Origin of the sequence: Herbaspirillum robiniae (genome assembly GCF_002213415.1) — a bacterium.
In the GTDB taxonomy this organism is placed as follows: domain Bacteria; phylum Pseudomonadota; class Gammaproteobacteria; order Burkholderiales; family Burkholderiaceae_D; genus Herbaspirillum; species Herbaspirillum robiniae.
Window position 1 is genome coordinate 514527 of sequence record NZ_NJGU01000001.1, and the last position, 114001, is coordinate 628527.

112 protein-coding genes and 2 tRNA genes (2 of these 114 only partly in view) are annotated in these 114001 nt (G+C 62.9%); 46 read left to right on the top strand and 68 right to left on the bottom strand.

Annotated elements, in window-relative coordinates; translation table 11 throughout:
* The 4 genes from CEJ42_RS02150 to CEJ42_RS02165 all read left to right on the top strand — a co-directional run.
* Positions 1–399, top strand: the 3' portion of a protein-coding gene (locus CEJ42_RS02150; protein WP_088749898.1) for a formyltransferase. 519 nt of this gene lie to the left of the window's left edge; 399 of the gene's 918 nt are visible here — the last part of the coding sequence; the start codon falls outside the window, past its left edge; its stop codon occupies positions 397–399.
* Positions 400–425: 26 nt separating this feature from the next.
* Complete coding sequence (locus tag CEJ42_RS02155; protein WP_079215217.1) at positions 426–1481, top strand: bifunctional UDP-4-keto-pentose/UDP-xylose synthase; 1056 nt, start codon at positions 426–428, stop codon at positions 1479–1481.
* Positions 1482–1753: 272 nt separating this feature from the next.
* Entirely contained in the window at positions 1754–2695 is a 942-nt protein-coding gene (locus CEJ42_RS02160; RefSeq protein ID WP_088749899.1) for a polysaccharide deacetylase family protein, read from the top strand.
* Between the two features lie 90 nt (positions 2696–2785).
* The gene (locus tag CEJ42_RS02165; RefSeq protein ID WP_088749900.1) at positions 2786–3235 is read left to right on the top strand and encodes a peroxiredoxin; all 450 of its coding nucleotides are present in this window, start codon (positions 2786–2788) and stop codon (positions 3233–3235) included.
* Between the two features lie 169 nt (positions 3236–3404).
* Here CEJ42_RS02165 and CEJ42_RS24385 read toward each other — a convergent pair whose 3' ends face one another.
* The gene (locus CEJ42_RS24385; protein WP_129587661.1) at positions 3405–3671 is read right to left on the bottom strand and encodes a hypothetical protein; all 267 of its coding nucleotides are present in this window, start codon (positions 3669–3671) and stop codon (positions 3405–3407) included.
* Positions 3672–3688: 17 nt separating this feature from the next.
* Between CEJ42_RS24385 and CEJ42_RS02170 the strand changes: the two genes are divergently transcribed.
* Positions 3689–5386: a PhoH family protein gene (locus CEJ42_RS02170; protein WP_207760374.1), complete on the top strand. Its 1698-nt coding sequence runs from the start codon at positions 3689–3691 to the stop codon at positions 5384–5386.
* A 138-nt stretch (positions 5387–5524) separates the two neighbouring features.
* Here the strand turns inward: CEJ42_RS02170 and CEJ42_RS02175 are convergent, their stop codons facing one another.
* The 7 genes from CEJ42_RS02175 to rpsF all read right to left on the bottom strand — a co-directional run bounded on the left by CEJ42_RS02175 (position 5525) and on the right by rpsF (position 10608).
* Positions 5525–6538 carry an inorganic phosphate transporter gene (locus CEJ42_RS02175; protein WP_079215220.1) on the bottom strand — a complete coding sequence of 338 codons (1014 nt, stop codon included), beginning with the start codon at positions 6536–6538 and terminating at the stop codon, positions 5525–5527.
* A 62-nt stretch (positions 6539–6600) separates the two neighbouring features.
* The gene (locus tag CEJ42_RS02180; RefSeq protein ID WP_079215221.1) at positions 6601–7227 is read right to left on the bottom strand and encodes a DUF47 domain-containing protein; all 627 of its coding nucleotides are present in this window, start codon (positions 7225–7227) and stop codon (positions 6601–6603) included.
* Between the two features lie 197 nt (positions 7228–7424).
* Complete coding sequence (locus CEJ42_RS02185; RefSeq protein ID WP_079215222.1) at positions 7425–8870, bottom strand: replicative DNA helicase; 1446 nt, start codon at positions 8868–8870, stop codon at positions 7425–7427.
* Positions 8871–9108: 238 nt separating this feature from the next.
* On the bottom strand, positions 9109–9561 hold the full coding sequence (gene rplI, locus CEJ42_RS02190; RefSeq protein WP_079215223.1) for a 50S ribosomal protein L9: 453 nt from the start codon (positions 9559–9561) through the stop codon (positions 9109–9111).
* A gap of 26 nt (positions 9562–9587) precedes the next feature.
* Complete coding sequence (gene rpsR, locus CEJ42_RS02195) at positions 9588–9872, bottom strand: 30S ribosomal protein S18 (RefSeq protein WP_006462643.1); 285 nt, start codon at positions 9870–9872, stop codon at positions 9588–9590.
* A 52-nt stretch (positions 9873–9924) separates the two neighbouring features.
* A complete protein-coding gene (gene priB / locus CEJ42_RS02200; protein WP_079215224.1) occupies positions 9925–10218 on the bottom strand; it encodes a primosomal replication protein N in 294 nt (97 codons plus the stop codon).
* Between the two features lie 24 nt (positions 10219–10242).
* A complete protein-coding gene (gene rpsF / locus CEJ42_RS02205) occupies positions 10243–10608 on the bottom strand; it encodes a 30S ribosomal protein S6 (RefSeq protein WP_006462645.1) in 366 nt (121 codons plus the stop codon).
* A gap of 306 nt (positions 10609–10914) precedes the next feature.
* Here rpsF and lexA point away from each other — a divergent pair, with 306 nt between their 5' ends.
* The 11 genes from lexA to CEJ42_RS02255 all read left to right on the top strand — a co-directional run bounded on the left by lexA (position 10915) and on the right by CEJ42_RS02255 (position 21021).
* Entirely contained in the window at positions 10915–11571 is a 657-nt protein-coding gene (lexA, locus tag CEJ42_RS02210; protein WP_079215225.1) for a transcriptional repressor LexA, read from the top strand.
* Positions 11572–11779: 208 nt separating this feature from the next.
* Entirely contained in the window at positions 11780–13756 is a 1977-nt protein-coding gene (locus tag CEJ42_RS02215) for a tetratricopeptide repeat protein (RefSeq protein ID WP_088749901.1), read from the top strand.
* A gap of 27 nt (positions 13757–13783) precedes the next feature.
* Complete coding sequence (locus tag CEJ42_RS24390; RefSeq protein WP_129587662.1) at positions 13784–14017, top strand: hypothetical protein; 234 nt, start codon at positions 13784–13786, stop codon at positions 14015–14017.
* A 59-nt stretch (positions 14018–14076) separates the two neighbouring features.
* Positions 14077–15165 (top strand): flagellin N-terminal helical domain-containing protein, encoded by a 1089-nt coding sequence (locus tag CEJ42_RS02220; protein WP_088749902.1) that lies wholly within the window; start codon positions 14077–14079, stop codon positions 15163–15165.
* Positions 15166–15243: 78 nt separating this feature from the next.
* Positions 15244–15600 (top strand): flagellar protein FlaG, encoded by a 357-nt coding sequence (locus CEJ42_RS02225; RefSeq protein ID WP_088749903.1) that lies wholly within the window; start codon positions 15244–15246, stop codon positions 15598–15600.
* A 234-nt stretch (positions 15601–15834) separates the two neighbouring features.
* The gene (gene fliD / locus CEJ42_RS02230; RefSeq protein ID WP_088749904.1) at positions 15835–17910 is read left to right on the top strand and encodes a flagellar filament capping protein FliD; all 2076 of its coding nucleotides are present in this window, start codon (positions 15835–15837) and stop codon (positions 17908–17910) included.
* 30 nt (positions 17911–17940) lie between these two features.
* Positions 17941–18405 carry a flagellar export chaperone FliS gene (fliS, locus tag CEJ42_RS02235; RefSeq protein WP_088749905.1) on the top strand — a complete coding sequence of 155 codons (465 nt, stop codon included), beginning with the start codon at positions 17941–17943 and terminating at the stop codon, positions 18403–18405.
* Positions 18406–18407: 2 nt separating this feature from the next.
* On the top strand, positions 18408–18737 hold the full coding sequence (locus CEJ42_RS02240; protein ID WP_079215231.1) for a flagellar protein FliT: 330 nt from the start codon (positions 18408–18410) through the stop codon (positions 18735–18737).
* 2 nt (positions 18738–18739) lie between these two features.
* Positions 18740–19912 carry a flagellar hook-length control protein FliK gene (gene fliK, locus CEJ42_RS02245; protein WP_088749906.1) on the top strand — a complete coding sequence of 391 codons (1173 nt, stop codon included), beginning with the start codon at positions 18740–18742 and terminating at the stop codon, positions 19910–19912.
* Entirely contained in the window at positions 19899–20243 is a 345-nt protein-coding gene (locus CEJ42_RS02250; protein ID WP_079215233.1) for an EscU/YscU/HrcU family type III secretion system export apparatus switch protein, read from the top strand. The genes fliK and CEJ42_RS02250 overlap by 14 nt, the downstream gene beginning before the upstream one ends.
* 22 nt (positions 20244–20265) lie before the next feature.
* The gene (locus tag CEJ42_RS02255) at positions 20266–21021 is read left to right on the top strand and encodes a flagellar brake protein (protein ID WP_079215234.1); all 756 of its coding nucleotides are present in this window, start codon (positions 20266–20268) and stop codon (positions 21019–21021) included.
* Between the two features lie 139 nt (positions 21022–21160).
* Here the strand turns inward: CEJ42_RS02255 and fliE are convergent, their stop codons facing one another.
* Positions 21161–21517 carry a flagellar hook-basal body complex protein FliE gene (gene fliE, locus CEJ42_RS02260; protein ID WP_079215235.1) on the bottom strand — a complete coding sequence of 119 codons (357 nt, stop codon included), beginning with the start codon at positions 21515–21517 and terminating at the stop codon, positions 21161–21163.
* A gap of 254 nt (positions 21518–21771) precedes the next feature.
* On the opposite strand from fliE, the gene fliF reads away from it, so the two are divergent.
* The 16 genes from fliF to CEJ42_RS02340 all read left to right on the top strand — a co-directional run bounded on the left by fliF (position 21772) and on the right by CEJ42_RS02340 (position 38052).
* The gene (fliF, locus tag CEJ42_RS02265; RefSeq protein ID WP_088749907.1) at positions 21772–23556 is read left to right on the top strand and encodes a flagellar basal-body MS-ring/collar protein FliF; all 1785 of its coding nucleotides are present in this window, start codon (positions 21772–21774) and stop codon (positions 23554–23556) included.
* Positions 23549–24544 carry a flagellar motor switch protein FliG gene (fliG, locus tag CEJ42_RS02270; protein WP_079215237.1) on the top strand — a complete coding sequence of 332 codons (996 nt, stop codon included), beginning with the start codon at positions 23549–23551 and terminating at the stop codon, positions 24542–24544. The genes fliF and fliG overlap by 8 nt, the downstream gene beginning before the upstream one ends.
* A 64-nt stretch (positions 24545–24608) precedes the next feature.
* Positions 24609–25313: a flagellar assembly protein FliH gene (fliH, locus tag CEJ42_RS02275; RefSeq protein ID WP_079215238.1), complete on the top strand. Its 705-nt coding sequence runs from the start codon at positions 24609–24611 to the stop codon at positions 25311–25313.
* 28 nt (positions 25314–25341) lie between these two features.
* On the top strand, positions 25342–26748 hold the full coding sequence (fliI, locus tag CEJ42_RS02280) for a flagellar protein export ATPase FliI (protein ID WP_088749908.1): 1407 nt from the start codon (positions 25342–25344) through the stop codon (positions 26746–26748).
* A 37-nt stretch (positions 26749–26785) separates the two neighbouring features.
* Entirely contained in the window at positions 26786–27226 is a 441-nt protein-coding gene (fliJ, locus tag CEJ42_RS02285) for a flagellar export protein FliJ (RefSeq protein WP_088749909.1), read from the top strand.
* A 45-nt stretch (positions 27227–27271) separates the two neighbouring features.
* The gene (locus tag CEJ42_RS02290; RefSeq protein ID WP_088749910.1) at positions 27272–28534 is read left to right on the top strand and encodes a flagellar hook-length control protein FliK; all 1263 of its coding nucleotides are present in this window, start codon (positions 27272–27274) and stop codon (positions 28532–28534) included.
* Positions 28535–28693: 159 nt separating this feature from the next.
* Positions 28694–29212, top strand: a complete 519-nt coding sequence (gene fliL / locus CEJ42_RS02295) for a flagellar basal body-associated protein FliL (RefSeq protein ID WP_079215242.1) — start codon at positions 28694–28696, stop codon at positions 29210–29212.
* Between the two features lie 25 nt (positions 29213–29237).
* Positions 29238–30239, top strand: coding sequence for a flagellar motor switch protein FliM (gene fliM, locus CEJ42_RS02300; RefSeq protein ID WP_079215243.1), 1002 nt, complete (start codon positions 29238–29240; stop codon positions 30237–30239).
* A gap of 2 nt (positions 30240–30241) precedes the next feature.
* The gene (gene fliN, locus CEJ42_RS02305; protein ID WP_079215244.1) at positions 30242–30697 is read left to right on the top strand and encodes a flagellar motor switch protein FliN; all 456 of its coding nucleotides are present in this window, start codon (positions 30242–30244) and stop codon (positions 30695–30697) included.
* Between the two features lie 172 nt (positions 30698–30869).
* A complete protein-coding gene (gene fliO / locus CEJ42_RS02310; protein WP_243397756.1) occupies positions 30870–31259 on the top strand; it encodes a flagellar biosynthetic protein FliO in 390 nt (129 codons plus the stop codon).
* Positions 31243–32076, top strand: a complete 834-nt coding sequence (fliP, locus tag CEJ42_RS02315) for a flagellar type III secretion system pore protein FliP (RefSeq protein ID WP_420840738.1) — start codon at positions 31243–31245, stop codon at positions 32074–32076. Before fliO ends, fliP begins: the two co-directional genes overlap by 17 nt.
* Positions 32077–32085: 9 nt before the next feature.
* Positions 32086–32355 carry a flagellar biosynthesis protein FliQ gene (gene fliQ / locus CEJ42_RS02320; protein ID WP_079215246.1) on the top strand — a complete coding sequence of 90 codons (270 nt, stop codon included), beginning with the start codon at positions 32086–32088 and terminating at the stop codon, positions 32353–32355.
* A gap of 50 nt (positions 32356–32405) precedes the next feature.
* The gene (gene fliR / locus CEJ42_RS02325) at positions 32406–33209 is read left to right on the top strand and encodes a flagellar biosynthetic protein FliR (protein WP_088749912.1); all 804 of its coding nucleotides are present in this window, start codon (positions 32406–32408) and stop codon (positions 33207–33209) included.
* Positions 33210–33399: 190 nt separating this feature from the next.
* Positions 33400–34617: an efflux RND transporter periplasmic adaptor subunit gene (locus tag CEJ42_RS02330; protein ID WP_088749913.1), complete on the top strand. Its 1218-nt coding sequence runs from the start codon at positions 33400–33402 to the stop codon at positions 34615–34617.
* Between the two features lie 10 nt (positions 34618–34627).
* Positions 34628–36595, top strand: a complete 1968-nt coding sequence (locus CEJ42_RS02335) for a MacB family efflux pump subunit (protein ID WP_088749914.1) — start codon at positions 34628–34630, stop codon at positions 36593–36595.
* Positions 36596–36606: 11 nt separating this feature from the next.
* Entirely contained in the window at positions 36607–38052 is a 1446-nt protein-coding gene (locus CEJ42_RS02340) for an efflux transporter outer membrane subunit (protein WP_088750204.1), read from the top strand.
* A 95-nt stretch (positions 38053–38147) separates the two neighbouring features.
* Here CEJ42_RS02340 and flgL read toward each other — a convergent pair whose 3' ends face one another.
* The 11 genes from flgL to flgB form a co-directional block, all read right to left on the bottom strand.
* Positions 38148–39281, bottom strand: a complete 1134-nt coding sequence (gene flgL / locus CEJ42_RS02345; RefSeq protein ID WP_088749915.1) for a flagellar hook-associated protein FlgL — start codon at positions 39279–39281, stop codon at positions 38148–38150.
* A gap of 20 nt (positions 39282–39301) precedes the next feature.
* Positions 39302–41605 carry a flagellar hook-associated protein FlgK gene (flgK, locus tag CEJ42_RS02350; RefSeq protein ID WP_088749916.1) on the bottom strand — a complete coding sequence of 768 codons (2304 nt, stop codon included), beginning with the start codon at positions 41603–41605 and terminating at the stop codon, positions 39302–39304.
* Positions 41606–41729: 124 nt separating this feature from the next.
* Entirely contained in the window at positions 41730–42701 is a 972-nt protein-coding gene (gene flgJ / locus CEJ42_RS02355) for a flagellar assembly peptidoglycan hydrolase FlgJ (protein WP_079215252.1), read from the bottom strand.
* Positions 42702–42820: 119 nt separating this feature from the next.
* Entirely contained in the window at positions 42821–43945 is a 1125-nt protein-coding gene (locus CEJ42_RS02360) for a flagellar basal body P-ring protein FlgI (protein ID WP_420809791.1), read from the bottom strand.
* Positions 43946–43990: 45 nt separating this feature from the next.
* Positions 43991–44650, bottom strand: a complete 660-nt coding sequence (locus CEJ42_RS02365; RefSeq protein WP_088749917.1) for a flagellar basal body L-ring protein FlgH — start codon at positions 44648–44650, stop codon at positions 43991–43993.
* Positions 44651–44714: 64 nt separating this feature from the next.
* A complete protein-coding gene (gene flgG / locus CEJ42_RS02370) occupies positions 44715–45497 on the bottom strand; it encodes a flagellar basal-body rod protein FlgG (RefSeq protein WP_079215255.1) in 783 nt (260 codons plus the stop codon).
* Between the two features lie 44 nt (positions 45498–45541).
* Positions 45542–46279 (bottom strand): flagellar basal-body rod protein FlgF, encoded by a 738-nt coding sequence (gene flgF / locus CEJ42_RS02375; protein WP_079215256.1) that lies wholly within the window; start codon positions 46277–46279, stop codon positions 45542–45544.
* 110 nt (positions 46280–46389) lie between these two features.
* Positions 46390–47676, bottom strand: coding sequence for a flagellar hook protein FlgE (gene flgE, locus CEJ42_RS02380; protein WP_088749918.1), 1287 nt, complete (start codon positions 47674–47676; stop codon positions 46390–46392).
* A 39-nt stretch (positions 47677–47715) separates the two neighbouring features.
* Positions 47716–48438 (bottom strand): flagellar hook assembly protein FlgD, encoded by a 723-nt coding sequence (locus CEJ42_RS02385; RefSeq protein ID WP_088749919.1) that lies wholly within the window; start codon positions 48436–48438, stop codon positions 47716–47718.
* Between the two features lie 14 nt (positions 48439–48452).
* Positions 48453–48857 (bottom strand): flagellar basal body rod protein FlgC, encoded by a 405-nt coding sequence (flgC, locus tag CEJ42_RS02390; protein WP_079215259.1) that lies wholly within the window; start codon positions 48855–48857, stop codon positions 48453–48455.
* Between the two features lie 6 nt (positions 48858–48863).
* Complete coding sequence (gene flgB / locus CEJ42_RS02395; RefSeq protein ID WP_079215260.1) at positions 48864–49292, bottom strand: flagellar basal body rod protein FlgB; 429 nt, start codon at positions 49290–49292, stop codon at positions 48864–48866.
* 212 nt (positions 49293–49504) lie between these two features.
* Here flgB and flgA point away from each other — a divergent pair, with 212 nt between their 5' ends.
* The 3 genes from flgA to CEJ42_RS02410 all read left to right on the top strand — a co-directional run bounded on the left by flgA (position 49505) and on the right by CEJ42_RS02410 (position 51214).
* Entirely contained in the window at positions 49505–50242 is a 738-nt protein-coding gene (gene flgA / locus CEJ42_RS02400) for a flagellar basal body P-ring formation chaperone FlgA (RefSeq protein ID WP_243397757.1), read from the top strand.
* 166 nt (positions 50243–50408) lie between these two features.
* Positions 50409–50732, top strand: a complete 324-nt coding sequence (gene flgM, locus CEJ42_RS02405; RefSeq protein WP_079215262.1) for a flagellar biosynthesis anti-sigma factor FlgM — start codon at positions 50409–50411, stop codon at positions 50730–50732.
* Positions 50733–50752: 20 nt separating this feature from the next.
* Positions 50753–51214, top strand: coding sequence for a flagella synthesis protein FlgN (locus CEJ42_RS02410; RefSeq protein ID WP_088749921.1), 462 nt, complete (start codon positions 50753–50755; stop codon positions 51212–51214).
* Positions 51215–51302: 88 nt separating this feature from the next.
* On the opposite strand, the gene CEJ42_RS02415 is transcribed toward CEJ42_RS02410, so the two are convergent.
* The 11 genes from CEJ42_RS02415 to CEJ42_RS02465 form a co-directional block, all read right to left on the bottom strand.
* On the bottom strand, positions 51303–52040 hold the full coding sequence (locus CEJ42_RS02415; protein WP_079215264.1) for an RNA polymerase sigma factor FliA: 738 nt from the start codon (positions 52038–52040) through the stop codon (positions 51303–51305).
* Between the two features lie 5 nt (positions 52041–52045).
* Complete coding sequence (locus CEJ42_RS02420; protein WP_079215265.1) at positions 52046–52846, bottom strand: MinD/ParA family ATP-binding protein; 801 nt, start codon at positions 52844–52846, stop codon at positions 52046–52048.
* Positions 52847–52880: 34 nt separating this feature from the next.
* Positions 52881–54356, bottom strand: a complete 1476-nt coding sequence (flhF, locus tag CEJ42_RS02425; RefSeq protein ID WP_088749922.1) for a flagellar biosynthesis GTPase FlhF — start codon at positions 54354–54356, stop codon at positions 52881–52883.
* Positions 54353–56467 (bottom strand): flagellar biosynthesis protein FlhA, encoded by a 2115-nt coding sequence (flhA, locus tag CEJ42_RS02430; RefSeq protein ID WP_088749923.1) that lies wholly within the window; start codon positions 56465–56467, stop codon positions 54353–54355. The genes flhF and flhA overlap by 4 nt, the downstream gene beginning before the upstream one ends.
* Before the next feature lie 2 nt (positions 56468–56469).
* Positions 56470–57645, bottom strand: a complete 1176-nt coding sequence (gene flhB, locus CEJ42_RS02435) for a flagellar biosynthesis protein FlhB (protein ID WP_079215268.1) — start codon at positions 57643–57645, stop codon at positions 56470–56472.
* A 350-nt stretch (positions 57646–57995) separates the two neighbouring features.
* Positions 57996–58649 carry a protein phosphatase CheZ gene (gene cheZ / locus CEJ42_RS02440; RefSeq protein ID WP_079215269.1) on the bottom strand — a complete coding sequence of 218 codons (654 nt, stop codon included), beginning with the start codon at positions 58647–58649 and terminating at the stop codon, positions 57996–57998.
* 1 nt (position 58650) lies between these two features.
* Complete coding sequence (gene cheY, locus CEJ42_RS02445) at positions 58651–59046, bottom strand: chemotaxis response regulator CheY (protein ID WP_006712751.1); 396 nt, start codon at positions 59044–59046, stop codon at positions 58651–58653.
* 185 nt (positions 59047–59231) lie between these two features.
* Entirely contained in the window at positions 59232–60308 is a 1077-nt protein-coding gene (locus CEJ42_RS02450) for a protein-glutamate methylesterase/protein-glutamine glutaminase (RefSeq protein ID WP_079215270.1), read from the bottom strand.
* Between the two features lie 72 nt (positions 60309–60380).
* Positions 60381–60986, bottom strand: a complete 606-nt coding sequence (gene cheD, locus CEJ42_RS02455) for a chemoreceptor glutamine deamidase CheD (RefSeq protein ID WP_079215271.1) — start codon at positions 60984–60986, stop codon at positions 60381–60383.
* Positions 60983–61855 carry a CheR family methyltransferase gene (locus CEJ42_RS02460; protein ID WP_079215272.1) on the bottom strand — a complete coding sequence of 291 codons (873 nt, stop codon included), beginning with the start codon at positions 61853–61855 and terminating at the stop codon, positions 60983–60985. The genes cheD and CEJ42_RS02460 overlap by 4 nt, the downstream gene beginning before the upstream one ends.
* A 189-nt stretch (positions 61856–62044) precedes the next feature.
* The gene (locus CEJ42_RS02465) at positions 62045–63730 is read right to left on the bottom strand and encodes a methyl-accepting chemotaxis protein (RefSeq protein WP_207760375.1); all 1686 of its coding nucleotides are present in this window, start codon (positions 63728–63730) and stop codon (positions 62045–62047) included.
* A 241-nt stretch (positions 63731–63971) separates the two neighbouring features.
* Between CEJ42_RS02465 and CEJ42_RS02470 the strand changes: the two genes are divergently transcribed.
* Together CEJ42_RS02470 and dmeF are read left to right on the top strand one after the other, a co-directional pair.
* On the top strand, positions 63972–64247 hold the full coding sequence (locus tag CEJ42_RS02470) for a metal/formaldehyde-sensitive transcriptional repressor (protein ID WP_079215274.1): 276 nt from the start codon (positions 63972–63974) through the stop codon (positions 64245–64247).
* A gap of 11 nt (positions 64248–64258) precedes the next feature.
* Positions 64259–65281 (top strand): CDF family Co(II)/Ni(II) efflux transporter DmeF, encoded by a 1023-nt coding sequence (gene dmeF, locus CEJ42_RS02475; protein ID WP_088750207.1) that lies wholly within the window; start codon positions 64259–64261, stop codon positions 65279–65281.
* A 68-nt stretch (positions 65282–65349) separates the two neighbouring features.
* Here the strand turns inward: dmeF and CEJ42_RS02480 are convergent, their stop codons facing one another.
* From CEJ42_RS02480 to CEJ42_RS02500, 5 genes are all read right to left on the bottom strand, one after another.
* Entirely contained in the window at positions 65350–65574 is a 225-nt protein-coding gene (locus CEJ42_RS02480; RefSeq protein ID WP_079215276.1) for a hypothetical protein, read from the bottom strand.
* 226 nt (positions 65575–65800) lie between these two features.
* Positions 65801–65877 (bottom strand) — tRNA-Pro (locus CEJ42_RS02485).
* A 101-nt stretch (positions 65878–65978) separates the two neighbouring features.
* The gene (locus CEJ42_RS02490; protein WP_079215278.1) at positions 65979–66245 is read right to left on the bottom strand and encodes a hypothetical protein; all 267 of its coding nucleotides are present in this window, start codon (positions 66243–66245) and stop codon (positions 65979–65981) included.
* Positions 66246–66444: 199 nt separating this feature from the next.
* Complete coding sequence (locus CEJ42_RS02495; protein ID WP_237772499.1) at positions 66445–67239, bottom strand: hypothetical protein; 795 nt, start codon at positions 67237–67239, stop codon at positions 66445–66447.
* Positions 67240–67489: 250 nt separating this feature from the next.
* A complete protein-coding gene (locus CEJ42_RS02500) occupies positions 67490–67687 on the bottom strand; it encodes a hypothetical protein (protein WP_079215279.1) in 198 nt (65 codons plus the stop codon).
* A gap of 289 nt (positions 67688–67976) precedes the next feature.
* Here CEJ42_RS02500 and CEJ42_RS02505 point away from each other — a divergent pair, with 289 nt between their 5' ends.
* Positions 67977–69137 carry a glycerate kinase gene (locus tag CEJ42_RS02505; RefSeq protein WP_088749925.1) on the top strand — a complete coding sequence of 387 codons (1161 nt, stop codon included), beginning with the start codon at positions 67977–67979 and terminating at the stop codon, positions 69135–69137.
* A gap of 350 nt (positions 69138–69487) precedes the next feature.
* Here the strand turns inward: CEJ42_RS02505 and CEJ42_RS02510 are convergent, their stop codons facing one another.
* Positions 69488–70501 (bottom strand): LLM class flavin-dependent oxidoreductase, encoded by a 1014-nt coding sequence (locus CEJ42_RS02510; RefSeq protein ID WP_088749926.1) that lies wholly within the window; start codon positions 70499–70501, stop codon positions 69488–69490.
* Positions 70502–70924: 423 nt separating this feature from the next.
* Between CEJ42_RS02510 and CEJ42_RS02515 the strand changes: the two genes are divergently transcribed.
* Positions 70925–71488 carry an FxDxF family PEP-CTERM protein gene (locus CEJ42_RS02515; protein WP_088749927.1) on the top strand — a complete coding sequence of 188 codons (564 nt, stop codon included), beginning with the start codon at positions 70925–70927 and terminating at the stop codon, positions 71486–71488.
* A 92-nt stretch (positions 71489–71580) separates the two neighbouring features.
* Here the strand turns inward: CEJ42_RS02515 and CEJ42_RS02520 are convergent, their stop codons facing one another.
* The 4 genes from CEJ42_RS02520 to CEJ42_RS02535 form a co-directional block, all read right to left on the bottom strand.
* Positions 71581–72795, bottom strand: a complete 1215-nt coding sequence (locus tag CEJ42_RS02520) for an acyltransferase family protein (RefSeq protein WP_088749928.1) — start codon at positions 72793–72795, stop codon at positions 71581–71583.
* A gap of 476 nt (positions 72796–73271) precedes the next feature.
* Entirely contained in the window at positions 73272–74348 is a 1077-nt protein-coding gene (locus tag CEJ42_RS02525) for a glycosyltransferase family A protein (protein ID WP_079215284.1), read from the bottom strand.
* A gap of 47 nt (positions 74349–74395) precedes the next feature.
* Positions 74396–75421 (bottom strand): UDP-glucose 4-epimerase GalE, encoded by a 1026-nt coding sequence (galE, locus tag CEJ42_RS02530; protein ID WP_088749929.1) that lies wholly within the window; start codon positions 75419–75421, stop codon positions 74396–74398.
* A gap of 2 nt (positions 75422–75423) precedes the next feature.
* Complete coding sequence (locus tag CEJ42_RS02535; RefSeq protein ID WP_088749930.1) at positions 75424–75969, bottom strand: serine O-acetyltransferase; 546 nt, start codon at positions 75967–75969, stop codon at positions 75424–75426.
* 396 nt (positions 75970–76365) lie between these two features.
* On the opposite strand from CEJ42_RS02535, the gene CEJ42_RS02540 reads away from it, so the two are divergent.
* Genes CEJ42_RS02540 through CEJ42_RS02550 form a run of 3 tightly spaced genes read left to right on the top strand, consistent with a single transcriptional unit; the run spans position 76366 to position 79663 of the window.
* Positions 76366–77697, top strand: coding sequence for a lipopolysaccharide biosynthesis protein (locus CEJ42_RS02540; protein ID WP_079215287.1), 1332 nt, complete (start codon positions 76366–76368; stop codon positions 77695–77697).
* Complete coding sequence (locus CEJ42_RS02545; protein WP_088749931.1) at positions 77694–78698, top strand: polysaccharide pyruvyl transferase family protein; 1005 nt, start codon at positions 77694–77696, stop codon at positions 78696–78698. The genes CEJ42_RS02540 and CEJ42_RS02545 overlap by 4 nt, the downstream gene beginning before the upstream one ends.
* A 2-nt stretch (positions 78699–78700) precedes the next feature.
* Positions 78701–79663, top strand: a complete 963-nt coding sequence (locus CEJ42_RS02550) for a beta-1,6-N-acetylglucosaminyltransferase (RefSeq protein WP_088749932.1) — start codon at positions 78701–78703, stop codon at positions 79661–79663.
* A gap of 74 nt (positions 79664–79737) precedes the next feature.
* Here CEJ42_RS02550 and CEJ42_RS02555 read toward each other — a convergent pair whose 3' ends face one another.
* From CEJ42_RS02555 to CEJ42_RS02570, 4 genes are all read right to left on the bottom strand, one after another.
* Positions 79738–81153 carry a mannose-1-phosphate guanylyltransferase/mannose-6-phosphate isomerase gene (locus CEJ42_RS02555; protein WP_088749933.1) on the bottom strand — a complete coding sequence of 472 codons (1416 nt, stop codon included), beginning with the start codon at positions 81151–81153 and terminating at the stop codon, positions 79738–79740.
* 1 nt (position 81154) lies between these two features.
* Positions 81155–82291 (bottom strand): nucleotidyltransferase family protein, encoded by a 1137-nt coding sequence (locus CEJ42_RS02560; RefSeq protein WP_079215291.1) that lies wholly within the window; start codon positions 82289–82291, stop codon positions 81155–81157.
* A gap of 121 nt (positions 82292–82412) precedes the next feature.
* A complete protein-coding gene (locus CEJ42_RS02565; protein WP_243397758.1) occupies positions 82413–83618 on the bottom strand; it encodes a WecB/TagA/CpsF family glycosyltransferase in 1206 nt (401 codons plus the stop codon).
* On the bottom strand, positions 83605–84795 hold the full coding sequence (locus CEJ42_RS02570) for a glycosyltransferase family 2 protein (protein WP_088749934.1): 1191 nt from the start codon (positions 84793–84795) through the stop codon (positions 83605–83607). Before CEJ42_RS02570 ends, CEJ42_RS02565 begins: the two co-directional genes overlap by 14 nt.
* Before the next feature lie 294 nt (positions 84796–85089).
* Between CEJ42_RS02570 and CEJ42_RS02575 the strand changes: the two genes are divergently transcribed.
* The gene (locus CEJ42_RS02575; RefSeq protein WP_243397759.1) at positions 85090–86490 is read left to right on the top strand and encodes an Atrophin-1 multi-domain protein; all 1401 of its coding nucleotides are present in this window, start codon (positions 85090–85092) and stop codon (positions 86488–86490) included.
* Between the two features lie 53 nt (positions 86491–86543).
* Here the strand turns inward: CEJ42_RS02575 and CEJ42_RS02580 are convergent, their stop codons facing one another.
* The 11 genes from CEJ42_RS02580 to epsL form a co-directional block, all read right to left on the bottom strand.
* On the bottom strand, positions 86544–88523 hold the full coding sequence (locus CEJ42_RS02580) for an acyltransferase family protein (RefSeq protein WP_207760377.1): 1980 nt from the start codon (positions 88521–88523) through the stop codon (positions 86544–86546).
* A gap of 104 nt (positions 88524–88627) precedes the next feature.
* Positions 88628–89743 carry an acyltransferase family protein gene (locus CEJ42_RS02585; protein ID WP_243397760.1) on the bottom strand — a complete coding sequence of 372 codons (1116 nt, stop codon included), beginning with the start codon at positions 89741–89743 and terminating at the stop codon, positions 88628–88630.
* Positions 89740–90996, bottom strand: coding sequence for a glycosyltransferase family 4 protein (locus CEJ42_RS02590; RefSeq protein WP_079215293.1), 1257 nt, complete (start codon positions 90994–90996; stop codon positions 89740–89742). The genes CEJ42_RS02585 and CEJ42_RS02590 overlap by 4 nt, the downstream gene beginning before the upstream one ends.
* Positions 90997–91068: 72 nt before the next feature.
* Complete coding sequence (locus CEJ42_RS02595; protein ID WP_237772503.1) at positions 91069–92502, bottom strand: O-antigen ligase family protein; 1434 nt, start codon at positions 92500–92502, stop codon at positions 91069–91071.
* A gap of 157 nt (positions 92503–92659) precedes the next feature.
* Positions 92660–94303, bottom strand: coding sequence for an exosortase B (xrtB, locus tag CEJ42_RS02600; RefSeq protein ID WP_088749936.1), 1644 nt, complete (start codon positions 94301–94303; stop codon positions 92660–92662).
* Positions 94304–94331: 28 nt separating this feature from the next.
* Positions 94332–95213, bottom strand: a complete 882-nt coding sequence (gene epsG / locus CEJ42_RS02605; RefSeq protein ID WP_088749937.1) for a chain length determinant protein tyrosine kinase EpsG — start codon at positions 95211–95213, stop codon at positions 94332–94334.
* A 63-nt stretch (positions 95214–95276) separates the two neighbouring features.
* Positions 95277–96677 carry a chain length determinant protein EpsF gene (gene epsF / locus CEJ42_RS02610; RefSeq protein ID WP_079215296.1) on the bottom strand — a complete coding sequence of 467 codons (1401 nt, stop codon included), beginning with the start codon at positions 96675–96677 and terminating at the stop codon, positions 95277–95279.
* Positions 96678–96749: 72 nt separating this feature from the next.
* Entirely contained in the window at positions 96750–97541 is a 792-nt protein-coding gene (gene epsE / locus CEJ42_RS02615) for a polysaccharide export protein EpsE (RefSeq protein WP_079219121.1), read from the bottom strand.
* 82 nt (positions 97542–97623) lie between these two features.
* Positions 97624–98637: an EpsD family peptidyl-prolyl cis-trans isomerase gene (locus CEJ42_RS02620; protein WP_243397761.1), complete on the bottom strand. Its 1014-nt coding sequence runs from the start codon at positions 98635–98637 to the stop codon at positions 97624–97626.
* Positions 98638–98686: 49 nt separating this feature from the next.
* Positions 98687–100102, bottom strand: a complete 1416-nt coding sequence (locus CEJ42_RS02625; protein ID WP_088749939.1) for an undecaprenyl-phosphate glucose phosphotransferase — start codon at positions 100100–100102, stop codon at positions 98687–98689.
* A 10-nt stretch (positions 100103–100112) separates the two neighbouring features.
* Positions 100113–101348 (bottom strand): XrtB/PEP-CTERM-associated polysaccharide biosynthesis outer membrane protein EpsL, encoded by a 1236-nt coding sequence (gene epsL / locus CEJ42_RS02630; RefSeq protein ID WP_129587671.1) that lies wholly within the window; start codon positions 101346–101348, stop codon positions 100113–100115.
* Between the two features lie 415 nt (positions 101349–101763).
* On the opposite strand from epsL, the gene CEJ42_RS02635 reads away from it, so the two are divergent.
* Positions 101764–102372, top strand: a complete 609-nt coding sequence (locus CEJ42_RS02635) for a phosphatase PAP2 family protein (protein WP_088749941.1) — start codon at positions 101764–101766, stop codon at positions 102370–102372.
* Positions 102373–102760: 388 nt separating this feature from the next.
* Here CEJ42_RS02635 and CEJ42_RS02640 read toward each other — a convergent pair whose 3' ends face one another.
* The 9 genes from CEJ42_RS02640 to thrS all read right to left on the bottom strand — a co-directional run bounded on the left by CEJ42_RS02640 (position 102761) and on the right by thrS (position 111347).
* Positions 102761–103267, bottom strand: a complete 507-nt coding sequence (locus CEJ42_RS02640; RefSeq protein WP_088749942.1) for a GNAT family N-acetyltransferase — start codon at positions 103265–103267, stop codon at positions 102761–102763.
* Between the two features lie 125 nt (positions 103268–103392).
* On the bottom strand, positions 103393–103794 hold the full coding sequence (locus CEJ42_RS02645; protein ID WP_079215302.1) for a MerR family transcriptional regulator: 402 nt from the start codon (positions 103792–103794) through the stop codon (positions 103393–103395).
* A gap of 3 nt (positions 103795–103797) precedes the next feature.
* Positions 103798–104211 carry an integration host factor subunit alpha gene (locus tag CEJ42_RS02650; RefSeq protein ID WP_079215303.1) on the bottom strand — a complete coding sequence of 138 codons (414 nt, stop codon included), beginning with the start codon at positions 104209–104211 and terminating at the stop codon, positions 103798–103800.
* 66 nt (positions 104212–104277) lie between these two features.
* Positions 104278–106704: a phenylalanine--tRNA ligase subunit beta gene (gene pheT, locus CEJ42_RS02655; protein ID WP_088749943.1), complete on the bottom strand. Its 2427-nt coding sequence runs from the start codon at positions 106702–106704 to the stop codon at positions 104278–104280.
* Positions 106705–106771: 67 nt separating this feature from the next.
* Positions 106772–107800 (bottom strand): phenylalanine--tRNA ligase subunit alpha, encoded by a 1029-nt coding sequence (gene pheS, locus CEJ42_RS02660; RefSeq protein ID WP_079215305.1) that lies wholly within the window; start codon positions 107798–107800, stop codon positions 106772–106774.
* A 197-nt stretch (positions 107801–107997) separates the two neighbouring features.
* Positions 107998–108360 carry a 50S ribosomal protein L20 gene (rplT, locus tag CEJ42_RS02665; protein ID WP_006712690.1) on the bottom strand — a complete coding sequence of 121 codons (363 nt, stop codon included), beginning with the start codon at positions 108358–108360 and terminating at the stop codon, positions 107998–108000.
* A gap of 25 nt (positions 108361–108385) precedes the next feature.
* The gene (rpmI, locus tag CEJ42_RS02670; protein ID WP_006712688.1) at positions 108386–108583 is read right to left on the bottom strand and encodes a 50S ribosomal protein L35; all 198 of its coding nucleotides are present in this window, start codon (positions 108581–108583) and stop codon (positions 108386–108388) included.
* A 249-nt stretch (positions 108584–108832) separates the two neighbouring features.
* Positions 108833–109357: a translation initiation factor IF-3 gene (gene infC, locus CEJ42_RS02675; RefSeq protein ID WP_079215306.1), complete on the bottom strand. Its 525-nt coding sequence runs from the start codon at positions 109355–109357 to the stop codon at positions 108833–108835.
* An 82-nt stretch (positions 109358–109439) separates the two neighbouring features.
* The gene (gene thrS, locus CEJ42_RS02680; protein WP_088749944.1) at positions 109440–111347 is read right to left on the bottom strand and encodes a threonine--tRNA ligase; all 1908 of its coding nucleotides are present in this window, start codon (positions 111345–111347) and stop codon (positions 109440–109442) included.
* A gap of 197 nt (positions 111348–111544) precedes the next feature.
* On the opposite strand from thrS, the gene CEJ42_RS24395 reads away from it, so the two are divergent.
* Both CEJ42_RS24395 and CEJ42_RS02685 read left to right on the top strand, forming a co-directional pair.
* Entirely contained in the window at positions 111545–111811 is a 267-nt protein-coding gene (locus tag CEJ42_RS24395; RefSeq protein ID WP_129587663.1) for a hypothetical protein, read from the top strand.
* 53 nt (positions 111812–111864) lie between these two features.
* Positions 111865–112056 (top strand): hypothetical protein, encoded by a 192-nt coding sequence (locus CEJ42_RS02685; RefSeq protein WP_079215308.1) that lies wholly within the window; start codon positions 111865–111867, stop codon positions 112054–112056.
* Between the two features lie 94 nt (positions 112057–112150).
* On the opposite strand, the gene CEJ42_RS02690 is transcribed toward CEJ42_RS02685, so the two are convergent.
* The 3 genes from CEJ42_RS02690 to CEJ42_RS02700 all read right to left on the bottom strand — a co-directional run.
* Positions 112151–112558: a response regulator gene (locus CEJ42_RS02690; protein ID WP_079215309.1), complete on the bottom strand. Its 408-nt coding sequence runs from the start codon at positions 112556–112558 to the stop codon at positions 112151–112153.
* Between the two features lie 388 nt (positions 112559–112946).
* A tRNA-Val gene (locus CEJ42_RS02695) sits at positions 112947–113023 on the bottom strand.
* Positions 113024–113180: 157 nt separating this feature from the next.
* On the bottom strand, positions 113181–114001 hold the end of the coding sequence (locus tag CEJ42_RS02700; RefSeq protein ID WP_079215310.1) for a RelA/SpoT family protein. It continues 1432 nt past the right edge of the window; 821 of the gene's 2253 nt are visible here — the last part of the coding sequence; the start codon falls outside the window, past its right edge; it ends in the stop codon at positions 113181–113183.

Consider the following 114001-nt stretch of genomic DNA (forward strand, 5'->3'; position numbering starts at 1 on the left):
TGGAACGTGCTGCCGGCCATGCTTTCCGGCCAGACGCCCAACATGCCCAACGATTTGTCCAAGGGCAGCTATTTCGGCGGACGCAAGCCGGAAGACGGCCGCATCCAGTGGCGCCGCACCGCGCGCGAGGTCCATAACCTGGTGCGCGCGGTGGCGCCGCCCTACCCCGGCGCCTTCGAGGAAATCGCGGGTGATAAAATTACGGTCACGAGAACCCGACTGGTTCCGCCGTCGGCCCACCCCGCCCTGCAGAAGGCGCACGGCATGCAGGACAAGTTCTTCGAAGGAGGCAAGCTCTACGCCCGTTGTGGCGATGGCAACTTCCTTCAGATATTGGGCATCCAGATCAATGATCAGGATGTCTCGCTCAACAATTACCTGAAATACATGGCCTCCTGAAGTCGGCCATTCACCTAGCTCTCATCATGAAAAAAGTCCTCATTCTCGGCGTCAACGGCTTCATCGGCCATCACCTGTCCAAGCGCATCCTGGAAACCACGGATTGGCACGTCTACGGCATGGACATGATGACCGACCGCATCACGGACATCCTGGAAAACGAGTCCTACAAGTCGCGCATGCACTTCTTCGAAGGCGACATCACCATCAACAAGGAATGGGTCGAATACCACGTCAAGAAGTGCGACGTGATCCTGCCCCTGGTGGCCATCGCCACCCCGTCGACCTACGTCAACAAGCCGCTGCGCGTGTTCGAGCTGGACTTCGAAGCCAACCTGCCGATCGTGCGTTCGGCCGCCAAGTACGGCAAGCACCTGGTGTTCCCGTCGACCTCCGAGGTCTACGGCATGTGCCATGACGAAGAGTTCGACCCGGAAGAGTCCGAGCTGATCTGCGGCCCGATCAACAAGCCGCGCTGGATCTACTCCTGCGCCAAGCAGCTGATGGACCGCGTGATCTGGGGCTACGGCATGGAAGACAACCTGAACTTCACGCTGTTCCGCCCGTTCAACTGGATCGGCGCCGGCCTGGACTCGATCCATACGCCCAAGGAAGGCAGCTCGCGCGTGGTGACCCAGTTCTTCGGCCACATCGTGCGCGGCGAGAACATCTCGCTGGTCGACGGCGGCCAGCAGAAGCGCGCCTTCACCTACATCGACGACGGCATCGACGCGCTGATGAAGATCATCGCCAACGAAGGCGGCGTAGCCTCCGGCAAGATCTACAACATCGGCAACCCGACCAACAACTACTCGATCAAGGAACTGGCCGACATGATGATCAAGCTGGCCGCCGAGTATCCCGAGTACGCCGACAGCGTCAAGAACGTGAAGCTGGTCGAGACCACCTCCGCCGCCTACTACGGCAAGGGTTACCAGGACGTGCAGAACCGCGTGCCCAAGATCACCAACACCTGCGAAGAACTGGACTGGAAGCCGAGCACCACCATGGCCGACACCCTGCGCAACATCTTCGACGCCTACCGCAGCCAGGTGGCCGAAGCGCGCGCGCTGGTCGACTGATCGACATCGCCCGGGCCGCATGCAAACCGCGCTTCGGCGCGGTTTTCTTTTTCCGGCGGCAAACGGGATTGTCTTTTCGCCAAGCCGCATGCGGGCTTCTGTTGCGCGCCCGGGCGACAATGCTGCACAGCTGCATATTGTCCTATCCGGCCCGCAATGCTAGTCTCGCACTATGAGCGGCGTTGCCGGCGCGACAAGCGCCGGCGCGCCTCCGACCACATCATCGCAGCAGCAAGCGGCGCCACGCCGCTTCTTCATCCGGTTCAGCTACATTGCCCAAACTTACACTCAAGATCGACGCCGATACCTACCGCGGCACCCGCGTGGGCGTTCCCAACCTGATCAGCCAGTTGCGCCGCCACGGCGCCGGCGCCACCTTCCTGTTTTCGCTGGGCCCTGACCATACCGGCTGGGCCTTGAAGCAGATCTTCCGCCCGGGCTTCTTCAGCAAGGTCTCGCGCACCTCGGTGGTCGAACACTACGGCCTGAAGACGCTGATGTACGGCACCCTGCTGCCCGCGCCCGACATCGGCAAGACCTGCGCCGAGTACATGCGCGAAGCGCACCAGGCCGGATTCGAATGCGGCATCCATACCTGGGACCACCGCGTCTGGCAGGACGACGTGCGCACCGCGGACGCGCAATGGACGCAGGAGACCATGCAGCAGTCCTACGGCCGCTACCACGACATCTTCGGCCATGCCCCCGTCACGCACGGCGCAGCCGGCTGGCAGATGAACGACCACGCCTTCGTGCAGCTGGACCAGTTCGGCATCGCCTATTCGTCCGACGGCCGCTCGCAACTGCGCGAGGACGGACGCCTGGCCGATCCGGATGCCGGCCCGCACCGCCTGTCGGCATTCGGCAAGCCCTTGTCCTGCGTGCAGCTGCCGACCACGCTGCCGACGCTGGACGAGATCCTCGGCCGCACCATCCGCGGCAAGCTGATCGACAGCGGCAACGCCGCCGAACTGCTGCTGGAATTGACCAGGCAGCCGCGCGACCACGTCTTCACCCTGCATGCGGAACTTGAAGGCCAGAAACTCGCCCCCATTTTCGAACGACTGCTGGCCGGCTGGCGCGCGCAGGGATACGAGCTGGTGTCCATGGGCGACTACTACGACAGCGTCAGCAACGACGTGCTGCCCATCCTGCCGGTGAGCTGGGGCGAACTGCCCGGCCGTTCCGGCGAGATGATCGTGCAGGCGATGTGACGCCGCACCGCGGCAGCAGGCAAAAAAACAATCCTCGAACAACCGACATACTGGGGCGCCACTTTGACCGACAGACCAACCATCCTGAACATGACCGTGCCTGAGTTCTCCGCCGCCATGACCAGCGGCAAGACCTTCCATCTCGCCGACTACAAGGGCAAGAACCTGGTGCTGTATTTCTACCCGAAGGACAACACGCCCGGCTGCACCACCGAGGGCATGCAGTTCCGCGACCTGCACCCGCAATTCCAGGGCCTGAACACCGAAATCTTCGGCATCAGCCGCGACAGCCTGAAGTCGCACGAGAGCTTCAAAGGCAAGCTGGGCATGCCGTTTGAACTGATTTCCGACCCCGATGAAACACTGTGCACCATGTTCGATGTCATGAAGATGAAAAACATGTATGGCAAGCAAGTGCGCGGCGTCGAGCGCAGCACGTTTGTGATTGACGGATCGGGCAAAGTGGTGAAAGAATGGCGTGGAGTCAAGGTTCCAGCCCACGTGGATGAAGTGCTGGCCTTCATCAAAACCATGGCCTGAGACAGCCGCCAAAAGCGCAGCCGGGGTCGGGAAATCCGCTCACCGGAGAGCCTACGAGGCTCATGCGCCGCCGATAAGGCATGCTGATCACGGGCTGCGTCAGGATTGCCTGGCAAGCGATTCTGCCGCGTTCGTCAAATATGCGGTCAATTGATACAAGCCATTGAATTCAAACAGGAAAACGTTTGTTGAAAGCCGTTTCTGGTTTAGGCCGAAGGCCTGCCGAAACGGCTTTTTTACTTTTCAGTTTGCCGTCGGCCCTAATCAAGCCCTTGCCCACCCTGCCTGCAGCCCGGTCGCGATGCCTCGCAGCGGCGCGGCAGGCACGCGCAAGGTCTTCATTAGAACCCGCGGCGCCACTCCTCTGTCGTTTTTCCCTTCGCTGTTCGCTGTATTGCACCACCTGTTCGCTCTGACAAAGCGGTATTTTCTTCATTTACTACCGAGGTCCTGATGCCCCTGCCCAAAATGCCGAGCAAACCAGCTTCGCTGCTGTCTCCCGAGGACTATCCCAAGGCCGAACGCAATAAACCTGTCAAACCGAACATCACTCTCGTAGAAACACCGGCGCCGGCCAAAACCGAAGCCGTCGCAGTCGCCGCAGTTGCCGTGCCCGTAGCCAAAGTCGCCGAGCCGCGCGCGCGCGTGCCCGGCAAGAGCGCGCTCACCGAAAAACCCAAGGCCGCGCCCAAGAGCGCCGAGACGCGCGCCAAATCCACCACCAGCCGCATCGCCGACAAGCTGGGCGTGTCCAAGCTGTTCGTGCTCGACACCAACGTGCTGATGCATGACCCGACCTCGCTGTTCCGCTTCGAGGAACATGACGTCTACCTGCCCATGGTCACGCTGGAGGAGCTGGACAACCACAAGAAGGGCATGTCCGAAGTGGCCCGCAACGCGCGCCAGATCTCGCGCTCGCTGGACGCGCTGGTGTCGGACATCGCCGAGGACGCGATCGACCTGGGCATCCCGCTGGCCAAGCTGGGCAACAAGGACGCCAAGGGCCGCCTGTACTTCCAGACCAAGCTGCAGAATGCGGCGTTGCCGGAAGGCCTGCCCGAAGGCAAGGCCGACAACCAGATCCTGGGCGTGGTGCGCGCGCTGGACCAGCAATATCCGGATCGCCCGGTGGTGCTGGTGTCCAAGGACATCAACATGCGCCTCAAGGCGCGCGCCATCGGCCTGCCGGCTGAAGACTACTTCAACGACCACGTGCTGGAAGACACCGATTTGCTGTACTCGGGCATCCAGCAGCTGCCGGACGATTTCTGGAACAAGCACGGCAAGGGCATGGAGTCGTGGCAGGAAAGCCGCCACGGCACCAGCTTCACCTACTACCGCGTCACCGGCCCCTACGTGCCTTCGCTGCTGGTGAACCAGTTCGTGTTCATCGAACCGAAGAACGGCGAACCACCCTTCTACGGCCAGGTCACCCAGATCAACGGCAAGACTGCCGTGCTGCAGACCCTGCGCGACTACGGTCATTCGAAGAACAGCGTCTGGGGCATCACCGCGCGCAACCGCGAGCAGAACTTCGCGCTGAACCTGCTGATGAACCCGGAGTGCGACTTCGTCACCCTGCTGGGCCAGGCCGGTACCGGCAAGACCCTGCTGGCGCTGGCCGCGGGCCTGGCGCAGGTGCTCGAAACCAAGCTCTACAACGAGATCATCGTCACCCGCGTGACGGTGCCGGTGGGTGAAGACATCGGCTTCCTGCCGGGTACCGAAGAAGAGAAGATGGGCCCCTGGATGGGCGCCTTCGACGACAACCTCGAAGTGCTCAACAAGTCCGACGGCGACGCCGGCGAATGGGGCCGCGCGGCGACGCAGGACCTGATCCGCTCGCGCATCAAGATCAAGTCGCTCAACTTCATGCGCGGACGCACCTTCGTCAACAAGTTCCTGATCATCGACGAAGCGCAGAACCTGACGCCCAAGCAAATGAAGACCCTGGTCACCCGCGCCGGCCCCGGCACCAAGATCATCTGCCTGGGCAACATCGCGCAGATCGATACGCCGTACCTGACCGAAGGCTCCAGCGGCCTGACCTACGTGGTCGACCGCTTCAAGGGCTGGTCGCACAGCGGCCACGTGACGCTGGCGCGCGGCGAACGTTCGCGCCTGGCAGACCATGCGAGCGATGTGCTGTAAGTGACTGCGCGCGGGCCTGCCCGCGCGCAGTTGCATCGTTGCCACCCTCTCCCTTCCGGCGGCGGCAACGCATGCTGCAGAAACGAAAAAGCCACCTTGCGGTGGCTTTTTCTTTGGCTGGCGCTGCTTGCGGCAGCATCAGAGGATCTGCACGCCCACCCACCAGGCGATCGCCGCCACGAAGGCCGATGCCGGAATGGTGAAGATCCAGGCCCAGACGATGTTGCTGGCCACGCCCCAGCGCACCGCCGACATCTTCTGCGACGCGCCCACGCCGACGATGGCGCCGGTGATGGTGTGGGTGGTCGACACCGGGATACCCAGCGCGGTGGCGATGAACAGCGTGATGGCGCCGCCGGTTTCGGCACAGAAGCCGCCCACCGGCTTCAACTTGGTGATCTTCTGGCCCATGGTCTTGACGATGCGCCAGCCGCCGAACAGCGTGCCCAGGCTGATGGCGCAGTAGCAGGAGATGATCACCCACATCGGCGGCGCTTCGGCCGTGGTGCTCGAATAGCCGGCGGCGATCAGCAGCATCCAGATGATGCCGATGGTCTTCTGCGCGTCGTTGCCGCCGTGGCCGAGGCTGTACATCGAGGCCGACAGCAACTGCAGCCGCCGGAACCAGCCGTCGATCTTGCGCGGCGTCGAGCGGAAGAATATCCACGACACCACCAGCATCATCAGCGAGCCGAATATCAGGCCCAGCAGCGGCGACAGCACGATGAAGAGGATGGTCTTGAGCAGACCCGACGAGATCAGGGCGCCGGTGCCGGCCTTGGCCACGGCCGAGCCGACCAGGCCGCCGATCAGCGCATGCGAGGACGACGACGGAATGCCGTAGTACCAGGTGACCAGGTTCCAGAAGATGGCGCCGATCAGCGCGCCGAAGACCACGTAATGGTCGACCACGGAAGGCTCGATGGTGCCCTTGCCCACCGATGCCGCCACGTGCAGCTGGTGGAACACGAACACCGCCGCCAGGTTGAAGAATGCCGCCATGGCCACCGCCGTCTGCGGCCGCAGCACGCCCGTGGAGACCACGGTGGCGATGGCGTTGGCAGCGTCGTGGAAGCCGTTCATGAAGTCGAACAGCAGCGCCAGGACGATCAACAGCGCGAGGATGTGTAAGCTGATTTGAACTGTATGCATGAGAGAACCGTTGTTGGAGACCGGAGCGGCGGCACCGATGAAGGGCCGCCGCGACGCCTGCGTCAGGCGTTTTCGACGATGATGCCTTCGATGATGTTGGCCACGTCTTCGCAGCGGTCGGTGACGGTTTCCAGGATCTCGTAGATGGCCTTGAGCTTGATCAGCGTGCGCACGTCCGGTTCGTCGCGGAACAGCTTGGACATGGCCGCGCGCATCACGTGGTCGGCGTCGGACTCCAGGCGGTCGATCTCCTGGCAGATGGCCAGGATCTGGCGCGAGTTGTCCATGTTGTTGAGCAGGCCGACGGCGGCCTGGACCTTCTCGGCACAGGCCAGGCACAGCTCGGCCAGGCGCTTGGCTTCAGGCGTGATGGCCTTGATGTCGTACAGTGAAATGGTCTGGGCGGCATCTTCCAGCAGGTCGAGGATGTCGTCCATGCGGGTGATCAGCTGGTGGATGTCGTCGCGATCGAGCGGGGTGATGAAGGTCTTGTGCAGCAGGTCGATGGCGTTGTGCGTGACCTTGTCGGCCTGCTTCTCGACGGTTTCAATGGCGTGCACGCGGATTTCGAGGTCATCGAAATTGGTCATCAGCGCAACCATTTCCTTCGCGCATTTGACCGCCAATTCTGCATGCTGATTGAAAAGGTCAAAGAATTTGCCTTCGGTCGGCATCAATCGTCCAAACATGTTTCACTCTCTCGTTATGAATCGCGCTTGCATCAAGCGCCGTTTCGAACCGGACGGCTCACCTCCCTGGCTTGCCCTGTCCGTCTCGCGCGCCCCACCACCACGGTTTGGCGCCTTACATGACACGAGCGGCACAGCGCCGCCCGTGGTTTCTGCGCGGCGGCGCGAAGCTCCCTGCGCCGCCTGAAAAAGCCGGATCAGTCGCCGCCGTAGGGCTGCGCCAGATTGCCGATGTAGTTGTCGTACTTGGTGTACATGCCCAGGAACGACAGGCGAATGCTGCCGATCGGGCCGTTACGCTGCTTGCCGATGATGATTTCAGCCGTTCCCTTGTCCGGCGAATCCGGATTGTAAACTTCATCGCGGTAAATGAACAAAATGACGTCGGCATCCTGCTCGATGGCGCCGGATTCGCGCAAGTCGGACATCACGGGACGCTTGTTGGGACGCTGTTCCAGCGAGCGGTTCAGCTGCGACAGCGCGATCACCGGGCAGTTGAGTTCCTTGGCCAGGCCTTTCAGGCTTCGCGAGATTTCCGAGATTTCGGAGGCGCGGTTTTCGGAGGAACTGCCGCCGTTGCCCGACATCAGCTGCAGGTAGTCGATGATGATCAGGCCCAGCTTGCCGCACTGGCGCGCCAGCCGGCGCGAGCGGGCGCGCAATTCGATCGGCGACAGGGCCGGCGTCTCGTCGATGTAGAACTGGGCGTCGTTCATCTTCTGGATGGCGTGCGTCAGGCGCGGCCAGTCTTCATCCAGCAGGCGGCCGGTACGCAGGCGGTGCTGGTCCAGGCGACCGACCGAGCCCAGCATACGCATGGCCAGCTGGGCACCGCCCATTTCCATGGAGAACACGGCCACCGGCAGGCCGCTGTCGATGGCGACGTTTTCGCCGATGTTGATCGAGAACGCCGTCTTGCCCATCGACGGGCGCCCGGCCACGATGATCAGGTCGCCCGGCTGCAGGCCGGACGTCATCTTGTCGAGGTCGATGAAGCCGGTGGGCACGCCGGTGATGTCGCTGGAGTTGTCGCGGTTGTAGAGCTCGTCGATGCGCTCCACCACCTGCGTGAGCAGCGGCTGGATTTCCATGAAGCCCTGCGATCCGCGCGAGCCTTCTTCGGCGATCGCGAAAATCTTGGATTCGGCCTCGTCCAGCATGGACTTGACGTCCTTGCCCTGGGGATTGAAGGCATCGCCGGAAATCTCGTCGGCCACCGTGATCAGTTTGCGCAGGATGCCGCGGTCGCGCACGATCTCGGCGTAACGGCGGATGTTGGCGGCCGACGGCGTGTTTTGCGCCAGCGCGTTCAGGTAGACCAGGCCGCCCACTTCCTCGGCCTTGCCGCTGGTGGACATGGCTTCGTAGACGGTGATCACGTCAGCCGGCTTGGTGCTGTTGATCAGCTTGACGATGTGTTCGAAGATGATGCGGTGGTCGTAGCGGTAGAAGTCGTCACCGCTGACGAAGTCGGCGATACGGTCCCAGGCCGCGTTGTCCAGCAGCAGACCGCCCAGGACGGACTGCTCCGCCTCGATGGAATGCGGCGGCACGCGAAGAGCATCGATCTCGGGATCGGAGGACTCTTTCGGGCCGCGGAAAAACTCTTTTTTGGCGCGGGACGATTCTTTCATGGCGCGCATTATAACCTGCTGGGATTGAGCCCGTTCCGGGCCGTACGGCTATTTTGCATGTGCGGTGGAAAGCCTTGCCGGAAGCGGCCTCCCGCCGAAGGATGCAAACCGGCCGACAAGGTCGCCGGCCGTATCGGCGATCGGATGTTTCCGGTGAAAACTATTTCCCCGCCAGGCGAGGCGGCAATAAAAAAGCCAGGCGAACCCGGCTTTTTTATTGCAAAACGAATTGCAGCAAGCGTGATGCTTAGGCTTGCTCGCCCTTCACGGCGATGGTCACGTCGACCACCACGTCGGTGTGCAGAGCAACCGACACCGGGTGCTCGCCAACGATCTTCAGCGGGCCGTTCGGCAGGCGAACTTGCGACTTCTCGACAGCAAAGCCCTTCTTGCCCAGCGCGTCAGCGATGTCGAAGTTGGTCACGGAACCGAACAGACGACCGTCAACGCCGGCCTTCTGCGAGATTTCCACGGTGGCGCCGTTCAGCTTTTCGCCTTGGGCTTGCGCTGCTGCCAGCTTCTCGGCGGCAGCCTTTTCCAGCTCTGCGCGCTTGGCTTCGAATTCGGCGATGGCCGTTTCGGTAGCGCGGCGTGCCTTGCGCTGGGGGATCAGGAAGTTGCGTGCGAAACCGTCCTTGACGCGGACCACATCACCCAGGCCGCCGAGATTAACGATTTTTTCCAACAGAATAACTTGCATGTTTTTCTCCTATTTCTCGGCGACGATTACGCGTTGTGCAGATCGGTGTACGGCAGCAGAGCCAGGTAACGAGCGCGCTTGATGGCGGTGTCGACCTGACGTTGATAGTGTGCCTTGGTACCAGTCAGACGTGCCGGCATGATCTTGCCGTTTTCCTGAACGAAGTCCTTCAGGGTGTCCACGTCCTTGTAATCGACCTGTTCAACGCCGGCGGCGGTGAAACGGCAGAATTTCTTGCGCTTGAACAGCGGGTTTTGCTGTTGGCGCTTGTTTTTCAGCTTGCTTTTATCGAACTTTTTACCGAATGCCATTTTTGGCTCCTGTATCTAAAATTGGGTGAGATCTTGTCGGCCTGATATCGGCTCAACCGACGGGATCAAAATCAATGATGTGAAACACGACGCTCTTGCTGTTGCGATTCCTGCGGGCGAGAAATCCGGAAAACCGGAACATGCCGCCCAGCGAAGCCTTGTTGAGCCTGCCGGAAATTTCCCCGGCGGCCATCGCCGCGATCTCGAATTCGACCTGGCGATTGATACCCGCTTCCATCTGCTCCGACTGGTGCTGCAACCTGGCAGTCACGATCGGGATACCGGCCGGCGTATAACGCAATACATCACGTTCTGCCAGGCTGGCGATGACTTGAAGCTGGTTCACTCTCCGCTATGAATCGCAGCGCAATCAGGCTGCCGGTGCTTCGGTACGGCTCTTGGCCGCGTCTTCCTTCTGCACTGCCTTCAGGATCGGGGAAGGACCGGTTTCGGCCTTCTTCATCTTGACGGTCAGGTGACGCAGGACAGCATCGTTGAACTTGAAACCGGTTTCGATTTCGGCCAGCGTTTCGCTGTCGACTTCGATGTTCAGGCAGACGTAATGAGCCTTGGCCAGCTTTTGGATCTGGTAGGCCAGTTGACGACGGCCCCAATCTTCGACACGGTGCACCTTGCCGCCGCGGGTGGTGACGATGCCCTTGTAACGCTCGATCATCGCCGGCACTTGCTCGCTTTGGTCCGGATGGACGATAAATACGATTTCATAATGACGCATGTAGACTCCTTTTGGACTATTGACAAAACGCCCACCCCGGCGTCAAGACGGGTGTGGGAAGAGGAAAGCCGGCAATCATACAAGATTTTCGAGGAAACGGCAATTGGAACCGCCGTCGGCTGAGGCTCCGCAGAGACATCAGGGCGCATCCGACCTCCTCCTCGCAGGTCGACCCGCCTAATTTATATATGGATAGCCCGATTTGATGGGCCAATGACGCATGTTGCCGTTGACACAAAGATTGCACCTGTATAAAAATACAGACTGTTCATCCACACAGCCTTCCTTTTGAGAAAGGCCCACGACATGCTCAAACTCACCGCGCGCCAGGAACAGATCCTCAACCTGATCAAGAACGCCATCGAGAACACCGGCTTCCCCCCGACGCGCGCCGAGATTGCCTCCGAGCTCGGCTTTCGCTCCGCCAACGCGGCCGAAGAGCACTTGCAGGCGCTGGCCCGCAAAGGCGCCATCGAAATCTCCCCCGGCACATCCCGCGGCATCCGCCTGCGCGAGTCCGGCGCCGCCGGCCCGGCGGCCGCGCGCCAGATGGCACTGCCCCACCCCGCCCTGATGCAGCTGAGCCTGCCGCTGATCGGCCGGGTAGCCGCCGGCTCGCCGATCCTGGCGCAGGAGCATGTCGAAAAAACCTATCAGGTGGATCCTGCGCTGTTTTCGGCCAAGCCCGACTATTTGCTGAAGGTGCGCGGCATGTCCATGCGCGACGCCGGCATCCTGGAAGGCGACCTGCTGGCGGTCAGGAAAATCGACCAGGCCCGCAATGGCCAGATCGTGGTCGCCCGCCTGGCCGACGACGTGACGGTCAAGCGCTACCAGAAGACCGGCTCGACCATCACCCTGCTGCCGGAAAATCCCGATTTCAAACCCATCGTGGTCGACCAGAACGAAGAAGACTTCGCGCTGGAAGGCTTGGCAGTAGGCCTGCTGCGCAGCTGGAACTGACGACAATGACGCGGCAGGCACCGCTGCAGTTCTTGCCTTCGCCCGCCGAAAAGGCAAGACTGGATGCTGAAACGCAAAAAACCTTCGCTCAAAACGAAGGTTTTTTGCTTTCTGTTCACGCATTCGCCGTGAACACCGCGCCCATATCATTGCATACTGAAAAAATATGTCCGGTGCGCCGGGCCGCCATTAGATAAGGACCCTCCCGATGTCGACGCGCAAGAGCAGCAACAAGAACACCCCAAAATCCGCCCCGGCGCCGGGCAAGCATCAACTCCAGGACCTGCTCGATGTGCGTCGCTGCCTGGACCTGCTGGACAACCGCAAGATCGACGAGGCCAAGGCCTTGTGCGCCAGCGTACTGAGCCGCGCCCCCAATCTCGTCTTCGCCAACAATGCGCGCGGCCTGATTGCCATGCAGGAAGGGATTTTCAGCGAAGCTGAACTATATCTGCGCAAGGCCGTGGCGGCCGATCCGGGAAACCCCGAATACATTACCAACCTCGCCAATTCGACCCTCAAGCAGGATCGCATCGAGGACGCCATCAAACTCTATGAACAGGCGATTTCCCTGGACAAGGAAAATCGCGATGCGCGCATCGGACTGGCCAACGCCCTGCACGAAAAGAACGATCCCGATGCGACGATCGCCTATTTCGAAGACGCGGTGCGCCGCGAACCCGAAGCCCCCGGCCCGCTTTCGCACCTGGGACGCGCCCTGATCGAGGCCAAGCGCTACGATGAGGCAGTGGCGACCATCCTCAAATCGCTTGAGCTGCAGATCAATTTCGCCCCCTCGCATACCGCCCTGGGCGAGGCCTTCCACGCCATGAAAATGTTCAAGGAGGCCCTGGAATCGCACAAGACGGCGCTGCTGCTGGATCCGCAAGACGTTTATGCGCACAACAAGATTGCCGACACCTACATCGAACTCAAGCAAGTAGAACAGGCGCATGAACACTATCAGCGCATCATCGAAATCGCCCCCAAGGATCCGAACAGCTACATCAAGCTCGCCTCCAGCCTGTTCTCCGCCCTGGATCGCTTCGACGACGCCATGGCCCTGTTCCGGAAGGCGCTGGAGATCGACCCGAAGTATGCGCTGACCTACAACAACATCGGCGCGATCATGCATGACCACGGAGATACGTGGGAAGCGCTCGACTATCTCTACAAGGCGCTCGAATTGCGCCCCAATTACTTCACCGCCAAGCACAACCTGGCACTGGCGCAGCTCCTGCACGGAGACCTGAAAGCCGGATGGGAAAGCCATGAGAGTCGCCTGGTCGTTAAAGAGCGCGCACATGTCTATCGGCTGATCCACAAACTGTTTGGAATCGTGCCCAAATGGGATGGCAAGTCATCCCTTGCCGGCAAACACATCTTACTGATGCACGAGCAGGGTTTCGGCGACAGCATCCAATTCCTGCGCTATGTCAGGCTGCTGCAGGAGCAAGGCGCCCGCGTCGCGGTCCACGTCAAGGATCCGCTCTACCGGCTGTTCCAGTCCCTCACCCCGGAAGTCACCCTGATCCGCGAAAAGGACCCGCTGCCGCCCTGCGACTGCTCCTATGTGCTGATGAGCCTGCCCTATGCACTGGGCACGAACACCGTCGACGACATCCCCTCCTACCCTTCATACCTGAAGGCCGATCCGCAGTTGTCGACCATCTGGCAGGAGAAGATTTCGACACTGACGAAGCACCCCGACAACCTGCGGGTTGGCATCGTATGGGGTGGCAACCCCGAACACGGCAACGATCGCCGCCGGTCAATGCCCATCGACAACATCTTGCCCTTACTGCAGATCCCGGGCGTCGAGTTCTATTCGTTGCAAAAGGGCAAGCCGCTGGAAGACCTCAAGGCCCTTCCCCCAGGCAACGTGATCCACAACCTGGGCGATGAATGCCAGGACTTTGCCGACACTGCAGCCGCCATCAGCGCCCTCGACCTGGTGATCAGCGTTGACACCTCGGTCGTGCACCTGGCAGGCGCCCTTGGACACCCCACCTGGACGCTCCTGGCCCGCACACCGGACTGGCGCTGGCTGATGGACAGGGAGGACTCGCCCTGGTACCCCAGCATGCGCCTGTTCCGGCAGCCATCCGCGGGCGACTGGAAATCCGTCATACAAAAAATGACCCCTGAACTGGCCGCCCTGCGCGATCAAAAGGCGAAGAAATAACAAAAAGATAATTTTTGCAAAGGCCGCATGCCCTGGCATGCGGCCTTTTGCTTGTCGCATCAGGATTTTCCTGATCACAACAAAAAATTCCCTAAAGTTTTTCCAAACCGGGTCGAAAAAGGATTTGCTTGGAATTTAAAAGCACGCAGTTTTAGTTCGGAAAGCCTTGAAAAAGATTTTTTGCCACAAGCCCTAAACTTTTTCCAAGACTGCCCGATAACGCATACAACAGAGGTTGAAACGCCTGGGGCTCATGGGTAGAAGACCAAAGTTAAGCACTGAAACTCGGATCATCGGTCTCAAATCTTAGGAGAATTAACATGGCATCAGTCATCAATACCAACATTGCGTCGCTTAACACGCAACGCAATCTGAACACCTCGCAGTCCTCGCTGAATACCTCGATCCAGCGCCTGTCCTCCGGTCTGCGCGTCAACAGCGCGAAGGACGACGCCGCCGGCCTGGCAATCGCCGACCGCATGAACTCCCAGGTCCGCGGCCTGGCAGTTGCTCAACGTAACGCCAACGACGGTATCTCGATGGCGCAAACCGCTGAAGGCGCTCTGGCGACCGTCGGCGACAACCTGCAGCGTATGCGTGAACTGGCTGTTCAAGCTTCGAACGGCACCAACAGCGCACAAGACCGCAAGACCCTGAACGACGAATACAAGCAACTGTCCGACGAAGTGTTCCGCGTGCTGAACGGCACCACCTTCAACGGCCAAAACCTGTTCACCGGCGTGGGCCAAGGCGCATCGGCCGGTACCGGTTCGACCTCGGGCTCGGCATCGGCTTCGCTGACCTTGTCCTTCCAAGTCGGCGCCAACGTCACCGACAACAAGCTGAACGACCAGATCACCATCACCCTGGACGACCTGTCGAACAACGGCACTATCGCCGATGTGATCGGCACCACCGCCAAGGGCCTGATCGGTCTGGGCAACACCACCCAGGTCAGCTCCGCACAGGTGACCTACACCTCGGCCAAGGCTGCTCTGGACAACCTGTTCGCCACCGGCTCGACCCTGACCGCTGACGCACTGGCTTCCTCGGCCGTGACCCTGCAAACCGCCGTCGACAGCGCCAAGCTGGCTCTGGACAAGGCTGTTGCCGATCCGACCGCTCAAAGCGATGCACAAAAGGCGATCAAGAACCTGGACAAGGCCATCAGCCTGATCTCCTCCAAGCGCGCTGAGTTCGGTGCTGTTCAGAACCGCTTCAACGCCGTGATCAGCAACTTGCAAGTGTCGAGCGAGAACATCACCGCGTCGCGCAGCCGTATCATGGATACCGACTACGCTGCAGAAACTGCAAACCTGACCCGTGCGCAGATCCTGCAACAAGCTGGTACCGCGATGCTGTCGCAAGCGAACTCGGCACCGCAGTCGGTCCTGTCGCTGTTGAAATAAGCAGGATAGCTAGGTAGGATGACGTGCGGAGGATAGGCAATATTCTCCGCACGTTCCTTTAAGGAAGGGAGTAACACCATGTCGATTGCCCCACTTAATATAACAGCAGCAGGGGACTCCGGCACCGCATATGCGCTGCCCCAGACCTCCAAGCCAGACCCAGTGGTGTCGACCGTTGCACCGGCGGCAACCCCGGAAGCGCGCCGTGCGACCGAAAGCGATGTCAGCGACGCCGTAGGCAAGCTGAACGATTTCGCCGCTGCGAACGCTTCGGCCCTGAACTTCTCCAAAGATCAGGACACCGGCAAAACCATCGTGAAAGTTGTCGATACGGCAACCGATACGGTGATTCGTCAGATTCCAAGTGAAGAAGCAATTGCCATTGCAAAGTCGATCGACAAGATGCAAGGGCTGTTGATCAACCACAAGGTTTGAGTCTGGTACGAACTGCAGTGGCACGAAGAGCGTCATGCGCCAATGCCCGTTTTCTGGCAGGTGTTGCGCATGATAGTTTCGTCTACCCCAGTTCATAACGGATTCATGCATTAAGTATTCATCCCGCACAGCGTCAATAGATTGCACCGACGCCGTACTTGAGAGCCAATTCCTCTTGACCGCGGCGCAGCCCGCACAACGCTGTGCGCAACGCACAGATTCAGGAGTGAACAAATGGCGACTTCCACCGGCACCATTTCCACCTCGGCAGGTCCTTTAGACGTTTCCACCCTGGTCAGCCAGCTGATTTCTGCTGAAAGCCAGTCGCAACTGACTCCCCTGACGACCCAGGCGAGCAGCTACAACACCCTGATCTCTGCGTACGGCAACCTCAAGAGCGCCCTGTCGACTTATCAGTCGGCCGTCAAAGGCCTGACCGAAGCCAGCTTCAGTTCGCAAAAGAGCTCAGTCAACAACGCCGGCACCGGCACCAATCTGACAACCGACCCGTTCACGGCCGACGTCAACAGCGACGCCTCCACCAAGATCGTGGCCCAGAAGATCCAGTCGGCCGGCATCGCCAGCGGGACCACCTTCAATGCCGGCGACTCCATCGCCATCAAGATCGGCACCAATTCCCCGGTATTCGTTACGCTCCAGGCCAATGCAACGCTGTCCGGCGTGCGCGATGCAATCAACGCAGCCAGCGCCGGCGTCACTGCCTCCGTCGTCACCGACGGCAGCGGCGATCACCTGGTGCTGGAGTCCAATACCGGCGGCACCGCCAATACGATCAAGGTCACGGCCAACAACACCCTGTCCGGTTTTGCGTACGATCCCTCGGGTTCGACCCCGAGCACGATGACCCAGACCCAGGCACCGCGCGATGCGACCAAGGCTGCCTCCGGCACTTATTCGGTGTCGGTGTCGCAACTGGCTCAAACGCAAAAGCTGAGCTCGGCCGGCATCACCCCTGGCACAACCTTCGAAAACGGTCTGCTGGCGATCAAGACCGGCACCGGCTCGACCACCATCATCAAGCCCGCCACTAACACCCTGCAAGGCGTGCGTGATGCAATCAATTCCAGCGACGCCGGCGTCAACGCCACCATCGTCAGCGACGGCACGAACGACCATCTGGTCATTACCGCCAAGGACAGCGGCGCGGCCAACACGATCAAGATCACCGGCACCGGCAACTACTCGGTATTCTCGTTCGACCCCAGCGGCTCGGTCACCTCGCCCAACGTGGCCACAGGCCAGACCTACGCTTCCGGCTCGCTGAGCCTCAAAGTCGGCGACACCACCGTCGCGATCAACCCGACCGACCTGAACAATAGCGGCGCGATTGATCTCAACGACATCATGACGTCGATCAACAACGCCAATGCGGGCGTGACCGCCAGCATCAGCAACGACGGCACCAACGACCACCTGGTCCTGACCCCTACCGGCTCCAACGCCACCAGCGCCGTGTCGCTGACGGGCGCCGGCGACTATTCCGGCCTGACCATGGGCGCGATGGGCCAGTTGCTCAAGGCGCAAGACGCCAAGCTGTCGATTGACGGCGTGGCCGTGACCAGCCCCAGCAACAAGGTCGAGAACGTGATTTCCGGCGTGACGCTGAACCTTGCCAAGGTGACCACGTCCGCAGACAACTTCACCCTCAACATCTCGAACGACACCTCGGGCGTGACGACGGCCGCCAACACCTTCGTGTCGGCCTACAATACGCTGGCCAAGGCGATCTCGGACCTGACCAAGCAAACCCCGTCCACTACGCTGGGCGAATCCACCAACTCCTCGCCGCTGGCCAGCGAATCGTCGGTCCAGACCATTCTGAGCCAGTTGCGCAATACCATGTTCAGCTCGGTCGACGGCGGCAACGGCATCAGCACGCTGTCCGACATCGGCATTTCCTTCCAGAAGGACGGCACCCTGGCATTGGACGCCACCAAGCTGTCGACCGCCGCCACCAATAATTTCGCCGGCATCGCCAACCTCTTCAGCGCGACCGACCCGGACACGACCAACACCACGTCGTCCAAAAATGGTATCGTCACAAAATTGCAGTCGCTGCTGGACGGCCTGTTGAGCGACAGCGGCCTCATTGCTACCAAGACGAACGGCCTGCAAGCCAGCCTGAAGATCAATCAGGATCGCCAGACTGCGGTGCAAGCGCGCCTGACGAACATGAAAGACGCGTACACCAACCAGTTCAACCAACTCAACGTTACGCTGGCCAGCATGCAGGCGACGCAAAGCTATCTGACCCAACAGTTGGCCAACCTGCCGAAGGTTGGCAGCTGAAGCATCAATCCGCGAACATAGGAGAAAGTCATGTTCGGAAGCATGAAGCGTGGCGCGAACGCCTACGCAAACATCGGGGTCGAGACCGGCGTGCTCGCCGCCAGCCCGCACAAGCTGATCAGCATGCTGTTCGACGGCGCGCTGGTGGCCATTGCGCTGGCCAAGAAATATATGGCCGAAGGCGATATCAAGAACAAGGGCGAGTCCATCACCAAGGCCATCCTCATCATCGACAACGGCTTGCGCGCCAGTTTGAACAAGAACGTGGGCGGCGACCTGGCGCTGAACCTGGATTCGCTGTATGAATACATGAGCCGTCGCCTGTTCGAAGCGAACGTGAACAACAATCCCGCCATCCTGACCGAGATCCACGGCCTGCTGGACGAGATTCGTTCTGCATGGGAGCAGATCGGCCCCAATGCCGCGCCCGCACCGGCGCAGATGTCCGCGACGGCAGCGATGGACGCCCTCCAAAACAGCTTTGCGAAAGCCTGAACATGAACGGTGACCACGTCATCGCCATCTACGAGTCAATCTCCAAATTGACCGACGACATGTTGGCCGCCGCGCGCGCTGCCGACTGGGACCTGCTGGCCACGCTGGAAGCGCAATGCGGCAAGCACATTGCGAATCTGAAGAATTTTGAAGATAACGTTTCCCTCTCCGATGCGCATCGCAACCGCAAGGTCGATATCATCAGGAAGATCCTGGAAGACGACCGCGACATCCGGAACCTGACGGAGCCGGGCCTGCGCAAGCTGTCGGCCCTCATTCAAAGCAACCAGACCGAACAGAAGCTGCTCAATACCTACGGCATGGGTAGCTGATCATGCTGCCGCGGGCCGACATCGCGACCGCCGTCCAGCCCGTCAATTCAGTCGAGGCGGCAACTGCGGTCGTTTCAGTCGCCGACACCAAGCAGGAAGCCTTCAGCCGCCTGGCGCAGATCGCCATCGGGCAGCAGATGGCCGGGCGCATTCTCTCCACGTTCAATGACGGCACCTACCTGGTGCGCATCGCCAATACGGCCGCGCGCATGGTGCTGCCGGCCAATGCCCGCACGGGCGACTCCCTGATCCTGACGCTGGTATCGAAAGATCCCCGCCCTACCTTTGCCGTCAAGGAAGGCAGCCTGCGCCCGGACGAGGAAAGCGCCGCGGTATCGCTGAGCAAGGCCGGCAAGGCCATGCAGAAGGACCTGAAGTCGCTGGAGTTCGTCACCCGCGACGGCGCCGGCCAGATTGCCGAAAATGAAGAAATCCCGGTCGACGCCCAAGCCAAGGGACGCCAGGCGCAGTCGAACAGCCCTTCCAGCACCACCACCACGCTGAGCAACGCCGGCAAGCTGATCGACAGCCTGCTGCAGGCCTCGCAGCAGGGCAACGTCGCCAACCACGTCAGCTCCCCCGCCGCCCTGCTACCCAAGCCCGGCATGCCGACCGACCAGATGGCCAACGCCCTGCATGACGCCATCACCTACAGCGGCGTTTTCTACGAGTCGCACGTCTCTGCCTGGGCCGAAGGACGGCGCCCGGCCGAGGAGCTCATGAAGGAGCCGCAGGCCCAGGTCGGCCGCCAGAACGGCGGCGACGTCAACCTGCTGAGCCAGAACGATCCCGCGCAAAGCCAGCTCGGCCAGATCATCAACCTGCAGTTGAATGCGCTCGAGCAACAGCGCCTGGTCTGGCACGGCGAAGTCTGGCCGGGCCAGCAGATGGAATGGGAAATCAACCAGGAACACGGGGACGGCAAGCAACAGACGCCGGATGGCGAACCGACCCCGCCGACCTGGCAAAGCGTGGTGCGCTTCAACTTCGCCCATCTTGGCAGCGTATCGGCCACGATCCGCCTGATCGGCGAGCAGATCCACGTCCAGGTCAAGGCCGACAATGAAACCGCCACCGCCGCCTTGCGCGGCAACACCGCCATGTTCGCCGACGCCATGTCGGCCGCCGGCACTTCTCTGGACTCGCTGATCGTCAAGCAAGATGGAGAAGCCTAACATCCCCCTGCAGAATGCGGTCGCGCTCGCCTACAACGCCAGCAAAGCCGCCCCCACCGTCGTGGCCAAGGGCAGCGGCCTGGTCGCGGAGGCCATCATTGCGCGCGCGCGTGAAAGCGGCGTCTATGTCCATGAATCAAAGGAGCTCGTTTCGCTGCTGATGCAGGTCGAACTGGACCAGCAAATTCCCCCGGCGTTGTATCGCACCGTCGCAGAACTATTGGCTTGGTTATATCGTATTGAAAATATGCAATTAGCTGAGCCAGTAATGTATGATACGGGGTTAAATTACATAAAAAATTCCTCCGGGGAAGGCGATCCAATTCGCTGAATTCGACGTACACGACGCACAGATGGCAACTCAGAACCAGACCGACGACGACAGCCCATTCCGGGTTCATTCACGGAGGGAGATCGTTTCCCTGCTCACCAGCATGATGGAAAAGAATCAGCTGCTGAGCCTGCTGATCAAAGGCGGGTCGGAATCCGTCATCACGTCGATTCTCGAAGTCGACGAAGATGATGGCGCGCTCATCATCGACGCCGCCCCCAGCACGATGCTCAACGAGAGCATCGTCGCCAGCAACCGCATTGCCTTCGAAGCGCTGTACAACAGCATCCGCATCACCTTCGTGGTCGACAAGGCGCGCAAGGTGGAATACCAGAACCGCCCGGCGCTGCGGATCGACATCCCCGCCAGCCTGGTTCGCCTGCAACGCCGCGAATACTTCCGCATTCCGACGCCGATCGCCAAGCCGCTGCGCTGCACCTTCCGCATTACCCAGCCGGACGGCTCCTTCATCACCATCGTCACCCTGCTCAACAACATCAGCGCGGGCGGCGTGGGCATCACCGATGAAAAGAAGATCCTGCCGACCACCCAGGGCGTGATCTATGAAGATTGCCAGCTGGAACTGAGCGACAACACCCTGGTATCGGTCAAGCTGCAGATCCGCGACTGCAAGGAATTCAAGATGACCAACGGCAAGACGGTCAACCGCTTCGGCTGCCAGTTCATCGATATCCCGCGCGCGGTACTGGGCGCCATCCAGCGCTTCATCACCAAGCTGGAACGCGAACAGAACGCCAAGGCCTCCGGCATGATGTGAGCCCGGCGCTCCGTCAACAAAACAAAAAGCCCGCAATCGCGGGCTTTTTTGCTGCAAGATCGTTGCACCTACAGCAACAAAATCTCTTCAAGAGAACTGCCGACGCCACCTTGGCGAAGGAATTCCGAAATAAATTCGATCACACCTGCATTGTCATGATGTCGCGATAAGCGGACACCAGCTTGTTGCGCACCTGGATGCTGGTCTGGAAGGAAATGCTGGCCTTCTGCGAAGCAATCATCACGTCCGACAGGTTGATGTTGTCGTCACCCATGGCAAAGGCCTGCGACATCTTCGAGGCTTGCTGCTGGGAATCATTGACGTTGTCGATCGCGCCTTTCAGCACATCGGCAAAATCCACCCGCGGCGCGGCCTTTTCGGCCTTGACGCCGGCCTGGACCGGATCGACCGCGCCCTGCGCCCGCGCTGCCGCAGCCTTCAGCTGCGCCACCATTGCCTCAATCCTGCTGGTATCAATTACACTCTCGATTGCCATTTCCTACCTCGTGGATTCGATTTTTTTCGATGCTCGGTCATGCAGTTCGCAATGCCGGTTTGTACACGAGCACCTTAACACCATTGCATTTACAACTCGCAACAATAAGCGGGGAATTTGCCATTCTGTTCGGGCGATCAAATTCCAGCGTCCAACGGACAATCCACACTGAGCAAAAAACCTATCAAGGGCAGGCAAGCAGTGAATAAAGTCATTATCAACCCGGCAACCGAGGGTACGCCAGAGGGGAAATCATGGCGGTAGCAGCCGACGGTACGATGACCAGCGACGCGAACAACCCGGCCAGCGAGAACGCCTCCACGGACGGCGTCGCCTCCCAGCAGCCCGCCCAGGGCGGCGTGGTCGGCTATGCGCGCTCGCCGCAAGGCCGCCGGGTGTTGCTCATTGTCGCTGCGGCAGCCACCATTGCCCTGATGATCGGCATCTGGATGTGGAGCCAGAAGGTCGAATACCGCGTCCTGTTCTCCAACTTCAATGATCGCGACGGCGGCGCCATCGTGGCTTCGCTGCAGCAGATGAACGTGCCCTACAAGTATTCGGACGGCGGCACGGCCATCCTGGTGCCTGAGAACATGGTGCACGACGCCCGCCTGAAACTGGCGGCGCAAGGCCTGCCCAAGGGCGGCAACGTCGGTTTCGAGCTGATGGAGAACCAGAAGCTCGGCATTTCCCAATTCCTCGAACAGGTCAACTTCCAGCGCGCCCTCGAAGGTGAACTGGCGCGCTCGGTGCAGTCGCTGTCGTCGGTGCAGAACGCCCGCGTGCACCTGGCGCTGCCCAAGGCGTCGGTATTCGTACGCGACCAGCAGAAACCGACCGCCTCGGTGGTGCTGAGCCTCTACCCCGGCCGCTACCTCGACCAGCAGCAAGTCAGCGCCATCATCCACCTGGTGGCCAGCAGCGTGCCCGAGCTTTCGCCCAAGGCCGTCACCATCGTCGACCAGAACGGCAACCTGCTCTCCGACACCACCAAGCAGGCGCAAACCAATACCCTCGATCCGACCCAGCTGAAGTATGTCCAGGACATTCAGCAGGACATCGTCAAGCGCGTCGAATCGATCATCGCCCCCATCGTCGGCAGCGGCAACGTGCGCGCCGAAGCGACCGCCGACATCGACTTCTCGCGCAGCGAACAAGCGTCTGAAGCCTACAAGCCCAACCAGACGCAAGACACCGCGGCGGTGCGCAGCAAGCAGAGCAGCGAAGCCAACAGCGCCTCCAACGGCACTTCCGGCGTTCCTGGCGCGCTGACCAACCAGCCCCCTGCCCCGGCCACCGCCCAGATCGTCAACCCGGCCGCCGCCAACGCGCCGGGTCAGGCGGGCGCTGCCGCGACTCCCAATGGCGCGGCGCCGGCCCCGGCTTCCAGCGGCAATTCGCGCAAGGACGAGACCGTCAACTACGAAGTCGACAAGACCGTGCGCTACACCCAGCAACCGATGGGCGGCGTGCGTCGCCTGACCGTGGCCGTGGTGGTGAACTACAAGCGCACCATCGACAACACCGGCAAGATCGTGATGCGTCCGCTGACCGAGGCCGAACGCAACCAGATCAGCGACCTGGTCAAGGAAGCGATGGGCTACAGCAAGGATCGCGGCGATTCGCTCAACGTGGTCAACACCCAGTTCAGCACCGACCTCGAACCGGAACTGCCGCTGTGGAAGCAGCCGGGCATGATCGAGCTGGCCAAGGAAATCGGCAAGTACGTGCTGCTGGCCGCCGTGCTGCTGTACCTCTACTTCGGCGTGCTGCGCCCGATCATCTGGAAGCTGTCGGGCCGCGAAGAACGCGAGCGCCTGGCCAAGGAAAAGGCCGAGGCCGAGGCCGCCGCGGCAGCCGCCGCAGTCGCCGCCGGCTTCGATCCGGACGATCCGGACGCCATCGTCAACCTCTCCGGCGAGCCGGAACTCGACGACCGCGCACAGTACAAGGCGAACCTCGAAACCGCCAAGCAGTGGGCCAAGAACGATCCCAAACTGGTGGCAAGCATCATTAAGGGCTGGGTGAACAATGAGTAACGACGGCGTTCAAAAAGGTGCCATCCTGATGCTGGCGCTGGGCGAAGACGAGGCCGCCGAGGTCATGAAGTATCTCGGCCCCAAGGAAGTCCAGAAGCTGGGCGCGGCGATGTCGGCCCTGAAGAATGTCAGCTTCGAGGAAATCAACGCTGTGCTGTCCGATTTCGTCGAAGAAACCGGACAGGCGTCCTCGCTGGGCCTGGACTCCGACGAATACATCCGCAGCGTGCTGACCAAGGCGCTGGGCGACGACAAGGCCACGTCCCTGCTCAACCGCATCCTGGGCGGCCGCGATGCTTCCGGCATCGAGGCGCTCAAGTGGATGGACGCGCAGTCGGTGGCCGAACTCATCCGCAACGAACACCCGCAGATCATCGCCACCATCCTGGTTCACCTCGAGCGCGACCATGCCTGCGGCATCATCAATCATTTCACGGAACGTCTGCGCAACGATACGATCCTTCGTATTGCAACCCTGGACGGCGTGCAGCCGGCCGCGTTGCGTGAGTTGAATGACGTTCTGACAAAACTGCTGACCGGCAACGAGAGCTTGAAGAAGCAACAGATGGGCGGTATCCGTACCGCTGCCGAGATCCTGAACTTCATGTCCGGCGAGAACGAGACCTCGGTCATGAACAACCTGCGCGGCTACGACGAGGACATGGCGCAGAAGATCATGGACGAGATGTTCGTGTTCGAGAACCTGATCGACATCGACGGCCGCGGCATCCAGCTGCTGCTGCGCGAAGTCCAGTCCGAATCGCTCATCGTCGCGCTCAAGGGCGCCTCGCAGGGCCTGCGCGACAAGATCTTCGCCAACATGTCGCAGCGTGCGGCCGAGATGATGAAGGAAGACCTGGAGTCCAAGGGACCGGTTCGCCTGTCCGAAGTGGACGCGCAGCAAAAGGCCATCCTGCAGATCGTGCGCCGCCTGGCCGACGAAGGCCAGATCGTGCTGGGCGCCAAGGGCGAGGATGCGTTCGTCTGATGCGCCTGGCCTGTTGTCGCACTGCCTCGGGCATGCCGGTTTGAGTTGGAGTTAATGTAGAGCCATGCGTGCGAAGATCATTCCCAAGGAAGAAATGACGCCCTACCAGCGCTGGGAGCTGGCGTCTTTCAACGAGCAGGGAGAACCCGAGCCGGAACCCGCGCCGATCGTCGAGGAAGAGTTCGACGAAGAACCGCCGCCGGTGCCGCAGCTCACTGCCGAGCAGCTCGACGCGATCCGCGAAGCCGCCCGCCAGGAGGGCTTTGCCGAAGGCCGCCAGCACGGTCTCGAGGCCGGCCGCGCCGAAGGCTACATGGCCGGGCTGCAGCAAGGCCAGAAGGAAATCAACGAAGTCATCCAGCACTTCCGCCAGATTGCGGTCAACTTCAGCACTGAAGTGTCCCAATGCAGCGAAAGCATGGCGCCAGAAATGCTGGACCTGGCGCTAGATCTCTCCAAGGCCATGCTCAAGACCGCGCTCAACGTGCGCCCCGAGCTCATCCTGCCGACGGTCTCCGCCGCCATCCATTCCCTGCCCGGCCTGCAACTGCCGGCCACCCTCACGCTCAACCCGGAAGACGCCGCGCTGGTGCGCGAGCACATGGGCGAAGAGCTGAGCAAGCACGGCTGGAAGATCGAGGAAGACATGCACGTGCTGCGCGGCGGCTGCCGCGTCGAAACCCGCACCAACCAGATCGACGCTACCGCGCAGACGCGCTGGAAGCGCCTGGCCGAGTCGCTGTCCCAGCAGCTCGACTGGCTGGATTAACCCATGCAAATGTGAACGGGAGACCCGCATGAACTCCCCGATGCCTTCCCACAGCAGCCTCTGGCAAGCCTACCTGCACAACTGCCGCAGCCTGGTGGACATGGCCGAGCCGACCCAGACCGCCGGCCGCATCACGCGCGTGGCCGGCCTGGTGATGGAAGCGGTCGGCCTGAAGCTGCCGGTGGGCAGCCCGTGCAACGTCCCGCTGCCCAACGGCATGATGATCGAAGCCGAAGTAGTCGGCTTCCAGGACGATCGCCTGTTCCTGATGCCGCAGAGCGACGTCGAAGGCATCGTCCCGGGCACCCGCGTATTTCCCGTCGAGCCGGTCAAGCCGCCGCCGCGCACCGGCCCCATCACCTTCACCCCGCGCCGCGCCGATGAGCACAGCCGCCGCCTGCCGGTCGGCGACGAGCTGCTGGGTCGCGTGCTGGACGGCGCCGGACGTCCGCTGGACGCCTACGGCCCGCTGCACACCGAACGCTCGGCGCCGCTGGCCGTGCGCGCCGCCAACCCGCTGGGCCGCGCGCCGATTCGCGACATCCTCGACACCGGCATTCGCACCATCAACTCCATGCTCACCGTCGGCCGCGGCCAGCGCATGGGCCTGTTCGCAGGCTCGGGCGTGGGCAAGAGCGTGCTGCTGGGCATGATGGCGCGCTACACCAGCGCCGACGTCATCGTGGTCGGCCTGATCGGCGAGCGCGGCCGCGAAGTGAAGGAATTCATCGAGCAGATCCTCGGGCCGGAAGGCCTCGCCCGCTCGGTGGTGGTGGCCGCGCCGGCCGACACGCCGCCGCTGATGCGCCTGCAAGGCGCCGCCTATTGCACCTCGATCGCCGAATATTTCCGCGACCAGGGCAAGGACGTGCTGCTGATCATGGATTCGCTGACCCGCTATGCGATGGCCCAGCGCGAGATCGCCCTGGCCATCGGCGAACCGCCGGCCACCAAGGGCTATCCGCCTTCGGTGTTCGCCAAGCTGCCGGCGCTGGTCGAACGCGCCGGCAACGGCGACGAAGGCGGCGGCTCCATCACCGCCTTCTACACCGTGCTGACCGAAGGCGACGACCAGCAGGACCCGATCGCCGACGCCGCGCGCGCGATCCTGGACGGCCACATCGTGCTCAACCGCCAGCTGGCCGAGTCCGGCCACTATCCGGCCATCGACATCGAACAGTCGATCAGCCGCGCCATGCACAGCATCACCGACGACGATCACCAGCGCCGCGCGCGCCACCTGAAGCAGCTGTACTCCCGCTACCAGCGCAGCCGCGACCTCATCAGCGTAGGCGCCTATGCGGCCGGCAGCGACCCGGTTCTGGATGAGGCAATTGCCATGTTGCCAAGAATCGAAGCGTTTTTGCAGCAAGGGATTCATGAGCAGGCCGATGTATCAGAGAGCTTGAGGCAACTTACCGCTCTATTCGGTTGATTGAGCACCTGCACGCAAAAATATAATCAAAACTATCATGGCTACTCCCTCCGCACTTGAGACGCTGATCGAATTGGCGACCAAAGAGACCGACGATGCGACCAAACGCCTCGGCCGGGCTATCCGCGTGAGCGAGGAAGCGCAGCAGAAACTTGCCATCCTGGAACAATATCGCGACGATTACGCGGCCAGGTTCCAGGACACGCTGACCAACGGCCTGACGGCGCTGAGCTATCGCAATTTCCAGCTCTTCATCGAGAAGATCGATACCGCCATCGACGGCCAGCACGCCGTGGTACGCAGCTCGCAGCAGAAAGTGGCTGAAGCGCGCAGCGTCTGGCAGGCCTGCGAACGCAAGCGCATGTCCTACGACACGCTGGCGGCGCGCGCCAAGGAAAAGGAATTGCAGAAGGAAAACAAGCGCGACCAGAAGGCCATGGATGAACATGCCTCGCGCATCACCTTCTACAAACGATAGGCAACGACGAAGCAACAACCAGTTACCTGACCGACAGGCTCAATCATGAATACATCCCTGCCGCTGCTGAACGTGATCACCGGCTCCCAGGCCGCCAACGGTTCGCGCTCGTCCAATCCGGCCGACAGCTTCAGCGCCGATGTGCCGTTCAACCAGGTCCTCAACAGCCAGGTCAGCAACCGCAACAGCGAAAACCAGTCGCAGGACAAGCAGCGCGCCGCCGACCAGACGGCGCAGCCCAGCCAGCCTGCGCAAAGCGCTGCCAACGGCAGCAAGCCCGCCTCCACCGACTCGGCCCAGAAAAAGCAGGATGCCGACAAGGACGACGACCAGGCCGACGACGACGGCACCGCCACCCAAGCCTCGGCCGAACTGCTGGCGCTGGTAGCCAACCTCGAGCAGAACGCCGTCAAGCCGGTCACCAGCGGCAAGGGCGAAGATACCGACGCCGACCTGCTGGCCCAGGCCAAGCGCAGCGGTCCGCAGCTTTCGCTCAAGGGCGACGACCAGCCGCTGGCGCTGGACGGCAAGGACAAGAAGATCGATTTCGCCGCCCTGCAAAGCAGCGTCAACGCCAAGAAGGAAGCGGCGCCCGACCTGGCGCAGCAGCAAACGTCCGACGCAGCGGCGCGCGCCGCCAAGAGCGACAAGCCGGCGATCGATGTCTCCGCCGACGCCAAGACCGCGCCCAAGGACGACGCCGGCGCATTGAGCGCCCGCGCCCAGGCCGCCAAGCTCGCCCCCGAGATGACCATGGTCAAGCAGGATGCGCCGCAGGCCACACCGGTTCCGGTCGTCATGCCCGCCATGCAGCAGGCGCTCGCCGCCAACCAGACGCAGGCCGTGTTCGGCGCCGCCTATAGCGACAAGATCCAGCCCAACGTCGGCAGCGCCGGCTGGGACCAGGCCGTCGGCCAGAAGGTGACCTGGATGGTCAGCGGCGGTATCCAGAGCGCTTCGTTGACGCTCAATCCGCCCGACCTCGGTCCGATGCAGGTGGTGCTTTCCGTGCACAACCAGCAAGCCGACGCCACCTTCATCACCGCCCAGCCCGAAGTGAAGCAGGCGCTGGAAGCGGCCATGCCCAAGCTGCGCGAAATGATGGAACAGGCCGGCATCCAGCTCGGCCAAGCCACCGTCAATACCGGCATGCCCAACCAGCAGCAGAACGCCAACGGCCAGCAGGCGCGCGGCAGCTCTTCGCGCGGCACCTTCGGCAAGGATGACGAGGACGACGTCGCCATCGCGGCTGCGGGCGCCGCCACCGTCACCCAGAGCGGCGTCGGACTGGTGGACACCTTCGTCTGACCAGACCATGCCGCGCCGGCACGACGGCAAGATGGCTCGCAACAAAAAAAGCACTCGGGGAATAGCTTTATCGTCTGCGCAAGACTCAACAATAAGAATTCTTTGCCGATAAGCACACATCCAAGCAATACGCGCTGACGAACTGAAAGGAAACAGTAGATGGCAACAAAAGGAAAAGCCCCGGCCAAGGGAGCTGAAGCGGACGCAGCACCGGCGAAATCCAGCAAGAAGATGCTGTTCATCATCGTCGGCCTCGTGCTGGTGCTGGTGATCGGGGGCGCCGCGGCCTTCTTCATGATGGGCGGCAAGAAAAAAGGCGGCGAAGAAGAGCACGCGGAAGAAAAGTCTGAGGCCAAGGCGCCCACCTTCGTGGTCATCGAACCGTTCGTGGTGAACCTGCAGCAGGAAACCGGCGACCAGTACCTGCAAGTGGCGATGACGCTGCAAGTAGCCGACGGCGCGACCGCCGAGGCGCTCAAGCTGTACATGCCGCAGGTGCGAAGCCGCCTGCTGATGGTGCTGTCGAGCAAGAAAGCATCCGAACTGCTGACCAACGAAGGCAAGCGCAAGCTGACCGACGAAATCGTCGACCAACTGGGCGAGCCGTTCTCGGGCAAGGGCAAGGGACCGCAGATTACCGACGTCTTCTATACGTCCTTCGTCATCCAGCAGCAGTAAGCGCAGTCTGAAGAGTTAGACAAACATGGCCGAGCACTTTCTATCACAGGAAGAAGTCGATGCCCTTCTAAAGGGCGTGACGGGAGACGAAGACGAAGAAAAGGTCGTCGAAGAAGCTCCTGGTACGGTACGTACCTACAACCTGGCAACGCAGGAACGCATCGTCCGCGGACGCATGCCGACGCTCGAAATCATCAACGAGCGCTTCGCCCGTCTGTTCCGGATCGGCCTGTTCAACTTCATCCACCGCACGGCCGAGATCTCGGTCGGGCCGGTGAAGGTGTCCAAGTACAGCGAGTTCATCCGCAACCTGGTCGTGCCGACCAACCTGAACCTGGTCCATATCAAGCCCTTCCGCGGTATCGGGCTGGTGGTGTTCGACCCGCAGTTCGTGTTCATGCTGGTCGACAACATGTTCGGCGGCGACGGTCGTTTCCACACCCGCATCGAAGGTCGTGAATTCACGCCCACCGAGCAGCGCATCATCATGCGCGTGCTGGAAATCACCTTCGAGAACTACGCCAAGTCCTGGGAGCCGATCTACCCGATCGAATTCGAGTTCATCCGTTCGGAAATGAACACGCAGTTCGCCAACATCGCCACGCCGAACGAAGTGGTGGTCTCGACCACCTTCACCATCGAGCTTGGCCCCGTGTCGGGCGAAATTCACATTTGCACGCCCTACTCGATGATCGAGCCGGTGCGTGACCGCCTCACCAGCAGCATGCAGGGTGAGGCGCTGGAGGTCGACAAGCGCTGGATTCGCCTGATGAAACAGCAGATCCAGACCGCTGAAGTCGAACTGATCGTCAATTTCGGCACCGCCCGTGTGACCTTTACCGACCTGCTCAACATGCAGGTCGGCGACGTGATCCCGCTGCAAAGCAGCCAGACCGTCAATGCACAGGTCGACGGCGTGCCCGTGATGGAATGCAGCTACGGCCAGTCCAACGGCCAATACGCCCTGCGCGTCGAGAAGCTGCTGTCCATCACACAGGAAACACCAGAAAGCTTTCAAGGAGAGTAGTAATGGCTGATGAGAACGTAGAAGGTCAAGCCGCGGCGGAAGATGATCCGTGGGGCGCGGCAATGGCCGAACAGACGCAAGCCGAAGCAACACAGAAAAAAGGCCAGATGGAGGACGAGCAAGGCATCGCCGCCACCGCGGCCCAGGCCACCGTGTTCAAGGATCTGAGCTCGGCCGACATCCAGACCAACACGCCCAACGACATCGACTTCATCCTCGACATCCCGGTCCAGCTGACCGTGGAGCTGGGACGCACCAAGATCGCCATCAAGAACCTGCTGCAACTGGCGCAGGGCTCGGTGGTGGAACTCGACGGCATGGCCGGCGAACCGATGGACGTGCTGGTCAACGGCTGCCTGATCGCCCAGGGCGAAGTGGTGGTGGTCAACGACAAGTTCGGTATCCGTCTGACCGACATCATCACGCCGGCAGAACGCATCCGCAAACTGAACCGCTGATCGGGACGGCCGCGATTTGATGAAGCGCCTTTCCGCCGCATCCCATCCAAACCGCCCAAGGCGGACGCCGGCCAAACCGGCGTCCGCCCTGCTGTTTATGGGCGGCATATTCCTTCTTGCGCCGGCATGGGCGCAGACGGCTGCAGCGCCCGCCGCTCCCGCCGCGGCAGCCATGCCCTCGTCATCCGGCAGCGTCTTCACCATGCTGTTCGGCCTGATTGCCGTGCTGGCGCTGATGGTCGGCATCGCCTGGCTGTTCAAGCGCTTTGGCTTCGCGCAGAACTTGTCGGGCAATGCCGCGGCCAAAGTGGTCGGCGGCGTCAGCGTAGGCACGCGCGAGCGCGTTATGGTGATCGAGGTGGGCGAGCAATGGATCGTGGTCGGCGTCGCGCCGGGTCGCGTCAACGCGCTGGCCACCATGCCGCGCCAGGAGCACGTGGCGCCCCAGCAGGGCAACGCGGGCGCTCCGGCGTTCGCCTCCTGGCTCAAGCAAACCATGGACAAACGTAACGGCGGCGCCGCAGGCGGCAACCGCACAGGCAATGATGGCAGCACAACCTAACCCGCAAGGGAATCTTCTTCCGGCCTCTTCGGCCCCGCGCAATCCGGCCCGGCAGTTGCTGAAACAGGGCGCCGCGCTGCTGCGCTCCGGCCGTTTCTGGATCCTGCTGCTGCTGTGCCTGCCGCTGGCGGCCTCGGCCCAGCAAGGCATCCCCGCACTGAACAGCACGCCCGCGCCCGGCGGCGGCACGAACTATTCGCTGCCGATCCAGACGATGCTGCTGCTCACGTCGCTGTCGTTCATCCCGGCGGCGCTGCTGATGATGACCTGCTTCACGCGCATCGTGATCGTGCTGTCGCTGCTGCGCCAGGCCCTGGGCACGCAGTCCACGCCGCCGACCCAGGTGCTGGTCGGACTATCGCTGTTCCTGACCTTCTTCGTGATGGGCCCGGTGTTCGACCGCATCTACACCGAGGCCTACCAGCCCTTCTCGGAAAACAAGATCCAGATGATGGAAGCGCTCGACAAGGGCGCCGCCCCGCTGAAGGAATTCATGCTCAAGCAGACCCGCCAGGCCGACCTGGCGCTGTACGTCAAGCTCTCGCGCGGCCCCGAACTGCAGGGCCCGGAAGACGTGCCGCTGCGCCTGCTGGTGCCGGCCTTCGTCACCAGCGAGCTCAAGACCGCGTTCCAGATCGGCTTTGCGATCTTCATTCCCTTCCTCATCATCGACATGGTGGTGGCCAGTATCCTGATGTCCATGGGCATGATGATGATGTCGCCGGCCATCGTGTCCCTGCCCTTCAAGCTCATGCTCTTCGTCCTGGTGGACGGCTGGCAGCTGCTGATCGGCTCCCTCGCACAAAGTTTTTACTAGGAGAGCGAGATGACTCCTGAAAGCGTCATGACACTGGGCCGCCAGGCCATGGAAGTCACCCTGCTGATCGCCGCGCCGATGCTGTTTACGGCGCTGATCATCGGCCTGCTGGTCAGCATCTTCCAGGCGGCCACCCAGATCAACGAGCAGACCTTGTCGTTCATCCCCAAGCTGGTCGGCGTGTTCCTCGCGCTGATCATCGCCGGTCCGTGGATGCTGACGATCATCCTGGACTACATGCACACGATGTTCTCCGGCATCCCGGCGATGGTCCAGTAAGGCCGCGCCCTGCCGTCCCCCGTGGCGGCGCGCCGGCAACTTCTCCTTTCATGCTCACTTTCACCAGCCAGCAGCTCTACGCCTGGGTCGCCATGTTCATCTGGCCGGCCACGCGCGTGCTGGCCCTGATCGCCACCGCCCCGCCGTTCGGCAGCGCCAGCGTGCCGATGTTGGTGAAGGTGCTGCTGGGTCTGGCCATCTCCACGGTGATCGCGCCGGATGTGCCGGTTCCGGCGGCGCTGGACCCGACCTCCATGGCCGGCATCCTGATCCTGCTGCAGCAACTGCTGATCGGCGCGTCGATGGGGCTGGCCATGCGCGTCGTGTTCGCCGCGGTCGAAGCCGCCGGCGAACTGACCAGTTCCACCATGGGCCTGTCCTTCGCCGCGTTCTTCGATCCGCAAACGCAGGGCCGCACGTCGGTGGTCAGCCAATTGTTCTCCTTGCTGGCGACGATGGTGTTCCTGAGCCTGAACGGGCACCTGATCCTGCTGCAGGTCATGGCCGAAAGCTTCCATACCCTGCCCATTTCGGCGGCGCCCATGACCACCGAGGGCTTCCACCAACTGGCCCTGTGGGGGGCGAAACTGTTCAGCATGGGATTGCAGATGTCGCTGCCGCTGCTGATCGCCCTGCTCATCACCAACTTCGCGCTGGGCATCCTGACCCGGGCGGCGCCGCAGCTGAACCTGTTCGGCATCGGTTTTTCGATCACGATGCTGGCCGGCTTCGTGCTGATCGGTTTCGGCCTGCCCTATATGCTCACGCCCATGCAGCGCTTCCTGTCCGACGGTATCGAGATGGTCCGCCTGCTCGGCAGCGTGCCGTCGGTCAATGCCCTGCCCAAACCGTGAACCAAGATGTCGCTCATAGCCAATCAGGTAACTTCATGCAAACTTCAATCAACTGCGTTTAATATCCTTTTACAGCGCAGAAACTGAAAATTTACACAATTTGACATCTGCCCCGGGCCCCGACAGGCACACTTGCGCCCTGAGCTGTCAGCTCTCTTGCACCACCTGCCCTTTCCTTTTTCCGCTTCGCATGAATATCAGCCAGTTCCGCAAGCCGAAGTACCTCGTCTCAGCCATCCTCGTCGTCGCCATTGCCGGGTTCATCGCATACAAAGTCCTGACGCCGCCTCCGCCGCCGTCCTATCTCACCGCCACGGCTACCGTCGCCGACATCCAGGACGCCGTCCTGGCCAGCGGCACCGTCAAGGCCTACAAGCAGGTCAGCGTCGGCGCCCAGGCCTCGGGCCAGATCAAGTCGCTCAAGGTAGCCCTGGGTGACCAGGTCAAAAAAGGCCAGCTGGTCGCCGAGATCGACGCGCTGACCCAGGAAAATTCACTGCGCACGCAGGAGTACAACCTGCAAAACCTGCAGGCGCAGCTGCGCTCCAAGCAGGCGACGCTGAAGCAGGCGCAGCTGGCCTATGAACGCCAGAAGCTGATGCTGTCCGGCGACGCCAGCTCGCGCGAGAGCTTCGAAAGCGCCGAAGCCACGCTCAATACCACCAGGGCCGACATCGAGGCGCTGCAAGCACAGATCAGCGCCGGCCGCATCGCCGTCGACAATGCGCGGGTGACGCTCGGCTACACCCGCATCACCTCGCCCATCGACGGCCAGGTGGTCGCCATCGTGGCGCAGGAAGGCCAGACGGTGAACGCCGCCCAGAGCACGCCGACCATCATCAAGGTCGCGCGCATGGACACCGTGACCGTCAAGGCGCAGATTTCGGAAGCCGACGTGGTGCGGGTCAAGCCAGGCCAGCAGGTCTACTTCACCATCCTCGGCGACCCGGATCACCGCTACGACACCACGCTGCGCGCCATCGAGCCGGCGCCGGACTCCATCCTGCAGGACGACACCTCGACCACTTCGACCAGCACCAGCTCGAGCAGCAGCTCCAGCTCGACGGCGATCTACTACAACGGCCTGCTGGACGTGCCCAACAAGGACGGCAAGCTGCGCATCTCGATGACCACCCAGGTCAACATCGTGCTCTCGGGCGCCAAGGACGCGCTGATCGTTCCCTCGACCGCCCTGGGCGACAAGCAGCCTGACGGCTCCTACTTCGTGCGCGTGCTCGATGCGCAGGGCCATGCGCAGCCGCGCAAGGTGAAGATCGGCATCAACACCAACGCCCGGGTCCAGATCACCGAAGGCCTCAAGGCCGGCGAGCGCGTGGTGACCGGCACCGCCACCCCGGGCACGGCAGACTCCTCGTCCGAGCATCACGGCCCGCCGCCGATGATGTGAGGAACCGGCCATGACGACTGCCCTGCTTCAATTGCGCGGCCTGCGGCGCGACTTTCCCGCAGGCGAAGACACCATCACCGTGCTCAACGATGTCAATCTGGACATCAACGCCGGCGAGATGGTGGCCATCGTCGGCGCCTCCGGATCCGGCAAGTCCACGCTGATGAACATCCTCGGCTGCCTGGACAAGCCCAGCGCCGGCAGCTATCGCGTGGCCGGCCGCGAAACCGGCGAGCTCGATCCCGACGAACTGGCCCAGCTGCGGCGCGAGCATTTCGGCTTCATCTTCCAGCGCTACCACCTGCTGTCGGACCTGGATGCCACCGGCAACGTCGAGGTGCCGGCCGTCTATGCCGGGCAGGATCCGCAGCAGCGCCGCGCGCGCGCCGAGCAATTGCTGGCGCGCCTGGGCCTGGCCGAACGCACCCATCATCGCCCGGGACAGCTCTCCGGCGGCCAGCAGCAGCGCGTGTCGATCGCGCGCGCCCTGATGAACGGCGGCGACGTGATTCTGGCCGACGAACCCACCGGCGCCCTGGACAGCCACAGCGGCCATGAGGTGATGAACATCCTCAAGGAGCTGCACGCCGAAGGCCACACCATCATCATCGTCACGCACGACATGCAGGTGGCGGGCAACGCCCAGCGCATCATCGAAATCAGCGACGGCGTGATCATCGCCGATCGCGCCAGCACCTCGCCCGGCGCCGCCACGACGGTGCGCGGCGAGGGCATGCGCCGCGCCGAGAAGCGCAAGCAGTCCTCGCCCTGGCGCGCCTCGCTGGATCGCATGAAGGAAGCTTTCCGCATGTCGCTGCTGGCAATGAACGCGCATCGCCTGCGCAGCTTCCTGACCATGCTGGGCATCATCATCGGCATCGCCTCGGTGGTCTCGGTGGTGGCGCTGGGCAGCGGCTCGCGCGAACGCATCCTCTCCGACATCAGCTCGATGGGCACCAACACCATCGACATCTTCCCCGGCTCCGGCTTTGGCGACATGAAGTCCGCCGCCATCCGCACCCTCACGCCCGCCGACGCCCAGGCGCTGGCCGAGCAGAACTTCGTGGACAGCGTCACGCCCAGCGTGGCCACGTCCTCCTCGGCGCGCTACGGCAACATCTCGGTGACGGCCACCATCAACGGCGTGGGCGACCAGTATTTCCGCGTGCGCGGCCTGAAGATGGAACAAGGCAAGAGCTTCGATCCGGACGGCATCCGCGTCCACGCCCAGGAGGTGGTGATCGACTCCAACACCTATGAAAAGCTGTTCCCCGGCAAGGGCAATGCGCTGGGCGAGGTGATCTTCCTCGGCTCGGTGCCGTGCCGCGTGATCGGCGTGACGCAAAAGCGCGAGAACGGCTTCGGCAACAACAGCGCGCTCAACGTCTGGGTGCCCTACACCACGGCGATGAGCCGGGTCATCGGCCAGCGCTACCTCTCCGGCATCACCGTGCGGGTGAGCGACAAGGTGCCCAGCGCGGCGGCCGAAGAAGGCATCGTCAAGCTCATGACGCTGCGCCACCGGATCAAGGACTTCTACGTCTTCAACACCGACAGCATCCGCCAGACCATCGAGAAGGCCACCGCCACCATGACGCTGCTGGTGTCGATGATCGCGCTGATCTCGCTGGTGGTGGGCGGCATCGGCGTGATGAACATCATGCTGGTATCGGTCACCGAACGCACGCGGGAAATCGGCGTACGCATGGCCGTCGGCGCGCGCCAGGGCGACATCATGCAGCAGTTCCTGATCGAGGCCGTGCTGGTCTGCCTGGCCGGCGGCCTGATGGGCGTGCTGCTGGCGATGGGCTTCGGCGCGCTGTTCTCGCATTTCGTCAACAACTTCAACATGATCTATTCCAGCGCCTCGATCATCAGCGCCTTCGCCTGCTCGACCCTGATCGGGGTAATCTTCGGCTTCCTGCCGGCGCGCAACGCGGCCCGCCTGAACCCTGTCGACGCCCTCGCCCGCGAATGAACCTGCACGCCATGAATCCCTCGCCCCACACGTCGCGTCCCGCGATCCATCGCCTGGCCGCCGCCGTCTGCGCCGCATGCGCCATCAGCCTGCTGGCCGGCTGCGCCGCAGTCGTACGCACGCCCTACGAGGCGCCGCAGACGCAAACGCCGTCCGCCTGGACCAAGACCGGCACGGTCGCCGAAGTCACCGCCGACCATTGGTGGCGGGAGTTCGGCGACGCGGAACTGGAGCGCCTGATCGACGAGGCACTCAGCAAGAACAACGACCTGGCCGCAGCCGGCATCAAGGTGCGCAAGGCGCAACTGCAGGCAGGCCTGGCCGCCGATGCGCGCATCCCGGCCCTGGGCGCCAAGGTCTCCAGCACCGGCACCAAGGCGCTCGGCAACGGCAGCGGCGTCACCAGGACCAACAACAACGCCGTCACGCTGACCTATGAAGCCGACCTGTGGGGACGCCTGGAAGCCAACTACGACGCCAAGCGCTGGGAGGCGCTGGCCACCGAACAGGATCGCGAAAGCACGGCCCTCTCGCTCATCGGCACCACCGCCAACCTGTACTGGCAGGGCGCCTATTACAACCAGCGCATCGTGCTGGCCCAAGAAAGCATCGCCTACGCGCAGAAGACGCTGGATCTGGTGCGCACCCAATACGGCGCCGGCGCGGTTTCCTCGCTGGAGGTGCTGCAGGCCGAACAGAGCCTGATCACCCAGCAATCTTCCCTGGCGGACTTGGCGCGGCAGCGCGTGGAAAACGACAATGCGCTGTCCATTCTCTTCGACAGCCCGCCGGGAAAGACCATCGCCCTGCCGGCCCGCCTGCCGCAACAGGCGCTGCCGGATCTCGCGGCCGGACTGCCGGCCGAACTGCTGGCGCGCCGGCCCGACCTGCGCGCGGCGGAACTGCGCCTGCGCGAATCGCTGGCGACCGTCGACACCACCCGCGCCGCCTACTATCCCAAGGTCGCGCTGACCGGCTCGCTGGGCAGCAGCAGCGCCGCGCTGCTGAGACTGGTGCAGAATCCGTTCGCCTCGCTGACGGCGGATCTGACGCTGCCGTTCCTGCAATGGAACGAGATGAAGCTCAACGTGAAGGTGTCGCAGGCCGACTATGAGATCGCCGTCACGAACTTCCGCCAGACGCTCTACTCGGCCTTCAGTGACGTTGAAAACGCGTTGTCGGCGCGGCGCCAGTATGCCGAGCAGGAGACGCTGCTGCAGCGGAACCTGAAGGCGGCGCAAGATGCGGAAAGGCTCTTCGAACTGCGCTATCGCGCCGGCTCCGTCACCCTGCAATCCTGGCTGGACCAGCAGGACAAGCGGCGCACGGCCGAGAACTCGCTGGCCGACGTGCGCTTGAGCCGCCTGAAGAACCAGATGACGCTGTACCAGGCCCTGGGCGGCGATGCGCGCGTTCCGACAGCCGCGCCGCCAGAGCAGCAAGCCGCCGCATATTGAGGCGCGCGCGCTCTCTTCGAACATGCGCGGAAAATAAAAAAGGCGAACCTCGGTTCGCCTTTTTTTGCGCCTGGCTGCGACTGCAGCCTGCCGTCTTACTTCAGGTAGTTCAGCAGGGTCAGGCTGCTGGTGGACACAAACACCTTTTGCGCCGCCGACAAGTAGGTCTGCTTCAGCGTCAGGTCGCTGATCAGCTCGCTGACGTCTGCGGTATTACGACCCAGCATGTCGTTGATGCTGGCGGTGTAGTTCTGATCCTTCACCTTGCCGGCGGCATCCAGGCTGTCCAGCTCGTTCTGGCGCGAGCCGACCGAGGCGCTGACGGTGCCGACGTTGTCGATCATCGTATTGAAGGCGCCGTTGAAAGTGGCCAGCTTGCGCGTCAGGCTGGCCTGGCTGCCGGCGACCGGGGTACGCGCGGCATCGGCGGCATCCGACTTCAGCTTGGCTGCTGCAGCAGCCGAGAAGTTGGCGGCATAGTTCGGGTCCGAAGGATCGGTGGCATCCAGGGTTGCCTGGGCAGTCTTGTAGGCCTGGATCGGGAACTGGCCCGAACCGGCAGGATATTCGAAGGTGTTGGCCGCTTGCTCATCCGCCTTGTTGGCCGCTTCCGTCACGGGCACCGACAGCACGCTGATCAGGTTGTTCATGGTCTGGAAGATGTCCTGGCCATTGCCCTGGAAGATCGCCTGGCCGGACGCACTGATATCCATCTGGCGGGTCGAGTCCACCTGCAGCGACATGGTGCCCTGGTCGCCGTTGTAGACCGCGTTGCCGTTGCCGTCCAGCGTGAACGGCTGGGTGGTGCTCTTGAAGCCGGAGAACAGGTAGTTGCCCTGGCCATCGGTGGCGTTGGCGTAACCCAGCACTTCCTGGAAATTGCTCTTCAATTCGGAGGCCAGGTTGGCGCGCTCCGAGTTGCTGAAGGCCTGGTTGCCGGCCTTGATCACGTCCGACTTCAGCTTGGTCAGCATGTCGGTAAAGCTCGACAGCGTGCTCGACACCTGGGCCAGCGAACTGTTGGCGTTCTTGCGGTTGGTCTCGTACTGCGTGTTCAGGGCCTGGGTCTGGGTCATATCCAGCGCGCGGGCGGCGTTCACCGGGTCGTCCGAAGGCACCAGGACTTTCTGGCCGGCAGTCACCTGCTGGTTCAGCTTCAGGATCTGGCTTTGCATGTTGGTCAGATCGTTATTGCTGATCTGATACAGCATCTGGGTGCTAATACGCATGTCGGTCTTCCTCTAGATACTTAGCTGATCACCTGGAACAGCACGTTGAGCATGTCGCTGGCCGCCTGGATGATCTTCGCCGCAGCCTGGTATTGCTGCTGGTTCTTGATCATGTTGGCCAGTTCTTCGTCCTGGTTGACGCCCGACTCCGAGGACAGCTCGCCGGTAATCGCCTGAAGACGCGCCTTTTCGGCGGTGTTGGTGACGTTGATCTCGTTGGTCTTGTTGCCGATGGTGGCGACCAGTTGCGAGTACGAACCCTGATAGCTGGTGTTGCCGATCGTGTTCTTGGTTTGCAGGCCCGCCAGCAGCAAGGCATTGCGGTTGTCGGACGTACCGCTGGTGCTGGGCGACACGGTGAACTGGTCGCCGGCGGCCGGCTGGCCGGTGACGGCAAACGTCATGCCGCCCATCGTGTAGGAGTCGCCCGGCACGTACGCCAGGTTGGTCGCACCCGCCGCCACCGTGGTGGTGGTGCCGTCCTTGTGGGTGATCACCGCACCGCCCGCAGGAACCGGCGAAGACAGATTGAAGCCCACCGGCGCCGTGGTCGAATAGGTCATCTTCAACGGCGTGGCCAGCGGCGTGGCGAAATAACTCGAGCTCACAGACCCGGCACTGATCGTCGCGGTGCCCTTGTTGCCGGCAACCGGCGTGAACTTGAAGTTGTCGCCGGTGGCTGGCGTACCGGACAACGTGAAGCTCACGCCGCCGCTGGTGTAGGTAGAACCTGCCGAATACGGAATCGGCGCGCCGGCGGCATAGGTAGTCGACGTGCCGCTGCTGTTGGTGACGACGATCGACGGCGCCGGCGTCACGCCGGTCCAGCTCGCTGTCAGGTTCGGACCTGCCGACACGGCGAAGTTGAGGGTCGATCCCTGTACGAAAGTCGACGTGTCCAGCGAGGAATTGGAGACAATGCCGCTGCCGGTATTGCCGGTGGTGGTCAGTCCCACGGTACTGGCCGCATTTCCACCGGTGACAATAGGAGCAGCTGCCGCAATCAACTGCGTGTTGCTCATTGCCATCGTCAAGGCAGCCGCGCCATTGACGGTCGGCTGGACCTTGAAGCTGTCGCCCGCCGCCATGGTGGGCGCACCCGGCGTCGGCGTGGCGCCGTTCGAATACGTGACGCCATCCACGGTCAGCGGGAAGCCGCCCGCGGCAACGGTGGTCTTGGTGTTGTCGGACAGACGGGTCAGCGTGTAATTGGTGCCGTCATAGGACAGCGTGTAGTCGCTGGTGGTCAGCGCCGAGGCATTGGAGATCGTCGCCGTCAGGGCAGCCGTGCCGCTGTTGCCGGTTTTGCCGATGACCACCGGCGGGGCAACATTGAACATGTTGGTGCCCTGCACGCCATTCTGGTCCAGCCCGAGCTTTTGCTGGTCATTGACGGTGGTGCCCAGCACGGTCGCAATACGGCCCAGCGAGTTCTGCGCCGGATCCAGCGTTTCGGTGCGGTACTTCAACAGGCCGCCCAAACTGCCGCCATCGTAGAAGAAACTGTCGGGAATGATGGAGGTACCGCCGCCTGCCAGCGTATAACCGATCTGCAGACGGGTGAGGTCGTCGCTGGAAGGTGTTGCCACCAATGTCGACGGCTGCTCGCCAATGACCAGCGGCTGGCCTGAACCGATGAACACGCTCACCGATCCGTTGTCCTGCGGCACGGTGCTGACCTTGACGTACTTGTTGATGTTGGCGATCACCTGGTCGCGCTGGTCCAGCAGGTCGTTCGGCGCCTGGCCTCCGCCCGAACCCTGCGCCTTGACGATGGCCTTGTTGAGCTCGGAGAGCTGGGTCGCGTAGGAATTGAGCGTATCGACCGTCGAGGTGATCTGGTTGTTGACGCTGGTGCGGCTCTGCGCGAGCTGGTCGTTCAGGCTCTGGAAGCGTGCCACCAGGGTCGACGCCATCGACAGCACCGATTGGCGCGAAGCGTCGGTGTTGGGGTTCGAGGCGAAGTTCTGGACCGACTTGAAGAAGTCCTGAAGCGCAGGCGACAGGCCGGCATCGCTGTCGGCCAGCAGATTGTTGATCTGCGAAATCTGCGAATAGTAGGAGTCCAGCGAGCTGGCGCTGGTCTGCGAGGCCAGCTGCTGCTTGACCAGGAAATCGTTATAGACGCGCTTGATCTCTGCAACCTGGGTACCCTGGCCGACGAAACCATAACCGTAGTTGATGCCGCCGGCGGTAGTTTGCACGACGACCTGACGGTTATAGCCAGGAGTGGTGGCGTTCGAGATGTTGTGGCTGGTGGTGGCTTGCGCCGCCATGGCCGCCTGCAACGCGCTCTGTCCGATGCTGAAGATGTTTGTTGCCATGCTAGGTCGTCGTCCTGAAAGCTTTTAGCGGAATAACCAAGTCAACGGCACGCTTTACAAAAACTTTAGACGATGCAGGCCGAAATTGTTTCCCGGCCGGAACGGATCAGCTTTTGGCGCGCACTTATGCCGACAGGGATTGGCGAATGATGCGCGAGAGCTTCTCGGCGTAATGCGGGTCGGTCGCGTAACCTGCGCGCTGCAGGCCGTAGGCGAAGCCGTGCGCGTCCTGGGCGCTGGCCAGCACCTTCTCATAACGCGGATTGCTTTTCAGCAAGTTGGCGTAGTCCTTGAAGGCATCCGCATACGAATCGTAGGCGCGGAATTTTTCGACGCGCTTTTGCGGCTTGCCGTTGATGTATTCGATCGTGGTCGCTTCGACAACCTTGCCGGTCCAGTTGCCGGTGGCCTTGATGCCGAAGAGGTTGTGCGCCGAACGGCCGTCGCGGGTGACGATTTCCTTCTTGCCCCAGCCGGTTTCCAACGCGGCCTGCGCCAGCATGAACTTGGCCGGGATGCCGGTGATCTTGCTGGCCATCTCGGCGTCGGCCTGCAGGCGGTTCTGGAAAGCCTCGACGTGCGCCGGCTTGTTGGAGCTGCGGCGCTGCTTGTTGCGACCGTCCTGGTCGGTGCCCTCGGCCGCCTGCTGGGCGGCGAAGCTCTGGATGAACTTGGCGCGGTCGGCCTCGCTCATGTCCTTGACCAGCGGAATGCCCATCGGCAGGCCGTCGTCCTGCTGCTGTCCGTCCAGGTCCTGCGCATCGGGCAGCTTCTTGGGCAGCGAAGCCGACAGCTGGCGCGTCAGCACATCGGCCAGGCCGATGCCTTTCTGGGCCAGGTTCTGGCTCATCTGCTGGTCCAGCATGGACGTAAACATCTTGGTCTGCTCGTTGTCGAACGGACCGTTCTGCGGCGTGGCGTCACGCATGCTCTTCATCATCATGTTCAGGAACAGCGCCTCGAACTGCTTGGCCGCCCCCTTGATCGCCTCGGGCGAGTTGCCGTTCTGACGGGCGGCTTCGCGCAGGCCGTTCAGCCCATTCGCATCGACGGCCAGATTCTCGGTCGGATTGGATGGGTTGATCTTGTTGAGCATGGATTACCTTGGTTGAGAGAACGTTTCTTGTCGGATCGTGCAACGGCGCCCTGCCCGCCAGCTTTAATCGTCTTTTACTCGTCTCGTTAAGCCGCGAAAATAAGCCGCTTGAATCGCTGTTAAATCACTTCAAGTTCTGCGCGCAACGAACCGGCCGCCTTCATCGCCTGCAGGATCGCCAGCAGATCCTGGGGCGTGGCGCCGATGGCGTTGAGCGCCTTGACCACCTCGGCCAGCGAAGCGCCGCCCTTGAGCAGCATGACCTTGCCCGGCTCCTTGTTGATCGAGATCTGGGCATTCTGCACCGCCGCGGTATTGCCGCCGGCCAGCGCGTTGGGCTGGCTGACCGCGTTGTCGGCCTGGATCACCACCGACAGATTGCCGTGCGACACCGCGCAAGTGTCGAGCATCACGCTCTGGTTCATCACTACGGATCCGGTACGGGCGTTGAGGATCACCTTGGCGGCCAGCTTGCCCGGCGTCACGTCGACGTTCTCCAGCGCGCCCAGGAAGGCCACCCGGTCGCCACTGGAAATCGGCGCGCGCACGCGGATCACGCGGCCGTCCTGCGCCACGGCGGTATCGGTGCCGAAGCGCTTGTTCAATGCGTCCACCACACGGCTGGCGGTCGAAAAGTCGTTGTCGTTCAACTCCAGCATCACCATGTCGCCGCCGCCCAGGGCGCTGGGCACGGCGCGTTCCACCGTGGCGCCGCCCGAGATCCGGCCGGCCGACAGCTGGTTGATGACGGTGCTGCTGCCAGCGGCCGAACCGCCGGCGCCGCCGACCACGATGTTGCCCTGGGCGATCGCATAGATCTGGCCGTCGGCGCCTTTCAGGGGCGCCATCAGCAGCGTGCCGCCGCGGATGCTCTTGGCGTTACCGATCGAAGACACGGTGACGTCGATCAACTGGCCGGGCTGGGCGAAGGCAGGCAAAGTCGCCGTCACCATCGCTGCCGCGACGTTCTTCAACTGCATATTGCTGCTGGAAGAGCTCGGCACGTTCACGCCCAGCTGCTGCAGCATGCTGATCACGCTTTGCACGGTAAACGGCGTCTGCGTGGTCTGGTCACCGCTACCATCGAGGCCGACCACGAGACCGTAGCCGACCAACTGGTTTTGCCGCACGCCCTGGATGCTGGCGAGGTCCTTCAAGCGTTCCGCATGGGCCGGCATGGCGGCTGCCAGGCACAGGCCGGCCGTAGCCACGGCCGCCAGCGCCTTGCGCGTCAGATGCTTCATGTCCATTGCGGTAAATCCTTTCCTAAACATTAAACTGCCACTCCATCAGAAAGGAGAAACGCTGAAGAAGAAACGGCCCAGCGAAGACATGAAGTCTGCCATGTCGACGCGGGTATTGGTACGGTATTCGACCTTGGCGTCAGCCACCAGGGTCGACGAAACGGTATTGCCGGTCTGGATGTTGTCCGGGCTCACGGTGCCGGAGAAGCGCACGTACTCCACGCCCTTGTCGAGCGCGACCTGCTTCTCGCCGCTGACCACCAGGTTGCCGTTGGGCAGCACCTCGACCACGGTCACGCCGATGGTGCCGGTGAAGGTGTTGCTGGACGAGGTGGCGCCCTTGTCTTCAAACTTGGCCGACGAAGAGCCGCTGGCCGACAGCTCCTTGATGGAGGTGCCGAAGATGGTCGGCGCGGGCGAAGCGACAGCGCCGGTCTTGCTGGCCGAACTGCCGGCGGACTTGCCGGCGCTGGTCTTCTCGTTGATCACGATGGTGATCGTGTCGCCCACCAGGCGCGCGCGGCGGTCTTCCAGCAAGGGGCGATAGGCCGCCGACTGGAAGATGGCGCCCGAGGTGGCCGGCGCATACGAAGCCGGCTGCGGACGCGCGCTCGTCGGTCCCTTGACGATGGTATCGGGCACCGTGGTGCAGCCGGCGACGGCAAATGCACCCGCGATGGCGGCCAGTTTCAGCAAGCTGTTCATATCTGCCTCGTCCTTCTTCAAACGCACACTGCGTACTACCAATTCAAACACCTTCAACACGCGATTACAGCTGCGAAATCTTGGCCAGCATCTGGTCGGAGGTGGTGATCGCCTTGCTGTTGATTTCATAGGCGCGCTGGGTCTGGATCATGTTGACCAGCTCTTCCACCACGTTGACGTTGGAGGTTTCCACATAACCCTGCCACAGCGCGCCGGCGCCGTTGGTGCCCGGGGTGTTGGGGTTGGGCGTGCCGGAGGCGGCGGTCTCTACGTAGAGGTTCTCGCCGCGGCTTTCCAGGCCGGCCGGGTTGATGAAGGTGGCGACCTGGATGGTGCCGATCTGGGTGGTGGCGGTGGAGCCGGCCTGCATGATCGACACGGTGCCGTCACGGCCCACGGTCAGCTTGGTGGTGTTGAGCGGAATGGTGATCGGCGGCTGCAGCGTGTAGCCGCTGGAGGTCACCATCTGGCCCTGGCTGTCGGTCTGGAAGGCGCCGTCGCGGGTGTAGGCGGTGGTGCCGTCCGGCAGCAGGATCTGGAAGAAGCCCGCGCCCTGGATCGCCAGGTCCTTGTCGTTGTTGGTCTGGTTGACGTTGCCCTGGGTGAAGATGCGCTCGGTGGCCACCGGACGCACGCCGGTACCGATCTGCAGGCCCGACGGCAGCTGCGTCTGCTGCGAGGACTGGGCGCCGGGCTGGCGCACGGTCTGGTACAGCAGGTCTTCGAACACGGCGCGCGAACGCTTGAAACCGTTGGTGCTGACGTTGGCCAGGTTGTTCGAAATCACGTCCAGCTGCGTCTGCTGCGCATCCAGGCCGGTCTTGGCAATCCAAAGGGAACGAATCATTTATTTCTCCGGTAATCGGCGCCAGGCGCCAATTGCTACATCAATCAGGACAACGACAGGATCTGGGTCGCCTTGGACGAATTGTCCTGGGCGGTCTGGATCATCTTCATGTTCATTTCGAACTGGCGCGACAGGTTGATCATGTTGACCATCGCCTCCACCACGTTCACGTTGCTGCCTTCCAGCGCACCGCTGGCCAGGCGCACGTTGGCGTCGGGTTGCGCCGCGCCGGTGATGGTGCGGAACATGCCGTCGTCGCCGCGCTTCATGTTCTTGTCATCGGGGTTGACCAGCTTGATGCGGCCCAGCACGTTGACCGCATTGGGAATGCCGTTGGTGGGAATCGACGACACGGTGCCGTCGGCCGCAATCGCCACGGTCACATCCGGCGGAATGGTGATCGGACCGCCATCGCCCAGCACCGGCTGGCCGGTCTGGGTCTGCAGCACGCCGTTCTCGTTGATCTTGAAGCTGCCGTTGCGGGTGTAGGCTTCCGCGCCGTCCGCCGTCTGCACCGCGATCCAGCCGCGGCCCTGCACCGCCACATCCAGCGAGCGGCCGGTATCCTGGATCGGGCCTTGCGAGAAATCGTTGCCGGCGGTGGAATCCACCACGAAAGCGCGGGTCGGCAGGCCATCGCCCTTCACCGGCGCCGAACGGAATGTATTGAGCTGCGCGCGAAAGCCCGTCGTGGTGGCATTGGCCAGGTTGTTGCTGGCGGTAGCCTGTTGCTCAAGCGTGTGCTTGGCGCCCGACATCGCTGTATAGACCAGACGATCCATAAAACCCCTCTGCGCGGCGCCCTGCTGCGGCGCCGCTGATTGAAACCGGCTGCCGACGGCGCCGGCAGCCTTGAAACCTGCGCGCCTGACGGCGCGCGTCCATCAGGCGATCAGCGCAGGCTGACCAGGGTCTGCAGAACGGTATCCTGCACCTTGATGGTTTGCGAGTTGGCCTGGTAGACGCGCTGGGCCACGATCATGTTGACCAGCTCGGCGGTCAGGTCGACGTTGGAGTCTTCCACCGCGCGCGCCTGCAGCGTGCCGAAGGTGCCGGTGGTCGGCTTGCCAAGCAAGGGAGTGCCTGCTGCGGCAGTCGCTTGATACAAGTTGTTGCCCAACGGTTGCAGGCCGTTCGGATTGGCGAAGTTCACCAGCACCACGCTGCCCAGGTTCTTGGTCTGCTGGTTACTGTAGGAGCCGACGATGGTGCCGTCCTTGTCGATCGAGAAGCTCGACAGAGTGCCCGGCGCCATGCCGTTTTGCGATTGAGCCAGGTTGATGAATGCTGAACCTGTTTGCGTCGAGCCGGCATAGTCCACGGTCATCGACGACAACGTGCCGCCACCGACAGCGAAAGGCAAACTCGCAGCGTTATTCGAGTTGTTCAGGTTCAGCGTCATCGTGCTGGTGCTGGTCAGAATGCCGCTGGAATTGAAAGTCATCGAACCAATCGACTGCGGCGTAGTGGAACCGGGGGCAGTGGTCAACAATGTACCGTTGACGGTGGCGTAGACGTTCCAGGTGGTCGTCGGCGGCGGGCCCACGACCGGGTTATTCTTCACGTAGTACGTCTGCACGCTGTATGGGTTGCCGAGACTGTCATAGACGGTGACGCCAGTCGAATTGTTATACGTACTAGCATTGGCCGGGTCGAACGGCGTCACGGTCGGAACAGTCAAGCGCGAGTCAAGATTGACCTTGGTCGAAATCGAGGTCGTCGCGGTCGCGGGCAAAGCCGACGTATTGATCTGCAGAGGCACAGGATCGCCACCGGACACGCCCGCCGCATAGCCCATCAGAAATGCACCGTTCATGCTCGGATTGATGATGTAACCGTTCTTGTCCAGCTGAAACTGCCCGTTGCGACCATATAGCGGCGATTTATCCTGCAAACTGCCCGCCAACTGGAAGAAACCGTCGCCGTTGATGGCGATATCCAGCGGGTTGCTGGTAGAGGTGATATTGCCTTGGGTGAACGCCTGGGCCACGTTGGCCACGGTCACGCCGATACCGACCGGCGAGTTGCCGGAGCGGTTCATCGAGTTCGCGTACATGTCCGCGAATTGCGTCTGCGACTGCTTGAAACCGACCGTGCTGGCGTTGGCCACGTTATTACCGATGACGTCCAGGCTCTTAGCTGCGCCATTCAGTCCGCTCAGACCTTGTTGAAAACTCATGTGATACCCCTTTGCCCCGAAAGTTGTCGGTAATAACGATTAGAGAATTTGCACAACATCGGTCGGCTTGATGGTGCCGATGTTGGAGACGTTCAGTTTCACGCCGTCGGACGCGGTGGTCACGCTGGCCACGGTGCCGAAGGCCAGTGCCGTCGCGTTCACGGCGGTGCCGTTGTTGGACGCGGTCACGGTGAAGGTGTACTTGCCGTCGGCGGCCTTGCTGCCGGCGTCGTTGGTGCCGTCCCAGATGATGGGCACCGAGCCCGAGGCCTGGGTGCCCAGGTCCATCGTGCGCACCACGGCGCCGCTGGAATCCTTGATGGTGACGACAACGGAGGACGCGCTGGAATCCAGGTTCACGCCGAACACCGCCTTTTGCGAGGTGGTTTCGGTGCCGTCGTCGGCCTTGGTGGTATCGGAGGTCAGCTGGAGGTTGTTGCCCGGGGCCAGCACGCTGTGGCCGATCATGTTGGCCGATTGCAGCGCCTGCGAGGAATTGAGGTTGCCCATCAGCGTGGCCAGCGTGGAATTGAGCTGGCTGATGCCCGAGACGGTCGACAGCTGGGCCATCTGCGTGGTCATCTGCGAGTTGTCCATCGGATTGCTGGGATCCTGGTTCTTCATCTGCGCGATCAGCAGCGACAGGAAGCGGTTCTGGATCGCTTCCGGGCTGTTGTCGTTCAGGCTGGAGCTGCTGCTGGTCGAGCTGGTGCTGCTCGTGCCGTTCATGGTGGTGAGCAGGTCGCTGGATACGGTAGTCATGGCGTGGATTCCTTTTATTGACCGATGGTCAGAGTTTTAACCAGCATGGCCTTGGCGGTGTTCATGGTTTCCACGTTGGTTTGATAAGAACGCGAGGCGGAGATCATGTTGACCATCTCCTCGACCGGGTTGACGTTGGGCATGGCCACGTAGCCGTTGGCGTCGGCCATCGGGTGCTTGGGATCGTAGACCAGCTTGGGCGGCGCCTGGTCTTCGACCACTGCCGCGACCTTCACGCCGCTGTCCTTGATGCCGCCCACGGGGATGGCCTGGAACACGACCTGCTTGGCCTTGTAGGGAGTACCGTCCGGGCTGGTGGCGCTGTCGGCGTTGGCGATATTGCTGGCGGTGGCGTTGAGTCGCTGCGACTGCGCGCTCATGGCCGATCCGGCAACATTGAAGATGTTGGAAAGAGACATGGCTTATTAACCCGGTTGGATGGCGTTGGTCATGGCCTTGATCTGGCCGTTGACTGCGGTGACACCGGCCTCATAGCGAATGCCGTTGTCGACGAATTCATTGCGCTCGACGTCCAGGTCGACGGTGTTGCCGTCGACGCTGCCCTGGGTGACCGGACGGTACAGCAGCGGCGAGCCGCCAATGGTGCTTTCACCCGTGCCAACGGCCGTCCCGGCCACATGGCTGGCGGACGTGCGCGCCATCTGCAGCGGCGGCAAGGCGGTCTGCTTGTTGTCCAGGGCGTTTTTCAGCGTATCGGCGAAGTTGACGTCGCGCGCCTTGTAGTTGGGGGTATCCGCGTTGGCAATGTTCGAGGCCAGCACCTGTTGGCGCTGGGAGCGCAGGTTCAGCGCCAGCTCATTGAAGCGGAAGTAGTCGTCGAGCTTAGAGACCATCAGGCCCTCCAGAAATACCGGCGCCGCTCAAGTTCTCGCGGACTTCGCCGATGATGGAATTACGTAGGCTTGATCATACGTTTCACCCCGAATCTTTAATGGGCGATAAGGAGAGAAAAGCCTCCCCTGTTTCCGCTTTTGACCTCGCGCGCGCGAAGTAACATTGCTGCCAAGATTCGCCAATGCCCCGCTGCACGGGGAAGTTGCAAAAAATGAAACAGCCCTACCGCGCATTGCGCCACGCCTTCGCCACCCTGGCCCTGCTGGGTTGCGGCCTGGCAGCCTCGGCTGTTGCCGTAGCACAAAACGATCCGAACTCCCCGCAACGCCAGAACTTGCAGGAACTACAACAAACGGCGGAACAGTTTCTCAAAAGCCAGACCTCGGGCCTTCCCGGCAGCGTGACCGTCACCGTAGATCCGGTGGACTCCCGGCTGAACCTGGCCTATTGCATCGAACCGCAAGCCTTCATGCCGAACGGCGCCCGCCTTTGGGGTCGGACCACCATCGGCATCAAGTGCGTGGCACCCTCCCCCTGGACCGTCTATGTACGGGCCAACGTGCAGGTGATTTCGGACTATCTGGTCGCCGCCGTGCCGCTGGCCCAGGGACAGACCATCAGCGCCGGCGACATCACCCGCGTGCGCGGCGACATGTCCAGCTTGCCCAGCGGCGTCGTGACCGAAGAGTCGCAGGCCGTCGGCCGGGTCGCCGCCATGTCGGTGCGCGCCGGCACGCCGTTGCGCATGGATGCGATCCGCAACCAGCGCGTGGTACAACAGGGACAGCCGGTCCGCGTGGTCTCCAACGGCCCGGGCTTCCAGATTTCGACCGAGGCGCGCGCCCTGACCAATGCCAACGAAGGGCAGATGGCGCAGGCCCGCACGGCCGCCGGACAGGTGGTCAGCGGCGTGGCCAAGGCAGGCGGGATTCTGGAAATCAACTATTAATAGAGGGCAATAATTTCCCGAGGGAATGCTTGCTCCCGATTGTGTAAAGAAAAATGTGCCGAAGGCCTAAATTTGAGGCTGCGGATGTTAAAGTTTGCGGAAAATTCGCCGATAATCTTAGCGACAGGCGGGCGCGTTGCGCCTCCACCTTACAAGGAATACTGCCGTGAACGTTAATGACGCCCTCAAATCCACTGCCGGCCGCACAACCGAGCAGACCCAGACCCCGCCGCGCAACGGCCCGCAGTCTGGCGCCGCGGCAGGCAACAGTGCAGCGGCAACCGCCGCAGCTTCGGACAGCGTGCGCTTGTCCTCTACCTACCAGTCCCTGGAAACCAAGGCTGCCAGCACCAGCGGCAGCTTCGACGCCAAGAAGGTTGCCGAAATCAAGGCCGCCATCGCCAACGGCACTTTCCAGGTTGATCCGGAGAAAGTGGCCAGCGGCCTGCTCGACACCGTCAAGACGCTGATCAGCGCACGCAAGGCTTAACGATTCATACGGATTTCGGCATGAGCAACCCCGCAAGCAATCTGCCCCTGGAAAAAGCCGCTCTGGTTCGCCTGATCGGAAAACTCCAGCAGGAACAAGCGCTGCTGTCGGAAGCCAGCGCCGAAGGCATGACCGACATCATCAGCGAAAAAGCCAACATCGTTGCCGAAATGACCACCCTCGCCGGCAACCGCCATCGCCTGCTTGCGACCGTGGGCTACGCCGACGATGAAGCTGGCATGCAAAAATGGATGAATGAACAAGGTTCGGATGCCGACAAGGATGTCTGGGCCGATCTGTTCGAACTGGCGCAGGACGCCAAGGAACTGAACCGCATCAACGGCTTGCTGATCGGCAAGAAGCTCTCGATCAACCAGAGCGCGCTGACCATCCTGCAAGGCAAGACCGGCACCGGCAGCTTCTACGGCCCGGACGGCCAGAGCAGCATCAAATCCTCGGGCCGCCGCCTCGGCGTTGTCTGAAGCGAAAGATCGAATGACATGAAAAAGCCCGGCGATGCCGGGCTTTTTTGTTGCATTTGGAGAATCAGGACAGCGCCGGAAAAGCGCCTCAGCTGGCCACGCCCGTCCAGGCATGCTCGCGCAGATAAGAGCGCATGCGTGAAATTGCCTGGCTGTGCAGCTGGCACACGCGCGACTCGGACACGCCCATCACGGCGCCGATTTCCTTCAGGTTCATTTCCTGCTCGTAATACAGGCCCATCAGGATCTGCTCGCGCTCGGGCAGCGCGCGGATCGAATCGACCACGGCTTCGCGGAAGCCGCCATTGATCAGGTTCTGGAGCGGGTCATCGGACTCGGCGGTCTGGTAGCGGTCAAGGAAATGCTCATGGCCGCCGTCGTCGTCGTGAAAATCCTCGTAGTAGATCAGCTGATGGCCGCCGCACTCGGTGAGCAGGGACTGGTATTCGGCCAGGCTGATCTTCATGTGCTGCGCGACTTCATTCTCCTGCGGCTGGCGCCCCAGCTGCTGCAGCAGCGACTGCATCGCCTCTTCCACCTTGCGCGCGTTCTGGCGGATGCTGCGCGGCAGCCAGTCGCTGCTGCGCAGCTCGTCCAGCATGGCGCCGCGGATGCGTTGCACGGCATAGGTCTCGAACTGCGCGCCGTGGGTCTCTTCGTAACGGTTGACCGCATCCAGCAGGCCCATCATGCCGGCCTGGATGAGGTCGTCTACCTCGACGCTAGGGGGCAATTTCGCCTTCAACTGATGCGCCAGCTTCTTGACCAGCGGCGCATGCAGCTCCAGCAAATCATTCTTGCCTGTTTTTCCCTTGACGTTATACATGCACGTCACACTCCGAGACTTGCACCGTCGGTTGCCATTCCGTAAGTGCTGCGAGCCGCTTCCGGCTCTACAAAACGCTTGGCCAGGCGATGGAAAGCGATCGTTGCGCCCGCGAACGGGAACACGTCCATCACCGCCCTGCCTTGCCCGCACGCCCGCCGGATGTGGTCATCGGCGGGGATCGATCCGAGGAATTTCAACTGCGCCGCCAGATAACGGCTGGCGGCCTGCGCCATGTTGGCATAAACGGTCTGCGCCTCGGCCTCGGTCGCATCGTTGACGATGAGGCTGAACGGGCGCCGGCCGATACGGTCGCTCAAGCTCTTCAGCAACACGTAGGCCGCCTTGATGGACGATGCCGTGGTGGAAACCTGGATCACGATTTCCCCCATTTCCATGGTCGGAACCGGCAACGACATGTCGTCGGCCATTACACCGTTGACCAGCGTGATTTCGGCTTGTTCAATCAAGCTGTCGAAGATCTCGGCCAGCCGCCCCGCCAGGGGATTGTTCGAGGCGGGCACGGCGCGACGGGCGATGCGCGCCATCGAGAAGCCTTCCGGCAACAGGCGCATCGCCTCATGCATGGGGCGTTCCTTGCGCGCAACTTCCTGCAGCGTGGCCACGTCGTGGCGCAGGCCGATGCGGGTCAAGAGCCCCGACGAAGCGACGCCGCCGTCGACCACCAGCACGTTATGGTTGGCCTGGGACAAGGACGCCGCCAGATTGATCAGCATCGCACTCTTGTCCTCCTCGCCCAATACGGAGAAGAAGGTGAACAGCCGCGGCACCGGACGCTCCAGCATCCGGCGCAAGCCTGCTGCCTGGTCGATGTCGTAACTAGCCAAAACTCACCTCGCGCAAGCCTTTGTCGTTCATGGACAGCGCCGTGGGACCGACGACGCCGGGCAACTCGCCGTCCTGGAATTCGAACGGGGCGGTTTCGCGCTTTTGCTTGAAGGCGCGGTCGGCCAGGTAGAGCTTGTTGGCCACGTGCAGGTCTTCCGGCACGCGCTGGCCGTTGGCCACGTAGTGCAGGTTGAGCTTGTGGCGGATCACCACGTCCAGCACGTTGCCGATGGTGGCGGCTTCGTCGAGCTTGGTGACGATGCAGCCGGCCAGGCCCGAACTGGAGTAGGCGTGCACGACTTCGTTCAGGGTGCCGCCGGTGGCCGTCGCGTTCAGGCACAGCAGGCGCTTGATGTCGACGCCGGCGCCCGCCAGCATCGTGTCCTGCTCGGCGACCATCTGGTCGCGCTGGCCCACGCCGGCGGTATCGATCAGCACCGTGTGCTTGCCCTTGAGCTCTTCAAGCGCGATGCGCAGGTCGGTCTCGTCCTTCACCGAGTGCACCATCACGCCCAGGATCTTGCCGTAGATGCGCAGCTGTTCGTAGCCGCCGATACGGTAACCGTCAGTGGTGATCAACGCCAGCTTGCCGGAGCCGTGGCGCATCACGCAGCGCGCCGCCAGCTTGGCGGTGGTGGTGGTCTTGCCCACGCCGGTGGGTCCGACCAGGGCGAAAACGCCGCCGTTTTCCAGCAGCTCGTTTTCATTGCCCAGGGTGCTCAGGTTGCGCGCCAGGACCGACTTGACCCAGAACATGATGTCCTGGTTCTTCGAATTGGTGGGCAGGTTCTCGGTGATCAGGCGCGACAGGCTGGCCGAGAAGCCGGCCGCCAGCATTTCCTTCATGACCTGGCCCTTGAGCGGCTCGCGCTTTTGCGTGCCGCCCCACGAAATTTCCGCCAGCTGGGTTTCCAGCACGCCGCGCATGGAGCGGATTTCGGTCATCACTTCCGACAGGATTTCGTCGTAATCCTTGCCGTCGAATTCCGGCAGCGCCGAACGCGGACGCTGGTCCTGCTCGCCCTGGGCGTCATGCTGTTGCGCTTCACGGTGCTGGCTCGCGTTGCCGCCGCGGCTGCGCCAGACGCGCGCGTCCGCGGCCGGCTCCGCCTCACGGGTGGGAATGCGGCCCAGCGGCTGCTGGTCCAGCAAGGGCGACTCCTCCTGGCGCGCCGCGCGGGACGGCTGCTGCGCGATGGGAGAAGACAGCAGCGCCGGACGCTTGGGCTGCTGCGCCGGCGGCAAGCCCGACTGCTGCTGCAGCGACGCCGCCTGCGGGCCGCCTGCGGCCTGGCGGGTGCCGTTCGGACCGACCAGCGAGGTCATGTCCTCGTTGGCCATGGCGAGGATCTCCACGCCATCGGGAATGTTGCGATTGGAGAGAATGACGGCGTCCGGACCCAAAGCCTCGCGCACCTGGCGCCACGCCTCGCGAGACGAATTGGCGATAAATTTCTTGACGTTCATGCTTGCCCTCCAACTAGGCTGGTAACTTTAATCGTTTTCGACTCTGGAACTTCGGCGTGCGACAGCACGCGCAACTGCGGCAGCGCACGCCGCAAGAAGCGCGCCAGCAAGGTACGCAGCGGCGCCGACACCAGCAGCACCGCGGGCAATCCCATCTGTTCCTGGCGCTGCGCCGCAATCTCGGTCTGCATGACCAGCGAATCGGCCAGGCCCGGCTCGATGCCGCCGCTGTCGCCGCCGGCCTGCAGCGCCTGCAGCAGCAGACGTTCGAGCTTGGAGTCCAGCGCCATGACCGGCAACTCGTTCTCCCCCGGGAAGATCTGCTGCACGATCGCGCGGCCCAAGGCCATGCGCACGATCGCGGTAAGCTCGCTGGGCTCCTGGATGCGCGCCGCATTCTCCGCCACTGCTTCGATGATAGTGCGCATGTCGCGGATGTGCACGCCTTCCATGAGCAGGTTCTGCAATACTTTTTGCAAGGTGCCCAGCGGCAGCATCTTCGGCACCAGGTCTTCGACCAGCTTGGGCGCGTCCTTGGCCACATGGTCCAGCAGGCTCTGCACTTCCTGGCGCCCCAGCAGCTCGGCCGCGTGGGTGGTGATCAGGTGGTTCAGGTGCGTGGCGACCACGGTGCCGGCATCCACCACGGTATAGCCCATGGTCGAGGCCTGCTCGCGCAGGCTGTTGTCGATCCAGACCGCCGGCAGGCCGAAGGCCGGGTCGGTGGTCATCATGCCCGGCAGCGGGCCGGTGACCATGCCCGGGTTGATCGCCAGGTACTGGCCGGCGTGCGCTTCGCCCTTGCCCACTTCCACGCCCTTGAGCGTAATGCGGTAGGCCGAAGGTTTCAATTCCAGGTTGTCGCGAATGTGGATTGGCGGCGACAGGAAGCCGACTTCCTGCGCGAATTTCTTGCGAATGCCCTTGATGCGCTTGAGCAACTCGCCGCCTTGCGCCTTGTCGACCAGCGGAATCAGGCGGTAGCCCACTTCCAGGCCTAGCGTGTCGACCGGCATGACGTCCTGCCAGGTGGCTTCTTCCGCTTCCTGCGCGGGCGCGACAGTGCCGCCGCCTATTCCACCCGCCGCTTCCGGCTGCGCCGCCTCGGTCTTGGCCTGCTCCTTGCGCTTGCTGATGGCATAGGCGCCGCCGCCCATGGCGGCCGCCAGCAGGATGAAGGCGATGTGCGGCATGCCCGGGATCAGGCCCATGCCGCCGATGATGACGGCGGTGATATACAGCACCTCCGGCTTGGCGAACAGCTGGTTGATCAGCTGGCCGCCCACGTCCTGGTCGTTGGCCACGCGCGAGACCACCACACCGGCCGCGGTCGAGATGATCAGCGAGGGAATCTGCGCCACCAGGCCGTCACCGATGGCCAGCAGCGTGTAGTTCTTCAGCGCGGCATCGAAAGCCAGGTCGTGCTGCACCATGCCGACCACCAGGCCGCCGACGATGTTGACGACGGTGACGATGATGCCGGCCACGGCGTCGCCGCGCACGTACTTGGAGGCACCGTCCATGGCGCCGTAGAACTCTGACTCCTGCGCCACTTCCTTGCGGCGGGCGCGGGCTTCCGGCTCGCCGATCAGGCCGGCATTGAGGTCGGCGTCGATCGCCATCTGCTTGCCGGGCATCGCGTCCAGGGTGAAACGCGCGCCCACTTCGGCGATACGGCCGGCGCCCTTGGTCACCACCATGAAGTTGATGATGGTCAGGATGATGAACACCACGATACCGACGGTGTAGTTGCCGCCGATCAGGAAGTGGCCGAAGGCCTCGATCACCTTGCCGGCGGCGTCCGGGCCGGTGTGGCCCTCGGTCAGCACGACGCGGGTGGACGCCACGTTGAGCGACAGGCGCAGCATGGTCGACACCAGCAGCACCGCCGGGAAGGCGATGAAGTCGAGCGGCTTGACGGTGTAGAGGGCCGTCATCAGGACGATGACCGAGAGCGAGATGTTGAAGCTGAACAGCAGGTCCAGCATGAAGGCCGGCAGCGGCAGCACCATCATCGCCAGCATCATGACGATCAGGACCGGCGCCGCCAGTGCCCGGGTGCTCTTCACCGGCACCCAGGCCGGCAGTTTCATGGTATTGAGTTTTGCCATAGTTACTGCATCGTTCTACGCTGCGGTCCGCGCGGCTTCTTGGTCGCGGTGACCGGGTCCAGTTCCTTGGGCACATTCAGCTCGGTCGGCTCGACCGGGCGATTGCCGCCAAATTGTCCGTAAGTACGCAGCTGGAAGACATACGCCAGCACTTCCGCCACCGCCGTGTAGAGCGCCTCGGGAATCTCGTCCCCGATTTCGGTGTGGGTGTGCAGCGCGCGCGCCAGCGGCGGCGCTTCCAGCAACGGCACCTTGTTCTCGCGCGCCACTTCGCGGATCTTGGCCGCGATGTCGTCGAAGCCCTTGGCCACGACCTTGGGCGCGCCCATCTTGCCTTCCGTGTATTTCAACGCCACCGCGTAGTGGGTCGGGTTGGTCACCACCACGTCGGCGGTCGGCACTTCCGCCATCATGCGACGGCGCGCCATGGCGCGCTGCATCGCCCGGATCTTGCCCTTGATGTGCGGGTCGCCTTCGGATTCCTTGTGTTCCTGCTTGACCTCTTCGCGCGTCATGCGCAGCTTGCGGCCGTAATTCCAGATCTGGTAAGGCACGTCCATCACCGCAATCAGGATCAGCGGCGACACCATCATGATGAAGGTCACCCACAGCAGATAGGCGGAGTGGCTGCTCGAGGTCTTGAGCGACTCCACGCCCAGCCCCATCACCGCGTCGATCTGGCTCATGATGGCCAGCCAGGCCACCGTTCCCACCAGCACCGTCTTGAGCACGGCCTTGACCAGCTCCGCCAGGGAGTTGATCGAGAACATGTTGGTGATGCCGCTGATGGGATTGAGCTTGCTGAACTTGGGCGCCAGCGAATCGACGTTGAACAGCCAGCCGCCGAGGATCAGGGGCGAGGCCATCGCCGCCAGGGTCATCATGAATGCCAGCGGAATGATCGCCACGGCCACTTCCATGAAATGTGCGGACAGCATGTTGAAGAGCACGACGGGATCATAGGCGGCTGCGCGTTCGAAACTCAGCACGGCCACCATGACGCGATTCAGGCTGGTCACCAGGGGGCCGCTGAAGGTCCAGACGCAGCTGCCGCCGATCAGCAACATCACACAAGTGGCCATCTCCCGCGAACGTGGGACATCACCCTGCTCACGAGCACGCGAAAGGCGTTTACTCGTGGCGGGTTCTGTCCGCTCCATGTCGCTGTCGTCGGCCATCTGCCGAATCCCCCCTGCAAAAACCTCGTTCCCGACAAATAGACGGATTTCGAGAACAATAGGCAGGATTATTGGCGAGCCAAGGCCGGAATCATCAGGGGAATAAGGGCGGAAACGTCCCCCATTTCGGACTAGGCAAAAACGCAAGCATCTGCCTGCGGCAGAACGAAGCGTATCGAAATGGAAAGACCGGCCGGAGGCGGCCGGGATACCGAAAACAGCGAAAACTGCAGGAAGTCGCCGCCGGCAAGGATTTCCGGAAGGAAATCCCTTGTTCAGCCGGCGCCAACCTCAATGACAATAAAACAACAGATCAAACGGATTACCAGGAGAACAACAAACCCCGACGATCAGAAGCCGAGGCTCTCCAGCAGGTCATCCACCTGGCCTTGGTTGGCAATGACATCCTTGCCGGCCGGGTCAATCTGCGGGCCGTTGAGCAGGCCGGTATCTTCGCGCTTGGTGTCGCTCGGGGCGTAATCCACCAGCAGCTGGACCAGTTGCGACTCCAGATCATGCGCCAGTTGCGTGACGCGCTTGATCACCTGCCCGGTCAGATCCTGGAAATCCTGGGCCATCATGATATCGAGCAGCTGCTGCTTGGTGACGCTGCTGTCTTCGCCGGCTTGCGCCAGGAAAGCCGCGGTGCGGGCGCCCAGCGCGCGATAGTCGGATTCGGAAAAACTCGCAGCCCCCGCCGCATCCCACTGCGCCTTCAGTTCGGCGGCGCCGTCATTGATGCGCTCCTGCAGCGGGCTGGCCAGTTCGGTAGCGTTGAGCACCCGTTGCGCCGCCTGTTCGGTCATGCGCGCCACATACTCAAGGCGGTCGCGCGCGTCCGGCATGTCGCTGGCGGCGCGCTCCAGCAGGCGGTCGAAACCCAGGCCGCGCAAGCTGTCGTGCAGGTTGCGCGTCATGTGGCCGATACGGGCCAGCACCTCTTCGTTGGCAGCGGCTACCGGCTCTCCGCCCGCATGGCCACCTGATTTCACGCCGGCGTTCACGTCAGCCACCTGCGGCCATCTTTTCGAAGATCTTGCCCAGCTTCTCGTCCAGCGTGGCCGCGGTGAACGGCTTGACCACGTAGCCGTTGGCGCCGGCCTGGGCCGCTGCCACGATGTTTTCCTTCTTGGCTTCGGCGGTGACCATCAGCACGGGCAGCTTGGACAGCGCGGGATCCTTGCGGATTTCCTGCAGCATGGTCAGGCCGTCCATGTTGGGCATGTTCCAGTCGGAGACGACGAAGTCGAACTGGTCGCTGCGCAGCTTCTGCAGCGCCTGCACGCCGTCTTCAGCCTCGTCCACGTTGGTGTAGCCCAATTCCTTGAGCAGGTTGCGCACGATGCGGCGCATGGTCGAAAAATCGTCGACGACTAAGAACTTGGTATTGGGACCCGACATGCTAAGACTCCATCTTTTTCAATTGATTTGGGTTAACGGCAAGCCCGGATGCGAACTTGAACCGCCCACCTTCTTATTTCCCGTAAGGCCGGCAAAGCCGCCCTGTACGTCCCTCTCTTCTTCGCCACGGCATTGTAGTGCAGCAACCGCGAAAATGGCAGCAGAATCGGCGTTTGCGCCGTGTTTCACACCCGCAATGCGCGGCTTCCGTGTTCCGCCAGCCACGCCAGCACCCTGCCCGGCATCGCCTGCAGCGACAGCACTTCATGCGCGGCGCCGATGGCGATCGCCTCGCGCGGCATGCCAAAGACCACGCAAGAGGCCTCGTCCTGGGCGAAGTTGTAGGCGCCCGCATTCTTCATTTCAAGCATGCCCTGGGCGCCGTCCTTGCCCATGCCGGTCAGGATGACGCCGACCGCGTTCTTGCCGGCGCAGGTCGCGGCCGACTGGAACAGCACGTCCACCGAGGGGCGATGCCGGTTGACCGGCGGCCCCTGGTCCAGCTGGGTCATGTAGTTGGCGCCGCTGCGCACCAGCTTCAGGTGCGAATGGCCAGGGGCGATATAGGCGTGGCCCGGCAGCACGCGCTCGTTGCCGGCCGACTCCACCACCGAGATCTTGCACAGGTTGTTCAGGCGCTGCGCGAAGGAGCGCGTGAAGCCTTCCGGCATGTGCTGGGTGATCAGGATGCCCGGGCAATCGGAGGGCATGCGGATCAGAAATTCCTTGATCGCCTCGGTGCCGCCGGTGGAGGCGCCGATGATGATCAGTTTCTCACTGGACGTGAGCGGATTGCGGATCTGCGGCAACGCCTCGCCCGGGGCCTGGCCCTGCTCGCCCGGACGCGGCGCGCGGGCGCGCACGCGCGCCTTCGAGGCGGCGCGGATCTTGTCGGCGATCATGTCGGCGTATTCCTGCATGCCGCTCTGGATCGAGATCTTGGGCTTGGTGACGAAGTCGATGGCGCCCAGCTCCAGCGCGCGCAGCGTGATTTCAGAGCCGCGCTCGGTCAGCGACGAGACCATCACCACCGGCATGGGCCGCAGGCGCATCAGCTTTTCCAGGAAATCGAGGCCGTCCATGCGCGGCATTTCCACGTCCAGCGTGAGCACGTCGGGATTGGTCTGCTTGATCATCTCGCGCGCGATGATCGGATCGGGGGCCACGCCCACCACTTCCATGTCGGGCTGGCTGCCGATGATTTCGCGCATCACGCTGCGGATCAGCGCGGAGTCGTCAACGATGAGTACTTTTATTTTCATAACCATGCTTTCCGTATTGCCTGCCACGCCGGCCAGGGCTGCGCAGTGCGCCGCCCGACCGGTTGCCCGTTCTCAGAACAGGTCGACCTCGCCGCCCACCGGTTTGGTGACCAGCTTGCTTGCGTACGCCTTTTCCCGGTCCGCCAGCGTGTTGTTGTGCAGTTGCTTTAGTTTTTTGACCAGCACCTTGCCGGTACGAGGGAAGAAATAAACCTTGCGCGGCCAGACGTCATTGAGATCCTCCGCCACCACGCGAATGCTTTCGGCCTTGAGGTAGCGACGCACGAACTCGGCATTGCGCTCGCCGACGTTGATCGCCGAAAAGCCGCGCAGCACGTTGCCGCCCCCAAACACCTTGGCCTCGAGATTGTCGCGACGCGCTCCGGCCTTGAGCACGTCGTTGATCAGGATTTCCATGGCATAGGTGCCGTAGCGCGCCGACGCCGAAACCGGGCTGCCCTCATCGCCGCCGCCGTCGGGCAGCATGAAGTGGTTCATGCCGCCGATGCCAGAGACGCGGTCGCGGATACAGGCCGAGACGCAGGAACCGAGCACGGTGACGATCATCATGTCCTTGTGCGTGAAAAAATATTCCCCAGGCAGGATCTTGGCCGCGTCGCAATCGAAGGTGCGATCGTAATAGAGGTTGGACGCGAACTGGTCCGGGGCTTGACTCATGTCTTGTTCCTCGCGCCACGCTGCGCTGCATTCAGTTCATAGACCGTCTTGCCCTTGAGCTTGAGCGCGTCGGACACGTACAGGAAATTCTCCGAGTGTCCGGCGAATAACAAGGCGTTGGGTTTCATCAATGGCACAAATTTCGACAGGATCTTGCTCTGGGTCGGCTTGTCGAAGTAAATCATCACGTTGCGGCAAAAGATCACGTCGAACTGGCCGCTCAGGGGCCAGCCGTCGGCCAGCAGGTTCAGTTGCTTGAACGTGATCAGCTTGCGCAGCTCGGGCCGCACGCGCACGTAGCCTTCATGGCTGCCCTTGCCGCGCAGGAAGAACTTCTTCACGCGCTCGGGCGACATCTTCTCGATGCGCTCCATCGGATAAACGCCGTTGGCGCCGGTGGCCAGCACATTGGTGTCGATGTCGGTGGCGATGATCTGCACCGGCGGCGTCAGCGTGCCGTAAGCCTCGCACACCGTCATGGCAATGGTATAGGGTTCCTCGCCGGTGGAGGCCGCGGAACACCATATGGTTGCGGGCTCTTTTAGCGTCTTGACAAAATCGGCGAGGATCGGGAAATGGTGGGCCTCACGAAAGAACGACGTCAGGTTGGTGGTCAGCGCATTGGTGAAAGCCTCCCACTCGTCCGAATCCTGGGTGCGCTCGAGCATGTCGAGGTACTGGACGAACGAAGTGATCCCGGTGGCGCGCAAGCGGCGCGCCAGGCGGCTGTAGACCATTTCCTGCTTGCTGTCGGCCAGCGCGATACCGGCGCGCTGATAGATAAGTCCACGGACGCGTTCGAAATCGCGGCTGGTGAAATCGAACTCCTTGCCGGATGATTCGCCCTTGCTAGGCACCGTAGGCTTCACTGTGATTCCTTCAACTGGTGCGGCTGGCCGTCGGCATGCCGCTTACTGTCTGCCCACCCTTGGCGGGCGGGTATCCCCTTGTCGAATAATCTATCAGCCGCCGGGCCGGGTCAAGCAATCCAGCCTTGGAAATGAAACGGTTTTACCCCGCTATTGCGCCAAGTCAACCAAGCCCTGGCGTGCCATCCCTCAAACCTTTGAAATCCTCATCTGTCCTGCCCCGCGGGCCGATGCCGCCAAAACCGCACCACCCCGGGGCAGCGCCTGCGCCACCGGCGCTGCCGCCTGCGGCGCATGGCTGGACCGATAACCGACGCGGAAACCGCCCCAGTGCTTGCCGTTCACATAGATCGGCACTGACAGGTCATGCATCACTTCGCCGGTATCGCGTTTATAGGTTTGCAACAGGAAGGGCTTGGTATTGGAGCCGCAGCGCTTGCCGGTGCGGTCGGTGAAGATGCGCTTGGTGCGGTTGTTGACCAGGTCGACGTCGTAGTTGCCGGTCAGCGGCTGCGAGAATTTCTTGTTGTGGGTGGGGAAATAACCGTTGTTGTCCACCGCGCCGGCGTAGGCCAGTTGCGGCATGCGCTCCAGCAGCGCCTCCTGCACGGCCGGCAGCACGCGATCGGTGAAGGCGTCGAACGGGGTCGAATGCTTTTGCGGCGCGGTGTTGGGGATGGGCTTGTAGGTGCGGTCGAACAGGGCCTGCTCCGAAATGCGCCCGGCCTTGATCGACTCCTCGAACACCCGCCCCACTTCGCGCGCGCCCTCGGCCGCCGCAATCCTGATCGCATCGTGCGCGGTGCGCGCGCCGCTCTCGGCGATCGCTTCGAACACCACCTCGGCGCGTTCGGAGAGCACCATCGCCGAAGCCGCCACGCGCGGCAGCTCGGTATCGGTCTGCAGCATGCCGTTGCGAATCGCGGTGATCGACTCCGCGATGTTCTGGGTGGTCTGCACGTGTTCGCGCGAGGCCAGCGCGATCTCTTCGATCTGCTCCTGCGACTGGCTGGCCGAACGCTCGATGCTGTTGAGCAGACTATGCACCTTCTCCACGTTCTGCGCCGCCTCCAGCACCCGGCCGCTCAGTGCATGCATGCCCGACGCCGCGCGCTCGGCCTCCTCATTGATGGCGCGCACCATCACGCCGATGTCGTCGGTAGCTTCCTTGGTGCGCTGGGCCAGCTGGCGCACTTCGCCCGCCACCACCGCGAAGCCGCGCCCCTGCTCGCCGGCGCGGGCCGCCTCGATGGCGGCGTTGAGCGCCAGCAGGTTGGTGCGCGCGGCGATCTCGCTGATGACTTCGGTGATGCCGTGAATACGGCGCGACTTTTCCTGCAGCTGCTCCATCATGGTCGAGGCCGATAAGGCGTCGGTGCGCGCCTGGCCGATCTGCTGCAGCCCGCGGTCGACTTCCGCGCGGCCGCTGACGCTTTCGGAACGCACCTCGGAGGCGATCGCCGACGCGCGCTCGGCGTTGGCGGCGATCTGCTCGGTGGTGGCCGCGTTCTGCTCGGCGCTGGCGGCGATGCTGTTGGCCGAATCGACATCCTTGCCGATCTTGGTCTTGATGGAGTCGACGAAGAAGGAGGTTTCGGCCGCGCCGATCATGATGTGGTCGATCTCGTTGCCGACCTTGTCGACCAGTTGCGCGCCGGCGGGATTGGCGCGCCGCTGGAGCAGCGCAAAGCACACCAGCGCCGGCAATAGGGCGAGCACACCCTGCAACGGCGCGCCGATCACCCTCCCCGCACCGGCCGCCTCCAGCGCGAACGCCGCCGCGCCGCCGACCGCCAGCGCCGCCAGCCACCGCAACGCCGTCAAACCCCAAGCCCGCGCACCAGCGGCGGACGCTCCTGCCTTCAACTCTGCCATCGAATGTCTCCTTGCGGATATCCCGCTTGTCTGCGCCTGCTTCGAGGCAGGCATGGATGCGGACGCAAAGCGCCACATTCTCCGCATCCTAGAGCGCTTAGCTTACGCATAGCTTATAAAACGCACGGTTGTTCTAATACCAAGATTGCCTGTATTGCATGCCTGACGACGCTGAAACACCTTGCATGCGCCTCGCCCCTTCAGGCTATAATTCGCCACATATAGGATAGGGGGGTATGGTATGAGCCACATCACTGAACACAAAGACGCGCTGCTCAAGCGCGTACGCCGCATCGGCGGCCAGGTGCAGGCGCTCGAGCGCGCGCTGGACGACGACGCCGACTGCAGCAAGACCCTGCACCTGGCCGCCGCCATCCGCGGCGCGGTCAATGGATTGATGGATGAACTGATCGAAGCCCACGCGCGCGAACACGTCGCCCGCCCGGGCCTGTCCGACAAGGAGCGCAACCAGGGGCTGGACGAAGTCCTGGAAGCGATCCGCCGCTATTCGAAATGAACGGAGCCGACATGCAAACCCCTTCCCGATACACGCACGAACACGTCTACCTCGGCGCCGACCATGACCGCAATGCCCGCCGCACCCTGTGGGTGGTGGCGCTCACCGCCGTCATGATGGTCGCGGAAATCGTCGCCGGCTACCTGACCGGATCGATGGCCCTGCTGGCCGACGGCTTCCACATGGCCACGCACGCCGGCGCGCTGGCCATCGCCGCCGGCGCCTATGTGTTCGCGCGCCGTCATGCGCGAGACGCGCGTTTCAGCTTCGGCACCGGCAAGGTGGGCGACCTGGCCGGCTTCGCATCCGCCCTGGTGCTGGCGGTCGTGGCCATCGGCATCGGCGCCGAATCGGTCTGGCGACTGGCGAACCCGGCTGCCGTCGAGTTCGGCGAAGCCATCGTCATCGCGGTGATCGGCCTGATCGTCAATATCGTCAGCGCGCTGCTGCTGATGGACGGCCATCAGCACGGCCACGCCCACCACCACGCCGCCCACGGCGACACCCATGGGCATCACGACCATCACGCCCCCGGTCATGCGCACGAGCGCCACGAACACCACGAACACCACGAACACCATGAGCGCCACGGCCATCACGACCACCCCAGCCATCACGGTCACGACAACAACCTGCGCTCGGCCTACATGCACGTGCTGGCCGACGCACTCACCTCGGTGCTGGCCATCGCCGCCCTGGTCGCCGGCCTCTACCTGGGCTGGACCTGGCTGGACCCGATGATGGGCGTGGTCGGCGCCGTGGTGATCGCGCGCTGGTCCTATTCACTGCTGCGCGAAACCTCGTCGGTGCTGCTCGACGTCACCGACGAACAACTGGCCGACAAGATCCGTCACGCGCTGGACGACCAGGATGCCACCATCGACGACCTGCACGTCTGGCGCATCGGCCCGGCGGCGCGCGCGGCCATCGTCAGCGTCTCCACCTCCGCGCGCGTGAGCGAAGCGGCGCTGCGCGAGAAGCTGGCCGCCATCGCCGAACTCAAGCATCTGACGCTGGAGCACCGCATCGCCTGACGACGCCGCCACGCAAAAGAAAAGCGGCCCGCGGGCCGCTTTTCTTTTGGTGATACCGGACCGGCCGCTCAGCGCCAGCCGCGATGCCAGCCGTACTGCGGATGGTGCCATCCCCAGCCGTAGTGCTCGTGGTAAGCCCAGACGTAGCCCGGCCCCGGCGACACATAGGTCGGAGCGACATAGACCACGCCCGGCGGCGCCACATAGGCCGGACGCACGGTCGGCGGCGTGACCACGCAACCGCTCAAGGCAAAGGCGGCGGCGATGGCCGGAATCAATAAGAGGGATTTCATTTTTGCGCTCCTGATCTTGTTTGGCGAATGGCGGTACCGGATCGCTCCGGCATCCACGTTATGTCCCGTGGTGATCAGATAACGCGCGGCGCAGCGGGCCTGCGGACGTGAAATTGTGTGTTTGTGTAACGCCGCGGCGAGACGCAGCGACATGGAAGCGAATTGCAATTCCGTGGCCGGAAATGGAAAAGGGTTACAAGCAAATGCTTGTAACCCTTTGATTTTTTGGTCGGGACGGTGTGATTCGAACACACGACCCCTTGCACCCCATGCAAGTACGCTACCAGGCTGCGCTACGCCCCGACTGAGCCAGCAATTATAACAGGCAATATGTTTTTTGTTCAACAGTTTCTCAAAACCATTTAAATATTTTATTCCGGTCTTGAGAATCCGCGATGGCCGCCTCAGCCCAGTCGCCAGTTCGTGCGCGCACGCGCGGTCGAACGGATGATGTGCATCTCCTCTTCTTCCTCGTAGGCCTGGTAGCCCTGGGGCGTACGGCGGAACACTTCCTTGCCGGCGCGCGTGAGGTTGAAGGCGCCGCCCAGATTGGGAATGCCCAAGCCCTTGGAGACGATGCTGTTTACGATGCGGCCGGGGATGATGCGAAATTCGCCCTTGAATACGCTGTACATCCAGCGCAGCTCTTCGCCTGTCAGTTCGGGATTCATTTCAACTTCCTTCTTCCCATGAGAATACAGAGGAAATCCTATCACGAAAGATTTTGATTTTCCGTAAGGAAATACCTGAATCCCGGAAAAAACCCGGAAGCCCTTGGCAAGGCACAAACAAAACGTTGGAATTTGGTCGGGGTTTTGCCGCCCAGGCATGCCGGACCTGCAATTGCAGTCGCAGCCGACGGTGCGCGGCTCAGCCGCCGTTGCGGAAGAATTCGTCCATCAGGAAGCTCTGCAGCCCCTTGGTATCCGACAGCCGTGCGGACAGCACCACCACGCGGCCCAGGCGCTGGGAATCCCAGTTGAAGTCGCCCGAATAGTATTTGCGGATCAGCGCGATCATGCTGTCGACGATGGCCTTCTCGACATTGCCGCCGGGACCGGCGTCGACCTCGATCATCTGCTTCTGGCTGCGGCGCTGGTCGTTGGTCCAGCCGCGGAAGCTGTACTGCGCCACGCGCGGTCCCTTGCTGACGATCTCGAACACGCCGTTGGTGCCGCGTCCGCGGCGTTCCTGGAAGGCGATGTTGGCCTTGGCGATATCGTTGGCCGAGGGATTTTCCGCCGCGCGTGCCGCTGCATTCTCTTCAGCGGCGGACTGCTCCAGCGCCTGGCGGCGCTCGCGGTTGCGGTTGATCATGGAGCTGAAGTCCATCTCCGGGGCGGCCTGCGCCGACGGCGGCAGGTTGCCGTCAGGCGCGGCAGGCGCCGGTGCGCTGCGCGCGACTGCGGCGCTGCTCGGCGGCGGCGTGCTGCGCTTGGGCGCGGCCTTGGCCACGGGCTTCTTGGGCGGGGTCTTCTTCGGCGGAGCGGGCTCGGCCTTGGGGACATCGGGCTTGGGCGCCGGCGTGGGCGGCGTGATGAAGGTGACTTGCAGCGGCGCGTCGGGCTTGCCCTGGGTATCCAGCTTCGGCGGTTCGTTCAGCTTGGCGCGCAAGACCATGAACAGGCCCGCGTGGATCAGCACCGACAGCACGAGGCCGAGCACGGTGCGGCGCCGCGCTCTGGAAACGATGTCTGTACGGGTGAACGAACTGAAAAAACTCATACCTTGCGGCAGCGGATTCCTGACAGATTGCTGAATTCCGGCATGGCGCGAAACCGCGCCCCTTGAACGGGAACGGCGCCCAATGCGCCGTCAGCTTCCCATTATTCCGCCATTTTTCTGACGCGATATTTTAACGTTTTTTGGTCGCCTTTCAGCCCCATGGTTCCGCGTATTTTTGGCGATCGGCCGCTCAGCGCCAATGACCGCGGCCGCCCCAGCCGCCGCCATAGCCGAAATAGACCGACGGATAGGAGTAATAGGGATAGTACGCAGGCGCCTGGTAGGCCGGATAGGCCGGGCCGCCATAATAGGGATCGTACGGCACGGCCACGCAGCCGCCCAGCAGCAGGACGGCAGGCAGGGCCAGCAGCAACAGGTAAGGTTTCATGACGATGCTCCTCGGGCGCAAGGGCGCCAACTGCCGACTATGGCGCAGCGCCGCGCGCCCTGCCATCGTCCTTACCTTTTGTTACGCCCTGCTTGCACCGCGTTTTTCCCGGCGGCAAACCTGTACCCCACGTCTCTAGTGTTTATACCTGCGACGCAATAATCGGATAAGGCTCTGCTTATATAATGAGCCCGCAGCAGCACTGCGCTGCCATAAGAATATCCAGACAAGACCCCAGAGACTCCCGCAATCCGGACCGGCGCCGCGCCGGCCGCAACGATCCAAGCCCATGACCAACACATCTGCCCGTCCGCCCGTCGTCGTCGTCGCTCCCGACTCCTTCAAGGGTTCACTCACCGCTGAAGAAGTCGCCTCCGCCATCGGCGGCGGCATCCAGGCCGCCATTCCCGGCGCGCAGATACGCCTGCGCCCCATCGCCGACGGCGGCGAAGGCACGCTGGACGCATTGATGCACGCCGGCGGCGAGCGCCTGGCGATCTCCTGCCGCAACGCGGCCGGACAGTTCGTCGACGCTCCGGTCGGGATCCTGAAGGACGGCAGCGCGGTGATCGAGTCGGCCGCCATCGTCGGCCTGACCGACGCCGCGGGCACCTCGGTGCCGGTGGAACAGCGCAGCACCCTGGGCGTGGGCGACGCCATGCTCAAACTGCTGGACCGCGGCGCCCGCCATTTCCTGGTGGGCCTGGGCGGCAGCAGCACCAACGACGGCGGCGCGGGCCTGTTGGCGGCGCTGGGCGTGAAGTTCTTCGACGCCGCCGGCGAAACGGTGCCGCCCCGCCCGGCCGACCTGCACAAGGTGGCGCGCGTGGATGCCTCGGGCGTCGACGCACGCATCCGGGAGGCCAGGATTGTCGCCATGTCCGACGTCGACAACCCGCTGTGCGGCGAAGTCGGCGCCACCGCGATCTTCGGCCCGCAAAAAGGCGTGACGCCCGAGCAGGTGGCGCAGCTGGATCGCTCCCTGGGCCATTTCGCCGAAGTGCTGGAGCAGGCCATGGGACGCAGCGCCTCCGGCCAGCCCGGCGCGGGCGCGGCAGGCGGCCTCGGTTATGCGTTGCTGATGCTGGGCGCGGAGTTCCGCTCCGGCGCCGAGACCGTGGCCGACCACATCGGCCTGGACGACGCGCTGGCCGGCGCCGACTGGCTGATCACCGGCGAAGGCCGCAGCGATGCGCAGACCCTGCACGGCAAGGCGCCCTTCATCGCCAGCCAGCGCGCGCGCCGCGTGGGCGTGCCGACCACCCTGCTGTCCGGCGGCATCGACCGCAAGTCGCTGGACGAACTGCAGGGCAGCTTCTCGGGTTGCTTCTCCATCGTGTTCGGCCCCGGCAGCCTGCAGGACGCGATCGCCGGCGCGCCGGAACTGCTGCGCGCCAGCGCCGAGCAGATCGCGCGCCTGTGGCAGACGGCAGCTGCCGCGGGCAAATAAAACCCACGCCATCCACAGCCTGGGACTTGTTCACACAAACCGGGGACAGGCCTGTGGAGAAGCTGAGGAAAAGCCGCCCAAGTGCTTGATCGGAAAACGTTTTCTGAAAACGATGCAGCTGCGTGCAACGCAGCGATTCTGGCGCCGGGAACGCAGATCCCGCCCACGAAACAGGCCGCCGCGATGGCGGCCTGTTGATTTTTCGCCGCCGCCGCCGGCAGTTGCGCAGTTATCCCCAGAAAGTGGGGGCAAGACTGTGGAAAACCCTAGGAAGAAGCACTTAAGCCCTTGATGCAATTGGGCTTTTCATTTCTGTGCGCAGCGGGGGCACCGCCCCTGTCAACGACCGGTCACGCCCCGCCTGCATCCAGGCCGAACACCCCGGCCAGCAGTTCATAGGAGCGCAGGCGCGCGCGGTGGTCGTAGATGATGCTGACCGCCATGACCTCCGAAGCCTGGTAAGCGGCGGCGACCGCCTCGATCTCTTCACGCACGCGCTGCGGACTGCCGACGATGGCGCGCCGCCCCGGCGGCAGGCGATCGCTGGCCATGCCGTGCTGCTCGAAAAAGCGCAGCGCGGTTTCCACCGACGGGATCTTGTCCAGCCGCCGGCCGGTATGCATGTGGATCAGGCGCATCGCATAGCTGCTGGCCAGCAGCCTGGCCTCCTCGTCCGTGTCCGCGCAGATCACCTGCACCGCCACGCCGCTGTGCGGTTCGGCCAGCGCGTCCGAAGGCGTGAAGTCGCGATGGTAGTCCGCGCACACGCCCTCGCCGGCCGCCTGGATGAAATCGGCGAACATGTAAGGCAGGCCCAGTTGCGCGGCCCAGATGCCGCTCTGCGCGGAGGATCCGAGCAGCCATGTCTGCGGCGACTCCGGCCGCCCCGGCAGATCGGCCAGGCGCGCGAACGGATGATCGGCCGGCACGCGGTCCCACTGATAGGCCAGCAGCTCGTTGAGCTGGTCGAAGAAATCGTCGGGCATGCGCTGCCGGCGGTCGCGCTGCAGCGCCGACGCGGTCAGCGAATCGCTGCCCGGCGCGCGCCCCAGCCCGAGGTCGATGCGGCCGGGATACAGGCCGCTCAGCATGCCGAAGGACTCCGCCACCTTCAACGGGCTGTAATGCGGCAGCATCACGCCGCCGCTGCCCACGCGCAGCCGGCGCGTCGCCGCGGCGATCGGGCCGATCAGCACTTCGGGGGCGGTGCACGCCAGCGAGCTGCTGCCGTGGTGCTCCGCCACCCAGTAACGGTAAAACCCCAGCCGGTCCGCCAGCTGCGCGAGCTCCAGCACATTGCGCAGGGCTTGCGCGCTGCTGGTGCCTTCGGACACCGGCGCCTGGTCTAGTACGCTGATCTTCATCGCGGCTCCATCGACTCCATTCGTTGAATGCCCCGCACGGCTCCGGATCAGGCCGGCGGGCAAAGGATGCGACGATAGCAGCAAATGCAAAACGGCGTGCGGCCCCGGTTTTCCGCTCCCCAGGGCGGCCACGCAACAGGCCGGAAAATACCCGGCGGAAAGCCAAAGAATGCCCCACGGAAAATTCCGCAATCCCAATACCGGCGCGGCTTTGCGCAAGGTTTAAATTTTCGTAAAAGTGGCCTTTCCGCAGGCCCTTGCGATTGAACTGCACCGCCGCGCTCACTAGACTCAAACCCGGCACCACGCACCGCGGCAAATCTCGGATTTGCCTGTCATCGTGCGCGCGGCGAGCATCTGCCACGACAGCTTGCACAGAAACGCCGGCGTGCACCTCCCCTTCAACAGAAAAGGAAAACGACCATGAAGAAGTTCTTCGCAGGAGCCCTGCTTGCCGTTTCATTGCTTGCAGGAGGTGCCGCAACCGCGGCCACGACCACCACGGCCATCACCTTCAACAACAGCATCTCGGCCAACATCGGCAATACGCTGACTTCGTCCGGGACCTTCACCGACAACTACACCTTCACCTACTCCAGCGCCTTCGACGTGAGTTCGGCGATCATCTCGATCTCCTCGGGCTCCGGCTCGGGCCTGGACATCAGCAGCTTCACCCTGACCAACACCACCACCGGCCAGGTCTACACCGGCACCGCCAGCACCGCCTCGCTGCTGCAGACCTACACCATCACGGCCGGCAACCTCAGCTCGGGCAACTATGTGCTGACGGTTTCCGGCTCTTCCAGCGGCCTGGGCGGCAGCTATGGCGGCAACATCAACGTGGCTGCGGTGCCCGAGGCATCGACCACGGCGATGATGCTGGCCGGGCTGGTGGTGGTCGGCCTGATGGCGGCGCGCCGTCGGCGCGGCATGCGCAAGACGGCGGATTTTGCTGCGCCGGGATTAGCGGGGTTCGCGGCAGGATGAATGCATCTTCTCTGATGTGACACCACGTAAAAACGCCCGGCCTGTGCCGGGCGTTTTTCACTTCGGGCGTAAGCGCTGCCCTCACGCCGCCCTCAGGTGTTGGCGCGCCGGGCTCCCGGCGCCGTCACGGCCGGACGCGAGAACAGTCGCACCACGCTGCGGCCGAACTGGATGCCGTAGGTCTCCACCGTACGGAACAGGACCCAGGAAACCAGGTACACCGGCGGCATCACCAGCGCCAGGCAGATCAGGAAGCGCACCGGAGACGGCAGCGCCACATAAGCCTCGTACCGCGCCAGCGCGCCCGCTACCGGCAACAGGATCAGCAGGTGCAGCAGGTAGACGCAGTAGGATGTGTCGCCCAGGAAGCGCGCCACGCGACCCGACAGCAGCTTGCGCATCTCGCGCACCACGCGGCCGGACAGCCCGCTGCCCGGCAGGGTGCCGTTGTTCATCAGGTAGAACATGCCGACCACCATCAGCAGGCGGAACAGGCTCATCAAGTGCGGCTCGCCGGCCTGCATATGCCGTTGCATCAGCGCCCACAGCACGATGATGCCCACCGCCGACAACATCGAACGGGTCATCGGGCCTTCCTGCCTGGCGATGGCGACCCACATGCCGGCCATGAAGACGAAGAGCTTCATGAAGATCAGCGACGGCATCTCGAAGCGCTGGAAGTAAGTCGGCAGCAGCAGCCACGCCAGCGCGCAGATCGCCAGCGCCGCCACGCTGGCGCGGAATGCGCCGAAGCGGGAGAACGCCAGCATCAAAAACGGGAAGACCAGGTAGAACTGCATCTCCAAGCCGATCGACCAGTCAGGCAGCGCCGTACGGAACGCATAGTCGGGCAAGAATCCGAAGGCGAAACTCAGATGCGCCAGATAGTTGCCCACGCTGCCGTCGAGATAGCGATGCAGCGGCGTCATGGTCGACGGCCAGATCGCCGCGATCGACGAGCGGTCCTCGGCCAGCATGGCGCCCATGCCGATGGCCACGATCAGCAGCAGGTAGTAAAGCGGCGCGATGCGGAAGAAGCGCCGCAACCAGAACATGAAGAAAGTGCGCGGCTCGTCCCAGGGCTCGGCGCGCCGGCGCAGGAAGTAGTTGTGCGCCATCAGGAAACCGGAGAGCAGCATGAACAGGTCCACCGCGATGCCGCCCCAGGAGAGCACGGGAATGTCGCGCATGCCGCTCAGTATCTGCACATGCGAAGCCAGCACCCACATGGCCGCAATGCCGCGCAGGCCATCCAGCCATGGAAGATGGATCTGCCTGCCTGCGGGAATGGGGAAACCTTGATTCATGGCGCGTACCTTTCTGTCCGGTTGTCGAATCGAAAACGGCGCGCGCCAGGACGGTGCGGCGACATCGATTCGCGTTCTTTTATTGCTTCACAGACTCTCTTCGGAAGAGACAGGTTCCGCGCGTTTTTGTAACGTTTGTGCATGGCGCAAATCCAGTCTGCAAAAGGCTTACAGACGGATGACAAGGAGCCGGAAACGACGTATTTCTGTCGCCGTGCGGCGACATGATGAGCGGTAAAAAACGGAAGCTGAAATGCCGCCGCCGTCGCCGGCCGGCGACAAGGAAAGCCCGACGTCGAACGCGATTCAGCAGATGGGGACGTACGCCACGCCGTTGCCGGCGCAAATGAAAACAGCCGTCATTTCATCGCCGCAAGCGATGAAACAACGACTGCGAAAATGCCGACAGGAAGAGCTCAGCTCGTCACGGCAGAGGCGTACATCCGAAAGTGCATCGGTACGCCGCAAGCAAAAGATCAGGCCGGATGTTCAGCCGGCGCGCTCATGCGCGGCTTGCCCGGGATCCTGCGCATGAGCCAGGAGCGCACCGCATTCCATTCGCCGGCCTCGGGCTCGTGCTGCGACTTGAACTGCAGGTAGCGCCACAGCAACTGCCAGCCCTGCCGCGTGGTGGCCAGGCGGCGATAGTCGAGCTCGCGCTCGACTTCCGGCGAATGCTGGAAGCCGGCGCGCACGCTGGCGGCCATCTTCTCGAACTGCGCGGAAAAATCGCTCTGGCCGGCGACCTCGAACAGCAGGCCGCCATGGTTGCAGAACGGCGCCGGATCGAAATACGGCTGGCCGCTCTGCACCGCGAAGTTGCGCGCGAGGTATCGGGAGACGCGCAGCGACATGTCCATCTGCTCGTCGAAGCGACGGGCGCTGACGTTGTTGCCGTGCCAGCGGTACTGGATGAGCTGCTGGGGCACGTTGTTGCACTTTCCCTGGATCGCCAGCTGGCCGAAGAGGAAGTAGTCCTCCACCAGGTTCTTCACCGTCATCTGCTGCTCCTGCGGCAGCAGCTGCAGGAAGTCGTTGCCATAACGGATCCCCTGCCGGCGCATCTCGCCGAAGTCGAGCATGGCGGTCGGGTGCGCGATCGGGTTGCGGAAGAACGCCGCCGCGCCGACGCGTTGCCGGCCCACCGGCATCTTCATGTCGCCGGTGCGCTCGCCGTCGGCGTTGATGACCTCGGCCTGGCCGCCGATGGCCACGCAGCCGGGGCTGGCGGCGAACGCGGCCAGCGAAATCTCCATGCGCTGGGGATGGCAGATGTCGTCCGCGTCATGCCGCATCACATAGCGGCAGTCGCTGATCTCGATGCCCTTGTTGAGCAGGCCCGACAAGCCGTCCGCCTCCGGGAAGGAGTGCAGCTCGACGCGCGGATCACGCGCGTGATATTGCTCGGCCAGCTCGCGGCTGCCGTCGGTGGAGCCGTGGTCCAGCACCAGCAGCCGCCAATCCTGGAAGGATTGCGCGCACACGCTGTCGAGCGACTCGGCGAGGAAACTGATGCCATTCTTAACCGGCAGCAAGACGTCAATGGTGGCCATACGGGACTCCTGGAGACATTCGGATCATGGGGCGCACAGCAGTAGAGTCACTCGCCCTGGGCAAGTTTCCGCGCCAGCGCCTGCCAGCGCCAGGTGTCGGCGCACATCGCCTCCACGCCGCGCTGCGCGCTCCAGCCCAGCTCGTCCTGCGCGCGCGAGGTGGCGGCATAGCACATCGCGATATCGCCCGGCCGGCGGTCCACCAGCTGGTAAGGCAGGGTCTTGCCGCAGGCCTTCTCGAACGCGGCCAGCATTTCCAGCACGCTGTTGCCGCGGCCGGTGCCGAGGTTGTAGGTATAGACGCCCGGGCCGTCTTCCAGCTTGCGCAGGGTCTTCAGGTGTCCCAGCGCCAGGTCGACCACGTGGATGTAGTCGCGCACGCCGGTGCCGTCCACCGTCGGGTAGTCGCTGCCGTACACCGACAGCGAGGCGCGACGGCCGTCGGCCACCTGCGCGATGAACGGCAGCAGGTTGTTGGGGATGCCGCTGGGGTCTTCGCCGATCAGGCCGCTCTCGTGCGCGCCCACCGGATTGAAGTAGCGCAGCAGCGCGATGTGCCAGCCGGGATCGGCCACATGCAGGTCGCGCAGGATGTCTTCCACCATCAGCTTGCTGCGCCCGTAGGGATTGGTCGCCGACAGCGGGAAGTCTTCGGTGATCGGCACGCTGGCCGGGTCACCATATACCGTCGCCGACGAGCTGAAGACGATGTTCTTCACCCCATGGCGCGCCATCGCCTCGAACAGCACATTGCTGCCGTTGACGTTGTTGTCGTAGTAGCGCAGCGGCTGCGCCACCGATTCGCCGACCGCCTTCAGGCCGGCGAAGTGGATCACCGCGTGGATCGCGTGCTCGCTGAAGATGCGGTCGAGCACGGCGCGCTCGCGGATATCGCCCTCGACGAAGCGCGGCCTGCGCCCGGCGATCTGCTCGACGCGGCCGATCACGCTGGCGCGGCTGTTGCAGAGGTTGTCCAGCACCACCACGTCATAGCCGGCATTGATGAGCTCGACGCAGGTGTGGGATCCGATGTAGCCGGCGCCGCCGGTGACCAGGATGGTTTGGCTCGTCATGTTCAATCCTTGTTGAAGTCGATCTTGAGTTCGGGGACCTGCCTGGCGACGATGCGCGCCGGCGCGCCGACCGCGGTGGCGCCGGCCGGCACATCGTCCAGCACCACCGACAAGGCGCCGATGCGCGCGCCGTCGCCGACGTGGACCGCGCCCAGTACCTGCGCATAGGCGCCGAATTCGACGTCGTCGCCGATCACCGGAACGGCGCCGCCCTCGCGGCGGTTACCGATGGTGACGCCCTGGCGCAAGGTGCAGCCGGAGCCGATGACCACCTCGCCGTGCAGGAAGATGTTGCCGAAGTGCCAGATGCGCAGGCCCGGGCCTATCTGCGCGGTGCGCGGCAGGCTGATGCCGAAGGCGGTCTCCACCAAGCGGAAGGCGATCCAGTAAAGCGCGTTGAAGAGCTTTTTCTGCAGCCCGGGGGGACGGGCCTCGATCCGGCGGCCCCAACGGTAGACCCAGACGGCCCAGATCGACTGCTCCCTGAGAAAGGGGCGCCGCATGTTGTAACGCAACAAATCTGCTTCCCAGTCCGGATCTCTGCTCATTCGAATATTTCCTATCGGACATATGACGGGCCTCGTGGCCCATCTTCTTTTTTATGAATACAGTGAGCTCGGCAGCACAGGAAAAGTTCTACAGATGGGGAATTATTTTCGAGAAACGCTTCTCAAAGAGTCCGGTTTTATCTCGTCAATAAACGACTGTGCGCCGCAACAATATGATAGATTTGAAGCGCTGGCTAGAGGGTTCGACGAACCCTTCGCGAGAATTTTCCGGCCGGAAATTCCGCCATCCAGATCGTTTCATTTGAACGGCCACATTCGCACGAAAAAGCAGATTCCACGAGGGATTGCGCGCATTGCCGACCGGCGCCGCCGGGCCGGCCATGCATCGCGGTACGCATCCTTGCCCGCTGAAGTCACTACTACGCCAAACGCCGAATGTCATTCAAAGAAATCGTCAAATCCTCAGGCAAGACCCTCCTGACCACCGTCGGCGTCACCGCCATCGGCTTCTTCATCTCCGTCCTGACCGCGCGCATGCTCGGGCCCGAAGGACGCGGCCTGCTCTCCGGCGCCGTGCTGATCATCACCCTGTCGAGTTCGGTGGCGGCGTGCGGGCTGGCCTTCAGTTACATCTATCACCGCGGCGCCGGACAGCGCTTCCGGCAAAAGCGCTTCGTGTTCCTCTCGGCGCTGTTCATCGCCGTGCTGGCCGCGGCGCTGGCCTCGGGCGGCCTGCTGTTCAATCATGACCCGCAACTGCGCGAGCACATGCTGCTCATCACCGGCTTCGCGCTGGTGACGGCGCTGCAGAACTACCTGGTCAACCTGACCCAGATGCAGCCCAGCCTGTCCTTCCTCAACGTCACCCGCATCGCCGGCGTGTTCTTCAACCTGGCGGCGTTGCTGCTGCTGTACCTGGTGTTCCGCCCGGTCGACTTCGTCTACGTGCTCACCGGCCAGCTGGCCTGCGCGCTGCTGCTGATCGCGCTGTGCCTGAACTGGGCGCGCGGCTATGTGTTCCGCCCGCTGGACAACCCGCCGCCGGCGCCGCGCGAGGCCTCCAGCGGCCACCTGCTCAAGTACGCCTTCAACCAGCACGGCACGGTGCTGATCGGCCTGGCGCTGACCAACTTCGACAAGGTCTACCTGCTCAAGGTGGGCACCATCGTCGAGTTCGGCTACTACTCGCTGGCCTTCACCACCTCGCGCCTGATCGGCGTGCTGTTCGAGGCGATGAACACCGCGCTCTACTCGCGCTACGCGGGCAAGGATGAGAAGGAGCTGACCCACAGCATCAACATCGCCTTTCGCCTGACCTTCCTGCCGATGATGGCGCTGGCCGGCATCGGCGCCGTGCTGTCGCCGTGGCTGATCCAGCTGGTCTACGGTCCCAAGTTCGCGTCGATGACGCCGGCCTTCATCGTGCTGATGTTCGAGTGCGTGGTCTCTGGCGCCGGCTGGACCCTGGCCCAGCGCTTCAATGCGGCGGGCCGGCCCGGCCTGGTGCTGGTGCGCCAGCTCATTTCGGTGCTGCCGGTGGTCGCCCTGCTGCCCTTCCTGCCCAAGGAGAACATCTCGGTCTACCTGGCCCTGCTGATGCTGCTGGGCGCGGCGCTGCGCATGGCCATCACGCTGGCGATCTATCCCTATGTGCTGAAGGAACCGGTGCCGCGCCTGTTCCCCTCGCGCGCGGAAATTCAAAAAGGACTGTCAATGATCAAGGCGCGCCTGCAGGCGCGCCGCGTAGGCAAGGGAGAAGCGGTATGAACGGCATCCAGGCAGGCAGCCTGCCGCAACAGGATTTCACGGAAGACAAGACCATCATGCAAAAACACCAGGAAATCATGCTTGGCCTCAAGCAGCACCACACGGCGATCACCGCCCTGCTCAAGGGACGCCGCTTCCATTACATCGACATCCCGGTGCACGACAACATCGGCGACCTGCTCATCATGCTGGGCACGGTGCGCTTCTTCAAGGACAACGGCCTGTCGCCGGCGACGGTCTCCAACACTTATTACTTCGACCACCAGTGGGTACGGCCGGGCGATGTGCTGGTGTTCCACGGCGGCGGCAACTTCGGCGACATCTACGGCAGCATCCACGACCTGCGCGAGAAGCTGATCGCGGCCTTCCCCGACAACCGCATCGTGCTGATGCCGCAGACCCTGTTCTTCTCCTCGGTTGAGGCGCGCGCCAGGTCGGCGGCGACGATCTCGCGCCATCCCGACCTGCACCTGTTCGTGCGCGACACCGTCTCCGAAAAGCTGGCCTACGAATTCACCGACAAGGTCTACCTGGTGCCCGACATGGCGCACCATCTCTACCCGATCCGCCACAGCGGCGGCGCGGCACAGGGCAACGTGCGCATCCAGCGCGTGGACCCGGAGAAGCCCAAGACGCCGGAAAGCCTGCGCAGCCTGCCGATTCGCACCACCACCGACTGGGTCGACGTGATCGGCGACGAACGCCGCCTGATGACGCTGTTCGCCAAGCTCGAATGGCGCTTCGACCGCTACGGCTGGGACCGCGCGCTGACCAAGCTGGCGCTGTGGTTCTGGGTGCCGGTCTCGCGCCGCTTCATGGGCAAGGCCGTGAAACTGTTCGCCGACCACGAGACCATCGTCACCGACCGCCTGCACGGCCACATCCTGTCCTGCCTGATGGACAAGAAGAACATCGTGATCGACAACAGCTACGGCAAGAATTCCACCTACATGAACCAGTGGACCGCCGCCAGTCCGCTGACCACCCTGGTCAAGGAGTGAAGATGAAGATCGCCTACCTGATCCTTGCGCACAACAACCCCAGGCTGCTGACGCGGCTGGTGGACGAACTCTCCAGCGAACGCGCCAGTTTCTTCGTGCACATCGACAGCAAGGCCGACATCTCGATCTTCGGGGAGCTCAGGGCCAGGCCCGGGGTGCACTTCTGCCAGCAGCGCCGCAACGGGGCCTGGGCCGATTTCTCGCTGGTGCAGGCGACGCTGGACATGATGGAACTGGCGATGCGCCACGACCCGGGCTTCACGCGCGTGGTGCTGCTCAGCGGCGCCACCCTGCCGGTACAGCCGACCTGGTACATCGAAGATTTCTTCGCGGCGCGACCCGACGCCAATTTCATGGAATCCTTCCCCATGCCCAACGACCAGTACGGCAAGGGCATCGGCCGCCTGACGCACTACTGGCTGCGCCGCGCGCGTCCGCTGCTGCGCGTGAAATGGAAACTGCAGGATTGGATCAACAAGTACGCGCCGCTGCGCAATTACCAGGCCGCGCTGGGCGAGCTCAAGCCGATGGCGGGTTCCCAGTGGTGGGCCATCACCGGCCATGCCTGCGCCTACGTCCTCGCGTATGTACGCGAGCACCGGCGCTTCGTGCGCTTTTCGCACCATGTCGACTGCTCGGACGAATTCTTCTTCCAGACCATCATGGGCAACTCGCCGTTCGCGCCCACGCTGGCCCCGAGCATCACCTACACCAACTGGCGGCCGGGGCAGATGAGCCCCGATACGCTCAAGCAGTTCCACCTCGAGCATTTCGCGCAACCGCTGGTAATGAACTCGGCCAACCACAATTGCCCGCTGCCCGCGGGCGAAGTGCTGTTCGCCCGCAAGTTCGATGAAAACCCCTGGGAAGTGATCGAGGCGCTGTTCGCGACCAACCGGCGCAAGACGCGCATCGCGCAGGAAACCGAGGCCGCGCAGATGCCCATCGCCGCCAACAGCGCATGAGCACCCGGCGCGCCTGCCAATGAAAAAGGGAGGGCCGCGGCTCTCCCTTTTCAATTCACGCTCGGGTGCCGCGATCAGGCGCGCTTGTAGACGTCGTCGAAACGGACGATGTCGTCCTCGCCGAGATAGCTGCCGGATTGCACCTCGATCAGATGCAGCGGCAGCTTGCCGGGATTCTCGAGCCGGTGGGTGACGCCGATGGGCAGGTAGATCGACTCGTTCTCGCTCAGCAACGTCACTTCCTCGCCGCGCGTGACCAGCGCCGAACCGCTGACCACCACCCAGTGCTCGGCGCGGTGGTAATGCATCTGCAGCGACAGCTTCTCGCCCGGCTTGACGATGATGCGCTTGACCTGGAAGCGCTCGCCCGAATCGACGCTCTCGTAACTGCCCCAGGGACGGAACACGCGCTTGTGGTGGATATGCTCGCTGCGCTTGCTTTGCTTGAGCTTGTCGACCACGCCCTTGACGTCCTGCGCCTTGTCCTTGTGCGCCACCAGCACCGCGTCGTCGGTCTCCACAATGACCAGGTTCTCCACGCCCAGCACCGCCACCATGCGGCTCTCGGCGCGCACCAGCGAGTTGGATACGCCGTCCAGGTGAACGTCGCCGCGCACCACGTTGCCGTCGGCGTCGGCCGGCATCACTTCTTGCAAGGCGCTCCAGGAGCCGACGTCGCTCCAGCCGATGTCGGCCGGCACCACCACCGCGCGCTGGGTGTTTTCCATCACCGCATAGTCGATCGACTCCGAGGGCGACGAGGCGAACGCCGATTCATCCAGGCGGCAGAAATCCAGGTCGGTGTAGGCCTTGGAGACGGCCTCCTTGATGGCGGCGGCGATCAGCGGGCGATGGCGCTCCAGCTCGTCGAGATAGTCGCGGGCGCGGAACAGGAACATGCCGCTGTTCCAGTAGTAGCGGCCGTCGTCGAGGAATGCCTGGGCACGCTCCAGATCGGGTTTTTCGACGAACCGGTCGACCGAGAAATTGCCGGTCTGGCCATGCGCCTGGCCGCGCAGGATGTAGCCGTAGCCGGTTTCCGGCTTGGACGGCTGGATCCCGAACGTCACCAGCGCGCCCTGCTCGACCGAGGCCATGGCGCGTCGCACCGCCTCGTGGAAAGCGGCCCGGTCGGTGATCACGTGATCCGCCGGCAGCACCAGCATGACCGCCTCGGGATCCTGGCGCAGCAGCTGGAACGCCGCCGCCGCCACCGCCGGCGCCGTATTCTTGCCTTGCGGCTCGAGCATGATGGCGTGCGGGCGCACGTCCACTTCACGCATCTGCTCGGCGATCATGAAGCGATGATCGTTGCCGCACACCAACACCGGCGCCAGCGCTTCAGGCCAGGCGCACACGCGGGTAATGGTCTCCTGCAGCATGGTCTGGTCGCTCACCAGCGGCAGCAGCTGCTTCGGATAAGCCGCGCGCGACAAGGGCCACAGTCGCGTGCCGGAACCGCCGGAAAGGATTACGGGATGGATCTTCATGTCAGGCTCTCCTTGCTTCCTGGATCGCGGTGCGCGGCTTGAGCCGGCGGTCGCGCGCGTCGTTCCAGTGGGTATTCTGGTATTCGGAAATATGCTTCATCTCACCGTCCCGCGTGACGCTGTAGGCGCCGCAGACCACGGTCTCTTCTATACGGGTGTCGGCCGCAACCCGAGTGTACTCGAACAGCACGCTGCGAACCAGTTGGGCGCCGCTGCAGACATGGCTCCCATGGCCGATCCATGCCGGTCCGATGATGGTGGCGCCGGCCTCGATATGGCTGCCGGCGCCGATGTAGACCGGCCCTTCGATGACCGTTCCCTCCCACTCGATGCGGGTGTTCAGGCCGACCCAGACGCCCTCCCTGATCTCGCTGCCGGGCACGTACATCTGCGCCACCTCGCCCTTGAGCACGCTTTGCAGCACGGACCAGAAATCGGTCACGTTGCCGATATCGATCCAGTTGAAGAAGCGCTTCTGTGCGTAGAAGGGAACGCCCTGCTCCACCAGCAGCGGGAACAGGTCCGACCCGATGTCGAAGAAGACATCCTTGGGAATCAGGTCCAGCGCCGCCGGCTCGACGATGTAGATGCCGGTGCTGGCCAGGTTGGACAAGGCGTCCTGCTGGTCGGGCTTTTCCTGGAAGGACTTCACCCGCCCCTCCTCGTCGGCCACCACGATGCCGTAGCTCGACACCTGGTCCATCGGCACTTCCTTGGTGATCACGCTCACCAGGGCGCCCTTGCGGCGGTGCTCGAAGAGCGCCGAACTGAGGTCGAGGTCGATCAGGGCATCGCCGCAGATCACCAGGGTGGTGTCGTCGAAGAATCCGCCGAACTCCTGGATCTTCTTCATGCCGCCGGCCGAGCCGATGGGATTGGGGAAGACCGTGCCTTCGTCGTTGACGTAGCCTTCGAACGAATAGCCGATGCGCGCGCCGAAGCGCTCGCCTTCGCCGAAATAGCGCTCGATGCGCTCATGCAGATAGCTGACGTTGACCATGATGTCGCGCACGCCATATTTGACGAGGTGCTCGACCAGATACTCCATCACCGGCTTGCCGAGGATGGGGATCATCGGCTTGGGAAGCTCGTAGGTGAGCGGCCGCACCCGGGTGCCCTTGCCCGCTGCCAGAATCATTGCTTTCATCGGTACCTCGACGTGGTTTGTGGATGGACAAAATCAAGCCAGTTGACCGGATGCCTGTATTTTTTTATCGGCTGCCCGGGCGGGCATGTCTCCTCCTGATCTGGTTCATCCGCTACGCCCGCGGCTGCAGCAGGTACTCGGCGCAATGCAGCCGGAACTGCCGGCGCAGCGCTTCATCGGGATTGATGATGGCCCACGGGCGGCCCTTGGCCACGCAATCGCCATACAAGAGCATCAGCGACGCCAGCGCCGCGCTGTCGATGTGGCGCAATTTTCCGCAATCCACCACGACCGGCTCGTCGGCGCCGGCCGCCTGCTCCAGCAGCGGCCGCAGGCGCGCGATGTTGGGCGCGCCCAGCGCGCCGGCCAGCAGCAGTTCGCAATCGCCGCGATCGCGGCGGCATGCCAGCTCGGCCTGCTCGAATTCGGCCGCGGCCGGACGGCGCCGCGCCTCCAGTGCGCACGGGATCACGCGCGTGGCCAAGAGCGTCAGCAAGGCCACGCCGTCATCCCAATAGCGGCGCCACAGCTTGGGTTCTTCCTTGATCCGCCACAGCCATTCGAGGCCGGTCTTCTGCGCCCACACCGGCGCGCGCGACACCGTGCCGGCGACGAAATTGACGACCGCGCCCAGATGGCTCACCAGCGGCGTACGCAGGTCGGCCAGGTTGTGCTGGATCCAGGCCTGCCCCTTCTTCGCACCCAGCGCGACCACCAGGAAATCGGCGCCGCTGTCGTTGATGCGAGCGATGGTGGCGGCGTCGCTCATCTGCTCGATGCTGCCGAAACCGGGCGAGTCGTAGCCCACGCTGCGCATGGCCGAGGTCTCGGCATTGAGCCGCTCGGCGGCCGCCTCGGCCACGCCCGGCGGGCCGCCGAAGAAATACACGCGCAGTTGCGCCGCGCCCGTGCGCGCCGTGCGCAAGGCCTGGAACAGGCTCGACCCCGCCACCCGCTCCTTGATGGGCAGGCCGGTCGCCTTGGCGATCCACACCAGCGGCATGCCGTCGGCAATGGACAGGTCGCTCTGGATCACGGAATTCCTGAAGGCCGCGTCGTCCATGCAGGCCACCGCGAAATTCAGGTTCGGCGTGGACAGGAAGCAGCGGCGCTTCTGCGCGGCGGCGTCGCGCATGAGCGCGGCGGCCTCTTCCAGGCTGACGCGATCGAAGGGCAAGCCGAGGATGCAGTACACCTCGCGGCTGAAATCAGGCCGCGCCAGCGCCGCCGGCCGTGCCTGCTGCAGCTTCGGTTCTGCCGGCGAGGCCTCGTATTGAGCGCCGAATCCGGCGCTGAGCTGAGCATTATTCAGAGTCACGTTTTGACCTCACCCATTCGACCTGGCGGTTGAAGACGAATTTGAAATAAAGCGGCAATTTGCGCGCCACGTAAGCGAATGCGGAAAACAGCTCGCCCAGGCTCAGCACCTGGCGCGCAAAGCCCGACCATGCCAGCAGCACCGACACGACGATGCTCAGCAACAGCACGCTGGCCAGCGCCAGCGGCCAGGCCCAGGAGAACAGCAGGTAGCCCGCCGCCGACACGCCCCAGGCCGCGACCGACAGCGCCACCAGCAGCGCCAGCGGCGGCACGCACAGGTCCAGCGCCAGCCCGGCCAGCGCGCTGCTGCCGGTCTTGAACGCACCGCCCAGCAGGCGCGGCACGTAAGTCATCAGCACGCTCAGGTGGCCGTGCTCCCAGCGGGTGCGCTGGGTCTGCGCGCCGCTGTCGCTGGTGGGGAAGAAGCTGTACACCATGGCCTCCGGACAGAACAACGGCGCCTGCCCCGCTTCGGCCAGGTCCACGCCCAGCTTCATGTCTTCGACGATGTGGCCGGTGGCCAGCTCGGCCTGGCTGATCTGCGCCCAGGTGAACGCCATGCCGGTGCCCATCAGCTGGCACGGCAAGCCCATCTTCTGGAAGCCCAGCGCTCGCACATGGTTCTTCACCACCCAGGCGAACTCGGCGATGCGTCGCATCGGGCCGGTGTTCTCCGGGGCATGCATCAGGTACAGCGCCTGCACCGGGCGGCCGCTGAGCTCGCAGGCGCGCGCGATGCGCTCCAGCGCGCCCTTGCCCAGCAGGCAGTCGGCGTCGACGATGATCAGCACCTCCGGAGGCTGCTGGGCCAGATGGCGGATGCCATGGTCCAGCGCATAGCCCTTGCCGCGCAGGCTGTCGTGAAAACGTTCCGTGACTTCGGCGCCGGCGCCGCGCGCCAGCACGGCAGTGGCGTCGGAGCAGTTGTCGGCCACCACCAGCAGGCGGTCGCCGGGCTGCAGCTGTTCGCGTATGCCGCGCACCACTTCGGTGATGCCGGCGGCTTCGTTGTGGGCCGGCACCAGCACCGCAATGCGCGGCCTGCGCTCGGCCGCCGGCGACGGCAAGGTCTTTGCGTAACGGGCCGCCATCACCTGCGACAGCAGCACCAGGACCGGAACGGCCAGCAGCAACAAGGCCAGCAGCAAGAGATATTGAATTGCAAGGATCATCATCGAACTTTCTCTGTCTCACGCCTTGACGGCACCTTTCGAAGCCCGACGGGAACTACGGCGACTGCGTCGCCTCCACCGAACCTGCGGCAGCCGCGCAGCATCATTTTTTGAGAGCTCATCATCGAAAAGATTCCATCCGATAGACAGGCCAGGTAAAAAAGGACACGCGCCGCGGCTGGAGCCGACGCCGCATCGCCGCTATACTTTTCAGCAGAGTTGCGGGATCGCTCCAGACAATACGAACACCAAACCGCTTCACCTCCTCATCCCTACTTCCACCACCAAGGAGCATCGATGCAACCACTACCACGCGCGCTTCGCCTACTTCCGGCCGTCGCGCTGCTCGGATCCGTCTGGTCCGGCACGGCCGCAGCGGACGACTGGGGCACCTACCTCAAGCCCTTCTCCGCCGACTCGCTGTGGAACAGTCGCCCGGTCAACCCGACCTTCGGCGACGACGTGATCCCGACCTCCAGCTACTTCCCGGCCATCACCGCCAACGCCTACTCCACCGGCATGTTCCTGGCGTCGCCGCAAGACCCGGCGGTGACCGTGACCGGGGCCTCCGGCAGCAAGGGCCTGTTCAACACCGACGACGAGAACTACCACGACGTCACCATTCCGCACTGGCCCGCCGCGGCCAAGCCGGCGCCGGGGTCCGACGGCCACGCCGACATCGTCGATCCGGTCAACAACATCATCCATTCCTTCTGGCAGCTCAAGCAGCAAGGCACGCAATGGACCGCCGCGCAGTACTCCTGGACCCGCCTGAACGGCCGCGGCTGGCCGGAGCCTGGCCACTACTACCAGGGCGCGCGCGCCACCGGCGTGCCGGCCTCGGGCGGCCTGATCCGCATCCATGAGGTGGCGGCCAAGCCGGACTTCTATTCGCACGCGCTGGCGATGTCGCTGACCTTCAACGGCCTGTCCGCCAATCCCACCTATGTGTTCCCGGCCACCTCGGCCGATACCAACGCCGCCAAGCTCAACAGCGGCAAATTCCCGGAAGGCGCGCTGGTGATGCTGCCGGCATCGTTCGACACCAGCAAGCTCACCGATCCCGAACTGCGCCGCATCGCCGAGACCCTCAAGCGCTACGGCGCCTACATCGTCGACGCCAACACCGGCACGCCGTTTGTCATCTACGTCGAGATCGGCGCTTCCTACAACCTGCATCCGAACGGCTGGAACAACACCGTGGCCAGCGAGCTCCAGGTCATCCGCGCCGGCCTGCGCCGCGTGACCGGCGCCTCCGGCTGGGTGGACGGCAACGGCAAGAACTTCACGCCGACCCAGAACCTCAATCTGCTGTCCATGCGCGGCAACTGGACCCAGCAATCCGGCAGCACCCTGGGCAAGTACAGCTCGTGGGACCAGGCGGTGGTGTTTCCTTCCACCAGCTCGGTCTCCGAGGTGGTCAACTACAGCAACCGCGGCATGAACGCCGTGACCTGGGCCAAGCCGGTCATGGGCGCGACCTACAAGATCACCGCCCGCACCACCGGCGGCGGCAAGCTGCGCTTCTCGGTCTACGACCAGGCCGCCGGCAAGATGACGGTCGACACCGGCTATCTCGACAACGGCCAGAGCAAGACCTTCACCTGGACCGCCACCACGCCCGCGCTGGCGCTCTACGCCAGGAGCGGCACCGGCCAGGCGTCCAGCGTCGGCGGCGAACTGCTCAAGGCCGACTGAGCGCGCCCTTCCTCACCTTCAAGCCCCGCCGACGCGGGGCTTTTTCATTTCCGCTAGTTCTGCTGCGCCGGCGGCAGCAAGTCGCGCTTGCGCATGGTGTCCAGCAGATACCTGGAGGCGGCCAGGCTCACGTGCTGGGTATCGTTGTAGAGATACTCGTCGCCCAGCTTGGCCCTGCACATGCCGTCCGGGCAGAACAGCGACTCCGGGTTGAAGAAGGTCGCGCCCGGATGCAGCCGCTGCAGTTGCGTGACGACGGCGTCGTAGTCCTTGCGGATGGCGCGGTGTTCGGCCTGGGCGAAGGCGCATTCGCGCGACACGCCGTCCTCGAAGCGGTTCACGCAGGAATGCGGATCCAGCTTGAGGTAAGGCACGTCGGTCATGAACACCACGCGCTTGCCGGCCTTGAGGAAGCTTTCGATCAGCGCGCCATAGCCCGACAGGAACGCCTCGCGCGCACTCAGCGCGCGCCCGTCCACCAAGTACTCGGACGCCTGCTCCAGGTTGCCGCGCGGGTAGGCGCCGCTGATCACCACGGTATTGACCGAAGGCAGCTTGCCGGCCACCGCGATGGCTTCATTGGCGATCGCCGTGCAGTTGTTGGCCCAGCGCAGCAGGTTGGTCGGCGTATACGGCAGGTTGGGATAGACGCGGCAGGCGTGGCCCGCGACCATGATGGCCGGCATGCGCTCCTGGCCGGCGAAGATCGCCGAATGCAGCGCCATCACGTGGCTGTCGCCGACGAACAGCGTCTGCGGCGTTGCCGAGTTGGACAGGCAGACCTCCTCGTTGACGCCCTGCAGCTGGTTCAGGCGCGTGCAGCTGCCGTCGGAATTGCGCGAACCCTCGAAGATGTCGGTGTCGGAGATGTAGTCGAGCTTCTTGTTGATGCCGCGCGCGTCGAAGCCGTTGTTGAGATAGATCGCCATGCCGCCCAGGCCGACGGCGATGTTGATCGCCAGCAGCGACAGCACCACCCGCATGTTGGCCGATCCGCGCAGCGGCCGCTCGATGAAGCGGAAGGTCAGCCAGGACAGCAGCACCGCCGCGGCCACCGCGCCCAGGCGCCACGCCAGCGGCGCGGTCTGCCCTTCGATGATGGTGGAGAAGGCCAGCAGCGGCCAGTGCCACAGGTAGAGCGGATAGCTGATGAGGCCGATCCACACCATGGCGCGACTGGCCAGCACGGTGCGGTTGAACCACGCCTCGGGGCCGGCCGACAGCAGCAAGAAGGCGCCGATCGAAGGCAGCAGCGCCCACCATCCCGGAAACGCCCGCGAGCCGTCCATCAATGCGAAGCCCACCACCAGCATGCCCAGCCCGAGCCAGGCCTGCAGGTCCTTGTAGCGCTGGTTGAGGTCGCGGCGATGCAGGTTGATGTAGCCCAGCGCGCCGCCTACCATCAGCTCCCAGAAGCGCGCCAGCGGCGAGTAGAAGGCCGCCGTCTGGTCATGCCCGATCAGGTAGAGGTTCACCCCGAACGACACCAGCGCGACCACCGCCATGATGCGCAGGAAACCCCAGCGGCGCTTCCAGACGAAGGCCAGCAGCAAAGGCCAGAACAGGTAGAACTGCTCTTCGATGGCCAGGCTCCACAGGTGCAGCAGCGGCTTGGTCTCGGCCGAATTGTCGAAGTAGCCGCTCTCGCGCCAGAACAGGAAGTTCGAGATGAAGGTGGAGCCGCCGAACAGGTGCTTGCCCAGCTGCTTGTATTCGTCCGCGAACAGCACGAACCAGCCCGCGGCCATGGTCAGCACCATCACCGTCATCAGCGCCGGGAAGATCCGCTTGACCCGCCGCACATAGAAATCGACGATGGAAAATCGTCCGTGCTCAAGGTTGTTGAAGATGATCAGCGAGATCAGGAACCCGGAGATGACGAAGAAGATGTCGACCCCGATGAAGCCGCCCGCGAACCACTCGGGGAAAGCATGGAAGATCACCACCGAACCGACGGCGATGGCGCGCAGGCCGTCGATGTCGGGACGGTATTTGGGATGCAGCTGCGGATGCGCAGGCACCGTCGCGCGCACAGCCTCTCCTGCCGCGTCCCCTGGGCGGCCGATCTGGTCTGCCGGTTGGCCGGCATCGTTTTTGTTGATCAATAGCACGTGATTGCCTCGGACATCTGGTGAAACTAGCGGAACCGGGCGCGCACCGCGCGCAGCGGAACGTCGATGAAACGGTCCACCAGCATTGCAAACAGCAAAGACAATGCCAGGGCCGCCAGGATGTTGAGCGCCGGGTTGGACGACACCCAGTCCACGTTGCTCAGCAGCACTTCATGCGACAGGTAGATCGAATAGGAATAAACTCCCACGCGCTGGACCCAGCGCAGGTTGAGCATGCGGAACGGGAAGCTGCCGGGATGGGACACCGAATAGAAGAACAGCGGGATCAGCGCGATGCCCTGCAGCGAATAGCGCAGCGTCTCGCGAAACACGTCGTTGCGCACCACCAGGGTCAGCAGCAGCAACACCAGCCCGGCGCTGACGCCGGCGATGCGCATGCGCGGACGCAGCAGCGTCGCCTTGAGCGTATCGGACAACTGGGTGGTGGCCAGGATGCAGCCGAACAGGATGGAATCGATGCGGGTGTCGGTCGCGTAGTAGGTGCGCTCCATCGATGCACCCGTGGCGGTGACCAGGTAGAAGCGCCACAGCAGGAACAGCACGCACAACACGCACAGGTAAAGCGGAATCTTCCTGCGGTCGGCCTTGCGCATGAGGAACACGAACAGCGCCGGGAAGAAGAAATAGAAATGCTCCTCCACCGCCAGCGACCAGAACACGCCCGTGCCCTGCGGCAGCGAATGGCCGGCGTCGAAGAACAGCGCGTAGTAGTTGGCGAAGTAGAACAACTGGGCGAAGAAGCCGCTCCAGGAGGCATTGCCGGTGAAGACGCCATAGTGCGTCAACAGGTAGGTGATCGTCAGCACCAGCAGCAGCGGCGGCGTCAGGCGCAGCACGCGGCGCACGTAGAAGTGGCGGATGTTGATCGCCGCATGGGCGTTGAATTCGCGCACCAGCAGCGTCGTGATCAGGTAGCCGCTGAGGAAAAAGAAAATGGTCACTCCCAGGCCGCCGGGCACGATGCGCCCCAGTCCGGCATGGCTGAGGAACACGATGGCGATGGCGACCGCGCGCCAGCCGTCCAGCGACGGGATTTCCTTGTGCTTGGTATGCACCATGCTCGTCGCCGACGCGGCGTCGTGCGCGGCGATCCCTTGTTGTCTGGCGTGGACCACGCTCATCGGGCGCCCTCCGCCTGGCCCGCCGGCACGCCCTGCGCCTGCGGCGCCGAGTGCAGCGCGAACAGGCGCGCCAGCTTGGCGGCCTCGGTGCCGATGGAATGGCGCTCCACGGCGCGCGCATGGGCGGCCTCGCCCATCTGTTCCAGTACCTGCGGCGACGCGTCCAGGCAGGCTTGCATCGACTCCACCAGGCGCTCGACGTCGCCCGCCGGGAACAACCAGCCGTTTTCGCCGTGCAGCACCAGTTCGGGGATGCCGGCGATATAGGTCGTCAGCACCGGGCGACGCAGCGCCATGGCTTCCATGATCACCACCGGCAGGCCTTCCGCGAAACTGGGCAGCACCAGCGCACGCGCGGCGAGCAGCTCTTCGCGCACCTGCCGGCTGCTGATCCAGCCGGTGATGCGGATCTTTTCCTGCAGGCCGTGGCGACGGATCTGCTCCTCGATCTGCGGGCGCATCTCGCCGTCGCCGGCCAGCACCAGTTCGAACGCCAGCCCGCGCCGCTGCAACTGCGCGGCCGCCTCGACCAGCAGCAGCTGGCCCTTCTGTTCGCACAGGCGGCCCACGCACACCAGGCGCGGCGCGGCTGCCGCCTGCGCGGGGGCGTCGGCGTAGAAAGCGCGGTCCAGGCCGCAATGCACGATGGCGACCTTGGACCACGCCTCCTGCTCCACCCAGCGGTACAGCTGGCTCTGGCAGAAGGAGGTGATGGCCACGGTGAAGGCGGAACGGCGGATCTTTTCATCCAGCCCCAGCGCCAGGGGCTTGTCGAACTCTTCCGGGCCATGCACGGTGAAGCTGTAGGAAGGCCCGCCCAGCGCCTGCGCCAGCATGACGATCTCGGTCGAGTTGGTGCCGAAGTGGGCGTGGATGTGGCGCGCGCCGAAGGCTGCGGTCCACTCCACGACCTGGGCGGCTTCGGCCAGGTAGACCAGGTGATACGGCAGGCCGCGCTCGCCGCGCGCAGCCATGCGCACCGCCAGCGTCAATGCCGAAAAGAAGCGGCCCGGACTCGCCGCCAGCCTGCGCGCCAGCGGCGCCAGCAAGCCGGCCATGCCGCGCTGCAGGACGTATTGGGTGCGATCGCGCTCGGCGCGGTCGTCGTCGTCAACCACTTCCGCATCCCAGCCGCGCAGCGCGATGCGCTGCACCGTGAAGCCCTGCTCCTCGACGGCTGCGATCTCGCGCCGGATGAAGCTGTGGCTCACCTTGGGATACTGGTTGATGAAATAGGCTATTTTTCTCGGCATGTCATCTCTTGTGGCAATGTTTGCGGCCCGGCGTTCACTGGCGCCGGGACGATGATGCGCGTCGTGGCGCGCTCAGGCCTGCCGCAATCCTTGCTGCAGGCCGGCTTGCGGCTGGCGACGTTTTTTTCCGGCGCTCTCGCGCTGGAATGCCTCGCTGTTGAAGTACACCGAACAACCCATGCCCAGCAGCAGCCAGAAATACCAGTTGAAAGCCAGGTAGGCGAGCAGGTTGTCGGAGGCGGAGACCACCAGGTATTCGATGAGCGTACAGATCAGGATCACCGCGCCCAGCCTGTCCAGCGCGAAGAAGCGCATCAGCATGCGCAGCACCTGGTAGAACACCGCGAGATAGGCGATGGTGCCGATGATCCCGGTGTCGAAGAACCACTGCACGAACACGCTGTGCGCGCCCCACTTGGTGGTGCCGGCCAGCGGGAAGAAGGTCTGCGAGTAATACGGGAAGGCCTCCACGCCGTAACCGGTCAGGTAGCGCGTCACCGACATCCACTTCAGCCCCGACTCCCACAGGTAGACCCGCCATGCGAAGGAGTTCAGCTTGGCGTAGGTCTGCACCGTGTTGCCGCTGTCAAGCTGCAGCACCCGGTCCTGCACGCTGGGCACCAGCAAGGCCAGCATCGGCAGGATCGCCAGGTAGATCAGGTAGCGCCGCTCGAACATCACGCCATAGACGAAGAACAGCAGGAAGCAGGCGATCCAGGCGCTGCGCGTCTGCGTCAGCAGCAGCAGGCCGAACAGCCCCACCATGTAGCCGATCAGGACGATGCGTTTGAACTGGTTGAGCTGGAACGCCGGGCTCTTCACCATGTACAGGCCCAGCGAGATCACCAGCGTGAGATAGAAGGCGAAGATGTTCGGGTGGCCGAAGGTACTCTGCAGGCGGAAGTTGGCCAGCCCGCCCTTGGCATTGAGCGCCACGTTCACCACCGCGTACAGCGCCGGCAGGATGGACGAGGCCACCATCAGGCGAATCAGCGAGCGGAAGTCCTCGGGCGAACGCACCACATAGAACGCGCACACGAACACCGCGAAATAGGAACTCAGCGACAGCACGATCTTGACCGCCGCGCCGCGATCCGGCGAAATCACCACGCCGGCGCAGGCCACCGCCATCAGGATCAGCCAGGGCACGATCACGCGCCGCGGCAGCAGCTTGGGCTTCTCCACCACGAACAGGATGGCGATCAGGATGATCAGCGCATTGATCGCGCCGCCCAGGCCGACGCCGCCCGATCCGCCCACCCGCGTCGACTCGAGCACGATGTCGCCGGAGGCGCGGAAGAAGAAGATCATCAGCAACAGCAAGTGCCGGTTGAAGATGAACAACGCCCCCAGGATGAACAGCGCCGGCACCGCCGCCAGGCGCGCATAGCTGTCGCCCAAGAGGCCCGCTGCCACGGGCAGCGCCATGCCGATCAGCACGGCCGCCATGACCGCACCGGCCAGGAGCAGCAGCTGCGATGTTTGCAGGTAGGTCTTTTTCATCATTTTTTATTTCTCCGCATGCGGCCGCATATGCCCGCGAAAGCGGCCGCCGGGCGGCGCGCATCTCGCGACAAGGATAGACATCACCACAGGTCCCGCAGGACCGCGGCCTTTCGGGTCACAGCCCGGGACGCTTGCCCGGCCCGTTCAGAAAACCGCTTCACACGGGCGCCAGCAGGCCCGGATTGCTCTTGCTCATCGCCGCTTCCAGATCCAGCAGGAACCTCTGCTGCAACGCGTACGCGGCGGACTCTTGTCCGGATTCGCGCATCAGGCTGGAAGCGCGTACCAGGATGCCGTCGGAAATACGACCGGCCATCCCTTCGCGGAAGATCTTGATGCGCGCCGCCAGCCCGCCGTCGGGGAAGGAATCGCCGATGCGCATCCAGTAGCTGACCGCTTCCAGGCGGTCGTTGTTGCGGGCCACGAAGCGACGCCCGCTCACCGGCTTGCCGGCGCCCACCGTCGACAGCGACATCGGCGTACTGTCGCGCAGCACGAAGCCCTGGGCCACGTAGCAGACTTCGGGCGAGTGGATCTTCACGTCCTGCATCTGCTCGCCGGCATAGGCCAGGGCCAGCATCACCTGCTCGCCGCGGCTGTTGACGTAGGTGCGGCTGAGCACGTCGTCGTAGGGCTGGTCGGGATTGCGGCCGGTGCCGTCGTCCAGGTCCACGCTCACCTGCAGATAAGGCGACGGCACCTCGCGCCAGTCGGCAAATGCGTGCGGGACGAAGCTGTCGAACTTGGCCGTCTTCACCACGTTTTCTTCGCGCGGCACCAGCAGGTGCGCCACCGCGACCGCCACCACCATGCCGGTCGCCATCAGGGCCGCCTGCGGCACGCCGATGGCGAACAGGGCGCCGCGCTCCTGCGCGGCCGGCTTGCGCGCCCGCGGCACCGCTTCGGGCACCGCGATGCCGCGCCACAGTGCATAACGCACCGCGATCAGGCGCAGCAGGCTGTCCATGGCGATGATCAGTCCCAATGCCACGAAGAACAGCAGCATGCCGGCAAAGCCATGCAGGAAACCTTGCCCGGCGGCGTCACCCAGGTGGTAGGTGATCAGCGCCAGCACCACCACCCGCACCGTGTTGGCGGTAAAGGAGATCGGCACGATCAGCAGCGCCAGCGTGACGTTGCGCAGCAGCGACTGGTGTCGCACCAGATTCATGTACAGCAGGCCCAGCGCCTCCAGCGTGAACAGCGAATTGAGCCCGGCGCAGGCGTCGGCCACCAGCAGCTGGTACTGCCCCATGTACAGGATCACGCCGCTGCGGGCGATCGGGTAATCGAACACGCGCAGCAGGTGCTCGGCGGCATAGGACACGCCGATCTTCAGCGGCTGGGTCAGCAGATCCACCACCGACGCCGGCAGCGGCACCATGAACAGCATGAAGAAGAAGGCGAACCACAGGCGCTTGCAGGTACGTACGCCGAAGAACAGCAGCACCACGCCAGCCAGGATCGGCACCAGCGAGCCGGCTTCCATGAACAGCACCGTCTGCGAACGCCCGAGGGCGAAGCACAGCAGGCCGAAGCACATCATCACACCGCCGGCCAGCGGCGCGGGCTTGCGCTCGATCAGCCCTTCCTCGCGCAGCTGGCGTATGCGCACGTACATGTAGCAGCACGCCACCGCCAGCACGATGGGACCGTGGGCGTTGCGTTCGGTCCCCCATACGCCGTGGAACAGGTCGACGAAGCTGGGGATGTACATCGCCGCCAGCCCCGCCGCGATCAGCAGCCAGGGCGACAGGCTCAGCTTCTTGCCGTGCAGTGGATAGGTCTGTTCAACCGTCATCGTCTGCCTTCTGTGGTCGAAGTGGACGTCAGAACTCGTTGAGGACGCTGCCCACCACCATCACGCTGGCGCTGGCGAAGGAGTCGGTCAGCGTGCGCACGCTGGAGATGTGGCTGACGTTCTTGCGCACCACCATCAGCGCGGCGCCGGTGCGCACCGCCACCATCTGCGCGTCGGCGCATTCGTTGCCGGGCGGGGTGTCGATCAGGATCACGTCATAGCTCGGCGCCAGCTCCTGCAGCAGCTGCGAGAACGGCGGACGACCGAGCAGCTCCTGCGGGTTGGGCGGCGTCGGGCCGGCCGTCATCACCGACAGGTCGATCAGCGCCGGAATGCGCTGGATCGATTCGGCGGTGCCGACGCGGCCGGCGATGACCGCCGACAGGCCGTTGCGGTTTTCCAGGCCGAACAGTTCATGCTGGCGCGGATTGCGCATGTCGCCGTCGATCAGCAGCGTGCGCTCGCCCAGCTGGGAGAACACCACCGCCAGGTTGGCGGCCAGGAAGCTGCGCCCTTCCCCGCCGGCCGGGCTGGTCACCGCCAGCGCCTTGTGGCCGAGATCGGCGTCGAACCAGCGCAGCATCAGCTGGCTGCGCAGCGCGCGCAGGGTTTCGACCTGCGGGCTGAAGGGGTTGTAGGCCGCCACCACCTTCTCGCTCACGCGGCTCTCGCCCTTGAGCAGATAGGGATAGTCGAACTGGCGCGACAGCGCCTGGTCGATGTCGGCCTGCGTGAGCAGCCCGAGCTGGATGGCGGCGTCGCCGAAGCGCATGCCGCGCTCGCGCTGCAGGCGCAGGATGCGCTCGGCCTTGTCCGGCGTGAGCTTGCCCACGTCGATCAGGATGGCGCCGATGGAGCGGTTGGGCAAGGAGCTGCTGTCCTTGTTTTCGATCAAGATTGCAGTGTCCATATGAATTCCGATTCGTGATTAGCGTTGACGACCCGGCAGACCGGCCCTTTGCTGCATGCCCCGTCAGGCGGGGAGAGATCTGGAGCCGCGTCCCAGGATCAGGCGGCGGTCGCGTTTGCCGTCCATGCTGGGCACGGCGATGCTGCCCAGCACCGGCAGGCCCAGGCCTTCCACCAGGTCCGCTTCCGAGCGCACACGGCGGTTGATCAGTTCCAGACCCAGCGCGGCGGCCACACCCAGCACGAAGCCGACGAACATCGACAGGATCAGGTTGATCACGATGCGCGGGCTGGACGGGCTGGTCGGCGGCACGGCGGTGGCCAGGATGGAGATGTCCGACTGGTTGGACTGTCCTTCCAGGTTGGTCTGCATGTAACGCTGCGCGGTCAGCTCATAGGCGCGCTGCGCACTGTCCAGGTCGCGCGAGAGCACCGAGAGTTCGTCGCGGGTGCGATTGAGCTCGAGCACCTTCTGCTTCTGGGCATCGAACTCGGCGCGCACTTCGGCCTCGCGCTTTTGCAGGATGGTGGCATTGGTGCCCACGCTGGCCGAGGTCGCCGACACGGCGGCGGCCAGTTGCGCGCGCAGGCCGTCCACTTCAGCCTTGGCGTTCATGTAGTCGGGATGGTTCTTGCCCAGGCGCTTGGCGGCCTGCTCGAAGCGCGCTTCGGAGGCGGCCAGGTTGGCCTTCAGGTTCTGCACCAGCGGATTGGCGTTGACGTCCGGCGAATCCTGCGCGCGACCGGCGGCCTGGCGGCGCGACTGCGCTTCCGACAAGGCGCCCTGCGCCATCACCAGCTGGGTCGAGAGGTCGTTGAGACGATTGCTCTCGACGTCCATGCGGTTGTCCAGGTTGGTGATGCCGTGGTCCTGCTGGTACTTGGAGAGCTTGACCTGGGCCTTCTCGTAGTTGTCGCGCAAGACCTTGATCTGGTCGTTGAAATAGGCGGAGGCTTTGCGGGTGGGGTCGAGCTTGAGCTGCATGCTCACCTGCTGGTAGGCCTCGGCGAAGGCGTTGGCCATGGTCGCCACGAACTGCGGATCACGCCCCTTGTAGGTGATGTCGATCACGCTGCTGTCGCGCGACGCTACCGCGTCGAGATTGCGCAGCAGGATGTCGGCCAGCCAGTTGCGCATGTCGGTCGAGGTGCCGCTGGCGGCGTAGCTCTCCTTGACCGACGGCTCGTTGACCAGCTTCAGGTTGTCGATCACCGCCAGCGCCACGCTGCGGCTGTTGATGATGTTGACCTGGGTCGGCATGTAGCCCGGCAAAGCCTGGGCCGTCACCATCAGGCCGGTCACCGGGTCGGTCGCCTTGTAATTGAGCACCACCGACGACGAGGCCTTGTACTGCTTGGGCAGCAGCAGGCTGACCACCAGGGTGGCCGCCACGGTCACGCCGAAGATCATCAGGATGATCTTCATGTGCGCCCGCAGGATCAGTAAAAACTGGGATAGGTTCATTATCGAATGCTCCTGACTAAAGGTCCTTGGCCACCAGGGACCATAAATTTCCGGGAACCGCCCGGTGCCCGGTCAGAACCAGCTTTCCTTGACGTAGACGATGTCGTCCGCCTGCAGCAAGTCGTCCTTCTTCACATCGAGCTCCTGCAGCACGCCGTCCGTATCGCGGCGCTTGACCTTGAGGCCGCGCTCGGTACCGCGCAGCGTCAAGCCGCCGCCCACCGACAGCGCCTGCAGCACGGTAGTGCCGCGCTCAAGCTTGTACATGCCCGGGCGCTGCACCTCGCCATAGATGTAGAAACGCAGCGAACGTTCGACATAGATCACGTCGTTGGCCGACACCGTAGGCAGCTCGCTGGTGTCGCCGTTGTGGGTGACGGCGTAGATGTCGACCAGCGTGCGCTTCACCTGGCCGTTCTCGTTGTGCACGATGGTGACCGCGTCGCCGCCGTCCGGGTTGACGCCGCCGGCCAGCGCGATCACGTCGGCCACGTTGCGCTTGCCGTCAAGCGGATAGCGTCCCGGCTTGTAGACCTGGCCGAGCACGGACACCATCTGGCTCTGCGGCGTGGTGACCAGGATGTTGACCTGCGGGTTGACCAGGTAGCCGCCCTTCTTGAGCAGGTCGGCGATCTTGCGTTCGGCCTGCGAGGTGGCCAGGCCGCCGATCTTGACTTCACCGATCAGCGGATAGCTGATCACGCCCGCCTCGCTGATGCGTGTCTCCAGCGTGAGGTCCTGGCTGCCGTAGACGTTGACGCGGATCACGTCTCCCGGTCCCAAAGGTATGTCTTCCGCCATGGCGGAGGACCCAAGGCCGGCGGCAATCAGCAAACCTGCAAGCAGCAGTAAGATTTTTCTCATCATTGTTTTAACTCCGGATTACGTCTGTTAGTACGTCGGTTAGCCCACGATTCTGGTCCGGCACATCATGCCGGGGCATAGCTCACTTGATGCCGGACAGGCCGCGCGCGACGGCATCGTCCTTCGGCGCCGCGGCGCCGCTTCCCTGCACCGCGGTGGTGGCGGCAGGCGCGGCGGCGAGGTCCTTCAGGGCCTTGGCCTTGTCGAAGTAATCGATCTTGGCATCGGCCTTGAGGCGGTTGAGCTCCTGGTCGGTGATGCGTCCCTGGCCTTGCGCCACCAGATACTGTTCGATCTGCGCGGCGGCCGCGGACTGCGACACCGGGGCGCTCTTGACGTCGGCCAGCGCGGCAAGGATGGCGGAGTCGCCTTCCTTGACGATGAACAGCCGGCCACGCTCCATGCCCTTGAGTCCTTCCAGCATCGGCGGCGGCAGGTCCATGGACGTCTTGACCACCTGCAACCGGGTGAACGGGATGTTGCGTGCGTTGAGCCAGCCGGCAACCTCTTCAAGAGGCCTGGTGCTCGTCATAAGTTCATTGAGTTCTTTGCTGAGATTGGCATTGCTGATGACCAACTCAGAAAATTCATATTGCTTGCGCTGCGCAAACCAGTCCGGATGCTGGCGGTAGAAGTCGTCGACCTCCTGCTGGCTGGGGCGCGCCGGCTTGCTCAGCTTCATCTGCACATAGCTTTGCGCCAGGACCAGGTCCTTGGCGCGCTCGATGTCGGCGAGCACGGACGGATTGGAGTCCAGCTTTTCCTTCCGGGCCGCATTGACCAGCAGCTGCCGGGCGACCAGCCCGTCGAGCAGCTGCTTGCTGGCTTCTCGTGCACCGCTTCGGCCCAGCTCCGCATTGAGCTGGTGAATGGTGATTTCCTTGCCGTCGACGCTGGCCAGCGCCTGTCCTGACGAAGCTTCGTTCTTGCTTCCGCAGGCAGCCAGCGCTCCCAGCAACACGATCGAGACCGCGGTTTTCAGTTTGCCCGTGGCGGCAAACCGCATTGCATATCTTGTTCTTCTCATCCTGGCAGCTTTCAATTCCATACCTCGTTGGACGGCATGGCGATCCCTGCCCTGCACTGCGGCTGGCAACTCCGCAATGCTTGCGACGGCGCAAGGACCACCCTGTTTTTCTTGATTGCTAGTAGGCGTTCTCTCTCTTGAGCACGAGGCGCACGGTTTGGATGATGATCCACAGGTCGAAGGTGAGCGACCATCGGCGCAGATACTCCAGATCGAATTCGATACGCGCTTTCATCTTGTCGAGCGTCTCCGTCTCGCCGCGCAAGCCGTTGACCTGCGCCCAGCCGGTGATGCCCGGCTTGACCTTGTGGCGCAGCATGTAGCCCTTGATCTGCTTGCGGTAAAGCTCGTTGTGGGCGACCGCATGAGGGCGCGGCCCCACGATGCTCATCCTGCCCTGCAGGACATTGACGAACTGCGGCAGCTCGTCGAGCGAACTCTTGCGCAGGAAGCCGCCGATCTTGGTCAGGCGCATATCGCCCTTCTGCGCCTGCTTCACCGCGGCGCCGTCTTCCATGACCGTCATCGAGCGGAATTTGTAGACCACGATCTCTTCGCCGTCCAGGCCGTATCGGCGCTGCTTGAAGATCACCGGGCCCGGCGAAGTCACCTTGACGCAGATCGCGATGACCATCAGCACCGGCAGCAGCATCAGCAGGATGATGGAGGCCAGCACGACGTCGCTGACGCGCTTGACGAAGTTGTTCATGCCGGTGAACGGCGTTTCGCAGATGGCCATCACCGCCATGCCGCCGACGTAGTCGAAGCGCGCCTGGATCAGATTGAAGATGTAGATGTCCGGCACGAAGTAGATCGACGCCGTGGTGTCCTGCAGCTCGTCGATCATCTGCAGCACGCGCGGCTGCGCCGAGATCGGCATGCTGATGTAGACCATGTTGATGTTGTGCTTGCGCACGTAGGCGGCCACATCGGACATCTTGCCCATCAGCGGCGTGAACGATCCCTGCGGCTGGCGATTGATCTCGCGGTCGTCGAAGAAACCCATCAGCCTGACCATCAGCGCCGGATAGTTTTCCATGCGCTCGGCCAGCTTGAGCGCGGCGGGATTGACGCCGATGATGATGGCCTTGCTGACTTCGCCCTTGGTATGCAGGTCGCGCATCACGCGCGACTGCGCGTACTGCGACACCATCAGGCCGAACGGCGTGCCGATCGCCCAGGCCATGATCACCGGAGAAGAAAACTGCTGGTAGAACTCGCAGATGTATCCGATCACGCCCAGCACCGCCACCACCGCGATCCAGTCGACGAAGATCGGCGTCACCGAACGCACGCCCTGGGGATTGCGGCGCAGGCGTCGCTCATGGAATTCGGAGAAGAAATAGGAGCTGACGAAGAACGCCATGATGGCCAGCACCCAGTAGTCACCGGTAAACGACAGGCCGTTGAGACGGACCAGGATCCACAGGTAAGTGACGATCAGCGCCGGCTCCAGCAATCGCTTGAAGACCATTACGATCACATTGGGCTTCACGTTGACCAATGGCAAGGTGTCGCGAATTTCATTATTCATTTTGGGGGCCTCAGAACTCATAGCGCGTGGTCAATGCAATACCGTTGGAGACGTAACCGAAACTGTCGATATTTGACTGCACATTCTCGCGGTAGATGGCCGCCATCAGCGACAGCGACCTCAACGGAGAATAAGTAATGCTGAAACTGGCCTTCTCGTACCTGTCCTTCCGGTTGGAAGGGGTGACGCCTGTGATAACGGCGGCGCCGTTATAGTTGCGCCGCTGGTAATCGAAAGATCCGTCGAAACGCAACTTCTCGGTGGCCTTGTGGACCGCCGCCAGGCTGATGCCGTTGGTCAGCGAGTAGTTCGCATCCACATCACTCAGACCGCCGATCTCACGCCAAAGGTTCAACTTGAAACCGGTCTTGGCGGTTGCCGCCCAGTCAGCGATGAGCCTGGCGTTGAAGCCGCTGTAGTCGGCCGCGCCGCCGGCGACGCGCTGGCGGCTGACATAGCCGCCCAGGAACTGCAGCTTGGTCTTGCCGCTGTAGAGCCAGGTGACGCGCGCCTTGAGCTCATCCTGGGTGAACGAATTGTTGACGACCGAACCGCTGACGACGGTGGACTCGGGGTAATTGCCCTTCGTGTGCCTCGCCTGCAACCCTGCGATGCTGCCGCTGCGCGCCGTATAGTCCAGCCCCACTTCGGTGATGTCCTGGGTGAAGCTGTTGGCTTGCTGCGAGGCAAGCTCGTAACCGAGGCCGAAACGCGAAAACTGCGCGCGGGCAGTCCAGTCCGGATGCAATTGCCATGCCACCGTCGCGTATTTGGTCTGCATGGTGCGCAGGTTCTTTTCCAGCACCCGCAAGTTCTGGAACGGCGTGAGCGACTGCGAATAGACGTAGCCGATATCACCGGTGAAACGCTCACCGAGGGCCCAGCCCCAATACGCGTTGAGGTCACGGCCGTTGTTGTCGAACTGCTTGAAGTAATCGAAACTGTTTTTGTTCAGGCTCGCGTCTACGCGAACGTGCTGGCGGCTGAACATCCTGTCGAATCGGATCCCTCCGACGCTGGAGTGGACATAATCAGACATTTGCGAGGTGCCGAGGGCGGATTGCGCCGCGGCAGAATCACGCAGTCGCAGCAAATTGTCGTCATACAAGATTGAATATTGTACGTACGGCGTCACCACCTGCCCGTCATCTGCGGCACGCGCTTCCTGAATAGACGCCAAGGCAAGTACAGCAAGTACTTGCGCGCCATTCCGACGATTGATCCAACTATGAACCTGCCAAGCCATCTTTCCCAATGTCCTTTCTTTTTTAATTCGTCTTTTAAAACAATGGCAATTTCCGGCGCCGACATTGCTGCGATGCAACAGGAAAAATCAGGTTTAATCATGCATCATTTTCGTGAATTAATCAAAATAAATTCAGAAAATTTATTGCGTTTAAGAAAATGATGTGCTAATGCAAAAACACCTACTTTTCGTCAATCGGATAAATCCCACTGATCTTGTAGGACGACAGGAAGTTTTCTCTTCCCCGACGCCGACATCGCGATATCTTTGCTGCATGACCCGAACTTGCGACGTCTCCGACAATCAACCTCATCTTTTAATGATCTTGTAATCGAAATTTTTCGGTCATCAGATCGAACGGATATAAGATCACTCAACCTCACTTAAGGTTCTTTCGAATCTCGGATTTCAGTTCATGAGCTTGTGGTACAGCATCACTTTCCTGGGCGACAGCGCCTTCACCGTGCCCGGAGCATGCGCCGTCGCGCTATGGCTGGGCCTCAATGGCTGGTGGCGGCAGATGCTGCGCTGGCTGTTCATTTTCGGCACGGCAATGATGATCGTGGTCATCACCAAGCTGCTGTACATGGGCTGGAACATCGCGCCGCCGCTGCTTTACAACTTCACCGGCATCAGCGGCCACTCGGCGTCCGCCACGGCGCTTTACCTCACCGTTGCGGTGCTGCTGACCGAAGGCAGAGCGCCACGATGGCGCATGCTGGCCATCGCCGCCGCCGGCGTGCTGGTGCTGGCGGTGGGCATGTCGCGCTTCATGATCAGGGTGCATTCCGCGTCGGAGATCGTCACTGGACTGACGCTGGGCGCGCTCGCCGCGTGGTGGTTCTGCCGCGGACTCTCCGACAGCGGCCGTGCGCTGCGGGGAGGCATCGTGATGGCGGCGACCGCCGCCTTCCTGCTGATGGGAACCTCGGGCCAGCCGGCGCCGACGCATGATTTGCTCAAGCAGCTGGCGCAGTCCCTCTCAGGCCGGGACCAGGCCTATACCCGCAGCATTCCTCTCTGAGATGCAGATGAAAAAAAACGCCGGACATGGTCCGGCGTTTTTTTTACGTTAAGAGTTGTAACGGGCCCAGGCGATGATCGCCTGTATGGCGCTCGAATTGATGATGAGGGCTGATGCCCATCAGCGGCGAACGGGACGCTGCCCGCGCCGGATATCTGCCGGCTCAAAATATTGAGTATTGCCCGCGTTGAAAACGGTTGCGCCGGAGGAGCCGACTATGGCGCTGAAGATCGCTTTGCAATCGGGGATGGAATCGCGTCGCTTCCCGACAGCGCCTTGAGAGCGGACGGCAGCGTGCAAAGCATGACCGCAAAAGCGGTCTGCGAATGGGTCGACAAATCGATCGATGCATACGAGAGAAAGTCTTCGTCGATGAAGACGACAGCGCTCACATCCTCTTGATCAGATACAAGGCCTGCGCATCATAGCTGGCCAGCTTTTCCGCCAACGGCGGCGGCGCGTTCTCCAAAGCCTCGAAGCCGCACGACCGCCAGTACGGCGCAGATCCATGCACTGCCACCAGCGCCGCGAAGCGATAGGCGTCGCGCAGCGCCAGCTCCGCAAGCAGCAGGATCAGTGCACGACCCAGCCCGGCTCCCCGCGCGGCAGGCAGCAAGGCGACGTCATGCAGGTAGAGACAGTCCGCCGCCGCATCGAGCTGCGTCAGCAAGCTGTCGAGCGCGGGCGGATAACCGATCTTGGCCGGATGCATGAAGGCGTAACCGCAAACGATGCCCTCGCCCTGCGCGATCATGCACCCGCGCGGATAGAGCGCGAGACGCTCGGCGAACACTTCGCGCCGCTCGAAAAATCCTTCATGCACCTGCGCCGCGATCGCCATGACCGCATCGAGATCGCCGGCCTGCATCGCTCGCCAAGTGTGGCTGTGGCTCATACCCCTGATTTCTCCCCTCTGCAGGCGATGGTCTCGCCCGCTATCTGTCCTATCTGTCGCCCGTCGACGGGCATAAAAAAACCGCTGCGCGCGGCAGCGGTTTTTCGCGCGGATGCAGGGCCGTATCAGGCCTGCGCACCCGGACGCAGGATCTCCAATACGCCCAACAACTCGGCGCGCACGCGTTCGATGCCCTCTTCGTCCAGGCTGATGGCGGGGACCTGGGGGATCTCCGGCTGCTCCGGCTCGTTGCTGCCATCGAGCTTGTTGCGCGCACCGCTGATGGTGAAGCCCTGCTCGTAGAGCAGTTCGCGGATACGGCGGATCAGCAGCACTTCGTGGTGCTGGTAATAACGGCGGTTGCCGCGGCGCTTCACGGGCTTCAGCTGGGTGAATTCCTGTTCCCAGTAGCGCAGCACGTGCGGCTTGACGCCGCACAGTTCGCTGACTTCGCCGATCGTGAAATAGCGCTTGGCGGGAATCGGCGGCAAGACGATTGCCGCTGGTTTGTTGACGCGATCGTTCATAGATTAGACGGGCAGTTCAACGGGGCTGCCGCTGGAGAGCTCCACCATTTCCTTCAGTTTCTGGCTGGCGTGGAACGTGACGACACGTCGCGCCGTGATGGGAATTTCTTCACCGGTCTTGGGATTGCGGCCAGGCCGTTGCGGCTTGTCGCGCAACTGGAAGTTGCCGAAGCCGGACAGCTTGACGGCCTCGCCACGCTCGAGGGCGTTGCGGATCTCGTCGAAGAAGGTTTCCACCATGTCCTTCGCTTCGCGCTTGTTCAGACCGACCTGTTCGAACAAAAGTTCGGCCAGTTCGGCCTTGGTCAGCGTGGGCAGGCTCTTGTCCGCCTGCGAACGCGCCTGCGATTCGAGCACGGCTCGGTGCAAGTCTGCGTCCAGCACGGACTGAAATTCATTCGAATTCACGTTGTTCATGGCGATGAGTGACTAGGCCTGTAATACCGATTCCGGTCTGTTTTATTTTTGCTCGCGGGGATCACATCAGGCACGCAATCTGGCGCCGAGCTTTGCGCTCGCAGCTGTCACCAGTGCACTCATCGCAACGTCGACCTTGTCATCCTGGAGGGTGTTTTGAGTATCTTGCAAGGTGAATCGGAACGCAAGGCTTTTTTCGTCATTTTCCAGACCACGGCCTTGATATTCATCAAATAAAACAATGGCTTGGATGATACCGCATGCCGCGTTGCCCTGCTTTTCGGCAGCGAAGACATCCAGCAATTGCTGGGCCGCCACCGACTGCTTGACCACCAGCGCGAGGTCGCGGCTGACCGCCGGGAATTTGGAAATTTCGGTGTACGTCGGCAGGTCGCGCTGCTGCAGTGCATCGGCATCCACTTCGAACACGACCGGCGCCAGCGGCAGGTCGTATTTCTGCTGCCACTTCGGATGCAGCTCGCCGATCGCGCCGATCACTTGCTCGTCCAGCATCACCTGCGCCGAGCGTCCCGGGTGCAGCGCCGGATGTTCGGTCTTGGCGAAACGCAGGGTGCGCGGCGCGAACAGCGCCTCGAGATCGGCCTTGACGTCGAAGAAATCGACGTTGCGGCCGGCCTGGCCCCACTGCTCCTCGGCCACCGGGCCGTAGGCCAATGCGGCGATGCGCTTGGGCTGATCGAAACCGGCCACCGACAGCGGACCGTCGACGATGGCGGCGTTCTTCAGGAACACGGCGCCGACCTCGAAGACGCGGATGCGCGAGGCCTTGCGGTTGATGTTGTAGCGCGCGTTGGCCACCAGGCCGGCGAGCAGCTGCGAACGCATCACGCTCATCTGGCTGGCGATCGGGTTCTTCAGCTTGATCGGATCGGCGTTGCCGGCGAAGTCGGCTTCCCAGGCGGATTCGACGAAGCTGAAGTTGACCACTTCCTGGTAGTCCTGGTCGGCCAGCAGGCGGCGGATGGCGAACAGCGAACGGGTGTTTTCCGGCGCGATGCGCATGGCGTTGGCGGCCACCGGCGGCAGCGTCGGAATGTTCTCGAAGCCATAGACGCGCGCCACTTCCTCGATCAGGTCTTCCTCGATCTCGATGTCGAAACGGTAGGACGGCGGCGTTACCGAGAACAGGCCCGGCTCCTGCGTGAACGACAGGCCGAGGCGCTTGAAGATGTCGGCCACCATGTCGTCGGTGATCTCGACGCCGATCACCTTGGCCGCGCGCGCGGTGCGCAGCTTGACCGCTTCGCGCTTGGGCAGGTTGACGATCTGGTCGTCCACCGGGCCGATGCGGGTGTCGGGCGTGCCGCAGATTTCAATCAACAGCGCGGTGATGCGCTCGATGTGGTCGACCACGGTGGCGAAGTCCACGCCGCGCTCGAAGCGATGCGCGGCATCGGTCGAGAAGTTGTAGCGACGCGCGCGGCCCTGGATCGCCTGCGGGAACCAGAATGCGGCTTCGAGGTAGATGTTGGCGGTGTCCAGCGACACGGCGGTGGCGTCGCCGCCCATGATGCCGGCCAGCGATTCGATTTCCTTCTCGTCGGAGATCACGCCGACCCACTCGTCGACTTCCACGGTATTGCCGTTCAGGAGCTTGAGCGACTCGCCCTTCTTGCCCCAGCGCACATCGAGGCCGCCATGGATCTTGTCCAGGTCGAACACGTGCGAGGGACGGCCCAGCTCCAGCATCACGTAGTTGGAGATGTCCACCAGCGCCGAGATCGGGCGCTGGCCGCTGCGCTCGAGGCGCTGCTTCATCCATTGCGGGGTCGCCGCTTTGGCGTTCAGGCCGCGGATCACGCGGCCGGCGAAACGGCCGCACAGGTCAGGCGCGGAAATGCGCACCGGCAGCTTCTCGTCCAGGTTGGACGCCGCTGTCTGGAACACCGGCGCCTTCAGCGGCGCGCCGGTCAGCGCCGACACTTCGCGCGCCACGCCCAGCACCGACAGGCAGTCGGCCTTGTTGGGCGTGAGCTTGATGGTGAACTTGAGGTCGTTGAGTTGCAGGTAGTCGCGGAAATTCTGGCCGACCGGCGCGTCGTCGGGCAGCTCCAGCAGGCCGCCATGGTCTTCCGACAGCTTCAGCTCGCGCGCCGAGCACAGCATGCCCTGCGACTCGACGCCGCGCAGCTTGCCGACCTTGATTTCGAAGGGCTTGCCGTCGGCGCCCGGCGGCAGCACGGCGCCAACCATGGCGCACGGCACCTTCAGGCCCGCGCGCACGTTGGGAGCGCCGCAGACGATGTTGAGGATGGTGCCGGTGTGCACGTTGACGCGGCACACGTTCAGGCGATCGGCGTCGGGGTGCTTGCTCACCTCCAGCACTTCGCCCACGACCACGTTGGTGAAGGGAGGCGCGACCGGCTCGACTTCTTCCACTTCCAGGCCGGACATCGTCAGCAAATGCGAGAGTTCATCCGACGTCATGTTCGGATTGACCATCGTGCGCAACCAGTTTTCAGAGAATTGCATGATTCAGACTTTCAGCTATCAGCCGGACGCGCCGCGCTCTCGCGCGCGGCGCCCTTCGTTATCGGTTTTAATTGAATTGCTTCAGGAAGCGCAGGTCGCCTTCGTAGAACAGGCGCAGGTCGTTGATCCCATAGCGCAGCATGGTCAGGCGCTCCAGGCCGGAGCCGAACGCGAAACCGATGTACTGCTCGGGATCCAGGCCCATGTTGCGCACCACCGTCGGGTGCACCTGGCCGGCGCCGGAGACTTCCAGCCAGCGGCCCTTGAGCGGACCGCTGCCGAAGGCGATGTCGATCTCGGCCGAGGGCTCGGTGAATGGGAAGTAGGAAGGACGGAAGCGCACCTGCAGGTCGTCGGTCTCGAAGAAGGCCTTGACGAAGTTCAGGTAGACGCCCTTCAGGTCGGCGAAGCTGATGTCCTCGGCGATCCACAGGCCTTCGACCTGGTGGAACATCGGCGAGTGGGTGGCGTCGCTGTCGACGCGATAAGTGCGGCCCGGCGCGATCACCTTGATCGGCGGCTTGTTCATGCGCGCGTAACGCACCTGCATCGGGCTGGTGTGGGTGCGCAGCAGCAGCGGCTTGCCCTGGGTGTCGTTGCCTTCGATGTAGAAGGTGTCCTGCATCGAGCGCGCGGGGTGGTTTTCCGGGCTGTTCAATGCGGTGAAGTTGGTCCAGTCGGTTTCGATCTCGGGGCCGTCGGCCACGTCGAAACCGATGGAACGGAAGATTTCCTCGACGCGCTGCCACGAGCGCATCACCGGGTGGATGCCGCCCACGCCGCGGCCGCGGCCGGGCAGCGTGACGTCGATGGCTTCGGCATTCAGGCGCGCCTGCATCTGGGCATTGGCCAGTTCATCGCGACGCGCGGTCAGTGCATTTTCGATCTGTTCCTTGGCGACGTTGATGATCGCCCCCTGCGCCTTGCGCTCTTCCGGCGCCAGCTTGCCCAGCCCCTTCATCTGCTCGGTGATCTGGCCGGTCTTGCCGAGGTACTTGGCCTTGGCGTTTTCCAGTGCGGCTGCGTCGGGCGCTGCGGCGAAATCGCTCTGCGCCTGCGTAACGAGCTGGCCCAGGAGTTGGTCTAGGGGATTCATGCGGTAAGTCTCGCTCCAATCGAAAGTCCGACGACGAAGTCGAAAAGAAGAAGATCCGCGCGCGTGGCGGGATCAGAAAATCGGTGGATCAAAAACATACGGGGCATCGGTATTACACCTTTGCCCCGCAGGATTGCAGCGCCGGCTGCTTTACTTGAAGTCGAAGCGGCCGGCAACCGCATCAACACGCTGACGATTTAGGCGGCAGCGATGTTGGCCTTCACCTGGTTGACGATGGCAGCGAATGCAGCCTTGTCGGTGACAGCCATGTCGGCCAGAACCTTGCGGTCCAGTTCGATCGCAGCCTTCTTCAGGCCGTTCATGAACACGCTGTAGGTCACGCCGTGCGAACGCGCAGCGGCGTTGATACGGGCGATCCACAGGGCACGGAACACGCGCTTCTTGTTACGACGGTCACGGTACGCGTATTGGCCAGCGCGCATGACTGCTTGCTTGGCGATACGGTAGACGTTTTTGCGGCGACCGCGGTAACCCTTGGCGAGGGCGAGGACTTTCTTGTGACGGGCACGCGCTGTTACCCCACGTTTGACTCTAGGCATAGTAGCTCCTTAATTGAGTGTGAGGTTAAGCGAACGGCAGCATCGCGCGAACGGAATTCAGGTTCGTCTCATGGACGCCCTCGGTACCGCGCAGTTGACGCTTGTTCTTGGTGGTCTTCTTGGTCAGGATGTGACGCTTGAAGGCTTGACCGCGCTTGACGGTACCGCCCGGGCGCACGCGAAAACGCTTCTTCGCGCTGCTCTTCGATTTCATCTTAGGCATAGCAACTCTGTCCTTCCGGACAGCTCCATTTTTTGATGATTGCAGGTGGCAGCAATGCTCGCTGCTCTTTGATGCCTGCTCTCACTTATTTGACGGCGCGGGTATTTCACCCCCGCCGCTTTTGCCCGGCACATCGCTGCACCCGGCAAATCCTTTGTCGGCCCTACTCTGCACCGCTTGCGCGGCTCGGACGACATCGGGAGACATCGTCCGGATACGGCTAACTGCACAGTCCTTGCAAACTGAGGCTTACTTCTTTTTCTTCGGCGCCAGGACCATGATCATCTGGCGGCCTTCCATCTTGGGAAACTGCTCGACCTGGCCATACGGTTCCAGATCGGCCTTCAGGCGCTCCAACATGCGCATGCCGATTTCCTGGTGAGCCATTTCACGGCCGCGGAAACGCAGCGTGATCTTGGTCTTGTCACCCTCTTCCAGGAACTTGGTCAGATTGCGCAACTTGATGTTGTAATCGCCATCATCGGTGCCGGGACGGAATTTGACTTCCTTGACCTGGATGACCTTCTGCTTGAGCTTGGCTTCATGAGCTTTCTTCTGCTCCTGATACTTGAACTTGCCATAGTCCATCAAGCGGCAAACCGGAGGTTGCGCGGTCGGTGCGATCTCAACCAGATCGACTTCCGCCTCTTCCGACAGGCGCAAGGCCTCTGCCAGGCTAACGATGCCCAGGGGCTCGTTGTTCACACCCGATAAGCGCACTTCCGGCGCGGTGATCTCGCGATTCAGGCGATGCGACGACTTGTCAGTAGCTATTGCCGTTTCCTTTTAAAATCCAATAAATTAAGCCGTGCTTTTGCGCTGGGGAGGAAGCTTTTGCTTCCTCCGATCGACTCGATCAGGCTTTGGTCTCGACCTCAGTCTTGAGGCGCTCCACCAAGGTGTCGATGGACATTACGCCCAGATCGACATTGCCCCGCGCACGCACGGCCACTGTGTTGGCATCCCGTTCTTTGTCGCCGACAACCAGGATATAGGGCGGCTTCTGAATGGAATGCTGCCGTATTTTATAGGTAATCTTCTCGTTGCGCAAATCGGTCTCGACCCTAAACCCTTGTTTTTTCAGCGTTTGTGCAACGCTCTTCACGTAATCGGCTTGCGCGTCGGAGATATTCAGGATGACAACTTGCACCGGAGCAAGCCACAACGGCATGGCGCCAGCGTGGTTTTCGATCAGGATGGCGATGAAGCGCTCCAGCGAGCCGACGATCGCACGGTGCAGCATCACGGGCACCTTGCGGTCGTTGTCTTCCGTGACATATTCCGCGCCCAGGCGCGCCGGCATCGAGAAGTCGACCTGCATGGTGCCGCACTGCCAGGAGCGACCGATCGAGTCCTTCAGGTGGTATTCGATCTTGGGGCCGTAGAAGGCGCCCTCGCCCGGCAGCTCTTCCCACTCCGAACCCGAGGCGCGGATGGCTTCGCGCAGCGCGTTTTCAGCCTTGTCCCAGACCTCTTCGGCGCCGATGCGCTTTTCAGGGCGCAGGGCCAGCTTGACGGCGACGTCCTTGAAGCCGAAGCAGTCGTACACCTCGCGCACCACCTTGTTGAAGGCTGCAACCTCTTCCTGCACCTGATCTTCGGTACAGAAGATGTGGCCGTCATCCTGGGTGAAGCCGCGCACGCGCATCATGCCGTGCAGCGCGCCGGAGGGCTCGTTGCGGTGGCACTGGCCGAATTCGCCGTAGCGCAGCGGCAGGTCGCGATAGCTGTGCAGGCCGGAGTTGAAGATCTGGATGTGGCCCGGGCAGTTCATCGGCTTGAGCGCGTAGGCGCGGTTTTCCGATTCGGTCGTGAACATGTTGTCACGATAGTTATCCCAGTGACCGGTCTTTTCCCACAGCGAGCGGTCGAGGATCTGCGGCGCCTTCACTTCCTGGTAGCCGCTGTCCTGGTAGACGCGACGCATGTATTGCTCGACCTGCTGCCAGATCGACCACCCCTTCGGGTGCCAGAAGATCAGGCCCGGCGCCTCGTCCTGGAAGTGGAACAGGTCCAGCGCGCGGCCCAGCTTGCGGTGGTCGCGCTTCTCGGCCTCTTCCAGCATGTGCAGGTAGGCTTCCTGGTCTTCCTTCTTGGCCCAGGCGGTGCCGTACACGCGCTGCAGCATCTCGTTGTTGGAGTCGCCGCGCCAGTAGGCGCCGGCCAGCTTCATCAGCTTGAACACTTTCAGCTTGCCGGTGGATGGCACGTGCGGACCGCGGCACAGGTCGGTGAAGCTGCCTTCGGTGTACAGCGACACGTCCTCGTTCTGCGGGATGGAGGCGATGATCTCGGCCTTGTAGTCCTCGCCGATCGATTTGAAGTAGGTCACGGCCTCGTCGCGCGGCAGCACCTTGCGGGTCACCGGCTCGTCCTTCTTGGCCAGCTCGGCCATCTTCTTCTCGATGGCTTCCAGGTCTTCCGGCGTAAAGGGACGCTTGTACGAGAAGTCGTAGTAGAAGCCGTTGTCGATCACCGGACCGATGGTGACCTGGGCGTCCGGGAACAGCTCCTTGACGGCATAGGCCAGCAAGTGGGCGGTCGAGTGACGGATCACTTCGAGGCCGTCGGCATCCTTGTCGGTCACGATGGCCAGCTCGGAGTCCTTGTCGATCAGGAACGAGGTATCGACCAGCTTGCCGTCGACGCGGCCTGCCAGCGCCGCCTTGGCCAGGCCGGTGCCGATGTTGGCGGCGACCTGCGCCACCGTTACCGGGCCATCGAACTGGCGTTGCGAACCATCGGGAAGACGAACTGAAACCATTTTGCACTCCATGTCGGCAGCTGCGCTGCCTTGCCTGTTTTGGGTAGGTGATACGGAAAAGACGGACGAAAAAAAACGCGGACCAGCCGCGCCTTTTCAATGAACGAAAAAGAACCCGACTAGCGTCGCTCGAAAACCTCGGTGGTAGTTCGCGGTGTCATAACCGGTTTGCCTTTCTCGCTCTTACAGAATGATGGTTGCGGGCTTCTCGCCCCGCCTTGCTGGCCCATGCCGACGGCACGAACCCGGAAAACGGCAATTATAGCAAATTAATGCCGCTGGCTTGGCAAGTTCACATCGCGCGCGCATGCGGCTGCAATATGAGAAAGACAAGCTTGCCGCCGATTACGCTCAATCACAAAAAACAGCAACAATCCCTCACAACAATTGCCGCAGGCCATTCATTCAAAATTCTTCATCATTTACAAATGCAAATGAGCTTTTTTAACGTGGGCCGGTCATAAAAAGAGACGCCCGGCCATGCTAGGATCTGGCTTGAATTTCGGAGAACCGCACCATGCCTGATGGACACAATTGCATCGAACACCTGACCGTCATCAACGATGTCGAGTACACGCTGCAAAGCCGCACGATAGAACTGGACAACGGCGAGCGCCACCAGGAGTACCGCGTACTGCTCAACGGCAACGAGATCAAATCCTGGACCCGCGGCGACATCCTGCCCTATTTCAACGTGAATCGCGGCTGAGCCCATACAACCGGACTCGGCAATAAAAAAACGGCATCCAACTGGATGCCGTTTTTTGTTGGCCGGCCCGCTCGCCGGACCGATCCTGGGCCAATCAGGCCTTTTCGAGGTTGGCGCGGCGCGCCAGGATCTTCTCGATCTTCTCTTTCAGCGTGGCCGCATTGAAGGGCTTGACGATATAACCGTCGGCGCCCGACTGCGCCGCTTCCACGATGTTTTCCTTCTTGGCCTCGGCCGTGATCATCAGGACCGGCAGGTGCGCCAGCGCCGGCGTCGAACGAATCTTCTTGAGCAGCGTCAGGCCGTCCATCACCGGCATGTTCCAGTCGGTCAGCACGAAGGTAATCGGCATGGCGCCCGCTTCCAGCACCTTGAGCGCGGAAGAACCGTCATCAGCCTCGGCGATCCTGGTGTACTCAAGCTCTTTCAGCAGGCCGCTGACAATACGCCGCATTGTCGAAAAATCATCGACCACCAAAAAATACTGATCATCTGCCGCCATAGTTAACTCGAACTTCCGTAGAAAGGGATATAGGGTTAGATAGGGATATCTGGAAAAAATTCGATAGCAAGTTTAAAGCATTTTCGAAAAGTTTCCCCAGATCAGCAAACATTCTCCCCCGAGAATCGAGCCTTCGCCTTGATCGCCGGCAGGAGAACGGAAAAAATTTTCATCCACCATTTGCCGTCATCTCAGCACACAGGATTTCACGCGAAGAAAATCCGCGCAGCGAAAAACGCAAGATCGCGACGTACGCAAAACTCAAGGAAAACGGGAATCAGAATGCGGAGAAAAAAAACCGGAGGCGGAAAACAAAAATGGAAGCCGCGAATGCGCTTCCATTTTAGTTTTACTTCGCTATCCAACCCTACTGCATCAACAGAAGAATTGGTAGGCACGATTGGACTCGAACCAACGACCCCTACCATGTCAAGGTAGTGCTCTAACCAGCTGAGCTACGCGCCTAACGAAGAAGCAATATTATAGGAGGCCTTTTCCATTTTGCCAAGGGGTAAAACAAAAAAAACTGAAAATATTTTCCATCAGCCCTTTTACCCCTTCTCCAATATCTCGCGGCATCGATGGGAAGCGGCAGCACGACCCGCTGCCGCCGCCCGATTCATCATTGCCGCTTGGCCTCGATGACGCCCTTCACTTCACGGATCACCGTCAGTGCCTTCTGCAATTGCTCGGTCGAGCCGATCTCCGCTGTGAATGCCATACGCGCATGCCCCTTGCTGCTTTGCGTGCTCACGCCGATCACGTTGATCTTGTCGCGCAGGAAGATATCGGAGATATCGCGCAGCAGCCCCTGCCGATCGCTGGCCAGCACGAAGATGTCGACCGGATAGACCGTATCCCTGGCCGGCGCGCCCCAGGTCGTCTGGATCACCCGCTCGGGCGCCTGCGAGCTCATCTCGGAAAAGTTCTTGCAATTGACCCGGTGGATGGAGACGCCCTTGCCGCGCGTGACGAAGCCCGCAATCGGATCCGGCGGCGCCGGCTTGCAGCAGCGCGCCAGCTGCGTCAGCAGGCCGTCGGTGCCGACCACCAGCACGCCCGACTTGGCGCCTTGCACGATGCTGGACGCACGGCTCTTGCGCGTGATCAGCGCCTCGTCGTCGATCTCGGGCTTCTTTTCTTCGCCTTCGTGCAGCGCCTGCTCCACATGGCGCAGGCTGAACTCGTCCTTGGCCAGCGACAGACAGAGATCGTCGACCTTGGCGAAGCCCAGCTTTTGCGCCAGCTCTTCCAGGTTGACGGCGGTCTTGCCCTCGCGCTGCAGCGTTTTTTCCAGCAGGCCGCGCCCCACCGACAGCGTTTCCTGCTGCTCGATGGCGTTGAACCACGCGCGCACCTTGGAGCGCGTACGCGAACTGGCGGTATAGCCGGCGCCGAGCCAGTCGCGCGACGGGCCTACGCCGGGGCCGCTCTTGGCGGTGA

Bases quoted from the DNA above. Each gene is read 5' to 3' on its own strand.
- CEJ42_RS02690 (WP_079215309.1), bottom strand. From the start codon at position 112,558: ATGGCGGCAGATGATCAGTATTTTTTGGTGGTCGATGATTTTTCGACA.
- flgC (WP_079215259.1), bottom strand. From the start codon at position 48,857: ATGTCTCTTTCCAACATCTTCAATGTTGCCGGATCGGCCATGAGCGCG.
- CEJ42_RS02470 (WP_079215274.1), top strand. From the start codon at position 63,972: ATGAGCCACATCACTGAACACAAAGACGCGCTGCTCAAGCGCGTACGC.
- CEJ42_RS02535 (WP_088749930.1), bottom strand. From the start codon at position 75,969: ATGAGCAGAGATCCGGACTGGGAAGCAGATTTGTTGCGTTACAACATG.
- CEJ42_RS02490 (WP_079215278.1), bottom strand. From the start codon at position 66,245: ATGAATCCCGAACTGACAGGCGAAGAGCTGCGCTGGATGTACAGCGTA.
- CEJ42_RS02365 (WP_088749917.1), bottom strand. From the start codon at position 44,650: ATGAACAGCTTGCTGAAACTGGCCGCCATCGCGGGTGCATTTGCCGTC.
- fliF (WP_088749907.1), top strand. From the start codon at position 21,772: ATGGCGGTAGCAGCCGACGGTACGATGACCAGCGACGCGAACAACCCG.
- CEJ42_RS02215 (WP_088749901.1), top strand. From the start codon at position 11,780: ATGTCGACGCGCAAGAGCAGCAACAAGAACACCCCAAAATCCGCCCCG.
- CEJ42_RS02165 (WP_088749900.1), top strand. From the start codon at position 2,786: ATGACCGTGCCTGAGTTCTCCGCCGCCATGACCAGCGGCAAGACCTTC.
- CEJ42_RS02595 (WP_237772503.1), bottom strand. From the start codon at position 92,502: ATGATGAAAAAGACCTACCTGCAAACATCGCAGCTGCTGCTCCTGGCC.
- CEJ42_RS02420 (WP_079215265.1), bottom strand. From the start codon at position 52,846: ATGCTGGAGCGTCCGGTGCCGCGGCTGTTCACCTTCTTCTCCGTATTG.
- CEJ42_RS24390 (WP_129587662.1), top strand. From the start codon at position 13,784: ATGCCCTGGCATGCGGCCTTTTGCTTGTCGCATCAGGATTTTCCTGAT.
- CEJ42_RS02640 (WP_088749942.1), bottom strand. From the start codon at position 103,267: ATGAGCCACAGCCACACTTGGCGAGCGATGCAGGCCGGCGATCTCGAT.
- CEJ42_RS02645 (WP_079215302.1), bottom strand. From the start codon at position 103,794: ATGAACGATCGCGTCAACAAACCAGCGGCAATCGTCTTGCCGCCGATT.
- CEJ42_RS02585 (WP_243397760.1), bottom strand. From the start codon at position 89,743: ATGAGCGTGGTCCACGCCAGACAACAAGGGATCGCCGCGCACGACGCC.
- fliP (WP_420840738.1), top strand. From the start codon at position 31,243: ATGGCAGCACAACCTAACCCGCAAGGGAATCTTCTTCCGGCCTCTTCG.
- CEJ42_RS02250 (WP_079215233.1), top strand. From the start codon at position 19,899: ATGGAGAAGCCTAACATCCCCCTGCAGAATGCGGTCGCGCTCGCCTAC.
- xrtB (WP_088749936.1), bottom strand. From the start codon at position 94,303: ATGACGGTTGAACAGACCTATCCACTGCACGGCAAGAAGCTGAGCCTG.
- CEJ42_RS02255 (WP_079215234.1), top strand. From the start codon at position 20,266: ATGGCAACTCAGAACCAGACCGACGACGACAGCCCATTCCGGGTTCAT.
- flgE (WP_088749918.1), bottom strand. From the start codon at position 47,676: ATGAGTTTTCAACAAGGTCTGAGCGGACTGAATGGCGCAGCTAAGAGC.
- CEJ42_RS02685 (WP_079215308.1), top strand. From the start codon at position 111,865: ATGCCTGATGGACACAATTGCATCGAACACCTGACCGTCATCAACGAT.
- CEJ42_RS02570 (WP_088749934.1), bottom strand. From the start codon at position 84,795: ATGATGATCCTTGCAATTCAATATCTCTTGCTGCTGGCCTTGTTGCTG.
- CEJ42_RS02560 (WP_079215291.1), bottom strand. From the start codon at position 82,291: ATGATTCTGGCAGCGGGCAAGGGCACCCGGGTGCGGCCGCTCACCTAC.
- fliO (WP_243397756.1), top strand. From the start codon at position 30,870: ATGCCCTCGTCATCCGGCAGCGTCTTCACCATGCTGTTCGGCCTGATT.
- CEJ42_RS02520 (WP_088749928.1), bottom strand. From the start codon at position 72,795: ATGAATCAAGGTTTCCCCATTCCCGCAGGCAGGCAGATCCATCTTCCA.
- CEJ42_RS02515 (WP_088749927.1), top strand. From the start codon at position 70,925: ATGAAGAAGTTCTTCGCAGGAGCCCTGCTTGCCGTTTCATTGCTTGCA.
- fliE (WP_079215235.1), bottom strand. From the start codon at position 21,517: ATGGCAATCGAGAGTGTAATTGATACCAGCAGGATTGAGGCAATGGTG.
- rplT (WP_006712690.1), bottom strand. From the start codon at position 108,360: ATGCCTAGAGTCAAACGTGGGGTAACAGCGCGTGCCCGTCACAAGAAA.
- CEJ42_RS02330 (WP_088749913.1), top strand. From the start codon at position 33,400: ATGAATATCAGCCAGTTCCGCAAGCCGAAGTACCTCGTCTCAGCCATC.
- fliL (WP_079215242.1), top strand. From the start codon at position 28,694: ATGGCAACAAAAGGAAAAGCCCCGGCCAAGGGAGCTGAAGCGGACGCA.
- flgL (WP_088749915.1), bottom strand. From the start codon at position 39,281: ATGCGTATTAGCACCCAGATGCTGTATCAGATCAGCAATAACGATCTG.
- flgA (WP_243397757.1), top strand. From the start codon at position 49,505: ATGAAACAGCCCTACCGCGCATTGCGCCACGCCTTCGCCACCCTGGCC.
- CEJ42_RS02505 (WP_088749925.1), top strand. From the start codon at position 67,977: ATGACCAACACATCTGCCCGTCCGCCCGTCGTCGTCGTCGCTCCCGAC.
- CEJ42_RS02500 (WP_079215279.1), bottom strand. From the start codon at position 67,687: ATGAAACCTTACCTGTTGCTGCTGGCCCTGCCTGCCGTCCTGCTGCTG.
- pheT (WP_088749943.1), bottom strand. From the start codon at position 106,704: ATGCAATTCTCTGAAAACTGGTTGCGCACGATGGTCAATCCGAACATG.
- flhF (WP_088749922.1), bottom strand. From the start codon at position 54,356: ATGAACGTCAAGAAATTTATCGCCAATTCGTCTCGCGAGGCGTGGCGC.
- CEJ42_RS02525 (WP_079215284.1), bottom strand. From the start codon at position 74,348: ATGGCCACCATTGACGTCTTGCTGCCGGTTAAGAATGGCATCAGTTTC.
- CEJ42_RS02450 (WP_079215270.1), bottom strand. From the start codon at position 60,308: ATGAAAATAAAAGTACTCATCGTTGACGACTCCGCGCTGATCCGCAGC.
- CEJ42_RS24385 (WP_129587661.1), bottom strand. From the start codon at position 3,671: ATGAAGAAAATACCGCTTTGTCAGAGCGAACAGGTGGTGCAATACAGC.
- CEJ42_RS02240 (WP_079215231.1), top strand. From the start codon at position 18,408: ATGAACGGTGACCACGTCATCGCCATCTACGAGTCAATCTCCAAATTG.
- fliM (WP_079215243.1), top strand. From the start codon at position 29,238: ATGGCCGAGCACTTTCTATCACAGGAAGAAGTCGATGCCCTTCTAAAG.
- cheY (WP_006712751.1), bottom strand. From the start codon at position 59,046: ATGTCGGGTCCCAATACCAAGTTCTTAGTCGTCGACGATTTTTCGACC.
- CEJ42_RS02340 (WP_088750204.1), top strand. From the start codon at position 36,607: ATGAATCCCTCGCCCCACACGTCGCGTCCCGCGATCCATCGCCTGGCC.
- flgK (WP_088749916.1), bottom strand. From the start codon at position 41,605: ATGGCAACAAACATCTTCAGCATCGGACAGAGCGCGTTGCAGGCGGCC.
- CEJ42_RS02575 (WP_243397759.1), top strand. From the start codon at position 85,090: ATGCAACCACTACCACGCGCGCTTCGCCTACTTCCGGCCGTCGCGCTG.
- CEJ42_RS02415 (WP_079215264.1), bottom strand. From the start codon at position 52,040: ATGTATAACGTCAAGGGAAAAACAGGCAAGAATGATTTGCTGGAGCTG.
- CEJ42_RS02410 (WP_088749921.1), top strand. From the start codon at position 50,753: ATGAGCAACCCCGCAAGCAATCTGCCCCTGGAAAAAGCCGCTCTGGTT.
- galE (WP_088749929.1), bottom strand. From the start codon at position 75,421: ATGACGAGCCAAACCATCCTGGTCACCGGCGGCGCCGGCTACATCGGA.
- CEJ42_RS02225 (WP_088749903.1), top strand. From the start codon at position 15,244: ATGTCGATTGCCCCACTTAATATAACAGCAGCAGGGGACTCCGGCACC.
- epsL (WP_129587671.1), bottom strand. From the start codon at position 101,348: ATGGCTTGGCAGGTTCATAGTTGGATCAATCGTCGGAATGGCGCGCAA.
- CEJ42_RS02590 (WP_079215293.1), bottom strand. From the start codon at position 90,996: ATGCCGAGAAAAATAGCCTATTTCATCAACCAGTATCCCAAGGTGAGC.
- CEJ42_RS02385 (WP_088749919.1), bottom strand. From the start codon at position 48,438: ATGACTACCGTATCCAGCGACCTGCTCACCACCATGAACGGCACGAGC.
- CEJ42_RS02360 (WP_420809791.1), bottom strand. From the start codon at position 43,945: ATGAAGCATCTGACGCGCAAGGCGCTGGCGGCCGTGGCTACGGCCGGC.
- CEJ42_RS02625 (WP_088749939.1), bottom strand. From the start codon at position 100,102: ATGAATAATGAAATTCGCGACACCTTGCCATTGGTCAACGTGAAGCCC.
- fliK (WP_088749906.1), top strand. From the start codon at position 18,740: ATGCTGCCGCGGGCCGACATCGCGACCGCCGTCCAGCCCGTCAATTCA.
- CEJ42_RS02335 (WP_088749914.1), top strand. From the start codon at position 34,628: ATGACGACTGCCCTGCTTCAATTGCGCGGCCTGCGGCGCGACTTTCCC.
- CEJ42_RS02170 (WP_207760374.1), top strand. From the start codon at position 3,689: ATGCCCCTGCCCAAAATGCCGAGCAAACCAGCTTCGCTGCTGTCTCCC.
- CEJ42_RS02550 (WP_088749932.1), top strand. From the start codon at position 78,701: ATGAAGATCGCCTACCTGATCCTTGCGCACAACAACCCCAGGCTGCTG.
- CEJ42_RS02540 (WP_079215287.1), top strand. From the start codon at position 76,366: ATGTCATTCAAAGAAATCGTCAAATCCTCAGGCAAGACCCTCCTGACC.
- CEJ42_RS02185 (WP_079215222.1), bottom strand. From the start codon at position 8,870: ATGCGCGCCATGAAAGAATCGTCCCGCGCCAAAAAAGAGTTTTTCCGC.
- lexA (WP_079215225.1), top strand. From the start codon at position 10,915: ATGCTCAAACTCACCGCGCGCCAGGAACAGATCCTCAACCTGATCAAG.
- CEJ42_RS02220 (WP_088749902.1), top strand. From the start codon at position 14,077: ATGGCATCAGTCATCAATACCAACATTGCGTCGCTTAACACGCAACGC.
- epsE (WP_079219121.1), bottom strand. From the start codon at position 97,541: ATGAGAAAAATCTTACTGCTGCTTGCAGGTTTGCTGATTGCCGCCGGC.
- pheS (WP_079215305.1), bottom strand. From the start codon at position 107,800: ATGAATCCCCTAGACCAACTCCTGGGCCAGCTCGTTACGCAGGCGCAG.
- rplI (WP_079215223.1), bottom strand. From the start codon at position 9,561: ATGCAAGTTATTCTGTTGGAAAAAATCGTTAATCTCGGCGGCCTGGGT.
- fliQ (WP_079215246.1), top strand. From the start codon at position 32,086: ATGACTCCTGAAAGCGTCATGACACTGGGCCGCCAGGCCATGGAAGTC.
- dmeF (WP_088750207.1), top strand. From the start codon at position 64,259: ATGCAAACCCCTTCCCGATACACGCACGAACACGTCTACCTCGGCGCC.
- CEJ42_RS02650 (WP_079215303.1), bottom strand. From the start codon at position 104,211: ATGAACAACGTGAATTCGAATGAATTTCAGTCCGTGCTGGACGCAGAC.
- thrS (WP_088749944.1), bottom strand. From the start codon at position 111,347: ATGGTTTCAGTTCGTCTTCCCGATGGTTCGCAACGCCAGTTCGATGGC.
- CEJ42_RS02175 (WP_079215220.1), bottom strand. From the start codon at position 6,538: ATGCATACAGTTCAAATCAGCTTACACATCCTCGCGCTGTTGATCGTC.
- flgF (WP_079215256.1), bottom strand. From the start codon at position 46,279: ATGGATCGTCTGGTCTATACAGCGATGTCGGGCGCCAAGCACACGCTT.
- flgB (WP_079215260.1), bottom strand. From the start codon at position 49,292: ATGGTCTCTAAGCTCGACGACTACTTCCGCTTCAATGAGCTGGCGCTG.
- cheD (WP_079215271.1), bottom strand. From the start codon at position 60,986: ATGAGTCAAGCCCCGGACCAGTTCGCGTCCAACCTCTATTACGATCGC.
- fliJ (WP_088749909.1), top strand. From the start codon at position 26,786: ATGGCTACTCCCTCCGCACTTGAGACGCTGATCGAATTGGCGACCAAA.
- CEJ42_RS02545 (WP_088749931.1), top strand. From the start codon at position 77,694: ATGAACGGCATCCAGGCAGGCAGCCTGCCGCAACAGGATTTCACGGAA.
- flgJ (WP_079215252.1), bottom strand. From the start codon at position 42,701: ATGCTCAACAAGATCAACCCATCCAATCCGACCGAGAATCTGGCCGTC.
- CEJ42_RS02465 (WP_207760375.1), bottom strand. From the start codon at position 63,730: ATGGCAGAGTTGAAGGCAGGAGCGTCCGCCGCTGGTGCGCGGGCTTGG.
- rpsF (WP_006462645.1), bottom strand. From the start codon at position 10,608: ATGCGTCATTATGAAATCGTATTTATCGTCCATCCGGACCAAAGCGAG.
- fliS (WP_088749905.1), top strand. From the start codon at position 17,941: ATGTTCGGAAGCATGAAGCGTGGCGCGAACGCCTACGCAAACATCGGG.
- CEJ42_RS02290 (WP_088749910.1), top strand. From the start codon at position 27,272: ATGAATACATCCCTGCCGCTGCTGAACGTGATCACCGGCTCCCAGGCC.
- flhB (WP_079215268.1), bottom strand. From the start codon at position 57,645: ATGGCCGACGACAGCGACATGGAGCGGACAGAACCCGCCACGAGTAAA.
- CEJ42_RS02555 (WP_088749933.1), bottom strand. From the start codon at position 81,153: ATGAAGATCCATCCCGTAATCCTTTCCGGCGGTTCCGGCACGCGACTG.
- CEJ42_RS02510 (WP_088749926.1), bottom strand. From the start codon at position 70,501: ATGAAGATCAGCGTACTAGACCAGGCGCCGGTGTCCGAAGGCACCAGC.
- fliH (WP_079215238.1), top strand. From the start codon at position 24,609: ATGCGTGCGAAGATCATTCCCAAGGAAGAAATGACGCCCTACCAGCGC.
- CEJ42_RS02155 (WP_079215217.1), top strand. From the start codon at position 426: ATGAAAAAAGTCCTCATTCTCGGCGTCAACGGCTTCATCGGCCATCAC.
- fliG (WP_079215237.1), top strand. From the start codon at position 23,549: ATGAGTAACGACGGCGTTCAAAAAGGTGCCATCCTGATGCTGGCGCTG.
- fliR (WP_088749912.1), top strand. From the start codon at position 32,406: ATGCTCACTTTCACCAGCCAGCAGCTCTACGCCTGGGTCGCCATGTTC.
- rpmI (WP_006712688.1), bottom strand. From the start codon at position 108,583: ATGCCTAAGATGAAATCGAAGAGCAGCGCGAAGAAGCGTTTTCGCGTG.
- flgG (WP_079215255.1), bottom strand. From the start codon at position 45,497: ATGATTCGTTCCCTTTGGATTGCCAAGACCGGCCTGGATGCGCAGCAG.
- CEJ42_RS02180 (WP_079215221.1), bottom strand. From the start codon at position 7,227: ATGTTTGGACGATTGATGCCGACCGAAGGCAAATTCTTTGACCTTTTC.
- flhA (WP_088749923.1), bottom strand. From the start codon at position 56,467: ATGGCAAAACTCAATACCATGAAACTGCCGGCCTGGGTGCCGGTGAAG.
- fliI (WP_088749908.1), top strand. From the start codon at position 25,342: ATGAACTCCCCGATGCCTTCCCACAGCAGCCTCTGGCAAGCCTACCTG.
- rpsR (WP_006462643.1), bottom strand. From the start codon at position 9,872: ATGGCATTCGGTAAAAAGTTCGATAAAAGCAAGCTGAAAAACAAGCGC.
- CEJ42_RS02635 (WP_088749941.1), top strand. From the start codon at position 101,764: ATGAGCTTGTGGTACAGCATCACTTTCCTGGGCGACAGCGCCTTCACC.
- fliN (WP_079215244.1), top strand. From the start codon at position 30,242: ATGGCTGATGAGAACGTAGAAGGTCAAGCCGCGGCGGAAGATGATCCG.
- epsF (WP_079215296.1), bottom strand. From the start codon at position 96,677: ATGAACCTATCCCAGTTTTTACTGATCCTGCGGGCGCACATGAAGATC.
- epsG (WP_088749937.1), bottom strand. From the start codon at position 95,213: ATGGACACTGCAATCTTGATCGAAAACAAGGACAGCAGCTCCTTGCCC.
- fliD (WP_088749904.1), top strand. From the start codon at position 15,835: ATGGCGACTTCCACCGGCACCATTTCCACCTCGGCAGGTCCTTTAGAC.
- CEJ42_RS02480 (WP_079215276.1), bottom strand. From the start codon at position 65,574: ATGAAATCCCTCTTATTGATTCCGGCCATCGCCGCCGCCTTTGCCTTG.